Source organism: Collinsella sp. AM42-18AC, assembly GCF_003467965.1.
Lineage (GTDB): Bacteria > Actinomycetota > Coriobacteriia > Coriobacteriales > Coriobacteriaceae > Collinsella.
In genome coordinates this window covers 57,672-173,014 of sequence record NZ_QSFY01000001.1, presented here as the reverse complement: position 1 = coordinate 173,014, position 115,343 = coordinate 57,672, and the positions used below count along the sequence as shown (strand labels likewise).

Annotated in this window: 93 protein-coding genes and 8 tRNA genes (2 of these 101 cut by a window edge); 88 read left to right on the top strand and 13 right to left on the bottom strand. The window is 60.0% G+C overall.

What is annotated here, in order from left to right; all coding sequences use genetic code 11:
* The 7 genes from DW913_RS00710 to DW913_RS00680 form a co-directional block, all read left to right on the top strand.
* Positions 1-117, top strand: partial view of a GntR family transcriptional regulator gene (locus tag DW913_RS00710; protein ID WP_117563729.1) — the end only. Its footprint begins 588 nt before the window's first position; the window shows 117 of its 705 coding nt (coding positions 589-705); its start codon lies beyond the left edge, outside the window; the stop codon is at positions 115-117.
* A 135-nt stretch (positions 118-252) separates the two neighbouring features.
* On the top strand, positions 253-672 hold the full coding sequence (locus tag DW913_RS00705; protein WP_117797218.1) for a PTS sugar transporter subunit IIA: 420 nt from the start codon (positions 253-255) through the stop codon (positions 670-672).
* A gap of 71 nt (positions 673-743) precedes the next feature.
* Complete coding sequence (locus tag DW913_RS00700; RefSeq protein ID WP_117634363.1) at positions 744-1,217, top strand: PTS sugar transporter subunit IIB; 474 nt, start codon at positions 744-746, stop codon at positions 1,215-1,217.
* Between the two features lie 194 nt (positions 1,218-1,411).
* Positions 1,412-2,446, top strand: coding sequence for an SIS domain-containing protein (locus tag DW913_RS00695; RefSeq protein WP_117797216.1), 1,035 nt, complete (start codon positions 1,412-1,414; stop codon positions 2,444-2,446).
* Positions 2,447-2,527: 81 nt separating this feature from the next.
* Positions 2,528-3,301 carry a PTS sugar transporter subunit IIC gene (locus DW913_RS00690; RefSeq protein WP_117563725.1) on the top strand — a complete coding sequence of 258 codons (774 nt, stop codon included), beginning with the start codon at positions 2,528-2,530 and terminating at the stop codon, positions 3,299-3,301.
* Complete coding sequence (locus tag DW913_RS00685; RefSeq protein ID WP_192924133.1) at positions 3,301-4,149, top strand: PTS system mannose/fructose/sorbose family transporter subunit IID; 849 nt, start codon at positions 3,301-3,303, stop codon at positions 4,147-4,149. The genes DW913_RS00690 and DW913_RS00685 overlap by 1 nt, the downstream gene beginning before the upstream one ends.
* 429 nt (positions 4,150-4,578) lie before the next feature.
* On the top strand, positions 4,579-6,045 hold the full coding sequence (locus DW913_RS00680; RefSeq protein WP_117797214.1) for an ATP-binding protein: 1,467 nt from the start codon (positions 4,579-4,581) through the stop codon (positions 6,043-6,045).
* A gap of 100 nt (positions 6,046-6,145) precedes the next feature.
* Here DW913_RS00680 and DW913_RS00675 read toward each other — a convergent pair whose 3' ends face one another.
* Positions 6,146-6,637, bottom strand: a complete 492-nt coding sequence (locus tag DW913_RS00675; RefSeq protein ID WP_117797212.1) for a hypothetical protein — start codon at positions 6,635-6,637, stop codon at positions 6,146-6,148.
* An 11-nt stretch (positions 6,638-6,648) separates the two neighbouring features.
* Here DW913_RS00675 and DW913_RS00670 point away from each other — a divergent pair, with 11 nt between their 5' ends.
* Positions 6,649-7,218 (top strand): hypothetical protein, encoded by a 570-nt coding sequence (locus tag DW913_RS00670; protein WP_117797210.1) that lies wholly within the window; start codon positions 6,649-6,651, stop codon positions 7,216-7,218.
* 319 nt (positions 7,219-7,537) lie between these two features.
* Here the strand turns inward: DW913_RS00670 and DW913_RS00660 are convergent, their stop codons facing one another.
* Both DW913_RS00660 and DW913_RS00655 read right to left on the bottom strand, forming a co-directional pair.
* Complete coding sequence (locus tag DW913_RS00660; protein WP_117797208.1) at positions 7,538-8,224, bottom strand: DUF5710 domain-containing protein; 687 nt, start codon at positions 8,222-8,224, stop codon at positions 7,538-7,540.
* A 335-nt stretch (positions 8,225-8,559) separates the two neighbouring features.
* A tRNA-Val gene (locus DW913_RS00655) sits at positions 8,560-8,634 on the bottom strand.
* 289 nt (positions 8,635-8,923) lie between these two features.
* On the opposite strand from DW913_RS00655, the gene DW913_RS00650 reads away from it, so the two are divergent.
* The 3 genes from DW913_RS00650 to glmM all read left to right on the top strand — a co-directional run bounded on the left by DW913_RS00650 (position 8,924) and on the right by glmM (position 13,823).
* Positions 8,924-9,946: a DMT family transporter gene (locus DW913_RS00650; protein WP_195645200.1), complete on the top strand. Its 1,023-nt coding sequence runs from the start codon at positions 8,924-8,926 to the stop codon at positions 9,944-9,946.
* Positions 9,947-10,095: 149 nt separating this feature from the next.
* Positions 10,096-12,408, top strand: a complete 2,313-nt coding sequence (locus DW913_RS00645; RefSeq protein ID WP_117797206.1) for a DUF4012 domain-containing protein — start codon at positions 10,096-10,098, stop codon at positions 12,406-12,408.
* An 83-nt stretch (positions 12,409-12,491) separates the two neighbouring features.
* Positions 12,492-13,823, top strand: coding sequence for a phosphoglucosamine mutase (glmM, locus tag DW913_RS00640; RefSeq protein WP_117797204.1), 1,332 nt, complete (start codon positions 12,492-12,494; stop codon positions 13,821-13,823).
* 268 nt (positions 13,824-14,091) lie between these two features.
* On the opposite strand, the gene DW913_RS00635 is transcribed toward glmM, so the two are convergent.
* Positions 14,092-15,666: a carboxypeptidase M32 gene (locus DW913_RS00635; protein WP_117797202.1), complete on the bottom strand. Its 1,575-nt coding sequence runs from the start codon at positions 15,664-15,666 to the stop codon at positions 14,092-14,094.
* A 505-nt stretch (positions 15,667-16,171) separates the two neighbouring features.
* Between DW913_RS00635 and pheS the strand changes: the two genes are divergently transcribed.
* The 6 genes from pheS to DW913_RS00605 all read left to right on the top strand — a co-directional run bounded on the left by pheS (position 16,172) and on the right by DW913_RS00605 (position 23,654).
* A complete protein-coding gene (gene pheS / locus DW913_RS00630) occupies positions 16,172-17,248 on the top strand; it encodes a phenylalanine--tRNA ligase subunit alpha (RefSeq protein ID WP_117797200.1) in 1,077 nt (358 codons plus the stop codon).
* Between the two features lie 63 nt (positions 17,249-17,311).
* The gene (gene pheT / locus DW913_RS00625; RefSeq protein ID WP_117797198.1) at positions 17,312-19,765 is read left to right on the top strand and encodes a phenylalanine--tRNA ligase subunit beta; all 2,454 of its coding nucleotides are present in this window, start codon (positions 17,312-17,314) and stop codon (positions 19,763-19,765) included.
* Positions 19,766-20,011: 246 nt separating this feature from the next.
* The gene (gene cbiM / locus DW913_RS00620; RefSeq protein ID WP_117797196.1) at positions 20,012-21,097 is read left to right on the top strand and encodes a cobalt transporter CbiM; all 1,086 of its coding nucleotides are present in this window, start codon (positions 20,012-20,014) and stop codon (positions 21,095-21,097) included.
* The gene (locus DW913_RS00615) at positions 21,075-21,911 is read left to right on the top strand and encodes an energy-coupling factor transporter transmembrane component T (RefSeq protein WP_117797194.1); all 837 of its coding nucleotides are present in this window, start codon (positions 21,075-21,077) and stop codon (positions 21,909-21,911) included. The genes cbiM and DW913_RS00615 overlap by 23 nt, the downstream gene beginning before the upstream one ends.
* 44 nt (positions 21,912-21,955) lie before the next feature.
* On the top strand, positions 21,956-22,726 hold the full coding sequence (locus DW913_RS00610) for an energy-coupling factor ABC transporter ATP-binding protein (protein WP_147349618.1): 771 nt from the start codon (positions 21,956-21,958) through the stop codon (positions 22,724-22,726).
* A gap of 79 nt (positions 22,727-22,805) precedes the next feature.
* Complete coding sequence (locus DW913_RS00605) at positions 22,806-23,654, top strand: hypothetical protein (protein WP_117797190.1); 849 nt, start codon at positions 22,806-22,808, stop codon at positions 23,652-23,654.
* Here the strand turns inward: DW913_RS00605 and DW913_RS00600 are convergent.
* Together DW913_RS00600 and pyk are read right to left on the bottom strand one after the other, a co-directional pair.
* Positions 23,651-24,724, bottom strand: a complete 1,074-nt coding sequence (locus DW913_RS00600; RefSeq protein ID WP_147349617.1) for a hypothetical protein — start codon at positions 24,722-24,724, stop codon at positions 23,651-23,653. The genes DW913_RS00605 and DW913_RS00600 overlap by 4 nt on opposite strands.
* 424 nt (positions 24,725-25,148) lie before the next feature.
* Complete coding sequence (gene pyk, locus DW913_RS00595) at positions 25,149-26,609, bottom strand: pyruvate kinase (protein WP_117797186.1); 1,461 nt, start codon at positions 26,607-26,609, stop codon at positions 25,149-25,151.
* A gap of 441 nt (positions 26,610-27,050) precedes the next feature.
* Between pyk and DW913_RS00590 the strand changes: the two genes are divergently transcribed.
* From DW913_RS00590 to proC, 24 genes are all read left to right on the top strand, one after another.
* Complete coding sequence (locus DW913_RS00590; RefSeq protein ID WP_117797184.1) at positions 27,051-29,732, top strand: cation-translocating P-type ATPase; 2,682 nt, start codon at positions 27,051-27,053, stop codon at positions 29,730-29,732.
* 472 nt (positions 29,733-30,204) lie between these two features.
* Positions 30,205-31,158, top strand: a complete 954-nt coding sequence (rsgA, locus tag DW913_RS00585) for a ribosome small subunit-dependent GTPase A (protein ID WP_199580717.1) — start codon at positions 30,205-30,207, stop codon at positions 31,156-31,158.
* Positions 31,159-31,410: 252 nt separating this feature from the next.
* The gene (gene cpaB, locus DW913_RS00580) at positions 31,411-32,070 is read left to right on the top strand and encodes a Flp pilus assembly protein CpaB (protein WP_233540904.1); all 660 of its coding nucleotides are present in this window, start codon (positions 31,411-31,413) and stop codon (positions 32,068-32,070) included.
* A complete protein-coding gene (locus tag DW913_RS00575) occupies positions 32,070-33,719 on the top strand; it encodes a P-loop NTPase (protein ID WP_117797180.1) in 1,650 nt (549 codons plus the stop codon). Before cpaB ends, DW913_RS00575 begins: the two co-directional genes overlap by 1 nt.
* Positions 33,716-35,044 carry a CpaF family protein gene (locus DW913_RS00570; RefSeq protein WP_006235095.1) on the top strand — a complete coding sequence of 443 codons (1,329 nt, stop codon included), beginning with the start codon at positions 33,716-33,718 and terminating at the stop codon, positions 35,042-35,044. The genes DW913_RS00575 and DW913_RS00570 overlap by 4 nt, the downstream gene beginning before the upstream one ends.
* Entirely contained in the window at positions 35,017-35,943 is a 927-nt protein-coding gene (locus tag DW913_RS00565) for a type II secretion system F family protein (protein ID WP_117797178.1), read from the top strand. The genes DW913_RS00570 and DW913_RS00565 overlap by 28 nt, the downstream gene beginning before the upstream one ends.
* A complete protein-coding gene (locus tag DW913_RS00560) occupies positions 35,940-36,581 on the top strand; it encodes a type II secretion system F family protein (protein WP_117583819.1) in 642 nt (213 codons plus the stop codon). Before DW913_RS00565 ends, DW913_RS00560 begins: the two co-directional genes overlap by 4 nt.
* Positions 36,582-36,591: 10 nt before the next feature.
* Positions 36,592-36,825: a hypothetical protein gene (locus DW913_RS00555; RefSeq protein WP_089572694.1), complete on the top strand. Its 234-nt coding sequence runs from the start codon at positions 36,592-36,594 to the stop codon at positions 36,823-36,825.
* Between the two features lie 296 nt (positions 36,826-37,121).
* Positions 37,122-37,352 carry a hypothetical protein gene (locus DW913_RS00550; protein ID WP_117797176.1) on the top strand — a complete coding sequence of 77 codons (231 nt, stop codon included), beginning with the start codon at positions 37,122-37,124 and terminating at the stop codon, positions 37,350-37,352.
* A 1-nt stretch (position 37,353) separates the two neighbouring features.
* Positions 37,354-37,572 carry a hypothetical protein gene (locus DW913_RS00545; protein ID WP_006235089.1) on the top strand — a complete coding sequence of 73 codons (219 nt, stop codon included), beginning with the start codon at positions 37,354-37,356 and terminating at the stop codon, positions 37,570-37,572.
* A complete protein-coding gene (locus DW913_RS00540; RefSeq protein ID WP_117797174.1) occupies positions 37,508-38,044 on the top strand; it encodes a TadE/TadG family type IV pilus assembly protein in 537 nt (178 codons plus the stop codon). The genes DW913_RS00545 and DW913_RS00540 overlap by 65 nt, the downstream gene beginning before the upstream one ends.
* Before the next feature lie 64 nt (positions 38,045-38,108).
* Complete coding sequence (locus DW913_RS00535) at positions 38,109-40,169, top strand: hypothetical protein (RefSeq protein ID WP_117797172.1); 2,061 nt, start codon at positions 38,109-38,111, stop codon at positions 40,167-40,169.
* On the top strand, positions 40,169-40,645 hold the full coding sequence (locus DW913_RS00530; RefSeq protein ID WP_117563701.1) for a TadE/TadG family type IV pilus assembly protein: 477 nt from the start codon (positions 40,169-40,171) through the stop codon (positions 40,643-40,645). The genes DW913_RS00535 and DW913_RS00530 overlap by 1 nt, the downstream gene beginning before the upstream one ends.
* Complete coding sequence (locus DW913_RS00525) at positions 40,621-41,001, top strand: DUF192 domain-containing protein (protein ID WP_089572686.1); 381 nt, start codon at positions 40,621-40,623, stop codon at positions 40,999-41,001. Before DW913_RS00530 ends, DW913_RS00525 begins: the two co-directional genes overlap by 25 nt.
* 157 nt (positions 41,002-41,158) lie before the next feature.
* Positions 41,159-41,231: transfer RNA gene (locus DW913_RS00520), tRNA-Phe, on the top strand.
* Between the two features lie 605 nt (positions 41,232-41,836).
* Entirely contained in the window at positions 41,837-42,898 is a 1,062-nt protein-coding gene (locus DW913_RS00515) for a glycoside hydrolase family 5 protein (RefSeq protein WP_117797170.1), read from the top strand.
* Between the two features lie 6 nt (positions 42,899-42,904).
* Positions 42,905-43,783: a 16S rRNA (cytidine(1402)-2'-O)-methyltransferase gene (rsmI, locus tag DW913_RS00510; RefSeq protein WP_117640792.1), complete on the top strand. Its 879-nt coding sequence runs from the start codon at positions 42,905-42,907 to the stop codon at positions 43,781-43,783.
* A 69-nt stretch (positions 43,784-43,852) separates the two neighbouring features.
* A complete protein-coding gene (metG, locus tag DW913_RS00505) occupies positions 43,853-45,454 on the top strand; it encodes a methionine--tRNA ligase (RefSeq protein ID WP_117797168.1) in 1,602 nt (533 codons plus the stop codon).
* A 107-nt stretch (positions 45,455-45,561) separates the two neighbouring features.
* A complete protein-coding gene (gene rsmA, locus DW913_RS00500) occupies positions 45,562-46,422 on the top strand; it encodes a 16S rRNA (adenine(1518)-N(6)/adenine(1519)-N(6))-dimethyltransferase RsmA (RefSeq protein WP_117797166.1) in 861 nt (286 codons plus the stop codon).
* On the top strand, positions 46,412-47,329 hold the full coding sequence (locus tag DW913_RS00495; protein WP_117797164.1) for a TatD family hydrolase: 918 nt from the start codon (positions 46,412-46,414) through the stop codon (positions 47,327-47,329). The genes rsmA and DW913_RS00495 overlap by 11 nt, the downstream gene beginning before the upstream one ends.
* A gap of 43 nt (positions 47,330-47,372) precedes the next feature.
* Positions 47,373-47,459, top strand: a tRNA-Leu gene (locus DW913_RS00490).
* Between the two features lie 573 nt (positions 47,460-48,032).
* Positions 48,033-48,971, top strand: coding sequence for an SPFH domain-containing protein (locus DW913_RS00485; protein WP_117797162.1), 939 nt, complete (start codon positions 48,033-48,035; stop codon positions 48,969-48,971).
* 6 nt (positions 48,972-48,977) lie between these two features.
* Positions 48,978-49,448 (top strand): 23S rRNA (pseudouridine(1915)-N(3))-methyltransferase RlmH, encoded by a 471-nt coding sequence (rlmH, locus tag DW913_RS00480; protein ID WP_117797160.1) that lies wholly within the window; start codon positions 48,978-48,980, stop codon positions 49,446-49,448.
* 74 nt (positions 49,449-49,522) lie between these two features.
* Positions 49,523-50,293 (top strand): pyrroline-5-carboxylate reductase, encoded by a 771-nt coding sequence (gene proC / locus DW913_RS00475; RefSeq protein WP_117797157.1) that lies wholly within the window; start codon positions 49,523-49,525, stop codon positions 50,291-50,293.
* A 157-nt stretch (positions 50,294-50,450) separates the two neighbouring features.
* Here proC and DW913_RS10055 read toward each other — a convergent pair whose 3' ends face one another.
* Positions 50,451-50,624, bottom strand: a complete 174-nt coding sequence (locus DW913_RS10055) for a DUF6724 family protein (RefSeq protein ID WP_006235069.1) — start codon at positions 50,622-50,624, stop codon at positions 50,451-50,453.
* A 111-nt stretch (positions 50,625-50,735) separates the two neighbouring features.
* Between DW913_RS10055 and serS the strand changes: the two genes are divergently transcribed.
* The 8 genes from serS to DW913_RS00435 all read left to right on the top strand — a co-directional run bounded on the left by serS (position 50,736) and on the right by DW913_RS00435 (position 57,008).
* The gene (gene serS / locus DW913_RS00470; protein WP_117797155.1) at positions 50,736-52,019 is read left to right on the top strand and encodes a serine--tRNA ligase; all 1,284 of its coding nucleotides are present in this window, start codon (positions 50,736-50,738) and stop codon (positions 52,017-52,019) included.
* A gap of 171 nt (positions 52,020-52,190) precedes the next feature.
* Positions 52,191-52,568, top strand: coding sequence for a hypothetical protein (locus DW913_RS00465; protein ID WP_117797153.1), 378 nt, complete (start codon positions 52,191-52,193; stop codon positions 52,566-52,568).
* A gap of 80 nt (positions 52,569-52,648) precedes the next feature.
* Positions 52,649-52,725, top strand: a tRNA-Arg gene (locus DW913_RS00460).
* Positions 52,726-53,077: 352 nt separating this feature from the next.
* A tRNA-Arg gene (locus DW913_RS00455) sits at positions 53,078-53,154 on the top strand.
* A 352-nt stretch (positions 53,155-53,506) separates the two neighbouring features.
* A tRNA-Arg gene (locus DW913_RS00450) sits at positions 53,507-53,583 on the top strand.
* 348 nt (positions 53,584-53,931) lie between these two features.
* Positions 53,932-54,008, top strand: a tRNA-Arg gene (locus DW913_RS00445).
* A 375-nt stretch (positions 54,009-54,383) separates the two neighbouring features.
* Positions 54,384-56,825, top strand: a complete 2,442-nt coding sequence (locus tag DW913_RS00440) for a lipopolysaccharide assembly protein LapB (RefSeq protein ID WP_117797151.1) — start codon at positions 54,384-54,386, stop codon at positions 56,823-56,825.
* A 92-nt stretch (positions 56,826-56,917) separates the two neighbouring features.
* Positions 56,918-57,008 (top strand) — tRNA-Ser (locus tag DW913_RS00435).
* A 132-nt stretch (positions 57,009-57,140) separates the two neighbouring features.
* On the opposite strand, the gene DW913_RS00430 is transcribed toward DW913_RS00435, so the two are convergent.
* Positions 57,141-58,481, bottom strand: coding sequence for a D-alanyl-D-alanine carboxypeptidase family protein (locus DW913_RS00430; RefSeq protein ID WP_158566165.1), 1,341 nt, complete (start codon positions 58,479-58,481; stop codon positions 57,141-57,143).
* A gap of 197 nt (positions 58,482-58,678) precedes the next feature.
* Between DW913_RS00430 and DW913_RS00425 the strand changes: the two genes are divergently transcribed.
* The 20 genes from DW913_RS00425 (at position 58,679) to larD (ending at position 84,453) form a co-directional block, all read left to right on the top strand.
* Positions 58,679-59,374, top strand: a complete 696-nt coding sequence (locus DW913_RS00425; protein WP_117797147.1) for a response regulator transcription factor — start codon at positions 58,679-58,681, stop codon at positions 59,372-59,374.
* 25 nt (positions 59,375-59,399) lie between these two features.
* Positions 59,400-60,638: a sensor histidine kinase KdpD gene (locus DW913_RS00420; protein ID WP_117797145.1), complete on the top strand. Its 1,239-nt coding sequence runs from the start codon at positions 59,400-59,402 to the stop codon at positions 60,636-60,638.
* A gap of 103 nt (positions 60,639-60,741) precedes the next feature.
* Entirely contained in the window at positions 60,742-61,617 is an 876-nt protein-coding gene (gene pstB, locus DW913_RS00415) for a phosphate ABC transporter ATP-binding protein PstB (RefSeq protein ID WP_199580703.1), read from the top strand.
* Between the two features lie 64 nt (positions 61,618-61,681).
* Positions 61,682-62,410, top strand: a complete 729-nt coding sequence (locus DW913_RS00410) for a response regulator transcription factor (protein WP_089572665.1) — start codon at positions 61,682-61,684, stop codon at positions 62,408-62,410.
* A gap of 3 nt (positions 62,411-62,413) precedes the next feature.
* Positions 62,414-63,838 carry a cell wall metabolism sensor histidine kinase WalK gene (locus DW913_RS00405; protein ID WP_117634258.1) on the top strand — a complete coding sequence of 475 codons (1,425 nt, stop codon included), beginning with the start codon at positions 62,414-62,416 and terminating at the stop codon, positions 63,836-63,838.
* A 195-nt stretch (positions 63,839-64,033) separates the two neighbouring features.
* Positions 64,034-64,690: a YveK family protein gene (locus DW913_RS00400; RefSeq protein ID WP_055250503.1), complete on the top strand. Its 657-nt coding sequence runs from the start codon at positions 64,034-64,036 to the stop codon at positions 64,688-64,690.
* A 2-nt stretch (positions 64,691-64,692) separates the two neighbouring features.
* Entirely contained in the window at positions 64,693-65,430 is a 738-nt protein-coding gene (locus tag DW913_RS00395; RefSeq protein WP_117797143.1) for a CpsD/CapB family tyrosine-protein kinase, read from the top strand.
* 17 nt (positions 65,431-65,447) lie between these two features.
* Positions 65,448-66,098: a tyrosine-protein phosphatase gene (locus DW913_RS00390; protein ID WP_055250497.1), complete on the top strand. Its 651-nt coding sequence runs from the start codon at positions 65,448-65,450 to the stop codon at positions 66,096-66,098.
* Positions 66,099-66,137: 39 nt separating this feature from the next.
* Positions 66,138-66,638, top strand: a complete 501-nt coding sequence (locus DW913_RS00385) for a GNAT family N-acetyltransferase (protein WP_055250496.1) — start codon at positions 66,138-66,140, stop codon at positions 66,636-66,638.
* A gap of 202 nt (positions 66,639-66,840) precedes the next feature.
* Positions 66,841-68,865, top strand: coding sequence for a molecular chaperone HtpG (gene htpG / locus DW913_RS00380; protein WP_117797142.1), 2,025 nt, complete (start codon positions 66,841-66,843; stop codon positions 68,863-68,865).
* Between the two features lie 412 nt (positions 68,866-69,277).
* Entirely contained in the window at positions 69,278-72,052 is a 2,775-nt protein-coding gene (locus DW913_RS00375; RefSeq protein WP_233541963.1) for a YhgE/Pip domain-containing protein, read from the top strand.
* A complete protein-coding gene (locus DW913_RS00370) occupies positions 72,053-74,242 on the top strand; it encodes a YhgE/Pip domain-containing protein (protein WP_117797137.1) in 2,190 nt (729 codons plus the stop codon).
* Positions 74,243-74,442: 200 nt separating this feature from the next.
* Complete coding sequence (locus tag DW913_RS00365) at positions 74,443-75,426, top strand: DMT family transporter (protein WP_117797135.1); 984 nt, start codon at positions 74,443-74,445, stop codon at positions 75,424-75,426.
* 116 nt (positions 75,427-75,542) lie between these two features.
* On the top strand, positions 75,543-76,838 hold the full coding sequence (locus DW913_RS00360) for a M20 family metallopeptidase (protein ID WP_117797133.1): 1,296 nt from the start codon (positions 75,543-75,545) through the stop codon (positions 76,836-76,838).
* A 39-nt stretch (positions 76,839-76,877) separates the two neighbouring features.
* The gene (locus DW913_RS00355; protein ID WP_089572657.1) at positions 76,878-77,060 is read left to right on the top strand and encodes a hypothetical protein; all 183 of its coding nucleotides are present in this window, start codon (positions 76,878-76,880) and stop codon (positions 77,058-77,060) included.
* Between the two features lie 10 nt (positions 77,061-77,070).
* Complete coding sequence (locus DW913_RS00350; protein WP_199580701.1) at positions 77,071-77,286, top strand: hypothetical protein; 216 nt, start codon at positions 77,071-77,073, stop codon at positions 77,284-77,286.
* Between the two features lie 304 nt (positions 77,287-77,590).
* Positions 77,591-78,904 carry a histidine--tRNA ligase gene (hisS, locus tag DW913_RS00345; RefSeq protein ID WP_117778828.1) on the top strand — a complete coding sequence of 438 codons (1,314 nt, stop codon included), beginning with the start codon at positions 77,591-77,593 and terminating at the stop codon, positions 78,902-78,904.
* A 258-nt stretch (positions 78,905-79,162) separates the two neighbouring features.
* Positions 79,163-81,976: a phosphoenolpyruvate carboxylase gene (locus DW913_RS00340; RefSeq protein ID WP_369832255.1), complete on the top strand. Its 2,814-nt coding sequence runs from the start codon at positions 79,163-79,165 to the stop codon at positions 81,974-81,976.
* 418 nt (positions 81,977-82,394) lie between these two features.
* Positions 82,395-83,672 (top strand): nickel-dependent lactate racemase, encoded by a 1,278-nt coding sequence (gene larA / locus DW913_RS00335; protein WP_117797129.1) that lies wholly within the window; start codon positions 82,395-82,397, stop codon positions 83,670-83,672.
* Between the two features lie 49 nt (positions 83,673-83,721).
* Complete coding sequence (gene larD, locus DW913_RS00330; protein ID WP_117797128.1) at positions 83,722-84,453, top strand: D/L-lactic acid transporter LarD; 732 nt, start codon at positions 83,722-83,724, stop codon at positions 84,451-84,453.
* Between the two features lie 300 nt (positions 84,454-84,753).
* On the opposite strand, the gene DW913_RS00325 is transcribed toward larD, so the two are convergent.
* From DW913_RS00325 to serB, 4 genes are all read right to left on the bottom strand, one after another.
* Positions 84,754-85,293 (bottom strand): TetR/AcrR family transcriptional regulator, encoded by a 540-nt coding sequence (locus DW913_RS00325; RefSeq protein ID WP_117797126.1) that lies wholly within the window; start codon positions 85,291-85,293, stop codon positions 84,754-84,756.
* Positions 85,294-85,295: 2 nt separating this feature from the next.
* On the bottom strand, positions 85,296-86,213 hold the full coding sequence (locus DW913_RS00320) for a LarC family nickel insertion protein (protein WP_117797124.1): 918 nt from the start codon (positions 86,211-86,213) through the stop codon (positions 85,296-85,298).
* Between the two features lie 10 nt (positions 86,214-86,223).
* Positions 86,224-87,006, bottom strand: a complete 783-nt coding sequence (gene larB / locus DW913_RS00315) for a nickel pincer cofactor biosynthesis protein LarB (protein WP_117797122.1) — start codon at positions 87,004-87,006, stop codon at positions 86,224-86,226.
* Positions 87,007-87,120: 114 nt separating this feature from the next.
* The gene (gene serB / locus DW913_RS00310; RefSeq protein ID WP_117797120.1) at positions 87,121-87,756 is read right to left on the bottom strand and encodes a phosphoserine phosphatase SerB; all 636 of its coding nucleotides are present in this window, start codon (positions 87,754-87,756) and stop codon (positions 87,121-87,123) included.
* Between the two features lie 256 nt (positions 87,757-88,012).
* Here serB and aspS point away from each other — a divergent pair, with 256 nt between their 5' ends.
* On the top strand, positions 88,013-89,800 hold the full coding sequence (gene aspS / locus DW913_RS00305) for an aspartate--tRNA ligase (RefSeq protein ID WP_117797118.1): 1,788 nt from the start codon (positions 88,013-88,015) through the stop codon (positions 89,798-89,800).
* 305 nt (positions 89,801-90,105) lie between these two features.
* Here the strand turns inward: aspS and DW913_RS00300 are convergent, their stop codons facing one another.
* Entirely contained in the window at positions 90,106-91,122 is a 1,017-nt protein-coding gene (locus tag DW913_RS00300; RefSeq protein ID WP_117797116.1) for a LacI family DNA-binding transcriptional regulator, read from the bottom strand.
* Between the two features lie 376 nt (positions 91,123-91,498).
* On the opposite strand from DW913_RS00300, the gene DW913_RS00295 reads away from it, so the two are divergent.
* From DW913_RS00295 to DW913_RS00210, 18 genes are all read left to right on the top strand, one after another.
* Positions 91,499-94,507, top strand: a complete 3,009-nt coding sequence (locus DW913_RS00295; protein ID WP_117797114.1) for a glycoside hydrolase family 2 TIM barrel-domain containing protein — start codon at positions 91,499-91,501, stop codon at positions 94,505-94,507.
* Between the two features lie 3 nt (positions 94,508-94,510).
* Positions 94,511-94,966 (top strand): hypothetical protein, encoded by a 456-nt coding sequence (locus DW913_RS00290; protein WP_117765414.1) that lies wholly within the window; start codon positions 94,511-94,513, stop codon positions 94,964-94,966.
* A gap of 153 nt (positions 94,967-95,119) precedes the next feature.
* Positions 95,120-96,583 (top strand): amino acid permease, encoded by a 1,464-nt coding sequence (locus DW913_RS00285; RefSeq protein ID WP_117765412.1) that lies wholly within the window; start codon positions 95,120-95,122, stop codon positions 96,581-96,583.
* Positions 96,584-97,004: 421 nt separating this feature from the next.
* Positions 97,005-97,253: an HPr family phosphocarrier protein gene (locus DW913_RS00280; protein ID WP_158559602.1), complete on the top strand. Its 249-nt coding sequence runs from the start codon at positions 97,005-97,007 to the stop codon at positions 97,251-97,253.
* 189 nt (positions 97,254-97,442) lie between these two features.
* Positions 97,443-97,685 carry a FeoA family protein gene (locus DW913_RS00275; protein WP_022094360.1) on the top strand — a complete coding sequence of 81 codons (243 nt, stop codon included), beginning with the start codon at positions 97,443-97,445 and terminating at the stop codon, positions 97,683-97,685.
* Positions 97,686-97,725: 40 nt separating this feature from the next.
* A complete protein-coding gene (locus DW913_RS00270) occupies positions 97,726-97,947 on the top strand; it encodes a FeoA family protein (protein WP_006234774.1) in 222 nt (73 codons plus the stop codon).
* Positions 97,948-98,070: 123 nt separating this feature from the next.
* The gene (locus tag DW913_RS00265) at positions 98,071-100,398 is read left to right on the top strand and encodes a ferrous iron transporter B (protein ID WP_117797112.1); all 2,328 of its coding nucleotides are present in this window, start codon (positions 98,071-98,073) and stop codon (positions 100,396-100,398) included.
* Positions 100,399-100,573: 175 nt separating this feature from the next.
* Positions 100,574-100,774 (top strand): hypothetical protein, encoded by a 201-nt coding sequence (locus tag DW913_RS00260; RefSeq protein ID WP_117797110.1) that lies wholly within the window; start codon positions 100,574-100,576, stop codon positions 100,772-100,774.
* Between the two features lie 143 nt (positions 100,775-100,917).
* Positions 100,918-101,997 carry a LacI family DNA-binding transcriptional regulator gene (locus tag DW913_RS00255; protein WP_117797109.1) on the top strand — a complete coding sequence of 360 codons (1,080 nt, stop codon included), beginning with the start codon at positions 100,918-100,920 and terminating at the stop codon, positions 101,995-101,997.
* Positions 101,998-102,458: 461 nt separating this feature from the next.
* A complete protein-coding gene (gene uxaC / locus DW913_RS00250; RefSeq protein ID WP_117797107.1) occupies positions 102,459-103,886 on the top strand; it encodes a glucuronate isomerase in 1,428 nt (475 codons plus the stop codon).
* Positions 103,887-103,982: 96 nt separating this feature from the next.
* Positions 103,983-105,497: a tagaturonate reductase gene (locus DW913_RS00245; protein WP_117797105.1), complete on the top strand. Its 1,515-nt coding sequence runs from the start codon at positions 103,983-103,985 to the stop codon at positions 105,495-105,497.
* A gap of 78 nt (positions 105,498-105,575) precedes the next feature.
* Positions 105,576-107,060, top strand: coding sequence for a UxaA family hydrolase (locus DW913_RS00240; RefSeq protein WP_117797103.1), 1,485 nt, complete (start codon positions 105,576-105,578; stop codon positions 107,058-107,060).
* 379 nt (positions 107,061-107,439) lie between these two features.
* Positions 107,440-108,999, top strand: coding sequence for an MFS transporter (locus tag DW913_RS00235; protein WP_157758022.1), 1,560 nt, complete (start codon positions 107,440-107,442; stop codon positions 108,997-108,999).
* Positions 109,000-109,113: 114 nt separating this feature from the next.
* Positions 109,114-110,709 (top strand): glycoside hydrolase family 28 protein, encoded by a 1,596-nt coding sequence (locus DW913_RS00230; protein WP_117797101.1) that lies wholly within the window; start codon positions 109,114-109,116, stop codon positions 110,707-110,709.
* A 131-nt stretch (positions 110,710-110,840) separates the two neighbouring features.
* Positions 110,841-113,006 (top strand): pectinesterase family protein, encoded by a 2,166-nt coding sequence (locus DW913_RS00225; RefSeq protein ID WP_117797099.1) that lies wholly within the window; start codon positions 110,841-110,843, stop codon positions 113,004-113,006.
* Positions 113,007-113,075: 69 nt separating this feature from the next.
* On the top strand, positions 113,076-113,744 hold the full coding sequence (locus tag DW913_RS00220) for an SGNH/GDSL hydrolase family protein (protein WP_233541962.1): 669 nt from the start codon (positions 113,076-113,078) through the stop codon (positions 113,742-113,744).
* Between the two features lie 107 nt (positions 113,745-113,851).
* Positions 113,852-115,090: a glycoside hydrolase family 105 protein gene (locus DW913_RS00215; protein ID WP_099432661.1), complete on the top strand. Its 1,239-nt coding sequence runs from the start codon at positions 113,852-113,854 to the stop codon at positions 115,088-115,090.
* A gap of 1 nt (position 115,091) precedes the next feature.
* On the top strand, positions 115,092-115,343 hold the beginning of the coding sequence (locus DW913_RS00210; RefSeq protein WP_158566164.1) for a sugar phosphate isomerase/epimerase. The gene runs 654 nt beyond the window's last position; the window shows 252 of its 906 coding nt (coding positions 1-252); the start codon lies at positions 115,092-115,094; the stop codon falls past the right edge of the window.

The following is a 115,343-nucleotide window of genomic DNA, read 5'->3' as shown; positions in this document are numbered from 1 at the left end:
GTGGAGCTGGACTCTTCGCTGCTTCTGTTTGTCGATAGACGTTATGCCCCAAGTGGCGAGCCGCTTTTCATCTCCCGTCAGGTGTACTGCACCGAGCGACTGAAGTTCTATTTGTAAATTAGAGATAGATTGGTCGATTTACCGACCAATTGTTACCGTTCGCGGATTTGGAAAATAGACACACCACGTAGGGTAGATTGCTAATATACTTTGTTATGACAATATAGTACGTCCTATTGGTATTGGAGAACTATGAATAGGATATTGCTAGCGAGTCATGGTTATCTCGCCCAAGGCATGAAAAGCTCTCTGGAGATTCTGATGGGCACCAACGACCGAATCGAGTGCCTGTGCGCCTATGTCGATGACGATTCAAGGGACGTCGCGGCGTTGATTGATGCATGGATGGAGACGAGGGACCCTGCCGACTCTTGGTTTGTCGTGACTGACATCTTTGGCGGCTCTGTAAACAACGAATTCATTCAGAGGCAGACCGACGGATCGTTTACGTTAATCGCTGGAATGAACTTGCCGCTGCTGGTGGAAATGGTTACACAGCTGGACTCCCTGGATGCGGACAAGGCCAAAGCCGCGGTCGAGGGATCGCGTTCGTTTATTCAGCTTTGCGAGGCGGCGGACATGCTTGCCGGCGCCGAGGAAGAAGAGTTCTAGTTAGTTCTGGTTCGAGCCCTAGCTAGGGGCCACACCTGTCATTCCCTTTATCACGTGCGGAGATGATAACGATGATTAAGCTTACGAGAGTTGATTACCGACTGATTCACGGCCAAGTTGCCATGTCCTGGACTCACGCTTTGGACGTAGATTGCATCTTGCTTGCCAGCGATGCTGTGGCAAAAGACGACATGAGGAAGGCGGCCTTGAGGCTCGCCCGCCCCAACGGCGTTAAACTCGTCATCAAGGATGTTGACGCTGCTATCGAGGCACTCAACAGCGGCGTTACCGACAAGTATTCGCTGTTTATCATCACTGAGACGATTGAAGATGTCTATCGTCTCGCTAAGGGTTGCAAAGACATCAAAGAGATCAATCTGGGCGGAACCCGAAAGACCCCTGAGACCACGCTTCATCCGACCCCTGCGATCTTTGCGACCGAGAAAGATGCTGAGCATATCCAAGAGCTCCTGGGCGATGGCGTGGCCATCGAAATCCGTCAGGTCCCCAATGACGCTAAGGTGTTTGCCAAGGACGTTTTCTAGCCGGAAACACGTTGATGCTCGGCATTTATTGAACCAATGCTTTATGCCTATGCCCGTCGATCATTTGATCGGCGGGCTTTTTATTAAAGAAAAATCAAAAAAATCTGAAATAGTTCTTGCATAGTTAGTTATATAAAGTATTATAACGTTATGGGATGAATGAAGGGTTCATCTAAGTGAGTTAGGAGTAAGGGATGTTCAATTTCGATGAGCCTCGTTACGAGAAGGTTGTGAGCGATGCCCTCGCTCTCCGTCCTCAGATTGAGGCTGCCGTGGACGAGGTCTGCGAGCAGGGCTATTCCAACATCTTCTTCATCGGCTGCGGCGGCACCTGGGCCCACACGCTCCCGATGAAGTACTGGGTCGAGACCACCACGGCCGACGTCGACGTCCACTGCGAGATCGCCGCCGAGTTCCTCGCGTGCCCGCCCAAGGCCTTCACCAAGGACTCGGTCTGCGTCTTCTCCACCCGTACCGGCACCACCCCCGAGATCATCGAGGCCGCCAAGTTCTGCCAGGAGCAGGGCGCCCGCACGCTGATGTACGTCTCCAACGACAACACCCCGGCCACCGAGTACGCCGACTACAAGTTCTTCAGCTTCGCCGAGGACGACGTCCTGTGCGAGGCCATCTACACCTACCAGATCACGCTGGTCGCCCGCTTCCTCAAGAACGCCGGCGCCTTCCCCAAGTACGACACCTTCATGGAGGAGTTCGGCAACATCGCCCCGTACCTCATCAAGGCCAAGGACGCCCAGGACGAGCGCTGCGCCGCCATGGCCGAGGACTTCAAGGACACCGACTACCACATGGTGATCGGCTCCGGCATGCTCTGGGGCGAGGCCTACGACTACGCCATGTGCATCCTCGAGGAGATGCAGTGGATCAAGACCAAGTCCATCCACGCCGCCGAGTTCTTCCACGGCACCATCGAGCTGTGCGAGGAGGGCACGAGCCTCATCATGCTCTACGGCGAGGACGACACCCGCAAGCTCATGGACCGCGTGGACAACTTCACTCACATGCTCGCCGACGAGAAGGGCGTCCATGTCCGCGTGAACAAGTTCGACACCGCCGAGGTCGAGCTGCCGTTCAGCGACCCCGAGTTCCGCAAGATCGTCTCCCCGATGGTCACCTACACCATCACCGAGCGCCTGAGCTGCCATCTCGAGCACGTCCGCAACCACCCGCTCACCACGCGTCGCTACTATCACCAGATGAATTACTAATCCTCTCAAATTGCTGCGGTTGTCTGCAGGCGAGCTGCGCAGAATGCCTCGCCTGCAGACCTGTTTCTGGGGTTGATCGAAATGGTTGTCCAGTATCTTCTAGTTGCACTGGTCGCATTTATTGCGTCCATGGACGAGCAATTATTTGGCATTACGATGCTTGGTCGTCCGCTGTTTACGAGCCTGTTTGTCGGCTTGATCCTTGGCGATGTCCAGCAGGGCGTTATCGTCGGCGCGGCTTTGGAGTCCATGTTCATGGGCGCCATCATGGTCGGCGCGGCGGTTCCTCCCGAGGTCTATGCCTCCGGCGTGCTTGGCTGCGCGTTTGCCGTCATTACGGGTACGGGCACGGCAACTGCCGTCGCGCTCGCCCTTCCCGTCTCCGTCTTCCTTCAGGTGTGGCGCAACTTCTGCTACGCCGTTCCGGGTGCCTTTGCCTGCAAGAAGATTGAGACCGCTCTGGCAAATCGCGATCTTGCCAAGGCGAATCTGTACCATCTGACTATCGTGCCGCTGTCGATTGGCATTCCGTCTGCACTGCTGGTGTTTGGCTCACTGTTCTTTGGTGCCGACCTTATCAACAATGCGCTCAACGCGATTCCGCAGTTTGTGATGGACGGCCTCAACGTTGCGTCCGGCGTCATGGTCTGCATCGGCTTCGCTCTTCTTATCAGGACCATGGGCGATAACAAGCTCCTTCCCTGGCTGTTCCTGGGCTTCATTATGGTCATCTACCTCAAGATGGACGTGGTCGGCGTCGCCGCAGCTGCCATTTGCGTCGCGCTGCTCCTGGCCTTCCGCGAGGGCTCGTCCGGTCCGCAGACGGTTGCTGCAGATGAAGAGGAGGACTTCTAATGGCTATCCAGAACACCGACCTCAAAGAGGCCAAGAAGGACGCGATTATGACTCCCGATATGTATCGGAGCATGTTCCTTCGCCAGTTTACGAGCCAGTGCTCGCAGTCGTACGACAAGATGATGGCAATGGGCTTCATGTACACCATTCAGAAGCCCCTGCGAAAGATCTATCCCAACGACGACGATTACTATGCGGCGCTCGATCGCCATACCGAGTTCTTTAACATCACGCCTCATGTGCTTCCGTTTGTAGCCGGCCTAACGGTTTCGATGGAAGAGCAGGCGGCTGCCGATAAGAACTTCGACACGTCCTCGATTAACGCCATGAAGGTCGGCCTCATGGGACCGCTTTCCGGCATCGGCGATTCGTTCTACTGGGGTACGTTCCGCGTGGTTGCCGCCGGCATTGGTATTGGCATCGCTTCGACGGGCAACCCGCTCGGCCCCATCGTGTACGCGCTCATCTACTCCGTGATTAACTTTGCAACGCGTATCGTCGCCGCCCATCTGGGTTACGACTTGGGAACCAAGTTTTTGCAGCAGTCCGAAGAGAGCAACCTTATGTCTCGCATGACGCATGCTGCCGGTGTCCTCGGAATGACCGTTATCGGCGCCATGATTGCGGCACAGGTCTCGCTGTCCACGGCTTTGACCTTTGACGTGGGTGGTTCGGAGATTGTCCTGCAGGATCTGTTCGATTCGATCTTCCCCGGTCTGCTGCCCTTGCTGGCAACGTTCGCTTGCGTTGCCCTCTATAAAAAGGGCGTCAAGACCATTTGGATCATCTTGGGCATCTTCGCAATCTGCATCATCGGAACGGGCTTGGGAGTGTTCGCGGCGGCGTAATGTTGACTGCTATGCTCGCGCGTTGGATAACTAACTGACCGTTTGAAAACGGGGCTCGGCGTAAGGCCGACCCCGTTTTTTGTTTGAGGGATTTTCCGACCGTCCAATAATCCACGCTCATGCATCACTCACGCATCTCTCGTCTCTCATTCGTCACTAACACGAGAGATAGATTAAAGACGAGAGATAATTACGAGAGATAGCTCAGCAGCAAAAAGACAAGCAACCATGGTATTGTCTCAATATCGATTGTTCTACCAGCAAAAACATGATTTAATGAAGCAGGTAGAGATATCTTATCTCTCATCTTTCACTCATATCTAATACGAGAGATAACAGAAAGACGAGAGATAATTACGAGAGATAACTGAGAGACGAGGGAAATCCGTCTGCGGCATTCTCCGCAGGACCGAGCGAAGGGACGTGCAGATGAACGAAAACGAGCTGGCCGGTTTGCTCGAGTCTTTAAAGCGCATGGGTTCGGATGACCTTAACGTCGAAGTAAAAGAGAGCGCCACGACGCTTTCCCGCGACGTATGGGAAACGGTCAGCGCTTTCGCAAACACCGCCGGCGGCATCATCGTACTCGGAGTGAGCGAGCGTGCGGGTTTTGTCCCAGTTGCAAACTTTGAGACCGAGAAAGTGCTCAACCAATTCGTGGCGGGCATGGGCGATGCCGGCGGTCGTGGAAAGCTGGCCAATCCGCCCAAATACACCATTGAGCGCGTGGAGCTTCGGGGTACCGTTGTTCTCGTCATCACAATCGAGGAGCTCGACCCGTCGAGCAAGCCTTGCTATGTAATAGAACGGGGCGCCCAGGGCGGCAGCTACAAGCGCATCGATGACAAAGACGTGCCGCTTTCGTCGACCGAGGTTTTGGCGCTGTCGTCATACGAACGGACGAGTCCTAGCGATCGCGATACGGTGCCCGGCACGAGTGTGGGCGATCTCGACGAGTCGCTGGTCGACCGCACGATAGAGCGTGCCTATTCGCTGACGCCTGGAGCGATGCGCGGTGCGGCGGACAAGAAGACAAAGATGGAGCGTCTGAATTTCCTCGACTTCCAGGGCAATGTTACCAAGGCCGGCCTCCTTGCCGCGGGCGTTTACCCTCAGCAGTTCTATCCCAAGCTCTTCATTGATGTGGCTGTCCACGTGGGAACTCAAAAGGGAGCTGCGGGGCCACTAAGGTTTATGGACCGCACAGTCTGCGAGGGCACCCTAGGCGAGATGATTTCGGATGCCGTCGCAGCTGTCGCCAAAAACCTGCGCCGCATCTCGACCGTCCAAGGCGTCTCGCGTATCGACTCGCTGGAGATCCCCGAGGAGGTCCTGCGCGAGGCAGTCGCCAACGCGGTTATCCACAGGGAATACGGGGATCGGTTCTGTGGGCAATCGATCGCCGTCGACGTCTTTGACGATCGTGTCGAGGTGACGAATCCTGGCGGCCTTTACGGGGGAAAGACTCGAGAGAACTTGTTTGACGGCAGCTCCCGATGCCGTAACGCGACGCTCGTGAAACTCATGTCGATTGTCCCGCTTCCGGATGGCGCAGGTTCGCCGGCTGAGGGCAATGGCTCGGGCATCCCGATGATGATCGATGCCATGCGCGCGCATGGTCTGGCCGAGCCCCTGTTCTGCCCGGGGTTCGATCGGTTCAAGGTCGTACTTTACCGTTCAAAGATCGAGCCGGTCGATCATGGCGGAGGCTTAATTGTGACGGCACTCAAACACTACGGCGAGCTGGGGACGCGTGAGCTGGCAAAACGCACGGGGCTTACAATTTCCCAGGTTAGGTCGCGCGTCAACGCGCTCATTGCTCAAGGCGAGCTTGAGCCCACGGCGCCGTCGACAAGCCGCAACCGCAAATATCGACTGTCAGAGCGCGTGGAATAAATGCGTTAGTGGACGAGGCGACCCAATAATCGACCCTCGATTGGCGCCCACTAAGGTAAAGCGGTTGTTGCCCAGTCGACGGTGATGCTAAAGACTCGGCTTACGCCGGCATGGCCCCGAACCCGTCCATCAGGAACAGCCTGAGAACCAGCTTGATGACATTTCCCGGTTTGACTTCAGCCGTGCCAAAGACGCTGCGCTCGGCGAGCTCGCTGCAGTATGCGTAGATATCGCGGATAAGGTCCGCGCCCGAAAGCGTAAACATGTAGCCTGCGTCCGAAAGCGCATTGGGTGCGGCGGGCAACTTGGTCATGCGACAAAAGGTCAACAGGTCGGGCGCCATAGCGTCTTGGTAGCCAAGATGGCCGCCGTCTTTTTGTGCGGCGAGTTCCAGCTGGCGTACTCGATCCAGCGCCGCTGCCAGCACAAAGCTCGGTGTGGGCGCATTGACGTCTTCCGTGTTCGCCACGAGTTTGCCCGCCGCCTGTGTGACAAGCCAGGCGACCTCGCGCTGGCAACGCACGGCCTTGCGCGTAACCGGCTTGATGGACGAAGAAGAAACGCTCCCCTTAGGCGGATTCGAAGCAGCCATAAGACCCTCCCATGAACAATCCGGCCCAACAAGCCCGGATGAAACACGTGCTACATCAGTATACAGGGGAGTGGGGTAGCGGGGTACAAGCGCGCCAGCGGCAAACCGAGAGCATCAACAATGTGCCTCCGCTCTATTTGGACGATGGTACGTGGGTCATTAAGTACTCGGTTCAAGCGCCGGGTACCGTTGGTTTTCGAGACCAGAATTACAACCGTAAAATGCTCAACTGCATGGAATGTGACGTCCCAGTCGGAGTCATATTTGCAACCGAGGTGGGCTATAAGGTGCTCGGCCTTGCGTTTGTTGAGCGGTTCGAGCCCGAAAACGGATGGTTTGTTCTGCACGGTCCTGTTCATAAAGGCGGACCGGACCCTCGTTTTGCGCCCGACATGAGTTATCTGAAGCACATACCCGTCGATATTGAGTTTGCCGGACAGGGTGCGACCGACGATGAAATTTGGCTTTGGCGGTCTTTTACGATCGTGCTGTTTGATCGGATCGCGTGGCGATGCAATCTCGCACACGCCTGCCGGTGCATGCTCTTCCTGATTTGTATAGCGAGAGGGGAGCGAACGTGAGCTGGCGAGGCGATATTGCGATGGGGAAGTACGGAAAACTGCCGTGCGCCCTTATAGACAACAAAATGTTTCCGAGCGTAGAAGTTGATTGCGGGTCGTTTGTCGTCGCCTGTCCTTGCTGCGGCTCGCAAATACCGTGCCTCGACATTCGGTTCATCGATGCGTGCGACAGACTTAGCGACGAAGTGAGAAAACGGACAGGCGTTCATATGCCGGTGTATCAGGAGAAATGCCCTGTTTGTGGCCTCGATATCGTGTACGACGCCGGCGACGAGGGATAGGTGATGCGGAGGAGCTGGCTGTGAAGGCATCTCTGTCCCTATAAATAAATCCCCTCACCGAGCTGCTTGTGGAACTTGGCGTGATGGTCGCGTGCCCAGGTAAAGAGCGCCTGGTCAAAGTCGGTGCGCGTGGCCGGGACGCCAAAGACGCCGGCAACTTCGACACGCACAAACTCCAGTGCCGGCAGCTTGTTGATGGCGGTGAGGGCAAACGGGGACGTGGGTTCTTCGAACAGATAGTGGCTGCCTTGCAGCGCGTCGCAACTGGTGCACGTGTTGCCGAGCGACGGGGCTTTGGAGGCTCGTGCGCCTACGGGTTTGTAGCCACAGCGCTTAGAAAGATAGTCGCGGATCTCGCCCGGGACGCAGCCAAGAGCGGGAACAATGGCGAGCGCGTTGGCATTGGCCGTGTCGATGGTAATGTGCCCGGCTTCGTTGGGCGCGTGCGCAATGGCGATGCCCTTGCCGTCATCGGTTCGATAGGGAATACCGAAGGCCGCGACCGAGGTCTCTTCGTGGCATTTCCAGCACTCGCGCTTGCCCAGTACTAGATATATATACGGCGCTGAGGGGTCAGATCGGTCAACACCGGGCAGCCACTCGGCAAAGGGCTCGGGGTTGACGCCGCTGGGTACATACCAGATCTTCTTGGTCCGGTCCCATTTGGCGCCCAGCGCCTTGGCTTCTTCTTTGTGCGAAAAGGGGACATCGAGCTCGGTGCGCATGGCGGCTCCTTGGTGCTGCAGGTGCAAGTGGCTCAAGGATACCGTAGGGCGCAGACATCGCGGCGTTTTGCTTAGAAGTTGCGGTGCGGACTGATTGGTTATGCCGATGGATAGATCGGCAAGTAGATGGTCGGCTTTTGGCCAGTTGGGCGGTTGGAGCAGCTTGCGGCGCAGTTTTGTGCCTGGCTATTGTTGATGTTGGGGTATTGAATATATTTGGCTGCCATTCGTCAGGTGAATTGTTGTTACGTTGCGATGACGGTTGGAACTGCCAGCGGATTTAGCGACATAAAACAAAACAGCCCAGAGGACATAGTCTCTGAGCTGCGAACATTTGGTGGGCGTTAGAAGATTTGAACTTCTGACCTCTTCCGTGTCAGGGAAGCGCTCTCCCCCTGAGCTAAACGCCCGATCAAGGGTGCGCAAGCGCGCAAGGGATAATATAACGGAGCCTGAACTCGGTGGCAAGAACATTTTTAAAAATCGCTTACATTGTGGAATTCGGGGGTCTTGTCATATCCATTTCAAAAGAGCCTGCTGCCGCGATTTGGCTGTCGCATAATGCAAGGCCATTGCGGTGTCGAGCTATGGAAAGACGCCTGCGGAATTGTCCTACCGATAAGCGGACAAGCTTTCGGCTGGTGCCTTCGCCGTGGTAAGGTAAGCCGAATTGCTTCCAGACTGTTTCGGGGGAGTGGAATGAGCAAAGAGTGTGTCGAGCAGGTCGAAGGCGCAGGGGCTTCGGTGCCGATGACCGATATATCGAACATTGATGTGCCCGAGGGCACCGACGAGCTCAGCCGCAACACCCGTCGCGCATGGCGCGACCGCCTGAACAGCGCTTCGACGCGCAAGATGATCACGGGCGTCTTGGCTACGCTGGTGGGCGGTTCGTTTTGGGGCTTCTCGGGCACCAGCGCGAGCTTTCTGTTCGATACCTACCACGTCGACACCTTGTGGCTTATGAGCGTGCGTCAGATTCTCGCCGGTCTACTCTTTATGGCCGTGGTTGTTACGCGCGACCGCGAGCGCCTGATTAAGCTCTGGACCACACCCGCCGATCGCAAACAGCTGCTGCTCTTTACCGCCTTTGGTCTGCTGTTCAACCAGTTTTGCTATCTTTCGGCCGTGCGCCTGACGAACGCCGGAACCGCGACGGTGCTCCAGTGCCTGCAGCTCGTTATCATCATGGGCTACACCTGCGTGACCGATCGCCGCATGCCGCGTACTCGCGAAGTCATCGGCATTGGCCTGGCTCTGGGTGGAACCTTTTTAATCGCCACCGGCGGCGACCCCACCAGCCTGAATATCTCGCCACTTGGCCTGGCAGCAGGTCTTATGTGTGCGGTCAGCGCCACGTGTATGGCGGTGATTCCCGCCAAGATCCTGCCCGAATACGGCAGCCCAATCGTCACGGGCTCGGCAATGCTCACGGCGGGCGTGGTCTCGTGCGTCTTCGTGCAGCCTTGGGCGCATATGCCGGCACTCGACGCTGCCGGCGTCGAGGCGCTCGCGGTGTTCGTGGTTATCGGCTCGTTTTTTGCTTACATGCTCTATATGCAGGGCGTTAAGGACATCGGCTCGGTGCGTGCGAGTCTCATCGGAACTGTGGAGCCGGTTTCGGCGACCATCACCAGCGCCGTTATGCTGGGCACGGTGTTTTTGCCGACCGACCTTATCGGCTTTGCCATGATCATCGTGATGATGTTCCTCACGGTGTAGCTGGCGCCGCCGCCAAGACGGAAAAGGTGTTGTGCCGCATTTTCGCCAATTGATGTCCGTGTCTGGAGTTTAGCTGTCGATGCCCAAAATGCCATAAACTAGTAACGTTATGGACTTTTTCATTGCGACTCAATTGCGAGGATTTCTTTATGGCTGGTAATCACTTTAAGGGCAGCGATAGCGGCCGTCCTGCAGTTCCGCCGCGTCCGAACGGGGCTGGTAAGGCCGGCACGCCGGGCGGCGCTGGACAGGGCGGTTCCGGTAAGCGCGTGTCCCCGGGCGAGACGGCGATGTTTACCGCTCTGTACGAGCAGTCTCAAAAGGCAAAAAAGACCGGCCGTGCAAGAGGGAATGTCTTTGCGGGCGGTGCAACCTCCGCGTCGCAGCCGAGCGGGGCTCCTTCGGTACCTGCGAACAACGCAGGTGCTGCCAACGCCGCAAATGCCGCCGGCAACGTTAATGCCGGCAAGGCCGCCAACAATACTCCCTCTGCCGGTGGCGCGGGGCTTACGGGTAACCTTGGCACGATTTATACCGGTGCCTCCGAGACTGGCACGTTCGCCCGCCTGGATGATAGCGGTGCCGAGTTTGCGGGCTCGGGTTCCAAGGAAGATTATTACGATTTTGGCTTGAACTACGGTAGCGACGCTTCGTCGAGTTCGACCTCTGACGGTCTGGTCCGTCATCGCCATCGCAAGGGCGAACGCAAAAAGCGTCACACCGGCGCCATTATTGCCGCTGTAGTCGCGGTGCTTCTCGTTGCGCTTGGCGCAAGCGGCTTTATGCTGCTTAACTCGGCAAAGACCGTAAAGAGCGAAGCGAAGGAGGCTGTCGAGATCGTCGGTGGCCTTAAGGACAAGGTCACGTCGGGCGATTTTTCGACGCTGCCTGACGACGCGAAGAAGATTGATGAGCTTTGCGACAGCATGAAGGCGGAGACCTCGAGCCCGCTGTGGACGGCGGCTTCGTTTATCCCGGTGTATGGCAGCGACATCAATGCGGCCCGCACCATGATCGACGCCCTGTCCGATGTCTCGAGCAATGCGCTGGTTCCCATGGCCGATAACCTTTCGCAGGCCACGCCCGGCAAGCTGTTTCAGGACGGCATGATTAACGTGTCCGCGCTGCAGGCGGTCGCCGATTCGCTTTCCAGCAGCTCGAAGGTGTTCAAGAGCGCCAACGAGAAGATCCAGGGCATTGGCGATACTCATATTTCCCAGGTGACCGAGCTGGTCGATAAGGCCAAGGACGGCTTTGCCACCCTCAACGGCGCGGTTGACGCGGCGGAGAAGGTCGCCCCCGTCCTTCCCCAGATGCTCGGCGCCAACGGCCAGACGCGCAACTACCTTATGTACGCGATGAACAACGTCGAGATTCGTGCCTGCGGCGGCTTTGGCGGTTCGCAGGGCCTGATTTCGGTCACCGACGGCCAGATGTCGATTGGCGAGTTTGTTCCATGTATTGCGCTTGGCAAAGACGAGGCGGTTGAGAGCGTCGACGAAGAGGACGAGGCACTGTTTGGCGACCACAGTAACCTGTACAACTCTGGTAACGCGTATTCGCCCGATTGGCCCCGCAACTCGCAGCGTGTCGCCGCGCTGTGGAAGTCCCAGTATGGGCAGGACGTTGACGGCGTCGTGGGTATCGACCCGGTGTTCCTGCAGTATCTGCTGGGCCTCGTCGGTAATGTCTCGCTGCCCGACGGAACGGTTGTCGACGGCACCAACGCCGCAAAGGTCCTCATGCACGATGTGTACTGGAACTATCCGGTCGAGGAGTCTGACGGCATCTTTGCATCCGTCGCCAGCGCTGCCTTCGACAAGATCCTTGGCGGTATCGGCGATGTCGATGTTACGAAGCTTGTCAGCGCCGTTGAGCGCGGTGCCGAAGAGGGCCGCCTGATCGCGTGGATGAAAAACGATGACGAGCAGAATGCCATCAAAGAGACGGGCATTGACGCTTCGCTGCCCGATCCGGATGACCCGAGTGAAGATCCCGTCGCTGGTGTCTACTTTAACAACCTGAGCTTCTCCAAGCTCGACTGGTACCTGAATGCCGATACGCAGATTGGCCAGGGCGTCAAGAACGGTGACGGCACGTGCTCGTATCGCATCACCGTTACCCTGACGAACATCATGACGCAGGAGGAGGCAGGCAAGCTGCCCGACTACGTCGCGGCGAGCGCGCCCGATGCAGCGCGCGACGACGAGCGTCTGAATGTCTCGTTGTTTGCACCGACGGGCGGCAACATTACTGATCTGACCGTCGAGGGCACCCAGTTTGGTCTTGGCGCCGCTACGTGGCATGGAATCCCCTTCTATTCGGGCACCGTTGACCTGCATGCTGGCGAGACGACGACGATCACATATACGCTGACCACGTCGGCCGAGGCGGGGGACAAGTCGCTTACGCTGCGTCAGACTCCTACATGCCAGGCGGCTCGCGACAGCGCGTCGGCGTAGGGTTTTTCTGGTAGCGCAGATAATCGAGTACCATTTTGGGGCGGACAGACAATCTGTTCGCCCCTATTTTGTAAGGAGAGCGCATGAAGTACTTTGGCACCGACGGCTTTCGCGGTGAGGCCAATGTTGGGCTGACGGTAGAGCACGCTTATAAGATTGGTCGTTTTGTGGGCTGGTATTACGGCGCCAACCGCGAGCGCAAGGCACGCGTCATCGTGGGCAAGGACACGCGTCGCTCGAGCTACATGTTCGAGGCGGCGCTGGTGAGTGGCTTGGTCGCGAGCGGCGCGGACGCATATATGCTGCACGTGATTCCAACGCCGGGCGTGGCGCATCAGACCGTGGAGGGCTGCTTCGATTGCGGCATCATGATCAGCGCGAGCCACAACCCGTTTTGCGATAACGGCATTAAGCTCGTCAACAGCGACGGCTTTAAGATGGACGAGGACGTGCTGGAGCTCATCGAGGACTATATCGATGGTAAGAGCGAAGTTCCGCTGGCAACGGGCAACCACATTGGCGCCACGGTGGACTATATGCAGGGCCGCAACCGCTATATTGCTTCGCTCATCGCAAGCGCGAACTTTTCGCTGCAGGGTGTCAAAATCGGCATCGACTGCGCCAACGGCTCGGCGTCCTCGGTGGCCAAGCCGGTGTTCGACGCGCTGGGCGCCGATGTGCGCGTGATCAACGCCGCGCCTGATGGCTTTAACATCAACGTCGACTGCGGCTCCACGCATATGGAGCGTTTGCAGCGCCACGTGGTGGAGCAGGGCCTGGACGTGGGCTTTGCCTACGACGGCGATGCCGACCGCTGCCTGGCCGTGGACGAGCGCGGCCGCGTGGTCGATGGCGACCAGATCCTGTACGTGTGCGGCGTGTACCTGAACAAGCACGGTCGCCTTTCGGGCGGTACCGTGGTGCCGACGATTGCCAGCAACTTTGGCCTGGTCAAGTCGCTGGAGCTTGCCGGCCTGAGCGCCGTGACCAGCGGCGTGGGCGACCGTCACGTGTATGCCAAGATGCGCGAGGGCGGCTACAGCCTGGGCGGCGAGCAGACGGGTCATACGATCTTTGGCGATATCGAGCGCACGGGCGACGGCATCATGACCTCGCTGCGCGTAATGGAAGTGATTCGCGCCGAGCGCGAGACGCTCTCGCAGCTCACGGCTCCGTGCAAGCTGCTGCCGCAAGCGCAGGTTGCCGTGCGCGTGGCCGACAAGGATGCCGCGCTCGAGAACATGGGCGTGCAGGATGCGATCGCCGAGGCCGAGGCCGCGCTGGCGGGCGAGGGCCGCGTGCTCGTGCGCAAGAGCGGAACCGAGTCGGTGATTCGCGTGCTGGCTGAGGCTCCGGACCAATCGGCCGCCGACGCCGCCATGAAGCGCATCGCCGCTGCACTCGAGGCTCTGTAGTTACGCGGTTTCCCAAACCGCGTAACTGCTCGACGCTGCAAACGGCCCCAAGCGGCAATCTGACGTTCAATTTCAAGGGCGCGACCAGAAGGTCAGCGCCCTTTCATTTCACGTCACCTTGCTCGCTTGGGGTCGTTTTCGCTGACGTTTCCAGAACATCGGCGTCAACCTAGACGTTTAAGAACATCCCCAATGACTAGGTGGAAAAAGGGGGGCGCCGCGGAACCAACCCGCGGCGCCCCTTTTGCGTTGGCGTGTTGCCTAAGCTTTACAGCCCGTACAGCGTGGTGAACTTGTCCTGCAGGTAGCTGCAGTAGTAACGGGCGTCAAAGGCCATACCGCAGGCGCCCTTGATGAGTTCCGGCGCGTCTTTGGCGCGGCCCCACTGCCAAATGTGCTCGCCCAGCCAGGCACGGACGGGCGCCAAATCGCCGCTCGCGCAGGCACCGGTAAGGTCGACGCCGTCGCGGCACATGGCCGGCACAAACATAGCGTCGTAGGCGCTACCCAGCGCATACGTGGGGAAGTAGCCAAACGAGCCACCGCTCCAGTGCGTATCCTGCAGGCAGCCGTGCGTGTCGTCGGGAACGGGAATGCCCAGGTACTCATCCATAAAGCGATTCCAAAGCGCGGGGATGTCCTTGGCCGTGGCCTCGCCGGCAAACAGCATGCGCTCGATCTCGTAGCGCACCATAACGTGCAGCGGATAAGTGAGCTCGTCCGCCTCGGTGCGGATCAGCGACGGCCGTGCGATGTTCACGGCGCGGTAGAGCGTATCCTCGTCCACACTGCCATAGACCTCGGGCGCGTGACGGCGTAGCACCTCGAGCAGCGGGCCCATAAAGGCGCGGCTGCGACCCACGGTGTTCTCAAAGAAGCGGCTCTGGCTCTCGTGGATGCCCATGGAGGTGCCACCTTCAAGACAGGTGCGCGCATAGGCAGGATTGACGCCTAACTCGTACATGGCGTGGCCCGCCTCGTGGATGATGCTGTAGACGTTGGAGATGCAGTCGTCCTCGTAGATGTGCGTCGCGATGCGCGCGTCGCCCACGGCAAAGCCCTCGCTAAACGGGTGCTCGGTAAAGGCAAGCGTGGTGTCGTTCAGGTCCAGGCCGACGAGCTTCATAAGGTCGAAGCTCATGGCGCGCTGGGCGGCCTCGGGCACGCGGGCGTGCAAAAAGTCGGCAGCGGGCTGCTGGCCGCGCTCGCCGATGGCGTGCACGAGCGGCACGACCGTCGCCTTGACCTCATCGCAAAACGCATCGAAGCTCTTGGCGGAAAGGCCGCGCTCGTACTGGCCGAGCCAAACATCGTATGGGTCGCGCTTGGGGTCCATGAGCTCGGCCTGATGCTTGAGTTGGGCGACGATTCTATCCACATAGGGCTCAAAGCTCGCCCAGTCATTAGCCGTCTTGGCTTTGTGCCACACGGCGTCGGCCTCGCAGGTGAGCCTGGTCCAGGCCTCGGCCTCCTCGGTGGGAATAACGCTTGCCTCGCGCTGGTCGCGGCCGAGCACGCGGATCTCGTCGAGCAGCTGCGGGTCGTCGATCTTGCCGCCGGCGACGGTTTCGCGTGCCAGCGAGCGCACAAGTTCGACAGACTTTTCGCTGGTCAGGAGCTTATGATGCTCGCCGGCAAGGGTGCCCATGGCGTCGGCGCGCGCTGCGGCGCCGTTGGCGGGGGCAATGGTCGCGCCGTCAAACTCGGCAATCTTGAGCAGGTACTCGCGGGTCCACAGCTTGCCCTCGAGCTTGCGGAATTTCTTGACGGCCTTATCGACCTTCATGCCTTTGGGCGTCTTGCCCGCTGCGGGCTCGGCCTTCTTATCGTGCTTCTTTCCCATACCATATCCTTGATCTCGCGAGCCGAGCACCACGGATAGGCGCACGGCCAGTTTGCACAGCTACTTGCCTTGTACCCAGCACGAACAAAATGGAACGCGGCGATGCGCCCACACAATGTGCTATCCTATAGCCCAATGCGTTGACGGAGAGGGTTTTGCCCGCCGCGTCGCCGGCAAGAGAGGGAAGGTCATGGGCTGCAAGCCTTCCTGCGGTGGCAAGGGCCAAGCGTTCACTCCCGAGCAGCAACCTCAACGGGCGCGCGGCCAGTGGCGGCGATGTCCCCAGTAGGGAAGCCGTGAGCCTCGCGACAAGGGGCAAAGAGTGGGCGCGGCGGGCCAGACATCCGCCGGGTCAAACAAGGTGGTACCGCGGAATTCAACCGTCCTTGGGCAATGCACATGCCCGAGGACGGTTTTTTGTTACCGAACCGGGCCGCGTTTTCGCAACGTCAGACGGTGGCAGCCGCCTCGGCAAGCGGGGAGCGCGAGAGACGAAAGGGAAGACATGAGTCTGATTGATGATCTGGTCAAACTCGAGGAAGAGGCCAAGGAGCTCGTCGCAGGCGCCGACGACGCCGCAAAGCTCGAGGCCGCGCGCGTTGAGCTGCTCGGCCGCAAGGGCCGCATCACCGGCCTGATGCGCATGATGGGCAAGCTCGCCCCCGAGGATCGTCCCGTGATGGGCAAGCGCGCCAACGAGATGCGCCAGCTGATCGAGGGCATGCTCGACGAGCGCACCACCGAGATGAAGGCCGCCGCCCTCAAGCACGCACTCGAGCACGACGCCGTCGACATCACGCTGCCGGGCATCCGTCCGCAGATCGGTCACCAGCACCTGATCAAGCAGATCATCGAGGAGGCCGAGGACATCTTCTGCGGCATCGGCTACACCGTTGAGTCCGGCCCCATGGTCGACACCTCCTACTACAACTTCACCGCGCTCAACGCCCCCATGGATCACCCGAGCCGCTCGGCCCGCGATACCTTCTACGTGGTCGACAACAACCCCGGCAGCGTCGCGCACCCCGAGGCGCATGCCCATGGCGAGTCCGACGTACTGCTGCGCACCCAGACCTCGGGCGTGCAGATCCACACCATGGAGTCGCAAAAGCCGCCCATCTACATGATCTGCCCGGGCACCGTCTATCGTCCCGACACGGCCGACGCCTGCCACCTGCCGCAGTTCAACCAGATCGAGGGCCTGGTCGTCGACGAGGGCATCACCTTTGGCGATCTTAAGGGCACGCTCGACTACTTTGTTAAGTGCATGTTTGGCGAGGATCGCAAGACGCGCTACCGCCCGCACTTCTTCCCCTTCACCGAGCCTTCCTGCGAGGTGGACGTGAGCTGCCACGTGTGCGGCGGCAAGGGCTGCAACTTCTGCAAGCACAGCGGCTGGATCGAGATTCTGGGCTGCGGCATGGTCGACCCCAACGTCCTGATCAACTGTGGCATCGACCCCGAGAAGTACACCGGCTTCGCCTTTGGCATTGGCGCCGAGCGCGTCGCGGCCTTGCGCTACGACCTGCCCGACCTGCGCACGTTGATGACGGGCGACATGAGGTTCTTGAACCAGTTCTAGAACGCTTTCTTCTTAGTTGCAGTTTCCGGCTCAAAGCCGCATTTATGAAAGGAGACCAGTTATATGCGCGTTTCTTACGACTGGCTCAAGACCATGATCGATATTCCGGAGGATCCCAAGACCCTTTCGGACGAATATATCCGTACCGGCACCGAGGTCGAGGCGATCGACACCGTGGGCGAGTCCTTCGACCACGTGGTGACTGCCAAGGTGCTCACCAAGACCCCGCATCCCGATAGCGACCATATGTATGTGTGCTCGGTCGATGTGGGCGACAAGAATCTCGACGCCGACGGCAATCCCGCTCCGCTGCAGATCGTCTGTGGCGCGCAGAACTTCGAGGCCGGCGACCACATCGTCACGGCCATGATTGGCGCTGTCCTGCCCGGCGACGTCAAGATCAAGAAGAGCAAGCTTCGCGGCGTCGTATCCATGGGCATGAACTGCTCCGCGCGCGAGCTCGGCCTGGGCGGCGACCACTCCGGCATTATGATCCTGCCCGAGGATACGCCCTGCGGCATGCCGTTTGCCGAGTATGTTGGCTCGAGCGACACCGTGCTCGACTGCGAGATCACGCCCAACCGCCCCGACTGCCTGTCCATGATCGGCATGGCCCGCGAGACCGGCGCCATCTTCGACCGCGATTTCCACGTTGAGCTGCCCGCCATCAAGGCCGAGACTGGCCGCGCGACCGACGACGAGCTTTCCGTCGAGATCGCCGACGAGGGCCTGTGCGACCGCTACGTCGCCCGCATCGTGCGCAACGTGAAGGTCGGCCCCTCGCCCGACTGGATGGTCAAGCGCCTCAACGCCCTGGGCGTGCGCCCGCACAACAACATCGTCGACATCACCAACTATGTGATGATGCTCACCGGTCAGCCGCTGCACGCCTTTGACCTGGACACCTTTGCCGAGCGCGATGGCCATCGTCGCGTGGTGGTTCGCGCCGCCCAACAGGACGAGAAGTTTACGACCCTCGACGGCGAGGAGCGCGTGCTCGACGCCGGCATGGGCCTCATCACCGACGGCGAGCGCCCCGTGGCGCTGGCCGGCGTTATGGGCGGCATGGATTCCGAGATCGAGGACGACACCGTCGACGTGATGGTCGAGAGTGCCTGCTTCAACGCCGGTCGCACTTCGCACACCAGCCGCGACCTGTCGCTGATCTCCGATGCCTCCATTCGCTTTGAGCGCCAGGTCGACGAGACCGGCTGCGTGGATGTCGCCAACGTCACGTGCGCGCTGATCGAGGAGATCGCCGGCGGCGAGGTTGCTCCCGGCTACGTCGACGTTTTCCCCGCGCCCAAAACCATCGACAGCATTAAGCTGCGTCTGGCCCGCGTGCATGCCATCTGCGGCGCCGACATCGAGCCCGACTTTATCGAGCGCTCGCTCACCCGCCTGGGCTGCACCGTCGAGCTCGACGGCGAGGACTTTATGGTCACCCCGCCGAGCTTCCGTCCCGACCTGCCGCGCGAGATCGATCTGATCGAGGAGGTCCTGCGCCTGTGGGGCATGGGCCGCGTGACGGCGACCATCCCGGCTGCCAAGAACCATATTGGCGGCTTGACCCGCGAGCAGAAGCTCACCCGTAAGGTCGGCGAGATCCTGCGCGCCTGCGGCCTCAACGAGACCACGACCTTTGGCTTTGCCGCCCCGGGCGACCTGGAGAAGATCGGCATGTCCACCGAGGGCCGCGGTTGCCCCGTGGTGCTCATGAACCCGCTGGTGGCCGAGCAGACCGAGATGCGTCGTTCGCTGCTGCCGGGCCTGCTGCAGTCCGTGGCCTACAACGAGGCCCACGGCACGCCCAACGTGCACCTGTACGAGGTCGGCAGCTTGTTCCACGGTCGCGAGAACGCCAGCCTGCCCAAGGAGACCAAGTCCGTGGCGGGCGTGCTCTCGGGCCAGTGGAGCGAGCGGTCCTGGAATATGAAGTACCGCAAGCTGCGCTTCTTCTTTGGCAAGGGCATTGTCGAGGAGCTGCTCGCCCAGCTGCGCATCGAGAAGGTTCGCTTCCGTCCCGTCGAGGGCGAGGGCTACGCTTTCTTGCAGCCGGGTCGTGCGGCCGAGGTTCTGTCCGGCGGCACCGTGCTGGGCTGGGTCGGCGAGATTCACCCCAAGGCGCGCGAGGCGATGGGCATCGACGAGGTCGTCGTTGCCTTTGAGCTCGATCTGGACAAGCTGATCAAGGGCGCCCGCAACCAGGAGAACTACCGCGAGTTCTCGCAGTATCCGGCCGTTGAGCACGACCTTGCTATCGTGGTCGACAACTCCGTGACCTGCGAGGATCTTGAGCGCCGCATTACCAGCGCCGGCGGCAAGCTGCTCGAGGGCGTGCGCCTGTTCGACGTCTACCGCGATCCCATCCGCATCGGAGCGGGCAAGAAGTCTATGGCCTTTGCGCTTACGTATCGCTCCGACGACCACACGCTCACCAGCGAAGAGGTCGAGAAGGCGCACCAGAAGATCGTCACCAAGGTATGCAAGGGCGTAAACGGCGAGGTCCGCGGATAGGGCTTGCGCTGGGGTATGGGTCAGCGGTGGTTGCCGCCGAGTCTTACGTGACCGCTATGCTCGATATAAGGCACCGTTGAGCCTTCATATATGACACGCGCATTACATAACGGCGTGCTGCTTTGTCGGCAGCGCGCCGTTTTGCTATGATAGCCCGCGGCGTGTTACGAATCTTACAATGCGTAACACTGACAAGGTGATTTAAGCGGCGTTGCAATTCTGTGCGCCGATAACCGGGAGGCGTGCATGCACATTCCAGATAATTATCTGTCCCCGCAGACGGATGCCGTCATGGCAGTGGCAATGGTGCCCGTTTGGGTCCACTGCATCAAAAAGGTGCGTGCCACGCTCGATCGCGAGCACATGGCTTTCCTGGGCATCTGCGCCGCATTTTCCTTCTTGCTCATGATGTTCAACGTGCCGCTGCCCGGCGGCACCACGGGTCACGCCGTCGGCGGCGCGCTCATCGCGCTGCTGCTGGGCCCGGAGGCCGCGGCCATTGCTGTCTCGGTCGCGCTGGCGCTACAGGCACTGCTGTTTGGCGACGGCGGCATCCTGTCCTTTGGCGCCAACTGCTTTAACATGGCCTTTGTGCTGCCGTTTGTCGCTGCTATCGTGTTCCGTGCGCTCAACAGCCGTCTGCACGACAAGAGCTGGGGCACCTCGGTTTCTGCCGTCGTGAGCGGTTGGGTCGGCCTGTGCCTGGCGGCCCTGTGCGCGGCAATCGAGTTTGGTATTCAGCCGATGCTCTTTACCAACGCTTCGGGCGCGCCGCTGTATTGCCCCTTCCCGCTGTCCGTGGCTATTCCGGCCATGTTGATTCCGCATATGCTGGTTGCCGGCGTGATCGAGGGCGTGGCGACGGCCGCCATCTACGGCTTTATCAAGAAGACGGCGCCGAGCGTTATCGTCGGGCCCGAGGCCGTCGATGGCCAGCTTGCTGCCGAGGGCGCTGCTGCCAAGAAGACCTCGCTGGTCCCCACGCTCATCTTGGTTGCCGTGCTTGTCGTGGCCACGCCGCTGGGCCTGCTGGCCACGGGTGACGCCTGGGGTGAGTGGGACGCCGAGGGCGCCGCGACCGCCGTTCAGGAGGCTGGCGATGACAGCCTGCAGGCTTCGGTCGGTCTCGATGCCCCGACCTTTGCCGACGCGCTGCCCACGGGCGATTATCTGCAGGCCTATTCTGAGGAGCAGGGCCTTGGCTTTGCCGGCCAGGCCGCGATGTATATTCTTTCGGGCGTGATTGGCGTGGCGGTGCTCACCATCGCATTCCGTCTGATTTCGCTGACGGTCAAGGAAAGCGGTGCTCATGGCAATAGCCGAGCTGCCTAGCTGGCTTGCGGCCGAGGAACGATACGAGCCCGCGGGGGCTCGGCATCGTGTGATGCAAAAGAATGTCCTGCACCTGGCGAGCCTGCTTGAGCGGGTTCGCCTGGGTGGGGGCGCGCACGAGGGCGGGTCGATGGTCGACCGCGCCCTTTCTTGCGTTTCGGCTCCGGTGCGCCTGGTGGGGATGTTCGTCTGCGTCCTGTGCGTGTGTCTGACGCAGAGTCCGCTGTACCTGATGCTGATGGCGGCGATCGCGTTGGTGCTGGTCGCGGTGCGCCCCGCACGCGGGCTGCGTGCGACCTTTGTACCGGCGCTCTGCGCCACGGGGCTTGCGGTGGTTCTGGCACTGCCTGCCCTGCTGCTGGGCGCGTCTGCCACGAGCGCCATGCTCAAGATCGCGCTCAAGACCTTCATTAATGTGTCGCTGGTGCTGGGCGTTTCGTGGACGCTTACCTGGAGTCGCATGTCTGCGGCGCTTAAGATGCTGCGCCTGCCCGACGAGGTCATCTTTACCTTCGATATGGCGCTCAAGCATATCGAGGTGCTGGGACGCACGGCGCACGATCTGTGCGAATCGGTCATGCTGCGCAGCGTGGGTCGTGCGCCTGCGGGTTTTTCGCGCACCGACTCGCTGGCGGGTATCATGGGCATGACGTTTATCAAGGCGATGGAATGCAGCCGCGCGATGGACGAGGCCATGCTGTGCCGCGGCTTTGCCGGTACGTACCCGGCCCCCGCGCGGATCGGCTTTGGCTGGCGCGATGCCGTTTACGCGGCCGCTGTGGCGTTGCTCGCCGTGTTGTGCGCGGTGCTGTAGCGCGGGCGGTCGAACCGTCGATGTGAGTAGGGAAGGGCGACGTTTTGGCAAACGATACAAATGGCGCGATGGGTGCGAGCAGTGCTGCCGGCACCGAGGTCACGCCGCTCATCGAGTTTCGCGACGTGGTGTTTTCCTATGCGGGTCATACGGTTGTCGATGGTGTGTCGCTGCAGGTCGATCGTGGTGAACTCGTTGCCCTGCTCGGTCCCAACGGCTGCGGCAAGACGACGATTATGCGCCTTATTAACGGCCTTGAACTCGCGGACGCAGGGGCATACCTGTTTGACGGGCACGTGATCGATTCGGCGTTTCTAAAGGATTCCGCGGCCGCTCAGCGTTTTCATCAGCGCGTGGGCTTTGTGTTCCAGAATGCCGACGCCCAGCTCTTTTGCGCTACGGTGGGCGAGGAAGTTGCTTTTGGTCCCGCGCAGATGGGGTTGCCGGCAGACGAGCTCGAGCGCCGCGTGCGCGATGCCATGGGGCTGTTCCAGGTTGCCGACCTTGCCGACGCCTCTCCCTATCAGCTCTCGGGCGGGCAAAAGAAGCGCGTTGCGCTGGCCGCCGTCGTGTCGATGAACCCGGATATCTTGGTCCTCGACGAGCCTACCAATGGGCTCGACGAGGATTCATGCGACATCGTGGTCAACTTCTTGCTGGCCTACGTCGCGGCGGGTAAGACGGTCTTGATGAGCACACATCACCAGGATTTGGTGCGACGCCTGGGCGCCCGTGCAATCTATATCGATCGATATCACCATGTGGTTGAGGCGCCTTCGCCGTCGTATGGAACCGAAAGCGGTACTACAGACTAGTTGCTGCGTAGAGCGTGCGTAGCCGCCCGCGCGGCTTTGCCGTGATGGTATAGTTATCCAGGTTTTTATGGGGGTGGCTATGCCAAGCTGGAACATTCATATCGCTCAGACGGAGCGTTTGCTGGAGCGCACCGATGCGCTTGCCAATAGCGTGCGCGACCGCAATGCCTTTTTGTTTGGCTGCGTGGTTCCGGATATCTTCGTGGGCTATATGGTCCCTGGCATCGCCGATCCCATCCCGTACCGCATTACGCACTTTGCAAAGCCCGAGCCTATCCCTAAGCCACGCGAGCACGAGTTCTGGGATACTTATGTGGCACCGTTGCTTAAAAGTTCGCCCACCGGTGCGCCGGCCGCGGCGACCTCGATTATCGAGGAACGCGAGCGACTGAACCGCGTGCACTATCCCCAGCGCTACAAGGATGCCGAGCCGGTTGCCGGTCCCGGCGCCTGTGAGTTCTCGCTTGCGTCCGAAGATGTGGCGCAGTCGCTGCTCGATTTAACGCTGGGCGTCTGGTCGCATCTGGTGGCCGATACCGTATGGAATACGCGCGTGAATCAGTACCTGGAGGCGCACGGCGGCAAGCCGTGTGAGGAGTTCCGCATTAAAAAACAAGGCGACTTTGACTGGTTTGGCAAGACGCTCGGCATTGTTTCCATCCCGCGTGCGACCGATCGTCTGTATACCGCTGCGACGCGTTTTGGGCAGTATCCCATCCATAAGGAGTATGTGCTCAAGACCATCGGCGTCATGCACGAGATTGTACGCGAAAACCCCGGCGAGCCCGATCATCCGCCGTATCGCCTGCTAACCGAGGAGTTTTTCGATGCAACGTTTACCGAGGTCATCGAGCTAACCGAGGCGGGATTTGCGGCTCGCGTTGCCGCTTCTGACGTTCCCGCAGTCCCCCTGATCGCTAGCTGCTAGCCGGCCGGCTTAACGGAGAACAGTTCATCCCAATTGACCATCAGCTCCCGTCGCAGGGTTTCTGCGGTGGTGCGCTCCTGATCGGTCTTTGGGATGTAGGGGAGCCCCGCCTTTTTATGAATGAGCTCGGCGATGTTGTTAAAGCTCTTCTTGTCCTTGATCTGGTCGTAGGTAATTTGTATGACATCGTAGCCCATGCTGGTGAGCGCGGTGGTGCGCTCGGCATCGGAGAGACTTGCGGCTTCGCTGTCATGGGCGGAGCGGCCTTGGCATTCCAAAATGACGCCCATGCTGTCGGTGTTGCTCTCTATGAGGATATCGGCGTAGCAGCAGGTTTTGTCATACAGTGAGCGCGCGGCGTCGCTGAGTGGGATGCGCACGTTGTTGGTGATGCCGATACCCAGGCCGCCCTCGTCACGGGGGAGTGAGACGAGTATGGATGTTTGGACTTCGAAAGGCGAGGCGGTCTGCCCCGTCATGTGCTCGGCCGCCCAGCGCAGTTGTTTAACGCCGCGCAGGCCTGCGGCCTGCTTGGCGAACGCGGCGATATTCGCTGCGCTGAGGAGCGGTGGGCGCTTCCATAGGTCGGTGTCCTTACCGTTGACGTCGTTGATTTGCTCCCAGCCGCAGTTGGGTGGAATGAGCTTAAGCGAAATGGCTTCATCGAGTTGTTGTTGCGTTCGCTCGCAGGGCCTAAACACTGCAAAGGAGCCGCACATCTCGTAGCAAGCCATGAGTAACTGGTTGCGTGAGACCTGCGTGGCAAGGTTGAGCAGCGTAAACTCGGGCGATGTGACATCAAATCCATGCTCAGTCTGCCTAAACGACCCAGGAGGCGGTTCTTGGGTCAGGAGGTGCGATTTAAACAGGCTTCGCGATCCGGATTGTGCCCGAGTGAATACAAGCCTGTGAAGCGGTGCGTGAAGCAGGTCTTTTACAACTGCATGACTTGCGAGGCCGCAACATCTGAGATCCATGTTGCCAAGGCTAATGGCGGGGTAAAGGCCAAATACCTGCGGCGGGATACGGTGATAGTAAAAAGCGGATTGACCGCATAACGTCAGGTCCATGACGTCCTCCAGGTCGAAATGTGCTTTTGGACCGTGTGATGCCAGCGTCAATTCGGAAGTATGCGGCAAAATCTAAACCCTGTGAGCAGACCTGGCTTTTGAGGCTAGTTTATCAGGCATTTTGTTGCGAAAAAACAGGGTGTGCTCGGAGGTTTCAGAATTTGCCGCATACTTTCGAAAACGCGGTCGATTTGGACCATGCTAAAACGATTTAGCAGCCTCGGTTGGGATGTGGGTTTGCCACCGGGCGGACGCTACTGATGCTGGGAACGCTCGTTTTGGGCCTCGAAGGGTGGATTTCGCGCTTCTGGTAAAGAAATAGGTGCGTGTCATGCCGTGCGGTAGGCATCGGCGCACAGAAAAAGGGCCCGGAAGGCAAAGCCTTCCGGGCCCTTTGTAATGCAAATCTGCTTGCAAGTGCGTTTTAGCGCACCTGAGCGACGTAAGCGACGTTGGTCGAGGAGACCTTGTCCTCGAGCTGGACGCTCATGCGGGGATCGCCGGCGGTAGCGACGGTCAGGTCGCCGGCCTCGACGTAGCCGAGCTCCTTAGCGGTCTCGATCGCCTTGACGATCGTGCCGTTGACGGTGCCCTGGGTAATCTCGGCCTGGTGCGGGATAACGCCCCAGTACATGATCATCTGCTGGACGGCCCACTCGTGGCGGGAGAACGCGCAGATCGGCATGTTGGGACGGAAGTGCGAGATCAGGCGAGCGGTACGACCGGTGGTCGTCGGCACGGTGATGCACTTGGCGCCAACGGTGGTGGCCATGTTCACAGCGGACATACCCACAACGTTGTTGACGACGCGGGTGCCGTGAGCATCGGCCGGAACCTCGAGCGGAGCGTGAGCCGGGAGGTACTTCTCGGTCTCGAGGGCAATGCTGGCCTGCATCTTGACGGCCTCGACCGGGTACTTACCGGCAGCGGACTCGCCAGAGAGCATAACGGCGTCGGTGCCGTCGTAGATGGCGTTAGCAACGTCGGCAACCTCGGCGCGCGTCGGGCGCGGGTTCTGCTGCATGGAGTCGAGCATCTGCGTAGCGGTGATAACGGGCTTGTAGGCCGCGTTGCACTTGGCGATGATCTCCTTCTGGATGTGGGGAACGAGCTCGGGCTTGATCTCGATGCCCAGGTCGCCACGGGCGACCATGATGCCGTCGGAAGCCTCGAGGATCTCGTCGAAGTTCTCGACGCCCAGGGCGCACTCAATCTTCGGGAAGATCGTCACGTGCTCGCCACCGTTCTCGCGGCAAAGCTCGCGGATGCCGCGGACGGACTCGCCGTCACGGATGAAGGAAGCGGCGATGTAGTCGATGTTCTCGGTCAGGCCAAAGAGGATGTCCTGACGATCGCGCTCGGTGATGGCGGGCAGCGAGATGTTGACGTTGGGCATGTTGACGCCCTTGCGCTCGCCGATCAGGCCGTCGTTCTTAACGACGCAGGTCATGTCCTGGCCGTCGACGGACTCGACCTCGAGGGCAACCAGGCCGTCATCGATCAGGATGAGGGAGCCCTTCTCGACCTCGGAGGGCAGAGCCAGGTAGTCGAGGGAGATGTGCTCAGCGGTGCCGTGGAAATCCTCGGACGTGGGCTGAGCGGTGACGACGATCTTGTCGCCGGTCTTGACGGCAACCTTCTTGCCATCGACCAAAAGGCCGGTGCGGACCTCGGGGCCCTTGGTGTCGAGCAGGATGCCGACGGGCATACCGAGCTCCTTGGAAATACGGCGGACGCGCTCGATGCGACCGCGGTGCTCGTCGTAGGAGCCGTGCGAGAAGTTAAAACGGGCGACGTTCATGCCCGCCTTGATCATCTCGCGGATGGTCTCGTCGCTATCGCAGGCGGGACCCATGGTGCATACAATCTTGGTGCGCTTGTACATTCAGACCTCCATCTGACATCGTCTTGCGCTGATAGATAAACCATAAGAAATAAAACTGAGATGATTATAACGAAATGCCGACCGAATACCCCCAAAAATCGACCGTATGCCGAATTAGAAGTTCATTTTTTGCGGAAAAACGGTATATGCAAAAACTTTACCAACCGTTCTAACCGCTGCTATCTGGGCGATATTTTAGTTCGATGATGCGCCGAAGAAAAAACGTTTTATCAATCTTGAGCATCACACTGTCTGCACCGTTGCGCCTGTGCCGTGTTTCCAGATGGAATGTTTTGGCTAGACCCGTCGCTTTGGGGTACCATAGCTCCACTATCAACTGCCGCTCAGCACGGCAGCCTTGATGAGCCCTTGCCCTTCTCCTGGGAATTATGATCGGGCATCAATCTGCTGAGTGGCCCGAATCCCAGGAGGGGACTCTATATGCAAAAGGAATACCTGTCCGCCGCGGCGGAGGTACTCAGCGACCAGGGTGTCGATGAGAACCTTGGCCTGAGCAACGACGAGGCGTCGTCGCGCCTCGCCAAGACAGGCCCTAACAAGCTTGAGGAAGCCGAGAAGACGCCGCTGTGGAAGCGTTTCTTTGAGCAGATGGCCGACCCCATGGTCATCATGCTGATCGTTGCCGCCGTCATCAGCGCACTTACGGGCATGGTCAAGGGCGAGCCCGATTTTGCCGACGTCGCCATTATCATGTTCGTCGTTATCGTCAACTCGGTGCTGGGCGTGGTCCAGGAAGCCAAGAGCGAGGAGGCCCTCGAGGCCCTGCAGGAAATGAGCGCGGCGCAGTCCAAGGTGCTGCGCGACGGCAAGCTCGTGCACCTGCCGAGCGCCGAGCTCGTGCCCGGTGACGTGATCATGCTCGAGGCGGGCGACTCGGTCCCGGCCGACTGCCGCGTCCTCGAGAGCGCCACGATGAAGATCGAAGAGGCCGCACTCACCGGCGAGTCCGTGCCGGTCGAGAAGCACGCCAACGTGATCGAGCTTGCCGCGGGCACCGACGACGTGCCGCTCGGCGACCGCAAGAACATGTGCTACATGGGTTCCACCGTTGTGTACGGCCGTGGCCGCGCCGTCGTGGTCGGCACCGGCATGGATACCGAGATGGGTAAGATCGCCGGCGCCCTGGCCGAGGCCAAGGAAGAGCTCACGCCGTTGCAGGTGAAGCTCGCCGAGCTCAGCCGCATCCTCACCATCATGGTTATCGTCATCTGCGTCGTCATCTTTGGCGTCGATATCCTCCGCCACGGCGTGGGTAACGTTCTCACCGACCCGACTGCCCTGCTCGACACCTTTATGGTTGCCGTCTCGCTCGCCGTCGCCGCCATTCCCGAGGGCCTGGTCGCCGTCGTGACCATCGTCCTTTCGCTCGGCGTGACCAAGATGGCCAAGCGTCAGGCAATCATCCGTAAGCTTTCTGCTGTCGAGACGCTCGGCTGCACGCAGACCATCTGCTCGGACAAGACCGGCACGCTTACCCAGAACAAGATGACCGTCGTCAAGCACGAGCTCGCTGCGCCCAAGGAAAAGTTCCTGGCCGGCATGGCGCTGTGCTCCGATGCCCAGTGGGACGAGGAGCTGGGCGAGGCCGTGGGCGAGCCGACCGAGTGCGCACTCGTCAACGATGCCGGCAAGGCTGGTCTTACTGGCCTGACTGCCGAGCACCCGCGCGTGGGCGAGGCCCCGTTCGACTCGGGCCGTAAGATGATGTCCGTGGTCGTCGAGACCCTGGACGGCGAGTACGAGCAGTACACCAAGGGCGCGCCCGACGTGGTGATTGGCCTGTGCACCCATATCTACGAGGGGGATAAGGTCGTCCTCCTGACCGAGGAGCGCCGCGCCGAGCTCGTGGCGGCCAACAAGGCCATGGCCGACGAGGCCCTGCGCGTGCTGGCGCTGGCGAGCCGCACCTACACCGAGGTTCCCGCCGACTGCAGCCCCGCTGCGCTCGAGCACGACCTGGTCTTCTGCGGCCTGTCCGGCATGATCGACCCGGTCCGTCCCGAGGTGGCCGACGCTATCCGCGAGGCGCACGACGCCGGTATCCGCACCGTCATGATCACGGGCGACCACATCGACACCGCCGTGGCCATCGCCAAGCAGCTGGGCATCGTCGCCGATCGCAGCCAGGCTATCACCGGTGCCGACCTCGATCGCATGAGCGACGAGGAGCTCGACGCGCACATCGAGGACTACGGCGTGTACGCTCGCGTCCAGCCCGAGCACAAGACCCGCATCGTCGAGGCCTGGAAGTCGCGCGACCAGATCGTGGCCATGACGGGCGACGGCGTCAACGACGCCCCGTCCATCAAGCGCGCCGACATCGGCGTCGGTATGGGCATCACTGGCACCGACGTCACCAAGAACGTCGCCGACATGGTGCTTGCCGACGATAACTTCGCCACCATCATCGGCGCCTGCGAAGAGGGTCGTCGCATCTACGACAACATCCGCAAGGTCATCCAGTTCCTGCTTTCGGCCAACCTTGCCGAGGTCTTCTCGGTGTTCATCGCCACGCTCATCGGCTTTACCATCTTCCAGCCGGTGCAGCTGCTGTGGGTGAACCTGGTCACCGACTGCTTCCCCGCGCTCGCGCTGGGCATGGAGGACGCCGAGGGCGACATCATGAAGCGCAAGCCGCGCAACGCCAAGGACGGCGTCTTTGCCGGTCACATGGGCCTGGACTGCGTGGTCCAGGGCCTGATCATCACCGTGCTGGTGCTGGCGAGCTTCTTTGTGGGCGTGTACTTTGACATGGGCTACATCCACATCGCCGATATGATCGCCGGCAATGCCGACGAGGAAGGCGTGATGATGGCGTTCATCACGCTCAACATGGTCGAGATTTTCCACTGCTTCAATATGCGCAGCCGTCGTGCGTCGCTGTTTAGCATGAAGAAGCAGAACAAGTGGCTGTGGGCTTCGGCCGCGCTGGCGCTGGTGCTGACGGTTATCGTGACCGTGCAGCCGACGCTTGCTGAGATGTTCTTTGGCCCCGTGACGCTTGAGCTCAAGGGCGTTATCGCCGCCTTGGGCCTTGCCTTCCTGATCATTCCGCTGATGGAGATTTACAAGGCGATCATGCGCGCGGTCGAAAAAGAGTAGGTCGAAAGGCTGTCCTTCCCACCGGCCCGACCGCCTGCGGGGTTTCTTCTTCGCTGGTCCTCGCGCTTCGCGCTGCGGGATCGCTCAGAAGAAACCCCTCCCGGCGTCGGGCCTTCGGATAGCCTCTCGAGACCATTGGCTGAGGGAAAGTGTGTGAGCCGGTCGAGCGTTTGCTCGACCGGCTCTTTTTTTGTGGGTAAAATACCTGCTCAGTTGTGATTTTTGGTGCTGGGAGGCGTTTGTGGCTAAGGCTAAGGCTAAGGCGAAGAAAAAGACGACGGGGGCGCGGGCTAAGCGCGATCGTCGTCGGAAGCTCGCGACCGAAGCCCCTGCATCTGCTGAGGAGTTGCTGGCGAGTGTACCGGGGCTTGACGCGTTGCAGGATGTTCCGGCGTTCGATGACCTGCCGGTCGATGCGGCTCAGCAGGCTGCATTTGACGACTTTTGTGCACAGGCCGAGGAGCCCGAGCAGATGCAGCTCGGTGCCGTGGTGCGCCTGGACCGCGGGTTTCCGCTGGTGGCGACTGCCGATGACACGTTTCGTGCCGAGCATGCCGTAGGGTTTGCCAAGTCGCGTGGCGAGGACGAGGTCTTGCTGCCCGCTGTGGGCGACCGCGTGGCGGTTCGCCGTGCTCCCGGGCACGACATGGGCGTGATCGAGTGCGTACTGCCGCGCCGTACGAGCTTTGAGCGTTGGCGTGGCCGTGCCCGCGGTGAGCGCCAGGTGCTCTGCTCCAACGTTGACAGCGTGCTGATCGTGCAGGCGCTCGGCGCCGGCGAGGTGCTGCTCGATCGTGTGGCGCGCTCACTGGTGTTGGCGCTCGATTGCGATGCCGAGCCGGTGGTGGTGCTCACCAAGGCCGACCGCTGCGAGGTCGATGAGCTCGAACGCGATCTGGACCGCGTGCGCCGTCTGGTGGGTCCGGGCGTGCGCGTGATCGTGACGTCTTCTGCTGATGGCCTCGGCCTGGACGAGGTGCGCGCCTGCGTGCCGGCTGGGGGCTGTGCCATGATCCTGGGCGAGTCGGGCGCCGGCAAGTCGACGCTGCTCAACGCGCTGCTGGGCCACGATGCGCTGGCCACTGGCGGCGTGCGCGAGCGTGATGACCAGGGCCGCCACACCACGGTTGCGCGCGTGATGGTGGCGCTGCCGGGCGACGCCGGCGTGATCGCCGATGCCCCGGGCCTGCGCAGCCTGCCGCTTGTGGGACATGAGCGGGGTCTGGCGCGCGCCTTCCCCGAGATCGTCGAGGCATCGCGTGCGTGCCGGTTTGGCGACTGCACGCATACCCACGAACCGGGTTGCGCCGTTCGCGAGGCCGAGGACGCCGGGCAGATCGACAGCCTGCGTCTGGAAACGTTCCAAAATCTGGCGTCATCCATGCGCGTGAGCGCTCAAATGCTCGATCCCGATGTCCATCTGTAATTGATTTTTCCTATGACAGCCGTCTCCCAACTGTTCGGGAGACAGCTTTTTTGCTGCGGAAAAGCCTCGAAACATGCAGTTTGCTGACGTGCTGACCAAAACCTTGCCACGAGCTTGACGGGCTGGTCAGCTTTTGGTCAGCGATTGGTTTGACATCGAAAACCAAGATTGCGATTGCGCCGCTTTGCACTCTGGCCGCCCAGACAATGGTGGTACGGGCATTCGCCCGGCACTGCCATGAGAGGAGCGGCCGTGAACAAGAGCAAGCGCATCGCCATCAGTCTGGTCGCGGGCGTGCTCGCTGCTCTGCTCTGCATGGTTTACGGCTCGTCGATCCGCTCGCAAGCCGAACAGGTCCAGGCTGAGACCTTGGCCAAGTACGGTGGCGATCGCGTCGAGGTATGCGTCGCGGCGCGCGATATCGATGTGGGTGAGACCCTCGATGAGACCAATGTCATAACCCAGGAGTGGCTGACGAGTCTGCTGCCGCGTGACGCGGCGACCGAGCTACGCCAGGTGCGCGGCGACGTGACGACTTCGCGTATTCCCAAAAACGCCGTGATCTGCAATGTCTACACCAAGGCCGAGAGCCACATGCTCGAGGTACCTAAGGGCAAGGTCGCCGTTTCGGTGGCGGTCGATGCCGAGCACTCGGTCGGCGGTGCTGCGGGCGTGGGCAGCTACGTGGACGTGTACGTGCAAAAAGACGGCGTAACCGATCGGCTGTGCGGCGCGTACGTGATCGATACCAGTGAGGATTCCGGTTCCACGCGCGAGGGCAAGATCGAATGGGTGACGCTGGCGGCTGACCCCGAAGACGTCAAGGAACTGCTGGGAGCCTCGGGCAAGGGAACAGTCAGCTTGACGATTCCCGCCACGGCGCGCGGCAAAAAGAGCGGAGGCGACGAGTGATGAAGGCGATCTGGCTTGCGTGCTGCGCGTGCGGTGATTACGGGCTGTTGCAGCGGGAAGTCGAGGGCCGTGATGTGGGTGCACAGGTGCTTCGCGTGGGTGACCTGGACGGGCTGGTTTCCATGGCGCGGGCGTTTCCGTCGCGCCGCGGGGCTGCCATCATCGCGGCGTCTCTGTTTGATACCGAAGATGTGCGCAAGACTGTTGCGCGCCTGACGGCCGAAGGCCGCGTGAGTCGCGTGGTCGTGTTGATAGAAGCGCTCGATCCGTCGGATATCGAGGGGCTGTTTCGCGCGGGGGCGACCGAGGTCATCGCTGCGCACAGTATATGCGGCAACGGGCGTGCGGGCGAGGGAGCGGTTGATTCCGATCGGCGCATGACGATTGAGCCCGATGCTTTTGTTGATAGGGAACCCGGGGCGCCTCGCGCTACAAGAGGCCCGCGTGTTGATGATTATGGAAAAGCGGAAGCCGAGCATGGTCGGCGCCCCCGGAACCCCCTTGTATGCGATGACGCTGGAGGGCCGGCGCAGCATGCTGGCGACTCCCCGGCTGTAGATATGGGATACGTGCACGGCGTGAATCTGGTGGATGAACTCGACGAAGTTGAGGGCTTTGCCGGGTGCGGCGAGTTGTCGCTAATGCAGCATGAGCAGATTGCGCAGAACGAGCCTGCCTCGCAGACCGAACAAGCTGCCATGCCGGCTTGGACGCAGCGTGTGGTTGCGGCGGGGGAGACGGGGGCGCTGCCACCGACGCCCGCCCCGCCGCCTCCGATGCCGCCGGCAGACGCTGCCGCTCCGCCGCATCGAGCTCCGGTCATCTGCGCTATTTCGGGTTCGGGCGGTTGCGGCAAGTCGACGATCGTTGCCACCATGGCACACACATCGTCGCTGTTGGGCTTGCGTGCCGCCGTGCTCGACCTGGACCTGATGTTTGGAAACCTTTACGACTTGTTAGGCGTCGATGCTCCGCGCGATATGGCGGCACTTATCGAGCCGTCGGCGGCGGGCACGCTCACCGAGCCGGATATCGTAGCCACATCGATGCGCGTGGCGCCGGGCGTTACGCTCTGGGGTCCCGTCGCGGCGCCCGAGCAAGCTGAGCTCATGGCGCGTCCGGTGGAGCTACTGCTTGATGTTCTGCGTCGTGAATCCGACGTGGTCTTTATCGATACCTCGGTCTTTTGGGGCGACGCCGTGGCGGCTGCGGTGGCGGCGAGCGACCGTTGCCTGGTCGTTGGCGATGCGGCGGTGTCGTCCGCGACATCGGCGTCGCGCGTCATCGAACTGGCAAGTCGAGTAGGTGTGCCGCGCACGCGCATGAGCGCCGTGTTCAACCGGTTCGGTGCGCGCGGGGCAGACGAGGACGTCGCCATGCGCTTTGAGATTGCCTGTGCGTTGAGCTCCAAGATTCGTATCGCCGATGGCGGGCAGGATCTCGCCGCGCTCATGGCGTTTGGGCGCGCTGACGAGGCGGTGGGGCAGACCAGTGCTTTTGCGACTAGCATGCGCGAGGCCACGCGCGAGATGCTCGTGGAACTGGGGTGCGCCGTCGGCCCTTGGGGCGATATGGTCGCCGACCGTGCAACGCGTACCGAACGCCCGCGTATCCGCCTTCCCTGGTTGCGCGAGGGTGATCAGCGATGAGCCTGCAAACGAGGATTAAGGCTGCCGGCGCTGCAGCGGCGGCAGCGCCTGTAGATGCGGGGCGTCGCCGCGCGGTGAAACGACGCACCAAGCGCGCCGTGATGGACCGCATGGGTTACGACGAAGTGGCGCGTATCAGCGCCTATATCGACCCGGCACTTGCCCGCTCGGAATTGCGTCCTGCGGTGGAGGCGGCGCTCAATGTTGAGGAGCCGACCGATCTCGCGACGCCCGAGCGCGAAACCATCATCGACGAGATTTTGGATGACGTGGTGGGCTTGGGGCCGTTGCAGCCGCTCATCGAGGACGACACCGTTACCGAGATCATGATCAACGGCTGCCGCTCGGCTTTCTTTGAACGCGGCGGCGTCTTGTACCCCATCGAGCATGCATTTGAGGATGATGAACAGATCCGTGTGCTTATCGACCGCATCATCTCGCCACTTGGCCGCCGTATCGACGAGCGCAGCCCCATCGTCAACGCCCGCCTCAAAACGGGTTATCGCGTCAACGCGGTGATTCCGCCTGTGGCGATTGACGGACCGATTCTCACCATCCGAAAGTTCTCGGACCGTATCTGCTCGCTGGACGAGCTTGTGGGGCTGGGGTCGCTGCCGCTTTGGTATGCGCAGCTGCTGTCGTGCGCGGTGTCGCTGCGACAGGACCTGGCGGTTGCGGGAGGCACGGGATCTGGTAAGACCACCCTGCTCAACGCGTTGTCATGTGAGATTTCCACCGGCGAGCGCATCGTGACGATCGAGGACTCTGCCGAGCTCAAGTTTGCGCATCATCCGCACGTGGTGCGCCTAGAGGCGCGCGAGGCTTCAATTGAGGGTGAAGGCGCGGTGACGATCCGCGACCTGGTAACTAATGCCCTGCGCATGCGCCCCGACCGCATCGTGGTGGGCGAGGTGCGCGGTGCCGAGTGCTGCGACATGTTGCAGGCCATGAACACGGGCCACGACGGGTCGCTCACCACACTTCATGCGGGTTCAGAACAGGAGACCGTGGTGCGTCTGACGTTGCTTGCACGTTATGGCATCGATCTGCCGAGCGAGCTCATCGAGGAGCAGATTGCCATGGCGCTCGACGGCATCGTGATGTCCGAGCGCCACGCCGATGGCAGGCGTTTCGTCTCCTCGTATTCGGGGGTGCGACGCGCCGCATCGGGTGGCGTAGAGCTCGAGCGCTATGTGACGTTCGATGCCGCCGAGCGCACCTGGACGCTTGACCGCGAGCCGCCGTTTATCGCAGAAGGCCTGCGGTCGGGGACGCTCACACAAGAGGAGGTGGACGAATGGAGATCACTGTGCCCCTCGTCGTAGGGGGCTTGGCAGGGCTTTCTGTCGCGACGGCGTGCGGGGCGGAACCTCGTGTGCCGCAGGTACCGCTGGCGGAGCTGGCACGTCAGGCGCTCGAGATGGTGGCAGAGAAGCTGCCGCGTGAGCTGGTGGAAAACGATCTGCTGAAAAAGATCGCCCGTTCGTGGGCATCGCTGGCTCCGGCGCATCGCCTTGGCCTCGTGATCGAAGATGCTTCGGGACGTTTGGCGTTTCTGCTGCTATCGAGCGGTGTCTGCTGCGTTTTACTAACGATGGTGTCGTTATCGCCCCTCGGATTTGCCTTGGGACTTGTTGCTCCGTTTGCCGTTGGTGCCGCTCGGGATGGCTTTGAGAGCCGGCGCGAGCAACACGATGCAGAAGAGGCAATGCCCGAGGCGTTTACCGCACTTTCCATGTCGCTTGCCTCGGGACATTCGCTGGCCCAGGGCATGCGCTTTGTGGGCGCTCATGCGCAAGAGCCAGTGCATACCGAGTTTTTGCGGGTGGCGGCGGCGATCGATTGCGGCATCTCGGCGACCGACGCGCTCGATGACTTGCTCGTGCGTATCGACGCCCCCGGTCTTTCGCTTGTGACCTTGGCGCTTAAGGTGTCTCAGCGCACCGGCGCTCCGCTTGCCGACTTACTGTCCGAGGCGTCGAGCATGGTGGGGGAGCGCATTGAGCTCAAGCGCCGCCTGGATGTTAAGACGTCGCAGGCTCGCATGTCTGCGCATATGGTCGCGGCGATGCCGGCGGGCATGTGCGCGGTGTTGGCGCTGCTTTCGGCAGATTTTCGTCGCGGTCTTGCGACGCCTGCCGGCGCGGGCGCTGTGGTGCTGGGTCTTGCCCTCAACGCCGTTGCCCTGGTGGTTATCCGGCGCATTATGCGGGTGGAGCTATGAGCGCCCCGGTTGCAGTTGCGGCTTGCCTGTGCGCCCTGAGTGTATTTGTCGCGACGGGTTTGGATCGGGCGGATGCACGCAAGATCGCAGGGGCCTGCATGCGCGAGGCGGTGCTGGTCGCTGCCGCGGGTCGCTCGGTGGTCGATGCTCTGACCGCGCGAGTGAAGGGCGCGGTTGGAGCGGGCGGCCCGGCGCGAGTGTCGCTCGGCGAAGTGTCCGAGATGATCGATGTTGTGCGCTTGGGTCTTTCGGCCGGTCTTTCGTTTGATGCGGCGCTTGAGATTTTCTGCGCCAACCGCCGGTCAGTGCTGGCTCTTCGCCTTGAACGCGCCTGTATGGCGTGGCAGGTGGGCGTGGGCACGCGTGAGGACGAGTTGTTGGCCGCCGCGCGCGACCTGGACGTGCGAGCGCTCGAGACCTTTGCCATCACGGTGGGGCAGGCGCTCGCCCTGGGTGCCCCACTTGCCGAGACGCTGGCCGCTCAAAGTCGCGAGATCCGTGCGGCTCATCGCGCCGCGGTCGAGCGCGAGATCGAGCGTGCACCCGTCAAGCTGCTGATTCCCACCGGCACGCTCATCTTGCCGGCGTTGCTTCTGTCCATATTGGGCCCGCTGCTGGGAGCAGGCGGGATGATGTAGGGAGGAATACATGAACACGATGACTGACGCTGCTGGCAAGGTCCAGGGCTGGGCGTTTTGCCGGGCGGCACATGTTCGTCAGCGCGCCAAGGAACTATTGCAGGAGGAGAGTGCACAGGGTACCACCGAGTATGCCATCTTGGTCGGCGTGCTCGTGGTGATCGCGATTATCGCCATCGTCGCATTTAAGGGCAAGGTCCAAGATCTATGGAACGCTATCAGCGAGGGCATCAACAGCCTGTAGAGGGCGAGCGCCCCGTCGGGGTGCTGCTGGTGTTTGCTTGCCTGACCGTGGCGATAGCGGCGGTGCTTTGGGGGCTTAACGCCGCGCGGCAGCAGCGTCCTGGGACCGCCTCCGATTTGGGCTCAGATTCGGCGGTGGCGTCTCAAAAAGATGAGATGCGAGATGCGGACGATTCGGATGTCGCTGTCACGGCGCAAACCTTTCTGCGGACGCTCGACAAGCGGTCTGGCACTGCGACGGATTCGCCTGGGGGCAACGCGATTGTGGTCCGGCTTGCATGGTCCGAGGACCGACCGATGACCGAAGCGGCGGCGGATGTGCTGCGTTCCTATCGCGAGGTACCCACGGCGCAACTTGCTCTGAGCGGCTATCTCGACATCAAGGGAAACGTGTGGGGCGCCATCGTGCGCGACGGACGCGGCTGGGTCGATATGGTGACGGTTGCCGCGGATACTGGCGATGCTTCGTGTCGTCTGCGCGCCGTGCGCCTGGTCCCGCAAACAATAAGCTCAAAGGAGGGGTCGTGAAATGCATGGCGTTCTGCGTGAGGAGGTTGCCCAAGCGACTGTGGAATACGCCATCGTCACGGTGGCGCTGTTATCGATCGTGCTGGCGATTGCGGGACTTTGGCGTGCTGGCACCGATGGGCGCTTGGCGGCGCTGGTTGAGCGGGCGGCATCCCATGGCGTTGCCTCGATGTCGGTTATCGACGCCGCTGCGGGCGCTAAGGACATCGCGTTGTATTGATATCGCGTGCGAGGACCGGGCGCAGTCTACGGTCGAGGCCGCTTTTTTGCTGCCGACGTTTCTGACGCTCATCCTTCTCGCACTGCAACCGGTGTGCCTGCTCTATACGCGCGCGGTCATGGAGTCTGCCGCCGCCGAGACCGCGCGGCTCATGACCACGACGACGGCGGAGGACGACGATCTTAAGGAGTTCACCCGCCGCCGACTTGCCGCAGTGCCCAACGTTTCGATCTTTCATGCCGGCGGGCCGTTGTCGTGGGATATCGAGCTTGGCCGGGCCGGTGCGGGTGGTGTCTCGTCCGTGTCCGTTTCCGGCGAGGTCAAGCCGTTGCCTGTGATCGGTGCGTTTGCGCAGGCTATGGGTGGTACCGCCGAGGGCGGCTACGTTGAGCTCAAGGTCGATGTCTCGTATCAATCGCGTCCCGAATGGCTGGAGGGAGATTATGATTCGTGGATTGCTGCATGGGATTAAGTGTTTCTGGTCTAGACGCGTTTTGACGCACCGTCCGAGCTGCCATCGCAAGCGAGGCGGCTTTATGGGTCGAGCCGGTGTCGATCTGTTTATCGAAGACGGCGCCTATACCACGCTTTCTTCTGCCGTGGTCATCCTAGTGGTGCTCACATTGTTGTTTTCGTCGACCGCGGCAATATGGAGCATGTCGCGTGCCGGGGATACCCAGGTGGCGGCTGATAGCGGCGCGCTGGCGGGTGCCAACGTAGTGTCGTCCTATCACACGGCTGCCACGGTGGTTGATGCGAGCATCTTGAGTCTGGGGCTGGCGGGGTTTGCCACGATCGGGACGGGCCTGGTCGCCATCCTCATCCCGGGTGCCGAGCCGGTTGCCGGCAATATGGTCGACACCGGGATTGAGATCATTAAAACGCGCAACAAGTTTGCCAAAAGCGCATCGGAAGGCTTACAGAAAATCGAGACGGCTCTGCCGTATCTGATCGCCGCGCGTGCCACGCAGGCGGTGTCGGCGCAGGATACCGATAGTGTGACCTATACCGGTACGGCGCTTGCCGTGCCCAGGACATCCGAGTCTGACTTCGCTGCGCTCGAGGGGTCCGAGATCTCGACCGATGCCATTAAAGACACATCAGATGATTTAGAGTGTGCGGCCGAGGAGCTGCGGAAGGCTTCTGAGGACACGGCGAAGGCTAAAGAGCGTGCTTGGCTGGCGGATTGTGGTGGGTCTGACAAGGGCTCGGTCGGCAGCTGTTCTTGCATGTGGGAGCGTGCGAAAAGCCTAACGGATCTCTCCGGTGTTCAAAATCCGCATTACTCATCGAGCGTTACGTGGGAGCTCCAAGTTGCCCTTGATCGCGCGAAGGACTACTACCATTGGCGTCTGACAAATGAGAAGCCCCACGGCTCGAGTGTCGAGATGAAGGCAGAGTCTGCGGCGCGTAAGGCGTTTTATACCTATGCGAGCGCGGAGGTCGATCGGGCGCATATAACCGAGAACGGAGACAGGGTTTCCTCCTATATTCCGCTGCTGCCGCGCAACTCTGATGAGGTTCGGGCGACGGAACTCTATACCGATGCGGTGTGGCCGACTAGCGTGAACGATGACAAGGCGTATCTGCATTACGGGACGACCTGCCCTAACTATAAGAAAGGGACGCCGAGCGGATTTGCTTCGGTTGCCGATTACGATGGACAGGATAAATGCAGCAAATGCCATTTTGGCGTTTTGTCGCTTGGTGCTGTTGCGGCGCCTTCAACCTCTATCGAAAACGGCTTCGAATATCACTTCGACGAGTTCAAAAAGGCCTTGGAGGAATACGTCAAATGTCGGAACAAAGAGCTTGAGCTCATGCGTCAGACCGAGGATGAGGCCGACCGTGCGAGCAATGCGTTTGACCAGGCCATTAAAGCGCTTTCGGGCGAGCGTCCGCGTATCGCTCCGCCCGGTCGCAACGGCGTGGTTGCCTTTGCGGTTTCGGGTGCCATCTCGAGCCCCGATGAGCTCAACTCTTCGTTTAACACGGCAGTCAGGCTTGGCGATCGTGGTGCCATCTCTGCCGCGGTGCTGGCGCCCGATGAGGCGACGGCGCAAAACAACGTGCTTTCGCGATTTTTCTCGACATTGAAGGAACGCTCGGGTGGCGTTGCCGGCGTACTCGATGGCGTCATGGATGTCTGGGGACGGCTGCTTGTGGGATACGGAGACATCCAAGGTTCGGCCGACGAACTTATGGACGAGATGATTAAAGGCCTAGGAGGGGGCAGCGGCGCGTTGGGCTCCATCGCATCGTGGCTCGGCGATACCGTTTCGGCGTCCGTGGCGGCGCTGGGTTTGGAACCGTGCGACTTGCGCCTGCGAAAGCCGGTGCTGACTGATTCCGCCAACGTCATTAAGAGCCCGGGGTCTGACATTGCTGGTCTCTCTCAAGCGCAAGACAAACTGCGAAGTATTCCGTTGGGCGTGACCGATCCCAAGGCGCTTTGCGAGGCGTTGGAATATCAAGTCGAACGCACCATCAGCGGTACGGTGTTCACGCTTGCGGAGATTCCTCTGCCCGGCGGCGGCTCCATCCCGCTCACCGTCGATGTCGCCACGCTGGTTGGCGCTCTGGGCGGTGGGTCGTAATGAGTATCCGCATGCGTCTGCGCGAGGAGCGCGCCCAAGCGACGGTGGAGATAGCAGTGGTTACGCCCGTTTTGCTGGTGCTGGCACTCATCGTATACAACGTCATGATCTATGCCAGCGCTGTCGCGCGCTTCGACCGCGTGGTGCCCGACATCGTGTTGGCGCACGCCGTGGCGCCGAGCGGGGAGGGCGACGAAAGCTCTGTCGATGCCTCGGCGACGGTCCGGACTCAAATTCTGAATGCCATGGAAGGCTATGACTTGCAGATCGAAGTGTCGAGCGAGCAAGGCGCGGAGGCATCGGATGGTGGCCTGCTCTCCCTATCCGGTACGTTTAGGACCTACACCTGCACCATGCACTATGAGCCGTGGCCGACTTCTCTCAGCATCGCTGGCGTTCCGCTGGGGGCGCCGACAACGTTGTCGCACGAGCGCGCGGTGACGGTCGATCCATGGCGTCCGGGGGTGGTCATGTGACCGCGGTCTCGTCCTACATCGCCTACGCGCGGGCACTCAATAGGCTGGGCTGGACGCCGGCCGAGTTTGCGGTGGCGGAGTCGTTTGCCGTGCGCCTGCGCGGCATGCTGGGACGGTGTCCGGTTGCCGCCAACGGTCTGCCGCTCGTCATGGCATTTCCACGCTGCTCTTCGGTCCATACGTGTTTTATGGCCTATCCCATCGATATCGCCTTTATCGATGCACGTGGCTATGTCCTCGTATGCTACGAAAACGTACGTCCCTGGCGTATGTGCTCCTGCCCCGGCGCCTGGGCCGTACTAGAGCGTCCTTCAATCATTGTTTCGACCCCTGCTCTCCAACGCGTGCCGGCTTAAGGGACTGAGCGAAAAATTTCTTGCTGCCGGCTGATGCCTCTGACGTGCCGATTTATAGAACCGAGGCTGTGCTCAAAAACTTTTTTAAAATTCTCGGTTGACCGGAACGCGTCCTTGGTTATACTAATCAAGCCTTGAAACAAGGCACACCTCAAATGGCTGGGTAGCTCAGTTGGTAGAGCAGAGGACTGAAAATCCTCGTGTCAGGGGTTCGATTCCCTTCCCCGCCACCTTGAATTGACTAGGACCTCTGCAAAGGGGTCCTTTTCTTTTATGTAGCCCTCGCACGGAATCGAACCCCGTGAGGGCGCGGAGCTGAGTAAACGCGTAAGCGTTTGCCAGCGCAGCTCGCAAGGCGCGTAAGCGCCGCAGCGGTCCGTCCGCGCAGCGCGCGGACGCGATTCCCTTCCCCGCCACCTTGAATTGACTAGGACCTCTGCAAAGGGGTCCTTTTCTTTTATCGAGGGCTCTGCGGAAACTGCGTCCCGGAATCCGGCGTCAGAATGGGACGTGCTTTCCTTTTGCAGCCTTTGGCGGAAACTGCATCCCAGATCCCGCGCTCAGAACGGGATGCATTTTCCGGTTGAGGCCTCGAACGGAAAGCGCATCCCAGTCTTTTGCGAAAAACGGGATGCGCTTTCCGGCGCTTACTTCCGACGTGCGTGCACATCTCGGCGCACCAGCTCGTGCCCACCTGTCCCAGACATTCCTCCCACTTTCGCGTCACTTTGCAGACCGTTCGGTCGCCTGTCCGCACACGCGGGTATACTCAAAACGATACTTTTCCTATGCAATACGATGCAGGCTCGGCCTGCACGATCCGAAGGGGGCAGTGATGGAGAGGATACTCGGCGTTAATCTCTCTGGCTGGTTTATTCCCGAGCCTTGGGTGACCCCGTCGCTGTACGCGGCGACCGGTGCATCCAACGCGGCCGAGCTACAAGAGGCCATGGGTACCGCCGCCTATAACGAGCGCATGCGCCGCCATTACGAGACGTTTGTGAGCGAGGACGATTTTCGCCGCATGGCGCAGATCGGTCTCAATGCCGTGCGTCTGCCGGTGCCCTGGTATGCCTTTGGTTCGCAGGAGTCCGATGCGTCCTACATCTCGGTTGTCGACTACATTGACCGTGCAATTGAGTGGGCTGCCAAGTACGACATCCGCGTGCTGCTCGATCTGGCAACCGTGCCCGGTGGCCAGGGCGATTCCAACGATTCGCCCGCCACGCCGGAGGCTGTTGCCGAGTGGCATTCGTCCACTAACGGCCGCCATGTCGCACTCGACGTGCTCGAGCGCTTGGCCGATCGCTATGGCGAGGCCGAGAGCCTGCTGGGCATTGAGCTGCTGGACACGCCGCAGATGAGCGTTCGCAAGAGCCTCTTCACCATGACGGATGGCATTCCTGCTCACTACCTGCGCAATTTCTATCGCGATGCCTACGAGCTCGTCCGTTCGTATATGCCCGAGGATAAGATCGTCGTCTTCTCGTCGTCGGGGCATCCCAGCGAGTGGAAGCATTTTATGCGCTGCGCCAAGTACAAGAACGTCTACATGGACCTTCACCTGTACCATTACCGCGACGAGTATGCGCTCGACATCACGAGCCCTCGCGGGCTGACGACGGCGATTTCGCGTAACAAGCGCGAGCTTAAAGAAGCGATTTCGACTGGGTTCCCCGTGCTGGTGGGCGAATGGTCGGGCGCGGCGATCTTTGCCAACTCGTCGGTTACGCCCGAGGGCCGCAATGCCTACGAGCGCGTGTTTATCGCCAACCAGCTGGCTTCGTTTGCGCCGGCTGCCGGTTGGTTCTTCCAAACGTGGAAGACTGAGAAGCGCATTGCAGCATGGGACGCCCGCGCGGCGCTCGGTACGCTCGAGCGCGGCATGATTGAATAGGTTGATATGACGCAAAACAGCGCCCATACGGGCAAACTCTATGTGGTCGGCACGCCCATCGGCAACCTGGGTGACCTGTCCCCGCGCGTTGGCGAGGCCTTTGCCGCTGCCGATGTCATCTGCTGCGAAGACACGCGTGTGACGTCAAAGCTGCTGATGCACCTGGGCATTTCCAAGCCGCTTGTCCGTTGCGACGAGAATGTGATCGCCAGCCGCGCCGCCGGCCTGGTCGACCGTCTGCTGGCGGGGGAGACCCTCGCTTTTGCCTCGGACGCCGGCATGCCGAGCGTGTCCGATCCCGGCCAGGCGCTGGTCGAGGCGGCGCGTGAGGCCGATGTGCCCGTCGAAGTTATTCCCGGGCCCTCTGCTTGCGTCACGGCGCTTGTTTCGTCCGGCATTCCCTGCGAGCATTTTTTCTTCGAGGGCTTTTTGGGCCGAAAGCACGGCGACCGTGTGCGCCGTTTGCAGCGCCTTGCCGTGGTGCCCGGCGCACTCATCTTCTACGAGTCTCCACATCGCATCGTGGCGACGCTCGAGGCCGTGGCGGAGGTCTTTCCCCAGCGTGAGGTTGCCGTCTGCCGCGAACTCACCAAGCTGCACGAGGAGGTCTTGCGCGGGCCCGCTGACCAGCTTGCCGAGGAGCTGCGTGCTCGCGGCGAGGTAAAGGGCGAGATTGCGCTGGTCATCGCGCCGCCGAGCGAGGATGAGGAGGCCGGTATCGTGCCGGTCGGCGCCACGGCAGCGGATCCCGACGAGGCCCTGCGCGAGGATATCCGCGCCGCGCTCGAGGAGGGGGAGCCCGCGTCTGCGGTGGCCAAGCGCCTGTCTCAGAAGTATTCGCGCCGCAAGCGCGATGTCTATGCCATGGTGCTCGATATGCAATAGATGGAGGATATCCAGCCCTTGCGCTAGAATCATCCTCTGTATGCAACGTTTTTCTGGAGGACAAACCCCATGGATCAAAGCAAGCCTTCGTTCTTTATCACGACGCCCATCTACTACGTCAACGCCGATCCGCACCTGGGCACGGCTTATTCCACCATCATCGCCGACGTTCAGGCTCGCTATCGCCGTTCCGCCGGCTATAACGTCAAGTTCCTGACCGGCATGGACGAGCACGGCGAGAAGGTCGCCGAGGCCGCAGCCAAGCATGGCATGACGCCGCAGGAGTGGACCGATAGCCAGGCCCCGCACTTCAAGGAGCTTTGGAGCAAGCTCGAGATTTCCAACGACGACTTCATCCGCACCACCGAGCCGCGCCAGCATCATGCCGTGCAGTACCTGTGGGAGCGCATGAAGGAGTCCGGTTACCTGTATAAGGGCAGCTACGACGGTTGGTATTGCGTGCCTGACGAGACCTACTTCACTGATACGCAGGTCCAGAAGGGCGACGAGGAGTACGGCAGCGTCGGCCAGCATCTATGCCCCGACTGCCACCGTCCGCTTGAGCGCGTCCAGGAGGAGTCCTACTTCTTTAAGCTTTCCGCCTTCCAGGACAAGCTGCTCAAGCTCTATGACGAGCACCCCGACTTTGTCGAGCCCGCGTTCCGCATGAACGAGGTGCGCAGCTTTGTCGAGGGCGGCCTTAACGACCTTTCCGTAAGCCGTACAAGCTTTGACTGGGGCATTCAGGTCCCGTTCGACGAGGGCCACGTGACCTACGTGTGGTTCGACGCGCTGCTCAACTATATGACGGCCGTCGGCTACGGTGTCGATACCGATGAGGCCCGTGCCGAGCTGGCCTATCGCTGGCCCGCGCAGTTCCACATCGTGGGCAAGGACATTATCCGCTTCCACTGCGTCATTTGGCCTGCCATGCTCATGGCCATCGGCGAAGCCCTGCCCGAGCACGTCTTTGCTCACGGCTTCCTGACCGTGCGCAATGCCGAGACCGGCAAGGCCGAGAAAATGTCCAAGAGCCGTGGTAACGCCATTGCTCCGCAAGACGTTATCGACATGCTGGGCGTCGAGGGCTATCGCTACTACTTTATGACCGACGTGGTGCCCGGCACCGACGGCGCCATCAGCTTCGAGCGCATGGAGCAGGTCTACAACGCCGATCTGGCCAACAGCTGGGGCAACCTTATCTCGCGTTCGCTCAACATGAGCGGCAAGTACTTTGACGGCTGTGCACCTGCCAAGCCTGCATCGTTCGATGCGTTCGACAACCCGCTGGCAAAGATCGCCGACGGCCTGGCCGAGCGCTACATGGCCAAGATGGACGTGCTGGATTACGGCGGAGCTAAGGACGAGGTCATGGAGCTCATCCACGCCGCTAACCATTACATCGAGGACTCCGAGCCTTGGGCGCTTGCCAAGGACGAGGCTAAGGCCGACGAGCTGGCATTTGTGATCTACAACCTGCTCGAGGCCATCCGCATCGCCGCTCACCTGCTGATGCCGCTCATGCCCCAGACTTCTGCCGAGGCTCTGCGTCGCCTGTCTTGCGAGGACGAGGCCGCGAGCGACGACCTCAAGGGCATCTGCACTTGGGGCCTGCTTGCCGGTGGTCAGCCCGTCGAGAAGGGCGAGCCGCTGTTCCCGCGTCTGGGCTAAGACGCCGCGCGCCATATCGGCAATTTGCTGTGTAACGGTAAGGGCATGGCCGCAACGGTCCATGCCCTTTTGCTTTACGATGCAGCCACCATGTTAAGGAGGCAACCATGACAACTTCGCCTTTGGCAAACCCCACGGCAACGAGGGAGCTGCTAGAGGAGTTTGGCCTTGCGACCAAGCATCGCCTGGGCCAAAACTTCCTGATCGACAACCATGTGATCGAACGTATCTGTGAGCTCGCCGAGCTTGCGGGCGATGAGCGCGTGCTCGAGGTCGGCCCGGGCGTTGGCACGCTCACGCTTGCCCTGCTGCAGGAGGCGGCGTGCGTTACGTCGATTGAGGCCGATCCCGAGCTTGAGCCGGTGCTTGACGCCCACGCCGCCGACTATGCCAACTTCCGCTTTATCATGGGCGATGCGCTCAAGGTGACACCGGAACAAATCGAGCAGGTTGCGGGCGGTAAGCCGACGGCGTTTGTCGCGAATCTGCCCTATAACGTGGCGGCGACGATCATCCTTCAGTTCTTCAAGACGATGCCCGCACTTAAGCGCGCTGTCGTCATGGTGCAAAGGGAAGTTGCAGATCGTATTGCCGCAACGCCGGGCAATAAGACCTATGGCGGCTACACGGCAAAGCTCGGCCTGTATGCGCAGGTGACGGGGCGCTTTGAGGTACCGCCGCGCTGCTTTATGCCGGCGCCGCATGTGGATTCTGCCGTCGTGCGCATCGATCGCGTTGACGGCGTGGTACCCGAGGGCATCGACCGCGAGTTTGTGGCTCGTGTGATCGACGCCGCGTTTGCTCAGCGCCGCAAGACGATCCGCAACTCCATGAGCGCCAATGGCTTTGCCAAGGACGCACTCGACGCCGCCTTTGAGGCCTGCGGTATCGCACCTACCACGCGCGCCGAGGCGCTCGACGTCGCCGCCTTTGTCCGTTTGGCTCAGGAGCTTTCCCATGACGTCTAATGTCGAACGCGTGACGTTTACCAAGAAAAAGAAGACGGTTGCTTGTCCCGTGCCCTTGGCGCCGCTTGCCGATACGCACGCGCACCTGCTTTCGTTTTGGGGCAAAGAAGCGCCCGAGACGCTCGTGCGCGCCAAAGCTGCGGGCGTCGACCTGTTGGTGACGATGTTCGACCCCATCGCTGACAAACGCAGCGTGGCGGACTATAGCGACTGGCTGGTTCGCGAGATCCTGCCGATGCGGGATATTCCGCAGGTCAAGTATCTCGCTGGTGTGCATCCGTATGGTGCGCCCGACTACACCGATAACATCCATGCCCAGATTGTGACTGCACTCGATGATTCCCTATGCGTTGGCATTGGCGAGATCGGTTTGGACTACCACATGGATTACGACGACGACATCGCGCCGGCGCCCCACGACGTGCAGATCGACTGTATGGCGCGCCAACTCGAGGTTGCCGTACGCCGCAATGTGCCGGTAGAGCTGCATCTGCGTCATGAGGACACGGACGGGGAGCGCACCTCGCATGTGGACGCCTACAACGTGTTGCGCGAGGTCGGCGTGCCCCAGGCCGGTTGCGTACTGCACTGCTTTGGCGAGGACCGAGCCACGATGGAGCGCTTTGTGGATTTGGGTTGTTACATCGCCTATGGCGGCGCGGCTACCTTTAAGCGCAACGACGACGTGCGCGAGGCATTCGCGGCAACACCGCTCGACCGTATTTTGTTCGAGACGGATTGTCCCTATATGGCGCCGGAGCCCATTCGCGGTCTTGAGTGCGAGCCTGCAATGATTTCCATCACAGCAAACGCACTGGTCAACGACCGCGTCGATCGTACCGGCGAGGACCCCGAAGCAATCGCTCGAGCCGCCTGGGAAAACGCCTGCAAACTTTTTCAAAAATAGTTCTTGCGTTTGCGGTGGCGCTCCGTTATTCTAATTCCTGCACGCGGGCGTGGCGGAATTGGCAGACGCGTACGGTTCAGGTCCGTATGGGGGCAACCCCATGAAGGTTCAAGTCCTTTCGCCCGCACCATTGATTGAAAGAGCTCCCAGCAATGGGAGCTTTTTTGTTATGGGCCCATCGCGGGGACTTGAACCTGCGAAGGAGCGAGCGTAAAGAAAACGCGGAGCGTTTTAGCGAGCTGGCGAGGGCGCCGGCAGGCGGCCGAAGCCGGTGCGTATCCGCGAAACGGATACGCGGACGTCCTTTCGCCCGCACCATTGAATGAAAGAGCTCCCAGCAATGGGAGCTCTTTTACGGGCCGTTTTTGGCAGATTTGACCTATCGATTTCGCGCGGTAGATGCCCCTGTGGTCAAAAAGTGGCAAATATGAGTACTGGCACAAAAATAGAGACATTTCACGAAGCCATTTTTGCTCATTTTACGCAACAGATGTACGCTAATTTGGCTCAACCTTGAGACAAAATGAAGTAATTTCGATAGACCTCGGGTTCAAAGAGGCGATTTTGACCCAAATACGCTGCTACTAAACTGGTAACAGTACTCATATTTGGCCTTTTTTGACCACGGGCCCTCTTATTGGTGTCATGCGGCTGCCCCGTGCGGGTATCCTAGTGCCAACGTGCGCCTATCAGAGGAGAGACCATGCTGTTATCCGGTATCATCGCCGCCCTTACGAGCCTACTGTTTCCCATCATCATCTTGTTGCTGCTGCTTCCCAACGCCTGCTATGTCGTTGAACAGCAGCATGCTGTGATCATCGAGCGTCTGGGCAAGTTCAACCGCATCGTCAACGCGGGCTTCCACATGAAGGTGCCCGTGATCGACCGCAAAGCCGCCACGGTGAGTCTGCGCACCATGAAAAACGGTTTTGGCATCGACGTTAAGACCCAAGACAACGTGACTATCGGTCTTGAGGTCTCTGCTCAGTACCACGTGAGCTATGACATGGGCGCCGGCCCGGCAGATTCGGGCATCTACAAGAGCTACTACATGCTGCAGGAGCCCGTCGACCAAATGCGTGACTTCATCACCGATGCCTTGCGCTCCTCCATCCCCGTCTACACGCTCGATGAGGTCTTTGCCAAAAAGGATGACATCGCCAAGGACGTCAACGCCACCGTGTCCGAGCAGATGGCCGCCTATGGCTTCACCCTCGTGTCGACGCTCATCACCAAGATTGCGCTGCCGACGGAGGTCGAGAACTCCATGAACGACATCAATGCCGCCCAGCGCAAGCGCGCTGCGGCGCAGGAGCTCGCCGAGGCCGACCGCATCAAGCGCGTCACCGAGGCGACCGCCGAGGCCGAGGCCATGGAAAAGGCAGGCGAGGGCATCGCCAATCAGCGCAAAGCCATCGCGCTGGGCATCAAAGACTCGCTCGAGATTATCCAGGAGACGGGCGTCGGTAACGACGAGGCCAACCAGCTGTTCATGTTCACGCAGTGGTCCGAGATGATGACGGAGTTCGCTCGCACGGGCAAAACCTCGACGGTCGTGCTGCCGAGCGACTTTTCGCAGTCGGCCTCGATGTTCGAGCAGATGCTGGCCGCCGGCAAAGTTCAGAACGAGTCAAAGGAGTAGGCACGAGTGAAATACACCGTCGTTTGTGTTGGCAAGCTCAAAGAGCGCTTTTGGAAGGACGCTTGCGCCGAATACACCAAACGCCTGGGCGCCTATGCCAAGGTAGATATGCGCGAGGTTGCCGATATCGATCCGGCCAAGGCGGGCGGCGTGGATGCCGCGCGCGACAAAGAAGGCGCGGCGATTCTTGCTGCTTTGCCACCGCGGGCACATGTGATTCTGCTGGCTATCGAGGGCAAGGAGCGTTCGAGCAAGGAGCTCTCGACCCGTCTCGATGACCTCATGCTGAGGGGTAACAGCGACATCGCTTTTGTAATCGGCGGATCGGACGGCGTGAGCGATGCCGTGCGCGCCCGCGCCGACGAGATGCTCAGCTTTGGGCGCATTACCTTGCCGCACAACCTGGCGCGCGTGGTGCTGCTGGAGCAGATCTACCGCGCCTGCAAGATTAGCCGTGGCGAGCCGTATCACAAGTAGGTCGGCAATACGAAACAATAGCGTGGGACAATGACTTTCGTTTTTGAGGAACGCATCTGAGAGGACTGTGTGATATGAAGATCGGATTTGTCGGTTTTGGCAATATGGCGAGTGCTATGGCCGATGGCTGGATTGCCGCCGGCGTGGCCGCGGGCGACATGTGCGCCTGCGCAGGCCGCTACGATGCTTTGGTCGAGCGTTGCGAGGCGCGGGGCATGGCTGCCTGCCACGATGCGGCGGAGGTTGTTGCTGCGTCCGATATCGTGGTTGCGGCGGTCAAGCCGTACATGATTGAGAAGGTCTTCGCTCCACTCAAGGATGCGCTTGCCGACAAGGTCGTCCTTTCGGTCGCCTGGACCTGGGATAGCGCCAAGTGGGAACAGGTCCTGCCAGGTGTCGCTCATATCTCGACGGTGCCCAACACGCCGGTTTCGGTGGGCGAGGGCGTTATCGCCTGCGAGAAGGCTTCCACGCTTAGCGATGGGCAGCGTGCCACGGTGCTCGGTCTGCTCGGAAAGCTTGGCACGGTGGTCGAGCTCGATTCGAGTCTGCTGTTTGTGGGCGGTACCGTGGGCGGTTGCGCCCCGGCGTTTGTCGCCATGGCGATCGAGGCTCTGGGCGATGCGGCCGTCAAACACGGTATTCCGCGCGCCGATGCCTATCGCATTGTGAGCCAGATGGTACTGGGTACGGCAAAGCTGCAGCTTGCAACCGGTCAGCATCCCGCAGCGATGAAGGATGCCGTGTGCTCGCCCGGCGGTGCTACCATCAAGGGCGTCGTCGCGCTCGAGGACGCCGGCATGCGCAGCGCCCTAGTCAAGGCCATCGACGCCACCCTCCAGTAAAACCTGCCATTTAGGGACAGGTTCATTTTGGCAGGTTTTTCCTGCGGTTTTATCTCTATAGCAAAAAGCGCCCCGCAACTGGCTTAATTCCAGTTGCGGGGCGCTTGCGTTTGACCAGATAAAACCGACCAAAATAAACCTGTCCCTTTTTGGTCGGTTAGTCCCAGAAGCTGTCTTCTTCGTCCTCGGACTTGGGGCCGCGGTCGACGTACATTTTATGGGTGCGCTTCTCCATTACAAAGGCAAGAATCGCAAACAGCAGGATGCCGCCGGCGAAAAGGATGGCAAAACCGGTGCGGGTGCCAAACAAAAAGGAAAAAACTGCGTCCATTGGGTGCCTTCTTGCGTAGTTGGGTTGGGTCGTAAACGCTCATAAGTATATACTTGCCCATACATGTACAAGGTTGCAACCTAAATGGAATGTATATCGCCGGAGGATCTAATGCTTGATATCAAGTTTGTTCGCGAGAACCCCGATGCCATCGATACCGCCATGGCAAATCGCCAGACGTCTTGGGATCGTGAGAAGTTCTTTGAACTCGACGACGAGCGCCGTGCCGTCATCACCGAGGTTGAGGAGCTCCAGGCCACGCGTAACGCCGAGTCCAAGAAGATTGGCGCCCTGATGAAGGAGGGCAAGAAGGACGAGGCCGAGGCCGCCAAGGAGGCCGTGCGCGCCGTCAACGAGAAGATCGACGGTCTGGCCGAGCGCCGTACCGCTCTTGAGCAGGAGCAGTACGACTTCATGTCTCACCTGCCCAACATTCCGTGCGAGGCCACCCCGTACGGTAAGGACGAGGACGAGAACATCGAGCGTCGCCGCTGGGGCACCCCGCGCGAGTTCGACTTCGACTTTAAGCCGCACTGGGATCTGGGCACCGATCTGGACATCCTCGACTTCGAGCGTGGCAACAAGCTCTCCGGCAGCCGCTTCACCGTTCTCGGTGGCGCCGGCGCCCGCCTGGAGCGCGCCCTTATCAACTTCTTCCTGGACACGCACACGAGCCGTGGCTTCAAGGAGTGGTGGCCGCCCATCGTCGTCAAGCGTCAGACCATGTTCGGTACGGGCCAGCTGCCCAAGTTTGAGGACGACGCCTATCACGTCTCGGGCGACAACTTCCTGATCCCTACCGCCGAGGTCGTACTGACTAACCTGCATGCCGGTGAGGTTCTGGACGCCGACACTCTGCCTCGCCGCTACACTGCCTTCACCCCCTGCTTCCGCGAGGAGGCCGGTTCCGCCGGTCGCGACACCCGCGGCATCATTCGCCAGCACGAGTTCGACAAGGTCGAGATGGTTAAGTTTGCCAAGCCGGAGGAGTCCGACGAGGAGCTCGAGAGCATGACCGCCGAGGCCGAGTACCTGCTGCAGCAGCTGGGCCTGCCGTATCGCGTGATTAGCCTGTGCACCGGCGACCTGGGCTTCTCTGCCCGTCAGACCTACGACATCGAGGTTTGGCTGCCGAGCTACAACGCCTACAAGGAGATCAGCTCCTGCTCCAATTGCGGCGACTTCCAGGCCCGTCGTGCCAACATCAAGTATCGCGACCCCGAGAACTTCAAGGGTTCGCGCTACCTGCACACCCTTAACGGTTCCGGCCTGCCGGCTGGTCGTACCATGGCTGCCATTCTGGAGAACTACCAGAACGCCGACGGCACCATCACGATCCCCGAGGTTCTGCGTCCCTACATGGGCGGCCTCGAGAAGATCGAGCCGGTCGCGTAAACTAGCTGCATAGGCGATTTGCGAGGGCGCTCCTTTTAGGGGCGCCCTTTTTGTGTACGGCTATACCATGCCGTGAGGACAGCTCGATAGAAAACACACGAACAGACGTTCTGTATACATGCATTTACCTGCTATGCTTTTGCTAACTAAGAGCAAGAGAAAGGGGATGTGATGGAGCTGTTCGACGAGCGGGTTGTTTTGTTCCAGAGCGATGAGGGCGGGGAGCAGCTGCTGGTAACGTGCGAGCCGTCGGGTATGGGTGGCTTGGTGGTTCGGCAGACGAGTGAGGGACCATTGACGCAATGGTGCTATGAGGAGTCGCCGCATGTGGTCGAGACCTTTGTGGCGCACGAGGGGCTTGTGGCGCTTGAGCGATTTTATGAGGTGGGAACTTCTAACCAGGTGGCGCGCATGCTGAGTATCTCGTTTGCCGACTACGACTGTGCCCAACGGGTGCGTTCGCTTTTGAGGGAGCTCGGTGCTGGGTTCGATGTGATCGAAAAGCCAATCGATCGCACGAGAAGCGCTGATGCTTGCAGTGCAGCGTGACAAATTGAGGCCCGCGCGAAAAAAAGTTTGAGATTTCGCTTGACTCTAACGAACTAAAGTGGTTTTATATGTCTTACGCTGCGGCGTTACCTCAGCTGGATAGAGGGTCTGACTACGAATCAGAACGTCATAGGTTCGAATCCTATACGCCGCACCAATTGAACTTGAAGCCTCCGGCAACGGGGGCTTTTCTTTTATGGCAACACCGCATGGATTCGAACCTCGGTCGAGGCGCGGGCGTAAAGAAAACGCGGAGCGTTTTAGCCCGCGGGCGAGCGCGCCGGCAGGCGGGCGAAGCCGGTGCGGATCCGCGAAGCGGATGCGCGGAATCCTATACGCCGCACCAATTGAACTTGAAGCCTCCGGCAACGGGGGCTTTTCTTTTATGCCGCCACCGCATAGATTCGAACCTCGGTCGAGGCGCGAGCGTCTTAATCATCACTTCGTAAAATTTTTCCAAATTGTCGCTTGACCCATCGAGGGGTCACGTGCATAATAATCCGTGCGTTGCGGCGTTACCTCAGCTGGATAGAGGGTCTGACTACGAATCAGAACGTCATAGGTTCGAATCCTATACGCCGCACCAATTGAACTTGAAGCCTCCGGCAACGGGGGCTTTTCTTTTATGGCAACACCGCATGGATTCGAACCTCGGTCGAGGCGCGGGCGTAAAGAAAACGCGGAGCGTTTTAGCCCGCGGGCGAGCGCGCCGGCAGGCGGGCGAAGCCGGTGCGGATCCGCGAAGCGGATGCGCGGAATCCTATACGCCGCACCAATTGAACTTGAAGCCTCCGGCAACGGGGGCTTTTCTTTTATGCCGCCACCGCATAGATTCGAACCTCGGTCGAGGCGCGAGCGTCTTAATCATCACTTCGTAAAATTTTTCCAAATTGTCGCTTGACCCATCGAGGGGTCACGTGCATAATAATCCGTGCGTTGCGGCGTTACCTCAGCTGGATAGAGGGTCTGACTACGAATCAGAACGTCATAGGTTCGAATCCTATACGCCGCACCAATTGACTTTAAAGCTCCCGGCAACGGGGGCTTTTCCTTTACGGGGGCATTGCGGAGATTCGAACCTCGTTCGAGGCGCGAGCGTCAAGAAAACGCGGAGCGTTTTTAGCGAGCGGGCGAGTCCGCCGGCAGGCGGGCGAAGCCGGTGCGGATCCGCGCAGCGGATGCGCGGAATCCTATACGCCGCACCAATTGAGTTTTAAGCCTCCGGAAACGGGGGCTTTTCTTATATCGCGATGCGTCGAAGATCGCATCAAGGGGTCAAAATGAGTAAAAATCAAATTCAATAACTTTTTTTGAAAAAACGCTTGACCATTATTCAGTCGATGTGCATAATAATCAACAAGTCGCGGCGTTACCTCAGCTGGATAGAGGGTCTGACTACGAATCAGAACGTCATAGGTTCGAATCCTATACGCCGCACCAATTGACTTTAAAGCTCCCGGCAACGGGGGCTTTTCCTTTACGGGGGCATTGCGGAGATTCGAACCTCGTTCGAGGCGCGAGCGTCAAGAAAACGCGGAGCGTTTTTAGCGAGCGGGCGAGTCCGCCGGCAGGCGGGCGAAGCCGGTGCGGATCCGCGCAGCGGATGCGCGGAATCCTATACGCCGCACCATTTGAGATTAAAGCTCCCGGCAACGGGGGCTTTTCTTTTACGTAAGCACTGCATGGATTCGAACCTCGGTCGAGGCGCGGGCGTAAAGCGGACTATTTCTTATCGACTCGTGTAAGATTCCGAGTAGGTGTCGCGGCCCATCCGCGACCGCTCCTTCTCTAGACGACCGATCAGGGTGATATTTCGTGGCAGAGCGTCCGACATACAAGCTCAGGTTTCTCGATCCCAAGAAGCGCTTTCCGGCGATGCCCGAGCAGCCTGCGGGACGCTCATATGGCGTGGTCTGGAAACTCTTTGGCGAGGATCAGCATGAATCTTGTTATGTCGTCGAATTCGTTGGCAAAAGCCATGTGTCGCTTTTGGGCTACGTAAGCGTTTCGGGTGAGGTGTACAAGGTGGACCGCCCCGTCAGCGAGGCTCCGCTGCCCAACGATCCCGACATGGAACTGGTCCTTGACGAGTCGGACTCCGGTATTGGTGAGATTATGGTGAGGGGAGCAAACGGCACGATGCGCGCGTGTGCGCAAACTGTCGGCTCTCCCGAAGGCCCCATGCGCGAGCAGTCCGACCACGAGACATGGAATTCAGCCCGCTCCCTTCCTTACGGCGAGTTCATGGCATCGATGTTCCTGCGCTACGTGATATTCGCTGACTCCGAAAATGCCATTGCGAGCACGGCGGACGCCGGCGGACTCGACGAGGATATGCAAAATGTTATCGACAAGATCAAGCTCGTAAAGTTGCCCGAGCCGGTCGAGGTGTTTTTGGGCTTTAACACGGCACCGCTCCCTGATGCTATCGAGACGCTGCTTTACCGCGTTGACCATGCCGAGAATCCGAGCGGTATCGAGCGCTATGCCGCTGCCCTTATGAGTGAAATTGACTTGCCCCGCCTGCGCACCATCGCTGCCAAGTCCGAGATGAGCCTGGCTCGCATTGATCGTTCAAAGCTTTTCTATCTCAATTTTGATCGTAGCCTGCTGGACCAGGACGAGATTGACATGCTGCTTGCAATAGAGTGCCGTCTCAACCGCCTCTCCGGCATCCTTGAGCGCATCGGGGCCGGATTGGTCCCTGCGGCATCCTCGCCGAGCCTTGAGGGCTGCGCGCTCTTTGATGCGTGGCATATCGCCAAGACGACCAACGATGTTCCCCGACTGCTCGATACGGCCTCAAGCGATAACCCGTGGGCCAAACCGGGAACGGTTTCGTGCCAGCCGGGCGGTGAGTGGGATGTGCGTACCCGCTTCGCGCGTATTGTAGAAGCGCTCAACGTGGTCACAAGGCTCGACTATACCTATCGAGTAAACGTTGTCGAGGGGATTATGCTCGTTCGGTTTGGGCAGTCTGTCGTTGATGCCATGCCGCAACGTGAATACGACGCTCAAGATGACGCCTGGCGCGAGCTGGACGAGGACACGCGCGCGATCTGGGCCGCGGAGCACGATGCGCGCGTGGCGCTCACACTTGCGGCGGCGTGTTTTGCCGCGGGCACCTGCATCACGCGCTGCTATGTGCAGATTGCTGCTCCCGACAGTGAGCAGGGCGAGCGCGTTGCCGCAACGTATTTCTTTGGGCGCGCGGCCTATCTGGCCGATTGCGTGCCTGTCGCCAAGGATCTTGAGAGCATGGACATGGACGATATGCCGTGCAAGCGTGTGCTTGAGGCGTATGAGTCAACTGCTCCGGAGACGATTGAACCTGCGGAGGTTCATGCCCGTCCGCGTGATGACCATCGCACGCTGCCGCCGGCGCTGCGCGATCTGCTGCTTGCCGATACGGCTGACGAGTTGGAGGTCATGGAAGAGGACGATGACCCATACGTGGCCCGTGTTGTTGAATTGCGCGAGCAGGCAAAAGTCGACCGTACAGGTGCTTTTGAAGGTTTTTCCCGTCTTGTCGAGGAGTTGGAGGCTAAGTGCGCCGTCGCCGAGCTTTTGGCGACAGGTCCGGTTCAAACGCAGTTTTGCGATAACCAGCTGGTGCGCATGGTGCTTCCGGTGTTGGAAGAAGACCGCTCTGTGCGTATCCTTCGCGCTCCTGATGCGCTGTATTTTGCCCAGCACGAGATCTGCAGCTTTTACGCCGAACAAGAGGACTTTGAGCGTGCGCTGCCCGAGGTGCGCCATCTTTACGATTTGGCGCGCTCGTCCATGCAGTCTCACTTTGCCCTGATCAACGTGCTAGCACGCCTGGAGCGCTTTGACGAGATTATCGAGGTGGCGCGCCACGGCCTACGTATTGCCAGCGATCGTTCTGCAATCGGCTACCTGTTCTATCGCTTGGCGTTTGCCTATTGGAATTGCGATCAGCTCGACCTGGCGCTGGCTTGTTACCGTCTGGTGCCGCGCGGCGAGGAGTCGGGCAGCAGCGCGCTGGAAGAAATGCAGGGCCTTATGAACGAGATGGGCGTCAGCGAGCCTCCGACATTCGAGGAAGCGGTCGAGACCATCCGCAAGGCAGGTCTTGAGCTGCCGCCGGTGCCCGCCGTGACCAATCAACTCGCGGATGCCGCTGTGCAACTGGTCGACAACGGTTTCTTTTTCCTGGCACGCGGTTGCATCTTCCAAATGTGGCGCACCATGGGCAACGACGAGCTCGGCTCCCTCAACCGCTCGCTGGGGTAGGCGAAGCTTTCAAGGAGGAAAGGCTGCTAGGCAATTAGAAAATTTCCTCTTGCCCAACTTCGGCTGTTTGGTTACTATAGAACGGCTGTTACGGAGAGCTGACCGAGAGGCCGAAGGTGCTCGCCTGCTAAGCGAGTATGCCCCAAAAGGGCATCTGGGGTTCGAATCCCCAGCTCTCCGCCAGTACGAATTTGAAGAAGGGTCCCATTTGGGACCCTTTTTTGTGTGGAGAAAGGAGACTGGGGATTCGAACCCTCAAAAAAAGGAGGCATCCTTTCGGACGCCTCCTTTCAGTGGGCTTATTATTCTTGCGCCCTACACCTCGGGCGCCTTGGCGACGGTCTCGCTTTCTGCCGTGAGTGGGCGGTTGTCGATGCGGCGGCCCAGGCGGTCGAGCTTCACGAGTAGCCACTCAATGGGGTTCGGCCCCGAGCCTTCCTCGTCGGCAACTAGGTCCATGACGGCGATCTTGGTGCCGTCCTGCTTGAGCGTGACGCTGCCCGCCTTGTCGCCCACATGCACCGTGCCCGAAAGATCGTCGTAGCTAACCTTTTCGGTCACCTCGCCGGCAAGGGAAAACACGGTCGCTTGCGCCGTAGGATCGGCGAGTGTGGCGTCGATCGTCTTATCCGTCCAGTCGGTTTGGCCAATACGCGCCATAAGCGGGTTGCCGTTGGCGGTCTTTTCCTGCGTGTTGGCGATTGCGACCGTCACCTTGTGACCGTAGTACCAATTGGCAAGGGTTGCGGTATCGGTAAAGCGCTGGTCGGTGGTGGTGGAGTTCAAAACGACGGTGTAGATCTCGTCGCCGTCGCGGTTGTAGGCGCTCGTAAAGCAATAGCCCGCGTCGTCGGTGGTGCCGGTCTTGCCACCGATGTTGCCATCTTGGCCTAGCAAATAGTTATGCGTGTCCATGGAATGCGAATGGTCGGTGCCGTCGGCGCCCGTTATCTCGATCCAGGAATCTTCGCTCGCTACGACCTCGCGGATCGTGTCGTTTTTCATGGCCTCCTGCATCATCAGCGCTACGTCGTGTGCGGTTGAGTGCATATCGCCAGCCCACTCATCAAAGTCCAGACCATGCGGGTTTTCAAAAAGCGTGCCGGTGCAACCGAGCTTCTTAGCGCGCTCGTTCATGGCTTTCACAAATGTTGCCTCGGCGTCTTTGGTCTTAGGGTCGATCTTCTTGCCCACATATTCGGCGAGCACGATGGCGGCGTCGTTGCCCGAGGGAATCATCAGGCCGCGCAGCGCCTGCTCCACGGTAAGCTCGTCACCTTCGAGCAAGCCGGCGGTCGAATTACCCACGGTGGCTGCGGCGTTGCTCACCGTGACCTTCTCGTCCATCTTGCAATTCTCAACGGTTAGGATTGCGGTCATGACCTTGGTGATCGAGGCGATTTTGACCTGCTCATCGGCGCCGCGCCCATAGTAGACGGTGCCGTCTTTGCCCATGACGAAGGCATTGGTCGCATCGATATTGGGTAGATTCTCGGCCGTGATGCCGCGTGCATCGGCGGTTTTGCCGCAGACATTGTCGGTCGTGAGCACTTGGGCGCCGGCGACGGTGGGCGCGCCAGCGGTAAGGGCGATAGCGCAGACAAAGCCGGCGGCAAGCTGGGCTGAGCGCTTTGCAAAAGAGGTGAGGGACTTCACAGATTTCGCTTTCGACGGGATGGTCTCTTCTGGAACTAGAGTATATCGTTTGCCGGCATCGGCGATCATCGCGTGCGTGCGTGGCCCACATCCGCGCCCGAACGGGCACAAGGGTGCTTAAGGCCGACTTAATCACCCACGCTTGTTGTGTGTGACGGGCGCCCCCTCGGGCATAATGGAGCGCGAGAGGAGTACGCATGAACGAGCGCATACTGGTAGTTGATGACGAGAAGGCCATCGCCGACCTAGTTGGCATCTACCTTACAAAAGAAGGCTTTGACGTACAGGTCGCCTATAGCGGGGCCGATGCTGCCAAGGCAATCTTGGAGCAAGAGTTCGATCTGGTGCTGCTGGATGTCATGCTGCCCGATATCGATGGCTTTGAGCTGTTGCGTACGATCCGTTCCAGCCATACCTATCCCGTGATCATGCTGACGGCGCGCGATGCCCAGCAAGACAAGATCGAGGGCCTTTCGCTTGGCGCAGACGATTATGTGGTCAAGCCGTTCCGTCCGCTGGAGCTCATTGCACGCGTTCATGCTCAGCTTCGTCGTTATACCAGCTACGGCAGCCGCGCACAGGCGGCCGAGTCGCCGATCATCCAGCTCGACGGCCTCGAGATCAACCGCGACGCCCGCTCTGTGACGGTGGACGGTGCGCCGGTGCGCCTCACGCCCATCGAGTATTCCATCTTGCTGTATCTGGCCGAGCATCGCGGCAGCGTAGTGCCCGTGGAGGACCTGTTCCGCGCGGTGTGGAACGAGGACTTTATGCCCGGCTCCAACAATACGGTGATGGTGCACATTCGTCACCTGCGCGAAAAGATTGGCGACGATGCCCAGAAGCCGCGCTTTATCAAAAACGTCTGGGGCGTCGGCTACATAATCGAATAACGCCTTTGATGGTGGGGGAGTAGATATGACAAAAGACGATAGGCGGGCATTCGAGGTACCCGATCGACTCTTTGAATACGTAAGGGCGGTCGTTGACAACCGTGCGTTAGCGACGGTGCTGCTCTTTTTGCTGAGTCTGCTGCTCATCGGCATTGACAATATCGTTGGCATCCTGGCAGTTCTACTCATTGGCTTTTTGCTGATTGATCGATTCGAAATCGTTCGCCGCTGCGTGGTAATCGGCGGTGCCGCGTGGACCCTTACGCTGGCGATCGGGGCCCTGGCGCTTGGCGGTATTCGCGAGCCCGTGTTCTTTGATGCCGGCTTTGTGTTCAACATGCTTGGATTTGTGCTGGCGCTTGCCGTGTGCGTCCTGTTCTTCTGCGGACGCGCCCTGTACTACCAGGGTTATGAGCAGGGCGAGCAGCATGCCGACCGCGTGATCGCCGCCCGCATTCAGGACCGTCTGATCGATAACCCCGACACATGGGACAACATTGACGGCGACTTCCTCGAGGTCGAGGGCGCGCTCAACCGGGTGCGCGATTGCGAGCGTAGGGTTCAACAAGCCCTGCGTGACGAATCCCACCGCAAAGATGACCTGGTGACGTACCTGGCGCACGACCTGCGCACGCCGCTCGCCAGCGTGGTGGGCTACCTTTCGCTCTTGCAGGAGGCCCCCGATTTGCCGCTTGAGCAGCGCGCACGTTTTACGGGCGTGGCACTCGACAAGGCCCACCGGCTCGATGCGCTCATCGAGGAGTTCTTCGACATCACGCGCTTTGATTTCCACGATATCGTGCTCACCCGCAGCTACGTCGATTTAGGGCTCTTACTGGCACAGGTGGCCGACGAGTTCTATCCCATTCTCAACGAACAGCATAAAGAAGCCCAGGTTGATATCTGCGAGGATCTGACGGTGCTCGTGGACGGCGACAAGATGGCTCGCGTATTCAACAACATCATGAAAAACGCCGTTGCCTATAGCTATGAAGGCTCGATGATCACGATTGAGGCCAGGCGCCAAGACGATGGCGGCGTGCGCGTACGATTTATAAACCAGGGCGATCCGATCCCTGCGGCAAAGCTCAAGGTGATCTTTGAGAAGTTCTATCGCCTGGATGCGGCGCGTGCAACCAATCGCGGTGGCGCCGGTCTGGGCCTTGCTATTGCCAAGGAGATCATCGCGGCACACGGCGGTACCGTTGCATGTGAATCGACGCCCGAACACACGATATTCACCATCGAGCTGCCCGCCGCATAGCCAGCGTGCCCTTACAAACACTTGACAATGTGCTCACGTGCGTATGAGCCGCGATTCCTACTATCGATACTGCTGAATTGATATCGATATGGAGGTATGCGGTATGACGGCTGCTGCGGCTGTGGAGCCCACGGAGCTTGAAGAACTCATGGAAGCGCAGGCCGAGGCCGCGCATGAGCGCGAGGTTGGGGATGCGACTCGCCCCACGGCAGAGGATCTTGCCGCCTCGCCGACGCGCATCGATGTCGAGGGCCTCGACCTGTTCTATGGCGACCACCATGCGCTCAAGGACGTGAATATCAAGATCCGCGACAAGCAGATCACCTCGTTCATCGGGCCTTCGGGCTGCGGAAAGTCCACGTTGCTGCGCTGCTTTAACCGCATGAACGACGGCATCAAGGATTGCCGCATCGAGGGCAAGATCGCGCTCGATGGTCAAGATATCCTGGGCGATTACGACATCTGCCGTTTGCGCCAGCGCGTGGGCATGGTGTTCCAGCGCCCCAACCCGTTTCCCATGAGCATCTACGACAACGTCGCCTACGGTCCTCGCGGTATGGGTGTGCGCGAGCGCGCCGTGCTCGATGAGCTGGTCGAGGACTCCCTGCGTCGCGCTGCCCTGTGGGACGAGGTCAAGGACAAGCTCAAGGAGTCGGGCCTGGGTCTTTCGGGTGGACAGCAGCAGCGCCTGTGCATCGCCCGCGCACTTGCCGTGCAGCCCGACATTCTGCTGATGGACGAGCCGACCTCGGCGCTCGACCCCGTGTCGACGCTCGTGGTGGAGCAGCTTGCCTGCGAGCTCAAGGAAACCTGCACGCTGGTGGTCGTGACGCACAACATGCAGCAGGCCGCGCGTATTTCCGATTCGGTTGCGTTCTTTTTGCTGGGTGAGCTGGTGGAGCACGCGCCTACCGCACAACTCTTCAAAAATCCGTCCGATCCGCGCACGGCGGATTATTTGACGGGACGTTTTGGCTGATACCATCTCGTAAAGGTACCTTTAGGGTTAAGATGCGGTCATATCGGCCGCAAAGGGGTTCAACATGATCTATTACGTCGAGGACGATGACAACATCAGGGATTTGACGGTCTACGCGCTGCGCAAGCAGGGAATCGAGGCCGAGGGCTTTTCGTGTGATGGCGAGTTTAAAGCTGCCGTGGCACGACGGGTGCCCGATGCTGTGCTGCTCGATATCATGCTGCCCGACACCGATGGCTTGGCGATTATGCGTCGCCTGCGTGCCGATCGCCTGACGGCGACGGTGCCCATCATGATGCTTACCGCCAAGGACACCGAACTCGACAAGGTGATGGCGCTCGATGGCGGTGCCGACGATTACCTGACTAAGCCGTTTTCGCTCATGGAGCTTGCGAGCCGCTGCCGCGCACTGCTGCGTCGCGGCGGCATGGTCAAGCAGGCGAGCGATGTGCTCAGCGTGGGCGACATCGTGCTCTCGCCCAGCCATCGCGAGGTGACCGTTGCCGGCGAGCCGCTTAAGCTCACCCTGCGCGAGTTCGACCTGCTCGAGTACCTCATGCGCAAGCCCGGCGTGGTCTTTACCCGCGAGTCGTTGCTGCAGAGCGTGTGGGGCTGGGACTTCGACGGCGGTTCGCGCACCGTTGACGTGCACGTGCAGACGCTTCGCCAAAAACTGGGCGAGCATGCCAGCGCCATCGAGACCGTGCGCGGCGTGGGTTATCGCCTGGCCGAGCCTTCTGCCGGTGATGGTGCCGAAGGCGACGACACCGCGGCCACCGCATCGGAGGAGTAACCCGTGGTCTTCGCCCCCCAGGGAAAACATACGCTGTCGCACCGCGTTTTTGTGACGATCTTTGTCTGCGCCATGGCGGTTATCGTGGCGTTTACGGTGCTGGGTGCGTTCTTTGTGCAAAACACTTTGGCGGATGCCACGAGTGCCAATCTGGCGCAGGAAACTGAGCTCATTGCTGCCGCCCTCGACGAGCAACAGGAGCCCATTCCGTTCTTGCGAAGCCTCGATCGCGAGGATCTTCGTATCACGCTGATCAATAAGGACGGATCTGTTGCCTACGACAACGAGGCGTCGCCTTCCACACTGCCCAACCATGGCGATCGCCCCGAGGTCATCGAGGCCTTTGAGAGTGGTTCGGGTTCCGCGGAGCGCGCAAGCTCTACACTCGACGAGATTATGCTGTATCGCGCCGTCACCCTTGATAACGGCCAGGTCGTTCGCTTGGCGCAGGCCCAGCCTGGCGTTGCGGCGATTTTGCTGTCGATGCTGGCGCCGATGCTGCTTATCGCAGCAGCGGGTGCAGTACTCTCGTTTTTTATGGCGCGCCGTGAGTCCCGTGCCATCATCGCGCCGTTGCAAGAGGTGGATTTGGATCACCCACGCCGTAGCTATGAGCACGCCTATGCCGAGATGGTCCCCATGCTTGAGCGTATCGAGTCGCAGCGCCAGGAACTCAAGCGCCAAATGGCGGTGCTAGCGGACAACGACCGTATGCGCCGCGAGTTCACGGCGAATATCACCCATGAGCTCAAGACGCCGCTTACGGCGATTTCGGGCTATGCCGAGCTCATCGCAAATGGCATGGTCGAGGGCGAGGACGACCTGCGCAACTTTGGCGGTCGCATCTATCGTGAGGCGGGCCGCTTGGCAGCGCTTGTCAACGACATCCTTACGCTGTCTAACTTGGACGAGGCCGAACGTGCAACTGAGGGCGAGGCGGTGCCCATTGGGTCCACGGAGCCTATTGAGCTCTCGCGTGCGATCTACGCGGTTGAACAGCGTCTTGAACAGGTTGCCCGTCAGGCGAATGTGACGATAAGTCATGAGACCAAGCCTGTGGTCATCGAAGGCGTGTCGCGCTTGGTCGACGAGCTCATCTATAATCTGGCAAGCAACGCCATCCGCTACAATCGGCCCGGCGGTACGGTTACGCTGCAGTGCGGCACTAACGACGAAGGCCATCCGTTCCTCGCTGTCGCCGACACGGGAATCGGTATCGCGCCTGAAGAACAGGGCAAGGTATTTGAGCGGTTCTATCGCGTGGACAAGAGTAGGTCCAAGGCACGCGGCGGAACCGGCCTGGGGCTTGCCATTGTCAAGCATGCGGCCCTGTATCATCACGCCACGCTTGATCTGTCGAGCGAGTTGGGCGTGGGAACCACCATTACGGTGACGTTTCCCATACAGCAGGACGAGCCATTCGCATAGCGATACAACACAGATATTGATGTAGACGCCGCATTTGACTTTCGGGTGCGGCGTTGTTGTGCAATTTTACGATTGCTTCCGACATTTTTACAGGAGAGCCTGTTTCTTATGTATAGAGTTTGGTCTCGGTAAAAAGATGCGATAACATACGGACAGTTTTGTCAATCCGAACTGGGGAAATGAAAGGCAAGCTGCATGACCCTTCTCGAACTGTTCCAGCTGCTGAAGAAGCACCTCAAGCTGGTCATCACCCTTCCGGTGGTCTGCGCGATCGCCATGGGCATCGTGTCCTTCGTTGCGATGGACAACACCTATACCGCGACGACGAGCATGTACATTCTCGCCAAGACCGACGATAGCGGTCAGATGAGCTACAACGATCTCTCGGCGAGCCAGATGCTTTCCAACGATATCGCCACGCTGCTGGATAGCGATAGCGTTAAGAGCGGCGCCGCCAAAGAACTGGGCCTCACCGATTTGGATGACTACAAGGTGTCTGTTTCCTCCGAGACCACCACGCGTGTCATTACGCTTTCGGTTACCGGCACCGATGCCAAGGAGACGGCTGAGGTCGCAAAGGCCATTGCCAGCTCGGTGAGTACGGTCGCTCAGAACGTCGGCGCTGCCCAGAGCATCAACGTTATCGACGAGGCTAAGACCCCCGAAGCCCCCAGCGGCCCCAAGCGCACGCTGTATATTGCCGTCGCGTTCCTCGCCGGTATCTTTATCGCAGTTGCCTATGTCGTTTTGGCGGACATGCTCAATACCCGCATCCGCGGTGCCGAAGAGGCAGAAGAGCTCCTGGGTATTCCCGTTGTTGGCCGAATTCCGGCTATGAAAGGTGGTAAATAGGCATGGCTAAGGCAAAGAACACCGATAAGCTCGTTGTGCAGAATGCCGCCAAGACCCTTCTGGCCAACATCCGCTTTGCGAGCGTGGATGACCCCATTCGCACCATCACCGTTACCTCCTCGATTCCCAACGAGGGCAAGTCTACGGTTTCCATTAACCTTGCTCAGGCAATCGCCACGAGCGGCAAGTCCGTGCTCCTGGTCGAGGCCGATATGCGCCGCAGGTCCCTTTCCGATATACTCGGCGTTCGTTCGCGCGGCGGACTCTATGCGGTCCTTTCCGAGCAGATCTCCATTGACCAGGCAATTGTCGAGACGGGTCAGAAGAACTTCTACTTCCTCGATGCTGAGCCGCATATTCCCAATCCTGCCGACATCATCGTCTCCCATCGCTTTGCCAAGCTGGTCAAGGCACTGTCTGCTAAGTTCCAGTACGTCATCTTCGATGCTCCTCCGGTCGGCACCTTCATCGATGCTGCCGAGATTGCCAGCCTGACCGACGGCGCGCTGTTCGTGGTGCGCGAGGACTTTACCAAGCGCGAAGAGGCGCTCAACGCTATCGCCCAGCTTAAGAAGTCCGAGAAGGTCAAGCTCATCGGTACCGTCATGAATTACTGTGAGACCGAGACCAGCGAGTACTATTATTCTTACTACACCAAGGACGGTAAGAAGGTTAAGAAGGGCTCCGACGATCAGGGCACTTCCAAAAAGGGCATTTTCACCAACCGAGCAAACGTTTAGTTGATTAAGGCTGACCTATGCGTGACATTCATTGCCATATCTTGCCGGGTGTAGACGACGGCGCCGCCGATCTCGAAGAGAGCTTGGCGATGCTCGAGGCTGCCAAGCGGGCCGGTGTAACCAGAATCGTTTGCACTCCTCACTGCCGTGATCCCTATTTTGATTACGACAAGATGTGGGATGCCTTTGAGCTGCTGCGCGATAACGCTGACGGTTTTCCGCTCCAGATGGGCTTCGAGGTCAACCATCGAAAGCTCGTTGAGCTTGGTATCGATGCCGCGGATCACTTGCATTTCGATGGGACCAACGAGTTTCTGCTCGAGCTTTCGACGCATGCCGATGCGTATGCGTTTAGAGAGTACGAGAACACGATTTACGATTTGCAGTGCCGTGGCTATCAGGTGATCATCGCTCATCCTGAGCGCTATCGTGCGGTTCAAAAGGATGTAAGCGTGGCGGAGCGCCTGGTCGATATGGGCTGCAAGCTGCAGGCTTCGGCGGACTTTATTGCCGGCGGTCGCTTTGGTCGCGAGAAAAAGCCGGCACAGCGCCTGTTCGATCAGAACCTGTACAGCTTCATCGCGAGCGATGCCCATAACGTGGGTCATTACGACTGTCTGGCGAAGGCTCGCGCGAAGTTTAGCGTGCGCGGAGCTCATTTTCGCTAAAATCTGTCCCTAACGTTCGCGTTGAATGAAAGGGCAGCTATGGATATCCAACTTAAGACGGGATGCTTTGATGACGCGGCGTTGGTGCGCCGCGTCGTTTTTATGGACGAGCAGGGCTACGAGAATGAGTTTGACGCTATCGACGAGGATCCGAACTGCATCCATGTGACGCTCTATGTAGACGGTGAGCTTGCCGGTTGCTCGCGCGTGTTTCCCGAAGAACTCGAGCGCGCAGCTGACGCAGAGGCTCCGGTGTCGCCGGCGTGCGACTTGGACGAAGGCGTCGCGGCGGGGGAGACCTACATTATGGGGCGCGTGGCCGTGCTGCCGAGCATGCGCCGTCGCGGTTTGGCGAGCAAGATTGTCGAGGCCAGTGATACGTGCGCGCGTGATGCCGGCGCCAAGCTCATTAAGCTGCACGCGCAGGAATACGTGCTGCCGCTCTATGCCAAGGCGGGTTACACGCAGATTGCCCCGGTGGACTACGAAGACGAGGGCCAGCCCCATGTTTGGATGGCCAAGCGCGTAGATGGCAGATAGGGACGTTCCTTTCCTGCCGGCAGTCGGGGACACTCCTTGGCAATTGGCGCATCAGAGCGTTTGGACATACAGTTTTTCGATTCCGTATGTATATATGCGCGCTAATGGGTTATAAAATCTAAGTCTGGACATAGCAGGTCTGCGATGCGGCTCGGGCAACCGGGCCGTTTTTGCGGACGGGGGTAGCGCGAAAGGACTGCACATGCGTCAATTTAAGACCGAGAGCAAAAAACTGCTCGACCTCATGATCAACTCCATCTACACCAATAAGGAAATCTTCCTGCGCGAGCTTATCTCCAACGCGAGCGACGCCGTCGACAAGCTCAACTTTAAGAGCCTGCAGGACCCGAGTGTCAAGCTCGACCAGGGCGACCTGGCTATTCGCGTCTCTTTTGATAAAGACGCCCGCACCATTACCATCTCGGATAACGGCATTGGCATGACCGCCGAGGAGCTCGAGCGCAATCTGGGCACCATCGCCCATTCCGGCTCCGAGGAGTTTAAGACCGAGAACGCCGAGCAACAGGGCTCCGATGTCGACATCATCGGCCAGTTTGGCGTGGGCTTCTACTCTGCCTTTATGGTTGCCAGCCACGTAAAGGTTGTCAGCCGCGCCTATGGCGAGGACACCGCTCACGTGTGGGAGTCTGATGGTCTTGAGGGTTACACCATCGAAGACGGCGAGCGCGCCGAGCACGGCACCGATGTCATCCTGACGCTGCGCGAGAACGAGAAGCTCGACGCCGACGGCGAGGCCGAGACCTACGATCGCTTCCTGACCGAGTGGGGCCTCAAGAGCCTGATTCAGCAGTACAGCAACTATGTGCGCTACCCGATTCAGATGATGGTGAGCAAGAGCTGCCAGAAACCCAAGCCCGAGGACGCCGGCGACGACTACAAGCCCGAGTACGAGGACTACCAGGAGCTCGAGACCATCAACTCCATGACGCCGATCTGGAAAAAGCGCAGCTCCGACGTTGAGCAGAAGGATTACAACGAGTTCTACAAGTCCACGTTCCACGACTTTGACGATCCCGCGCGCACTATCAGCTTCCATGCCGAGGGTACGCTTGAGTACGATGCGCTGCTGTTTGTGCCGGGTCGCGCCCCGTTCGATCTGTACAGCAAGGACTACGAGAAGGGCCTGGCGCTCTACAGTTCCAACGTGCTGATTATGGAGAAGTGCGACGACTTGCTGCCCGACTACTACAACTTTGTGCGCGGTGTCGTGGACTCTGCCGACGTGACGCTCAATATTTCGCGTGAGACGCTGCAACAGAACCGTCAGCTCAAGGCCATTGCCAAGCGTGTCGAGAAGAAGATCACTGCCGATCTTGAGGACATGCGCGACAACGACCGCGAGGCCTACGAGAAGTTCTTTGAGAACTTTGGCCGCGGCCTTAAGTACGGCATCTACTCGAGCTATGGCATGAAGGCCGATGAGCTCGCCGACCTGCTACTGTTCTGGTCTGCCAAGGAGCAGAAGATGATTACCCTGGCCGAGTATGCCAAGGGCATGCCCGAGGATCAGAAGGCCATCTACTACGCCGCCGGCGACTCTCGTGAGCGCTTGGCCAAGATGCCCGTGGTAAAGGGCGTGCTCGAGCGCGGCTATGACGTGCTGTTGCTGACGCAGGATGTGGATGAGTTTACGTTCCAGGCTATGCGTGAGTACGTTGCCGCCGATATGCCTAAGATCTACGAAGACGACGCCGCCCGCGAGGCTGCCGAGAAGGCCGTTGCCGACGGTGCCGAGCCCGAGGTCGAGGATCGTCACCTGGAGCTCAAGAACGTCGCGACTGGCGATCTTGATCTGGCGACTGAGGACGAGAAGAAGGAGGCCGAGGACGCCACCAAGGAAAACGAGGACCTCTTTAGCGCTATGAAGGAGGCGCTCGGTGACAAGGTCGAGAAAGTTGCCGTCTCCGCGCGCCTGACCGATGCCCCCGCTTGCATCACCACCGAGGGTCCGCTTTCGCTCGAGATGGAGAAGGTGCTCCAGAAGGGGCCCGAGGGCGCGCCCAACGGCATGCCCAAGAGCCAGCGCGTGCTCGAGCTCAACGCCAAGCACCCGGTCTTTGACAAGCTTGTCGCTGCCCAGAAGGCAGGCGACGCCGATAAGATCAAGCAGTACTCCGGCTTGCTCTACGATCAGGCCCTGCTGGTCGAGGGCATTCTGCCTGAGGACCCCGTTGCCTTCGCGGCGGCTATTTGCGAACTAATGTAGCCACTCGACGCTGCAAACGCCCCTAAGTGGCAATCTGACGTTCAATCGTCGGTCGCGTACCGAAGTACGCTTCCCTCCTCTTTCGCGTCACCTTGCTCGCTTAGGGGCGTTTTCGCTGACTTATGCTCAACCTGCGGCGCCTTCGTGGTCCAAAGTAGTCATTGGGGACGCTCTTAAACGACTGGTCATTCAAGAACGTCCCCGAGGACTATTCGGATTGCTGATTTGTGCGGATTGTGGTTTTGTGACCTGCTAAAATTAAAGATACTGTACAACTGTACGTTAATTCGTCTTCGTAGTATATTGCTACCCGCAAAACTCAATACCATTGTGCTTCGAGACGCTAAAGCGCCTACGTACAATGGTTGTCGATAGTACGATTTGATTCAACGACAGGATGGATGGTCCAAGCGTGAGTCTCGGCAGCAAACTATCCAACGCAAAGGTCTCCTTTGCGATATTTAAGCGCGACATTAAGCGACTGCTTATGAACCCCGTCGCCCTGGTGGTTACCTTGGGCGTGTGCGTCATTCCCTCGCTGTATGCCTGGTACAACATCGTGGCAAACTGGGATCCGTACGGAAACACCCAAGGTATCAAGATTGCCATCGCCAACAACGATCAGGGCACCCAGAATGACTTGGTGGGCGAGCTCAATGCAGGCGATAAGGTGGTCGACCAGCTCAAGGAAAACGATCAGCTGGGCTGGACCTTCGTCGACTCGGCTGCCGATGCCAAAGAGGGCGTCGAGAGCGGGGAATACTACGCGGCGATCGTAATCCCCAAGAACTTCTCCGACAATCTTGTCTCGATGCTCGATGGCAATTACCATCAGCCGAAGCTCACCTATTACGTCAATGAGAAGAAGAGCGCCATTGCGCCCAAGGTCACCGATACCGGTGCCAACACCATCGAGGAGCAGATCAACTCGGAGTTTGTCTCCACGGTGGGCGAGACTGTTGCCAGTATCGCCAAGGATGCTGGTGTCGATTTAAAGGACAAGGCAACCCAGACTCAGGACTCGCTGACAAGTTCGGTGTCCGAGGCATCCGACACCTTGGGTGAGGTGCGCGATTCGATTGGCGATATGAATGCCGCCATCGATAAGACGAGTGGCGCTATCGCCTCGGCTGATGCGGCGCTTGCCGGCTTGCAAGGTCAGGCACCGTCGCTGACGCAGGCAATCTCCCAGGGCAACGACCTGCTGGGCGAGGCTCGCGCCACGGCGGGCAACTCTATCACCTCGCTCTCCAAGGCACTCTCGGAAGGTAGCCTTGCACTCACCAAGACGTCAGCCTCCGCGAACGCTGCGATTGGCAAGCTAACGGGTACGGTCACATCTACGACCACCCGCATCGACAACTCGCTCGAGTCTCTCCAGGCGACGATCGATCACAATAAGGCCGTTATCGGGCACTTGGAGATTCTCGTTAATGACACGTCGACAGGTTCCGAGGAAATTGACGCGCGCATTGTATCGACCATCGATTCGCTTCGCGAGCAAAACCAGAAGCTGCAGAGCATCAAGGATGGCCTTTCTGCACAGTCGAGCGCCATGGCAAACGACGCTACGGCAATCTCGAACGCGAGCAACGCACTCAACGCGGCAATTCAGACCGGTACGGCTAACCTCGGTCAGGCTCAGACCGATCTGGGTCAGAACGCACTTCCGAAGGCTTCGAGCGCGCTTGACTCCTTTGCCGCCGTTTCGGGCGATTTGACCGGCATTGTGTCGGGTATGACCCCCACGATAGCGAGCGCGCGCGGCACGCTGGCGCAGCTCGACGCCACGCTCAAGCAGGCAAAGACCACGCTGTCCCAAACCGACGCCTCCCTTGCCAAGGTTCAGGACAAGCTCGCGACCGCCGCCAATGACATTGCGGCGCTGCAGACCTCTGAGTCTATGGGCGAGTTAGCCGACCTCATGGACGTCGACGTCAATGACGTGGCAGATTTCATGGCATCTCCGGTTGAGCTGACGTCCAAGTCAATCTATCCGGTCAAGAGCTTTGGCTCGGGCATCGCGCCCTTCTACACCAATCTGGCGCTGTGGGTGGGCGGCTATGTGCTCATCGCTATCTATAAACTCGAGGTCGACCGCGAGGGCATCGGTAGCTTTACGGCGCGTCAGGGCTACTTTGGCCGCTGGCTGCTGCTGGTGATCCTGGGCGCGTTCCAGGCCATTATCGTTACGGTGGGCGACCTGGTCATTGGCGTTCAGTGCGTCAATCCGCTGCTCTTTGTACTGGGCGGCATCGCTATTTCGTTCACCTACGTCAACATCATCTATGCGCTGTCCACCACGTTTAAGCATATCGGTAAAGCCATTGGCGTCATCCTCGTCATTGTGCAGATCCCCGGCTCGTCGGGCATGTATCCCATCGAGATGATGCCCGGCTTCTTCCAATGGCTGCATCCGCTGCTGCCCTTCACTTATGGCATCAACCTGCTGCGCGAGACCGTCGGTGGCATGTATTCGTTCAACTACCTGTTCAACCTGTGCGTCCTGGGCGTGTTCCTTGCCATCGCGCTCTTTATCGGTCTGCAGCTGCGCCCGTTGCTGCTCAACCTCAATCTGCTCTTTGATAAGCAGCTTTCCACGACGGGCCTAATGATCTGCGAGTCCAACGACCTACCGCGCCAGCGCTATTCGCTGCGCACGGCCATGCGCGTCATGCTCGATTCGGATTCGTACCGTCGCGAGCTGCTCGATCATGCCGTGGCGTTTGAGCATCGCTACCCGTACTACATCAAGGGCGGTTTTGCCGCCGTGGTAGGCGTGCAGGTTCTGCTCTTTGTGCTTTCGACGGTGCTCGATATCGACAATAACGGCAAGATCATCCTGCTCGTTATCTGGATCATTTCGGTTATCGCCATCTGCGGCTGGCTCATCAACATCGAATACATCCGTGCGAGCCTCAATACCCAGATGCGTATCTCGGCGCTTTCGGACGAGGACCTTCGCCGCGAGATGCGCGAGCACACGGCGGCGATCCCTGCCGCCCGTCGCATGTTTGGTCTCAACGCCAGCGAGCGTGGCGCCAAGGGAGGCGAGCAGCCTACGAGCCGTCTGCCGCATATCGGTGCGCATCGTAAGGCTCAAGATGCCGACGGCGCTGACAACGTAAACGGAAACGACGGGGACACCACCCCGCTTGGCAAGCACTCTAAAGGAGGTGAGGCATAAATGAAAAACATCCTGCACCTGTTTAAGCGCGATGTCCAAAACGTGTCTCGCTCCGTGATCGGCATGGTCGTCGTGATGGGCCTGATCATCGTGCCATGTCTCTATGCATGGTTTAACATCGCCGGAAGCTGGGATCCCTACGGCAATACCGGCAACCTTAAGATTGCAGTGGTCAACACCGATGAGGGTTACGAGAGCGATCTGATTCCCGTCGAGGTCAACGTGGGCGAAAACGTAACCGCCACCCTGCGCGGCAACGAGAACTTCGACTGGGTCGTCCTCAACGACCGCGATAAGGCGATTGAGGGCGTTAAGTCGGGCGCGTACTACGCTGCCGTCGTTATCCCTAAAACGTTTAGCGCCGACATGATGACGCTTTTCTCGACCGAGGTGAAGCACGCCGATATCGAGTTCTATGAGAACCAGAAGGCCAACGCCATCGCACAGATCGTGACTGAAAAGGGTTCGAGCGCCGTCCAGAGTCAGGTCAACGAGACCTTTACCAAGACCATCACGACCATCGGCCTTAAGACCGTGTCCAGCCTGCTCGACTATATGAGTACCGACCAGGTGAGCAACTTTATCGCCAATCTGTCCTCGACGCTGGGCGATTCGGTCGAGGACCTGCAGGACGTTCAGACGAGTGCGACGTCGCTCGCGGGCATTTTGAGCTCCACGTCCGATTCACTGACATCGGCGGGCGGCATGCTCAAGCAGACGGGCACCGTTGATGAGTCGACGAAGCAGCTGATGGAGCACGCCAAGAGCGGCATCAATGATTCCAAGGAAGCGCTCAAGGCCGCCAACGATGCCGTTGACGCGGCGATTGACGGAAGCGCGGGCTCGTTCGACAACGTGTCCGCCGAGCTTGCGAAGGCATTCGATGCCGCGAATCAGCATGTTTACCTTACGGTGTCTCAGCTCAACGAAGCCGCAGCGGCGCTCAATACGCGTGCTGACGATATCGATGCGATGGCCGATCAGCTCCGCAACCTTGCCGACCAGGTGAGTGATGACAAGCTCAAAGACGGTCTCGAGTCCGCTGCGACGTCGCTGGGCAGAATTGCCGTGGAGTACCGCAACAATGCGAAGGACCTGACGGCGACCGCAAAGTCCCTTTCGGACGGCATGGCGGAGGTCAACAACTCGCGTGCCGAGGTCGACCAGGCCATCGCCGATGCCAAGGCGGGTATCTCGGGAGCCAAGTCCGACTACGATTCCACGTTCTCGGTTAAGGCCAAGGAGCTCAAGAAGACCATTTCGGGCGTTCTGGATTCCCTGAACGGTATCTCGGGTGACTTGGATAGCGCCGTGAGCGGTCTGACCGACGCCTCTGGCTCGCTCGCAAAGGGCCTCTCCAAGGCTGCGACGCTGGTCAACAAGGCTTCTGATCAGTTGGGCAAGGCGTCGGACAAGATCAGCGCTTTTAAGGACGAGCTTGATAGCGCTCTGATGTCGGGTGACCTGGCCATGATTAAGACAATGATTGGCAACGACCCCGAGGGCCTCGCCGTGTCGCTTTCTGGCCCCGTTGCGCTCGATCGCAAGCCGGTCTATCCGATCCGCAACTACGGTTCGGCCATGGCGCCGTTCTACACGATTTTGTCGCTGTGGGTGGGCTCGATTGTTCTGGCGGCCATGATGAAGGTCTCGGTTGACGATGAGCTTATCAACGAGCTCATCCCCGTACGCCTGCACGAGATCTATCTGGGCCGTTACCTGTTCTTTGGCGGTTTGGCCCTGCTGCAGGCAACGCTCGTGTGCGCGGGCGACATTCTGTTCTTTGGCATTCAGTGCGACAACCCGCTGCAGTTTGTGCTGGCGGGCTGGGTCGCGAGTCTCGTGTTCTCCAATATCGTCTACACGCTCACCGTGTCGTTTGGCGATATCGGCAAGGCGCTCGCTGTCGTGCTGTTGGTCATGCAGGTCGGCGGTTCGGGCGGCACGTTCCCCATCGAGATGACCGGCCCCGTGTTCCGGGCGATCTACCCGTTCCTGCCGTTTACCCACGGCATCAACGCCATGCACGCCGCCATGGCTGGCGCCTACCATATGGAGTACTGGGTTGAGCTGGGTATCTTGGCGAGCTATCTGATTCCGTCGCTGGGCCTGGGCGTCGTCTTCCGCCGCCCGGTCATCAAGGCCAACGACTGGATCATCGAAAAGCTTGAAAGCACGAAGCTTATTTAGTGCAACAGCGTGACATTGACAAAACATCGAGGTTCACTTTGCTGACGCTTTAGTGGGCTGGATTGCGGTGCAACGCTGGTTGTTGCTACAGTAGCGGGGCGTGCCGGGGGTCCGGCGCGTCCCGTTTTTATTTGACCATGAGGCGGCACGCAGCCATACGCGTGCGGACACCACGCCCAGTTTGAGTGTGAGGATGTTCCATGGCCCAATACGCTGCCAACGAAATTGAAAACATGCCCGATAGCCCTGTTGCTCGCGAGGACCTGGGTGCGGGCGGCACCTCCCGTGGTGCCGGTGCTCGTTCGCCGTTGTTCTGGAAGGTTCTGCTCCTTTCGGTGGCGGTCATCTGGGGCTACTCCTTTACCACTATGAAGGACGCACTCGGCACCATTCCGGTGTTCGCGCTGCTCTATGTTCGCTTTCTCCCGGCATCACTGGTTATGTTTGCAATTTTCCATAAGCGCATCATCGCTCATTTCAATGCCCGCAACCTGATCGTCGGGCTTGGCATGGGCGCGCTCATGTGGGGTGCCTACGGTTTGCAGACGATCGGCCTGGCACAGACCACGGCGGGCAAGAGCGCTTTTTTGACCGGCACGTATTGCATCCTTGTGCCGTTTGCAAGCTATGTCCTGAGCGGTGAAAAGCTTACCCGGTATAACCTGGGTGCAGCGTTGTTGTGCCTGGCGGGTATTGGCCTGGTAGCGCTCGATAGCGTCGAGTTCAATGCCGGCGATGTTATTACCTTGGGCGGCGCGATCTTCTTCGCCATCCAGATGGCGGTGACTGCCAAGTACGGTCGCAAGATGGACATCAACGTCATCACGTTTTGGATGTTTGTGGGCAATGGCGTTTTGAGTTTAATCACGTCGCTGCTATTCGAGACTCAGGCGCCCCTCTCTGCATGGACGCCGGAGTTTATCGGTGTGGCTGTTTTCCTCTCGGTGGGCTGCACATGCGTGGCGCTGCTCGTCCAAAACGTCGGTTTGGCGCATGTCCCCGCCTCGACGGGCTCACTGCTTCTTTCGATGGAGTCGCCTTCGGGCGTGTTGTTTTCGGTGCTGCTGATGGGGGAGGCGCTCACCTCGCGCCTGCTCGCCGGCTTTGTGCTTATCTTCCTGTCGATTATCTTGAGCGAGACTCACTTCGATTTTTTGCGTCGAAAGCCGCGCTCGCAATTGTAAACAACTTGTTGCGCCGCCCTCCTGGGGCGGCGTTTTTTATGACTCGCCTTTAAAGTTGTACCTTGCACTTTACGCTATCAAAGTGCTTACTGCAAAAACGTTACTGGAGGGCATTTATGGCACCAGCTCAGTCCGATCTTCAACCGCAATCAGCGCCCAAGGCCACCGCAGCGGCGCAGGCCGCTATCGGTGACGGTCTCGTTGCAGAAGCTCAGGCTTTTGCAGACGAGCTCGCTGCGTGGCGACACGATTTACACCAGATGCCCGAGCTGGGTAATAGCCTCCCACAGACCTCTGCGTATATTCAAGCGCGCCTGACCGAGATGGAAATCCCATTTGCCACGCTCGTCGATGGTTCCTGTGTCGTGGGCCTTGTCGGCGCCGGTGCCGCCGCGGCCCAGGGCAATGGCGTCTGCACGGACGAACAGGCCGGTACGGTCATCATGCTCCGTGGCGACATGGATGCCCTGCCCGTTGCCGAAGAGTCAGGCGAGCCTTTCGCCTCTACGAACGGCTGCATGCACGCATGTGGACACGATATGCACGCGACGGCGTTGCTTGGAGCGGCGCGCCTGCTCAAGGCCCGCGAGTCTGCGCTTGTCGACGCCAACGCCACGGTTAAGTTGCTGTTCCAGCCGGGCGAGGAAACCTTTGAGGGTGCCCGCGCCGCCATCGCCGACGGTCTGCTGCAGAACCCGCGTCCCCAGGCCGCCTTTGCCATGCATGTCAATAGCCAGTCGCCGCTTGGCCTGGTGCTCTACGGCAGCCCGGCGCTCTCGGGCGTGTACGGTTTTCGCATCACGCTTCAGGGCAAGGGCGGCCATGGCTCGAGCCCCGAGATCTGCATCGACCCCATCACGGCCGGCGTCCATGTGCATCTGGCGCTTCAGGAGCTTATCTCTCGCGAGGTGCCGGCGGCCAAGGAGGTCGCGCTTACCGTTGGCAAGTTCGCCGGCGGTCAGGCCGCAAATGTCATCCCCGACACTTGTGTGCTCGAGGGAACGCTGCGTGGCTTCGACGTCGAGCTCATGGAGCACCTCAAGACCCGCATCGCGGAGGTCGTCAAAGGCGTTGCCACGACCTATCGTACGCCGGCGACTATCGAGACACTCTCGGATGTTCCCCCGCTCGTACTCGACGACGGCATGACGCAGGCGTCGCTTGGCTACGTGGGCGCGGTGCTGCCCAAGTCCGCCTTCCTGCCGCTGTTCCACGCCATGGCGAGCGAGGACTTCGCGTTGATCTCGAGCGAGATCCCGAGCGCGTACTTTACCGTGGGCGCTGCTGTGACTGATACGGACGAGCATTTTGCTCAGCATCATCCCAAGGCACGTTTTAGCGATGCCGAGCTTCCCCTTGGCGCCGCGGCTTATGCCGCCGTCGCTTTGGGCTACATCGCCGACCACCGGTAGCACCCAATCTTGCTACTCGTTTGCTTAAAAAGGAACAGTATGTCTCAGCAACGTAAGTTCTTCCCCGGCTGGCTCGTGGTGGCCTCCGGCTTTGTGATCATGGCCACGTGCTACACCATTTTCGTCAACTGCATGAGCCTGTTCCAGCCGCTCATCGTCAGCGACTTGGGAATTTCTCTTGCGCAGTACAACATCTCCAACGCCCACGATCGCTGCGTCTAAGCAGTTTGGCATGGCCGACCTGGGTAAGGCAGCGGGCACCATCACCTCGCTCGAGATGGTTGGCGGCACGGTGGGCGCCATCGTCTCGGGAATACTGTTCGATGCCACGGGCTCCTTTACGAGCACATGGATCGTGTGCCTGGCGTGCTCGGTGGCAATGCTGGTGTTCCTGCTGGCGTCTGAGCCCATCGCGGCTAAGCTGCGCGCGAGCGTGGCGGGGGAGTAGGGACGACGTCGCTCGTAGCTCTTTGCCCCGTTTTGTCCGTGGCTGCCTTGGAAGCCGAATGGATGCTCGTACCGTCATTCGGTTTCCCATGCAGCCACGGGCTCAAGAGATGACCCGAAGTCTTTCCGTCCAACGGATTTTGTGATCCGAAGAGGCGGAAGGATTGCAGATTGCACACCGCGGCGGTGCATCTGGCCGAACGAGTCCCCATACCCTCGTTCGGTCAGATGCACCGCCGCTGTTTGTGTTTGTGCCGTATAATGACCACTACCTATGACGCGATACAAAAGAAAGGTGTTTGCCCATGCAGGCACAGAAGGCGGAGGGAACCCGCGACCTTATCGGCGCTGAGATGCGCGCCTGGCAAAAGATGCAGCAGATCGCTGCTGGCGTGTTCGAGCCGTTTGGCTTTAAGCCCATCGAGACGCCCGCCATCGAGCAGGTGGACGTGTTTGTCCACGGCATCGGCCAGTCGACCGACGTCGTGCGCAAGGAGATGTTCCGCGTGTTTAGCGGCGCCAACCTGGAGCGCGTCTTTACCGAGGGCACCGATACCAAGCTCAAGCCCAAGCAGCGCCTGGCGCTTCGTCCCGAGGGCACGGCTGGCGTGGTGCGCGCCGTCGTGGAGAACAACTTGGTGCCCCAGGGCTCCACGCCGTTTAAGGCTTACTACGCCGAGGCCATGTTCCGTGGCGAGCGTCCCCAGAAGGGCCGCCTGCGCCAGTTCCATCAGGTGGGCATCGAGTGGCTCGGCGCTCCCGATCCGGCGGCAGACGCCGAGTGCATCATTATGCTCATGGAGTTTTACAAGCGCCTGGGCTTCGATCTGTCCAAGCTCCGTCTGCTCATTAACTCGATGGGCGATGCCCAATGCCGTCCGGCCTATCGCGAGCAGGTTAAGCAGTTCATTCTCGACCACGCCGATGAGATGTGCGACGAGTGCCGCGAGCGCGCCGAGCTTAACCCGCTGCGCGCCTTCGACTGCAAGAACGACCACTGCCGCGAGATCATGGCCGACGCCCCGCTGATGGGCGACAACCTGTGCGATGAGTGCCGCGAGCACTACGAGCAGGTCAAGCGCTATCTGGACGTCGCCGGTATCGAGTACGTCGAGGATCCCACCCTGGTGCGCGGCCTGGACTACTACACCCGTACCGTCTTTGAGGTCGAGGCCCCTGGCGCCGGCGTCGGCTCCATCGGTGGCGGCGGCCGCTACGATGGCCTGGTCGAGCTCGAGGGCGGCAAGCCCACGGCCGGCGTCGGCTTCGCCGTTGGTTTTGAGCGCGCCCTGCTGGCCCTGCAGGCCTTTGGCAGCGACCTGGGCGCCGAGGAGACCCCGTGTGTCTACGTCGCCAATGCCGGCAAGGAGTTGCGCCAGAACGTCTTTGCCATTACGCAGGAGCTTCGCGCCGCAGGTATCGTGACCGAGGCAGACTATCAGGGTCGTTCGCTTAAGGCTCAGTTTAAGCAGGCCGACAAGGTGGGCGCTAAGCTCATTTTGGTCTTGGGCGGCGACGAGCTTGCCGCCGGCAAGGTCAAGGTGCGCGACATGGAGAGCCATGACGAGGCCCTCGTCGATCTGGCCAACGTGGTCGAGGCGGTTCGTGAGCGCCTGTAGCGCATGATTTTTGAGCTGTGGACTCACTAAAGCGCTCAGCTCATTGAGAGCGATTGTTACGGGGGTGTTTCGCATTTATGCGGAATGCCCCCGTTTGCATATGCCGCCCACCGAGAAATACGACCATTTGGGGCAAAAAGCCTTGCAATGCAGAAAATACTTTTGTGTGGTAAAGCGCAATCAGCGTCGAAAGTTTTTGCCGAGTGCCTATAATAAATACCGCATGTTACGTGCATAGAAGGAGGAATGGGAGGAAACGTGGCTGAGAACCTAAGCAACCAGTCTGTACCCGAAGCCGCGGCGCGCGTCGCTGCCGTGGTCAACCGCCTCGTTAACCGAATCGGCTCGAATGCCGAATCCAAGGAGCGTCTCGCCGAGATCGAGATCCCCGAGGAGCTGCGCGACAATCTGGCGCTGTTCTTGCGCCTGGAGCGCCGTGTGCTTAGCGAGTATGATCCCGAGATCGCGGACCTGTTCGACAAGATTTTGACAGCCGAGATTGTGGCCAATGCCGGAAACCCCGGCACCCGTGCTGCCGACGAGTCCGTCGACGAGCAGGGCGTGCCCACTGCCGACGAGCCCACCGCCGTGGCGTTTCGCGAGGTCGTTGATCTGATCGACAGTCTGCCGCTCGATAAGCAGCAGGTTATCGTCCGCGCCTTTACGAGCTTCTTCCATCTGGCAAACCTGTCGGAGGAGAACTACCGCGTGGCGCAGCTGCGCGAGCGCGAGGCAGGTGCGTCGACCGATACCGAGGTCGATCCCGCCAACGAACTCACCGTCGCCTATCACCAGTTGGTAAACGAGATGGGTGTCGAGGGCGCCAACGAGCTGCTCGACAAGCTCGAGTTCCACCCTGTCTTTACCGCACATCCCACCGAGGCCCGTCGTAAGGCCGTCGAGGGCAAGATTCGCCGTATCTCCAACCTGCTGGAGGAGCGTCCGCGCCTGGGCGGCTCCGACCTGGTGGAGAACGAGCGCCATATGCTGCAGGAGATCGACGCTCTGGTGCGTACGAGCCCCATCGCGCTCAAGAAGCCCACGCCGGTCGAAGAAGCCGATACCATCATCGACATCTTCGATAACACGCTGTTCGACGTCATTCCCGTTATCTATCGTCGTTTTGATGACTGGGTGCTGGGCGACAAGGCCGGCACCGTGCCGCCGCTGTGCCCGGCGTTCTTCCACCCCGGCAGCTGGATCGGTTCCGACCGCGACGGCAACCCCAATGTCACCGCCAAGGTGAGCCGCGAGGTTGCTGCCAAGTACTTCACCCATATGGTGCTCAAGCTCGAGGACAAGTGCCGCCGCATCGGCCGTAACCTGACGCTTGAGGCCACCTACAGCAAGCCGTCTGCCGAACTCATCAACCTGTGGAACCATCAGGTCGAGATGAGCACTCAGTACACCGCACGTGCTGAACTGATCTCCGAGCACGAGCCGCATCGCGCCGTTATGCTCGTCATGGCCGACCGTCTGAACGCCACCGTCCGTCGCATCACCGATACCATGTACCACAGCGCCGATGAGTTCCTGGATGACCTGCGCGTCGTCCAGCGCTCCCTGGCCGCCTGCGGTGCCGTCCGTGCCGCCTACGGCCCGGTCCAGACCATCATCTGGCAGGTCGAGTCCTTCGGCTTCCACATGGTCGAGATGGAGTTCCGTCAGCACTCCGTGGTGCACGCCCGCGCCCTCAAGGATATCCACGAGAACGGTATCCATGGCGACCTGCAGCCCATGACGCGCGAGGTTATCGACACCTTCCGTGCCATCGGTTCCATCCAAAAGCGCTACGGCAAGAAGATGGCGCACCGCTACATCATCTCGTTCACCAAGAGCGCCCAGCATGTGGCCGACGTCTTTGAGCTGGCCCACCTGTCCTTTGCACACGAGGAGGATGTCCCCGAGCTCGACGTGATCCCGCTGTTCGAGCAGCTCGAGGACCTCGAGGGCTGCGTCGACGTGCTCGACCAGATGCTTACGCTGCCCGTGGTGCAAAAGCGCCTTGCCCAGACCAACCGCCGCATGGAGGTCATGCTGGGCTATTCCGACTCCTCCAAGGATGCCGGTCCTACCACGGCCATGCTCGCGCTGCACTCCGCGCAGGAGCGCATTGCCAAGTGGGCCGAGAAGAACGATATCGACCTGGTGCTCATGCACGGTCGCGGCGGTGCCGTGGGCCGTGGCGGCGGTCCGGCCAACAAGGCCGTGCTGGCGCAGCCCAAGGGTTCGGTCAACTGCTTCTTTAAGCTCACCGAGCAGGGCGAGGTCATCTTTGCCCGTTACGGCAACCGCACGCTGGCTCAGCGCCATGTTGAGTCCGTTGCCGCCGCAACGCTTTTGCAGTCGGCCCCGAGCGTCGAGAAGACCAACACCGAGACCACGCAGAAGTTCTGGGATATGGCGGAGAAGCTCAACGCAGTAAGCCATGAGCGCTATCTGGACCTGCTGAACACCGAGGACTTTACACCGTGGTTCTCGACCGTGACGCCGTTGACCGAGGTCGGTCTGCTGCCAATCGGCTCGCGTCCCGCCAAGCGCGGTCTGGGTGCCAAGTCGCTCGATGACCTGCGTACCATTCCGTGGATCTTCAGCTGGAGCCAGGCGCGCATTAACCTGGCCGCTTGGTACGGCCTGGGCACCGCCTGCGAGCAGTTTGGCGACCTTGACCAGCTCAAGGCTGCCTACCAGGAGTGGCCGTTCTTCCGCACCTTTATCGACAACATCGAGATGTCGATCGCCAAGACCGACCAGCGCATCGCCAAGATGTACCTGCACCTAGGCGATCGCCAGGATTTGTCCGAGAAGGTCTTCACCGAGATGCAGCTCACGCGTAAGTGGGTTCTTGCCATCGTCGGTGACGAATGGCCGCTGCAGCGCCGCCGTGTGCTCGGCTGCGCCGTCCGTGTGCGTAATCCCTACGTCGACGCCCTGTCCATCGCCCAGGTCCGCGCCCTTCGCGAGGTGCGTATGAACCAGGACGAGATGGCCGAGGAGAAGAAGGCCGAGTACATGAGCCTGATTCTTTCGACTGTGACCGGCGTCTCGGCAGGACTCCAAAACACGGGGTAATCGATAGCCCTGTAGTCGTCCGGGCCCGCCATCAGTTTACTTTTAGGCACGTCCTCGGACATGCAAGAAGCCCTCGCTGCGCACTTTGTGCGGCGAGGGCTTCTTGCGTCCTGCGGAGTGTGCCTAAAAGTAAACTGATGGCGGGCCCTGCGATGTCCGGTCTTCGGCGGATTACGGGCTGAGGGAATATAGTGCGCTTCGAGCGTTTTGGATGGGGTCTATCCTGGTGGCGCATTTGGCGCTTCTCGCCTTACGACTGTTCCGGCCGTGGTCCCGTTTGGGGTCGCGGCCGTTTTGTTGTGGGTCAAATATGAACGTTGTGTTAATGAGTCGGTGGACGGTGGTGTTTTTCGGTGAGCGGCGTATCCTTCCAACGGTTTATCTAGTGTGTCAGTTGAAAGGAAGAGGGCGCTCATCATTGTTTGAATGTGAACTGCCGTTTGACCACAAGACGTTGCATCTGGAGCTCGAGGATAAGAACTTCGCGGGTGTGATGGAAGGTCATCAAAACGAGTTTAAGACTACAAAATCTCAGGAAGAGCTGGTAGAGGAGTCGCTTGCCAACCCTTATGGCTCGCCTTCGCTCGAGGAGCTTTGTGCTGGCAAAAAGGACATCGTCATCATTAGTTCCGACCATACGCGTCCCGTTCCTTCGCGTGTGACGATGCCTATTCTGCTGCATCACATTCATGCCGCTGCGCCCGAGGCGCGTGTGCGTATTTTGGTTGCTACGGGTATGCACCGTCCGTCGACGCACGAGGAGCTCGTCAACAAGTATGGCGAGGACATCGTTGCCAACGAGGAAATCGTTATGCATGTCGCGACCGACGACAGCATGATGAAAAAGATTGGAACCCTGCCTTCTGGTGGCGAGTGCATCATCAACAAGATCGCTGCCGATTGCGATCTGCTGCTTGCCGAGGGCTTCATTGAGCCGCACTTCTTTGCCGGTTTCTCTGGCAGCCGTAAGTCCGTGCTGCCCGGTATCGCTAGCTACAAGACCATCATGTACAACCACAACGGTCAGTTTGTGAACGATTCCCATTCGCGTGCCGGCAACCTGTGCCACAACCACGTGAGCGAGGATATGTTTGCCGCTGCCGAGATGGCTCACCTTGCCTTTGTGCTCAACGTGGTGCTCAACGGCAAGCACGAGGTCATTGGCTCCTTTGCCGGCGACATCCACAAGGCGCACGAGGCCGGCTGCGACTTCGTGAAGAGCCTTGCCGGCGTTGAGCCCGTCGAGTGCGATATCGCCATCACCACCAACGGCGGCTACCCCCTCGACCAGAACATTTACCAGGCCGTGAAGGGCATGTGCGCTGCCGAGGCCACGCTTCCCGAGGGCGGCGTGATCATCGACGTCGCCGGTTGTGCCGACGGTCACGGTGGCGAGGGCTTCTATCACAACATCGCCGACAACGATCCGGCAGAGTTTGAGCGTGCCTGCATCGACCGTCCTAAGGACGAGACCCTGCCCGACCAGTGGACGAGCCAGATTTTCGCCCGCATCCTGGCGCATCACCCTGTGATCATGGTCACCGACCTGTGCGATCACCAGATGCTCAAGGATATGCACATGACGCCGGTCAACACTATCGAGGAGGCGCTCAAGCTCGCCTTTGAGATGAAGGGTGCCGATGCCAAGGTGGCCGTCATTCCCGATGGCCTGGGCGTTGTTGTCGCTCAGCACTAGTGCGCGGCTCAAACGAATCGTTTATAACCGACAAGAAAGATAAGGTTTTATGCTTACCAAACTCCTCTGCGAATTCGGCGCAACGGCCCTCATGATCATCTTTGGCGTGGGCGTGCACTGCGATACCGTGCTCAAGGGCACCAAGTATCAGGGCTCCGGCCACATGTTTGCCATCACCACCTGGTCTTTTGGCATCTCGGTCTGCCTGTTTGTCTTTGGCGGCGCCGTGTGCATGAACCCCGCCATGGTGCTTGCCCAGTGCATCGTAGGCCTGGTGCCGTGGAGCAGCTGCATCCCCTTCATGCTTGCCGATATGCTCGGCGGCTTTGTGGGTGCTGTGATCGCTTGGTTTATGTATGCCGATGAGTTCAAGGCTTCCGAGGGTGTCGTTGATCCCATTGCTCAGCGCAACATCTTCTCGACCAACCCCACCACCGAGGGTGCGAACTATGCCCGTAACTTCTTCTGCGAGGCTATCTGCACCTTCGTGTTTATCAGCGCCATCCTTGCTGCTGCTAGCCGTGCTGGTGAGAACGTTCTGTTGCTCGCCATCTGCGTCGGCCTGATTGTCTGGGCCGTTGGCATGGGCATGGGCGGCATCACCGGCTTCGCCATGAACCAGGCACGTGACCTTGGCCCTCGCATGGCCTATCAGGTGCTGCCGATTAAGAACAAGGCTGACAACAACTGGAAGTATGGTCTGCTTGTTCCTGGCATCGCGCCGTTTGTCGGTGCTATTGTGGCCGCGCTGTTTGTGCATGGTTTCCTGGGCATGTTCTAGTCGAAGGCTACATAGTTGTCCGCTGGCCGCATGGGGTAACTTCCCAGCGCGTCCTCGGACATGCAAAAAGGCTCGCTGCGCACTTCGTGCGGCGAGCCTTTTTGCGTCCTGCGGAATGCGCTGGGAAGTTACCCCATGCGGCCAGCTGCGGGATCTTTGCTGCGCTCGAGCAAGCAACCCAACATATATCTGAATTTGGATGGGAGGGGCTTGTTGCTGATAGGGGCGTTGAGCTGTTGTTGACACTTTGGGATGCGTGGCGCCCTAGGTTGGGGTGATGCTTTGGGATGAGCTTCTTACTTAGCTGAAGAGGGGCTGTATGGCTGAGAGGTAGTCTTTGGCTACGTTGGATTTGTTGGCTTGGAAGTTGTGCCAGGCCCACCATTGAACCATTCCTACGAAGCTTGAGGCTATGTGGTGTAGTAGGAAGCTTCGGTCCATGGTGGCGGCGGGGCCGTTTGGGTCGGTAGGGACGGTTTCGGCTGCTCGTGACATGATGGTCTTGCGTAAGCAGTCGGCGAAGACGCGTGAGCCGGCGCCGGCTACCAGCGCTCGGACGCCCTGGCGGCGCTCCCAGAGGTTGTTGAGGATATGCTCGACCTGCACGAGTGGGTCGTCGAGCGGTGTGCCATCGTCGTCGAGAGCGTGGGTGCAGATGTCGCTCACGAGCTCGGACAGTAGGTCGTCTTTGCTCTTAAAGAGACCGTAGAATGTCGCGCGGCCTACGTGAGCGCGCGCGATGATGTCGCCGACGGTGATCTTGCTGTAGTCCTCCTCGCGCAGTAGCTCGGAGAATGCTGCGACGATGGCAGCGCGGCTTTTTTCCTTGCGGGCATCCATGGCTATGCGTCCGCGTGAACGAGCAGACAGCGGAGCGTGCCGGAGCAGCCCTCGTAGGGGCGCTTACCGGCGCCGTAGCCGACGGCCTCGATGCGGTAGCGGGCCGGCAGGTGCTCGGACGTGCGCAGTGCGGCGACGATGGCGGCGCCCGTGGGCGTCACGAGTTCGCCGGCGACCGGTGCGGGCGTGAGGGCGATATTGCCTGCTTGGCATAGGTTGACGACGGCGGGCACCGGGATGGGCATAAGGCCGTGGGCACAGTGGATGGTACCGTGACCCTCGGAGAGCGAATCGACCACAATATCCTCAATGTCAAGGTCGTCGAGGCAGATGGCGACAGAGCAGACGTCGACGATGGAGTCGATGGCGCCCACCTCGTGGAACATGACGGTCTCGGGCGTTTTGCCGTGAGCCTCGGCCTCGGCGGCGGCGAGCGCGGTAAAGATGGCGAGCGCACGACGCTTGGCGCCATCGCTCAGCTGCGAGCCGTCGATGATGGCGGTGACATCCGCCAAAGAACGGTGGTGATGGTGGTGGGCGTGATGGTGGCCCTCGTGGCCATGGCCGTGGTCCACATGCTCGTGCTCGTGGCAGTGATGGTGCTCGTGCTCATCTTCGCCATGGTCATGATGGTGGTGCTCATGCTCGTGCTCGACAGTAGTCTCATTACCGTAGAGCCAGGCCATATCGTGATCGTGGTTTTCGAGCTCCTCAGCCAGCTGAACATCGAAGTCGCAGGCGTCGATGCCATGCTTGTTTACGCGCGTGACAGCGACCGCAAAGCCGTCGACCGGCAGCGTGGCAAGTTGCTCGCGCAGATGCTCCTCGCTGGCGCCCAGGTCGAGCAGGGCCGCGACGGTCATGTCGCCGCTGATGCCCGAGGTGCCGTCGATGATAAGCGTGTGCTGATGGTTGGACATGAAATGCTCCTTAGCGGGCGCAGGACGTGCCGGCGCTCAGATGATTGATAAGACTTGCCTGGTAGGCGGCACCAAAGCCGTTGTCGATATTGACGACCGAAACGCCGCTGGCGCAGGAGTTGAGCATGGCGAGCAGCGCGGCCACGCCACCAAAGTTCGCGCCGTAGCCCACGCTGGTGGGAACGGCGATGACTGGGCAACTCACCAGGCCTCCGATGACGCTCGCCAGGGCGCCCTCCATGCCGGCGATGGCGATGACCACCTGTGCCTGGGCAAGTTCCTCGGCATGCGCAAGCAGGCGGTGCAGGCCGGCGACACCTACGTCGTAGAGGCGATCGACTTCGTTGCCGTAGAACTCGGCTGTTAATGCGGCTTCTTCCGCGACGGGCAGGTCGCTCGTACCGGCGCAGGCGACGACGATGCGTCCGTTGCCGTTGGGGGAGGGCTTGCCAGCCACCAGGGCGAGCTGGGCGTCCGGGACATATCCCAGGTCGATGCCGTTGCCGAGGAGCTCCGAGGTGCGGGCTGCCTTTTCGTCGTCCAGGCGCGTGACCAGGATGCGCTCCTGGCCGGCATCGAGTAATGCTTTGATAATGGCGGCAATTTGCTCGGCGGTTTTACCGGCGCCGTAGACAACTTCGCCGGCTCCTTGGCGCACCCCGCGCGAAAGGTCGAGCTGCGCAAAGCCCAAATCGGCGGTCGGAGCCGTCTGGATGCGCGTGAGGGCGTCGGCAGGGGTGACTGCTCCGCCGGCAACATCGCTCAGCAGCTGCTCTAGATCTCGCTTATCCATATATGTTCCCTTCGACGGCGCAAAGTTTAGCACTCAAAGGGTATGTTTCCGAACACTAAGACAGAATTGTTCGGAAACTATAGGACAGACTGATTCAATTGCTAGACGGATTGGCTAGTCGCGCAGGATGATGTCAATGGCGAGCATCAGATTGCGCTCGTCGATGGCAAACGGGGCGGCCTCGCGCGTCTTGGGCTTGGCACAAAACGCGATGCCCGTGCCCGCGGCCTGAATCATGGGGATGTCGTTGGCACCGTCGCCGATCGCGACGGTGTGGGCCATATCGACGCCGCACTCAACTGCCCAGTCCAGCAGCTGGATGAGCTTGGACTCCTTGGTCACAATGTCGGCAGCCAACTTACCGGTGAGCTTGCCGTCCACGACCTCCAGACGATTGGCCAGGCAAAAGTCGATGCCCGCGGCGGCCACGATCTTATCGGCGACTTCGTGAAAGCCGCCACTCACGACGCCGACCTTCCAACCCTTGCTGTGTGCTGAGCGCACAAGCTCCAACGCGCCGGGGGTAAATGTCACGCGCTCAAAGGTGCGCTCGAACACGCTCTCGTCCAGGCCGGCGAGCAGCCCCACGCGCTCCTCGAGCGCCTGCTTAAAGTCAAGCTCGCCGCGCATGGCGCGTTCGGTGATCTGTGCCACCTGCTCGCCCACGCCGGCCTCTTCGCCCAACAGGTCGATGACCTCCTGGTTGATGAGCGTGGAGTCGATATCCATAACGATGAGGTGTGCGGTCATGACGGGCCTTTCCGAGTGCAGTTGTATTGGGGCACATTGTCGCACGTGACGAGCGCGGGCGGGTGCCGCGGCGCGTCAATTGTTTCGTCTCCGTCAAGTCTTTGGGCAGGAGCTACTTTTCCGCGGCACATCGACACAGGTGCGATAAGATAGAACGCCATGTCTGGCTGCGCGGTTTACGCAGGCCGGGCAAATCTGTACGACGCCGCCCGGAACGACACGGGGCGGCACAGATCCATAAAGGAGGATCACTGGTATGAGCCAGACCCGTCCCATCGACGAGCATTCCATGCACACCCGTACCTGCGGCGAGCTTCGCAGCGAGAACGTGGGCGAAGAGGTCACCCTCACCGGTTGGGTGAGCCGTCGCCGCGACCACGGCGGCCTTATCTTCTGCGACCTTCGCGACCGCGAGGGTATCACGCAGCTCACCTTCGACCCCGAGCACTCCGACGGCGACGCCTTTAAGATCGCCGAGACCATGCGCCCCGAGTGGCCCATCAAGATCCACGGCGTCGTGCGCGCTCGTGGCGAGGAGACCACCAACACCAAGCTCGCGACCGGCGAGATCGAGGTCCTGACCGACCACGCCGAGGTGCTCAACACGTCCGTCACCCCGCCGTTCCAGATCGAGGACGGCATCGAGACCAGCGAGGACACCCGCCTGCGTTATCGCTATCTGGACCTCCGTCGTCCCGAGATGATGGCCAACCTCAAGCTGCGCTCCGACTTTACCTTTGCCATTCGCGAGGCGCTGCACAACCGTGAGTTCATGGAGGTCGAGACGCCCTCCCTGTTCAAGTCCACGCCCGAGGGCGCCCGCGACTTCATCGTCCCCAGCCGCATCCAGCCGGGCAACTTCTACGCTCTGCCGCAGTCCCCGCAGCTCCTGAAGCAGCTGCTTATGGTCGGTGGCGTCGAGCGCTACTACCAGGTCGCCAAGTGCTTCCGCGACGAGGACTTGCGTGCCGACCGTCAGCCCGAGTTCACCCAGGTCGATATCGAGATGTCCTTCGTGGACCAGAACGACGTCATGAGCGCGCTCGAAGAGGTCCTGGCCGACGCCTTCGGCCGCATGGGTGTCGAGATGCCCACGCCGCTGCGTCGCATGAACTACTGGGAGGCCATGGACACCTATGGCTCCGACAAGCCCGATACCCGCTATGGCATGCATCTGGTCGACCTGACCGGCATCTTTGCCAACTCCAAGTTCAAGGTCTTTGCGACTGCCGCAAACGAGGAGGGCTCCGTCGTCAAGGCCATCAACGCCAAGGGCGCCGGTGCCTGGGCTCGCGCCAAGATCGATAAGCTCGCCGGTGTGGCCTCCACGTTTGGCGCCAAGGGCCTGGCCTGGATCGCATTCCGCGAGGACGGCTCCATCAACAGCCCCATCGTCAAGTTCTTCTCGGACGAGGAGATGGCGGCTCTGCGCGAGCGCATGGGCGTCGAGCCCGGCGACCTTGTGATGTTCGCCGCCGGTCCGCGCCTGCTCTCCGACGAGATCCTGGGCGGCATGCGTTCCCACATGGCCAATGCGCTCGAGATCAAGCGCGAGGGCCACGACTTCCTGTGGGTCGTCAACTTCCCGCTGTTCCACTGGGACGAGGATCGCAAGGCTTACGCTGCCGAGCACCAGCCCTTCACCCTGCCGACCGAGACCGACATCGCCAAGATCGAGGCCGACCCGCTGGCAGCCGGTTCGTGCACCTACGACTTTGTCATGGACGGCTTTGAGGCCGGCGGCGGCGGTATGCGTATCCACAACGCCGAGATGCAGATGTCCATGCTCAAGCTCCTGGGCTTTACCGAGGAGCGCGCCGAGTCGCAGTTTGGCTTCCTCATGGAGGCGCTCAAGTTTGGTGCACCCCCGATGGGCGGTTTCGCTCTGGGTCTGGATCGCGTGTGCATGCTGCTCACCGGTTCCGACTCCATCCGCGACGTCATGGCGTTCCCCAAGACGGCCAGCGGCTCCGACCTTATGTCGGGCGCTCCGAGTGCCGTTTCCGGCGCCCAGCTCAAGGATGTCAGCCTGCGCCTGATGTAAGCGAGCGGCTACATATTGCCCGCAACGAGGGAAGGACGCGTGCCTTCCCTCGTTTTTTATGCGCCGAGATTGTGAGGGCATGGGATGACCGGGCGTCGCGGAAAGTGCGTCCCGGAATCTGCGTCCAGAACGGGTCGCGCTTTCCCAAAGGGGGTCCTCTGGGAAAGCGCGACCCAGAATTCGGCAAAATAATGGGACACAGTTTCCGGTTGAGCTGTCTAACGGAAACTGTGCCCCAGAATGAGCGCTCAAAACGGGCCGGGCTTTCCACAGCAACTGTCTGGCGGAAAGCCCGGCCCAGTTTCCTACAGCGAGTCTCTCTGAACGAGCTGCATGTGCATGACGGTGGTGGTGGGCTCGGCACCCTTGATCATGTCGAGCGCAATGTTGGCGGCCATGTGGCCTTCTTCGCGCAGGGGCTGGCGGACGGTCGTGAGTGCGGGGACGCAGCGCGTCGCAATCTCGTGATCGTCGAAGCCGACGACAGAAACTTCCGCCGGAACAGATAGGCCTGCCTCGTTGAGTGCGGTGATGACGCCAGCCGCGATACGGTCCGATCCGCAGAGCACGCCATCGAAAGCAATCTTGCGCGCGAGGATCTGGCGCATGGCCTGATAGCCGTCTCCGCTGTTCCAGCCGGTATAGATAACGTTTGCGTCTGGGAGGTCTTCGCCCAAGACGGCGCGGTAGCCGCGCAGGCGGTCGACAACAGCGGGGTTGTCTTGCGGTCCCAACACGGCGACGATATCTTTGCGCCCGCACTCCTTCATGGCGTGTGCCGCAAAGCGTCCGCCCTCTTCGTCGTCAGAGTAGACCGTCGAGAACACATCGCGATAGGGGTGGCCCTCGAGCTGGCCGCACAACACGGTGGGTACGCCCAGCTCGCGCAGCACCTCGAGCAGCTCGCTGCCCTTGTAGGGGGAGACGTCGATCACGGCGTCGAACGAGCGGCGCTCAAAGTGCTCGCGTGCGCGGTTGCGCTCATGCGTAGAAGACGCCTGCAAGATAACGGGCAGATAGGACGACTCCGACAGTTCCTCGGTAATACCGCTCAAAAACTCGCTATAGGTGGGGTCGCTGAAGAGTTCACTCAGGGGCTCGGTCACGAGCACGGCGATGATTTCCGTGCGCCCGACAGCGAGCGCTCGGCCACGGGCATTGGGGACAAAATTGACTTTCTTGGCCGCCGCACGGACGCGCTTTTTGGTTTCCTCGCTAATGCGGGGCGAATCGTTGAGGGCGCGCGATGCCGTGGAGCGCGACACGCCGGCAGCTGCGGCAACCTCGGCAAGCGTAGGTGCGGTGCGAACTGGTTGGGTCATGGCGTCTCCTGGAAAATGCGGTCGATGTTGTCACTGATACGGGCTGGTGCGGATACAGCTTACTATAGTGCACCTGAACAGCGTTCATGATATCCGGTGACAGGTGTCGTTTTGCAACCAAGCCGCAATCGAATACGTCTCGTGTGGGTGAGATATCAGCGGGCGTGGCGGTTGCCTACGAGCTTAAGAACGATGTTTTGCGCTGAGTTTCGATACTCAGGGTGACATAAGTGTCGCAGCTGTACAACCGGTTGCACCGTTAATCCGACCAAATCGACCGTTCAGCGGACAACCGGTTGCACAATTTTTTGCATCGCCCGTAAGATAAGGACAACCGGTTGCACAAGAATCACTACGATGACGAAGGAGCATCACCATGGACGCCATTAACGATTGGGAAAACCAAGCGCTCACCCACAGGAACCGCCTGGCACCCCATGCGTACTTTATGGGTTACGAGACCGCCGATCTCGCCGCTACGTACAGCCGCGAGCTGTCGCGCGGGTTTGTCCAGCTGTCCGGCTCGTGGCAGTTCCGCCTCTTTGAGGGGCCTGCTGCCGTTTCCAACGAGGAGCTCTCCACGTACGAGCCCGAGTGGGATCACGTGGAGGTTCCGCACCTGTGGCAGGTGGATGGCTATGGCAACCTTGCCTACACCGACGAGGGTTTCCCGTTCCCGGTGGATCAGCCGTTCGTTCCCTCCGACGACCCCACGGGCGTCTACCAGCGCATCGTCAACCTTCCCGCCGTGCCTGCCGGCGCTCGCGAGATCATTCGCTTTGACGGCATCGAGAGCTATGGTGAGCTGTACGTCAACGGTCAGTTTATCGGCATGACCAAGGGTTCGCGCCTGTCTGCCGAGTTTGACGTGACCGACGCGCTCGTCGAGGGCGACAACCTGTTTGCGGTCAAGGCTCTGCAGTACAGTGATGGCAGCTATATCGAGGATCAGGACATGTGGTGGGCCTCGGGCATCTTCCGCGATGTGTACCTTATGCAGCGTCCCGCCGCGCACCTGGTCGACTTTAGGTTCCGCACGCACCGCGAGGGCGATGCCGCTCTGATCACGCTCGATACGGTGGCCGAGGGCGCTACCCGCGTTGTGTATACGCTCAGCGATGGCGGAAACGTGGTGGCTACGGGTGAGTGCGTCGACGGCCATGCCGAGTGCAGCGTTGCCGATGCCCACTTCTGGAATCCCGAGGACCCCTTCCTCTATGACCTTACGTTTGAGGTCTACGATGGCGACGAGGCCAGCGAGTACGTTCCGCATCGCCAGGGTCTTGCCGAGGTGACGGTCGAGGGCAATCATATCTACCTCAACGGCACCTACTTTAAGATGCATGGCGTCAACCGCCACGATCACGACGATCACAAGGGCCGCGCCGTGGGCCTCGATCGCATGCGCCGCGACCTGGAGCTCATGAAGCGGCACAACATCAACGCGGTGCGCACCTCTCACTATGCCAATGACCCGCGCTTCTACGAGCTGTGTGATGAGTATGGCATCATGCTGGTCGCCGAGACCGATATGGAGAGCCACGGCTTCGAGAATATCGGCAACATCGCCCTGGTCACCGACGATCCGGCATGGGAGCCGGCCTACGTCGACCGCATTGAGCGCCTGGTGATGCAGGAGCGCAACCACGCCTGCATCATTATGTGGTCGATGGGCAACGAGAGCGGCTATGGCTGCAACATCCGCGCGATGTACGCCAAGGCTCACGAGCTCGATGATCGTCCGGTCCATTATGAGGAGGACCGCAACGCCGATACCGTCGACGTTATCTCCACGATGTACTCCCGTGTTTCGCAGATGAACGACTTTGGCGAGCACCCATTCCCCAAGCCGCGCATCAACTGTGAGTACGGTCACTCCATGGGCAATGGTCCCGGAGGCCTGTCCGAGTACCAGGAGGTCTTCGATCGTTGGGATTGCATCCAGGGCCAGTTCATTTGGGAATGGTGCGACCACGGTTTGGCTGCTGTGACCGAGGACGGCGTTGCCTACGATATGTATGGTGGCGACAACGGCGATTACCCCAACAACAGCAACTTCTGCATCGATGGCATGGTGTTCCCCTGGCAGCAGCCGAGTCCGGGCCTTACCGAGTACGGCCAGGTTATCTGCCCGGTCCGCATGGCTTATGACGCCGAGGCAGGCGAGCTGACCGTCACCAACAAGCGTTGGTTCACCACCCTCGAGGATGTCTGCCTGTCGGCCGAGACCCTGGTGGACGGCGACGTGGTCTGCCGCAAGACGCTCATGCCCGGCGCGGTTGCCCCCGGCGAGTCCGTCCAGCTGCCACTGGTGATTCGCGAGGCCGCAGTGGGCGAGACCCTGCTGACCGTGCGCGCCTACACCATGGCCGCTCACGTCTGGTGCGAGCCGATGTTCCAGCTGGGCGCTAGCCAGTTTGCCATCGCAAACCATCCGGCGCCGACCATCGTGGCCCCCGCTCGTCCTGAGCTTACGGTTGAGGAGACCGAGCAGGAGATCCGCATCCACTCCCTCAACGGCGAGCTGACCTTCAGCAAAGTCAACGGTACCGTGAGCGAGTGGAAGGCATCCGGCCGCGACGTCATGGCCTCTGGTCCCCAGGTTGGTTTTTGGCATCCGCTCGTCGATAACCATGCCCAGGAGTATGACTCACTGTGGAAGGACAACTTCATCGATGTGATGCAGACGTCTACCCGCAAGGTTTCTTGGAAGCAGGATGGCAATGCGGTCGTCGTTACCGTGAGCCAGCGTATCGCTCCTCCCGTCCGCGCGTTCGGCATGCGCGTCGAGCTCGTCTACACCGTGCTTCCGAGCGGTCGAGTCGACCTCAAGGTTTCCGGCGAGCCCTACGGCGATTACTCGGATATCATCCCGCGCATCGGCATCTCCTTCGAGGTCCCCGGTTGCGATCGTGCCGTCGAGTGGTATGGCCACGGCCCGGGCGAGAACTATCCGGACTCGCTGCGCGCCAACCCGGTCGGTCATTACCGCACTACGGTCGACGACATGTTCACGCCCTACGTTATGCCTCAGGATTGTGCTAACCGCGAGGGCACCCGTTGGGTCGCCCTGCGCTCTAGCCACGGTGACGGTCTGGTCGTGACGCGTCCGAGCGACGCCGCCTCCAACCCGTTCTCGTTCTCGGCATGGCCCTATAGCTGCGAGGCTATAGATAACGCCAAGCACGTCTACGACCTTGTCAAGGGCGACACGGTTACGGTCAATATCAACGACCAGCTGCTCGGCCTTGGTTCGAACTCTTGGGGTTCCGAGGTGCTCGATTCCTACCGCACCCGTTTTGAGAGCTTCAGCTTTGAGGTGTCCCTGCGACCGCTGACGTCTGCCGATCTGGCTCAGGCGCTGGCACCCATTAAGGAGGCATAAGTCATGCATGTCTTTAACTCGCGCGCCGATTTCGACGCTCAGATGAAGTCCGTCAAGAAGTGGATGCGCACCGGTCAGGCGCTCGATGGCGTTGCCGACCTGCAGCACGACGTGGCTTACTCCATCGGCGACTCGTTGGTGTACTGGTGGGTCTATGCCCGCGAGGCCGCTACCGCCGATCTGGTCGGTCACCGTCGCTACCATGCCGTGCTCGCTCCGCTCGACGGCGACCTGACCGTCGAGGTTGCCCCCAAGGCAGACCTCACCTGCATCCGTGCTTACAGCGATATCGATGATCGCGAGCGCTTTGAGGGTGCGGGGGAGACCGTGACGATTCCCGCCGGCGGCGTTGCCGTCGTCGAAATTGACGAGGCCTACCGTGTCGTGGCCGATGCCGCGGATTCCCGCGTCGTGGTACTGCACGTGACGGTTGAAGGTTATTCCTTCCCCAACAAGTAGTATTCGTCCGTTTGGACGTTTGCTTCGCGCCGTTAAGGGGGATGGCTTTGTTGACTCCCTTTTCCCCATTCCCCTTAGCAGGTGCGCCGTCCACGATTGCGCTTGCAGTCCGGACGGTTTTAGATGAGATATAACGGATGATTGGGAGGGCTTATGAGCTCTGAAAAACGAGGAACGATTGGTTCGTTCGCTCTGCTGGGCATGACGGTCGCCGCCGTGTTCGGTATCAAGAACATCATCAACAACAACGCGGCCATCGGCTTGGCAGCTGCGCCGTCGTTCTTTTTCGCTACGCTTTTGTACTTTGTCCCCTATACCCTGGTTACCGCCGAATTCGTCGGCCTTAACAAGGACTCCGAGTCGGGCGTGTACGCCTGGGTCAAGACCTCGATGGGCGGTCGCTGGGCATTCCTGACGGCATTTAGCTACTGGTTCGTTAACCTGTTCTACTTTGCGTCCGTCCTGCCTAACGTCATCATCTACGCGAGCTACGTGTTCTTTGGTGCCAATGCCGAGCTCTCGCAGCTGTGGATCACCATTATCGAGATCGTCGTCTTTGCTATCGCCACGTGGGTTTCGACCAAGGGTGCTAAGTGGATCGGCTCCATTTCCTCCTTCGGCTCGACCGCGGCTCTCGGCCTGACTGCCGTGTTCATCTTGCTGTCCCTGGCTGCTGCCTTTGGCGGCGTCGAGTTCGCTACGGCTCCTACCCCCGCTAACATGGCTCCCGACACGAGCAACTTCGCAACTATGTGGGGCTTCTTCGGTACGCTTGCCTGGATCATCCAGGGCGTTGGCGGCGCTGAGTCTGTCGGCGTGTTCCTTAACGACCTTAAGGGTGGCGTCAAGGCCTTCGTGCGCACCGTCGTTATCGCCGGCCTGACCATCGGCCTTCTGTATGCAGGCGCTTCGCTGCTGGTCAACCTGTTCATTCCCGAGGGCGGCGTTGCCATCTCCACCGGTATCTTCGACGTATTCGGCGCTGTCTTTGCCCACTTTGGCATTCCCATGGAAGTGTCCACGCGCGTCATTGGCCTGATCCTTCTTGCCGCCACGCTGGGCTCCCTCATGATGTGGACCTCTGCTCCCATCAAGGTCTTCTTCACCGAGATCCCCAAGGGCGTCTTTGGTAGCAAGATCGTCGAGCTCAACGAGCACGGCATTCCTGCCCGCGCTGCCCGGCTGCAGTTCGCCATCGTCGTCCCCATCCTGATCATCCCGGCCCTGGGCTCTGGTAACCTCGACGACCTGCTCATGATCGTCACCAACATGACGGCTGCCACCGCTCTGCTCCCGCCGCTGCTGATTCTGCTTGCCTACTTTATGCTGCGCAAGAACTTCGACGCTGCGCCCCGCGACTTCCGTATGGGTTCGCGCACCTTCGGTCTGGTCATTGCCGCCTTCCTGCTCGTTGTCTTCTGCTTCGTGCTTATCTGCGGCACCATTCCGCTCGATCAGCCTCTGTGGCTGACGCTGGTCTACAACGTTGGCGGTGTAGTTGTCTTCCTGGGCCTTGCCGTGATGTGGTACAACCGCTACATCAACCGCCTGCGCGAGACCGATCCCGAGGCCGCCGAGAACGAGCTTCGCCCCTCCGTCCTCGACATGATGGAGTAGCGGCTAGGATTAATCTACGGCTGTGGAATAAATCGATTCCCTTTCCTAAGGAGGGGCCTTACGAGGCCCCTCCTTTTGTGTTTTGGGGCATGGTTTTGGACCCCGTGGTCAAAAAATGCCAAATATGAGTACTGTTGCAAAAGAGGTGTCATATTTTTCGGCCTGTTCTGAGCAAAAACGGGCTCAAAATCAATTTATCTAACCCCCTTTAAAGGGCGTTTGACGGCTTTCAACCTCTTCGAATCGCTCAAAGCAGGCACTTTGCTCGCGATTTTGCTGCTACTAAATCGGTGACAGTACTCATATTTGCCACTTTTTGCCCACGAGGTGTTCAGAGGAGCTCTCGACAAGCATCTAACGCTACAATAACTACCACGTGGTTGGGTTTGCCGGCCGAATGTGCGATGCCGCGGGAGGGGACATGGTCGAGTTTACAAAGACGATTAAAGATCCGTTGGGACTGCATGCCCGCCCGGTTGCGCTGCTTTACGACATCATTGCCAAGCATCGTAGCAACGTATCGGTCAGTATCGGCGATCGCCATACCGACGGCCGCGATGTAATGGGGCTCATGGCTCTCTACGGCGAGTGCGGCGAGGACATCATCTTCCGCGTTTCGGGCGTAGACGAGGCTTCCTGCGTCACATCGATCAGAAACCTCTCGCTCTAAGCATGACAGGGCGCGGCAAAGGACAGCTCTTTGCCGCGCCTTTTTGTTTCGTATAGGAAACTTTTTCGAAATCTAAATGGGGACCCTTTCCAAAAAGTTAACCACGTGCTAGTTTACTATAGCGAACATAGACGTGGTTAACTTTTGCTGCGTCGATGTTGAGGACGAACTGACGTTAGGAGCTCACTCATGTCTTGCGGACCGCAGATGCCGGCTATGCCGCTTTCGATGGTAAAAGCGGGCGAAACCGTGCGCGTGTCTCGCGTAAAGGGCAATGAGGATATGAAGCACCATCTCAAGGACCTCGGCTTTGTCGAGGGCAACGAGATCCACGTGGTGAGCTCGAGTGGCGCCAATATCATCGTCACGGTGCTGGGTGCACGCTTTGGTATCGATTCCAAGGTTGCCATGCACATCATGACCGTCGGTTAGTTCGTAGCATTTCGCAAAAAGCTGAAAGGGGGACAAGTACATGAAGACGTTGGGTGACGTCAAGGTGGGCGAGAGCTCTACCATCGTCAAGCTTCACGGTGAGGGTGCACTGCGCCGTCACCTTATGGACCTGGGGCTCATCAAGGGCACGTCGTTTAAGGTCGTAAAGGTCGCACCGCTCGGAGATCCGGTCGAGATCAACGTGCGCGGCTACGAGCTTTCCATCCGCAAGGAGGAGGCTGCCGTCGTCGAGGTCCAGTAAGGGCCAGCGGCATGTATTCTTGCAGGTAAAGTTAGGGTTTTCTAACTTAGCAATGCAACGTTGAAGCACAATATCCAGCCCGCTCGGAGATGACAGCGCGGGCACACAAGGAAGAAGGATTGAATGGCGGATTCTCAGATCCATGTCGCGCTGGCGGGTAACCCCAACTGCGGCAAGACCACGCTTTTCAACCTGATCACCGGCGCCAACGGCTACGTTGGCAACTGGCCCGGTGTCACGGTTGAGAAAAAGGAAGCCAAGCTCCTAAGCGACAAGAACGTTACCATCACGGACCTCCCCGGCATCTACTCGCTTTCCCCCTACAGCCCCGAGGAGCAGTGCTCGCGCGACTACCTCATGAGCGGCGAGCCCGATGTCGTTGTCCAGGTGGTCGATGCCACCAACCTCGAGCGCAACCTGTACCTGGCGCTTCAGGTTATCGAGACCGGCCTGCCCGTGGTCGTGGCCCTCAACATGGCCGACCTCGTGGAGAAGAACGGCGACAAGATCGACACGGACAAGCTTTCCAAGAAGCTTGGCTGCCCGGTCATGATGATCTCGGCCCTTAAAAACAAGGGTATCAAGGAGCTGTTCGAGCAGGTCAAGAAGTCTGCTGCTTCCAAGGGCCAGGTGCCGGAGCACAAGTTCGATTCCTCCATCGAGGACGTTCTGGACCACATCGAGAACAACCTGCCGGCGAGCGTTCCCGCCAACAAGCGTCGCTACTACGCTGTCAAGCTGTTTGAGCGCGACGCGGACGCCTGCAAGCTCATCAACCTCACCAAGGAGAAGGCCGCTCGCGTCGAGCAGCTGGTCGCCCAGTGCGAGCAGGATTGCGACGACGACGCCGAGTCCATCATCACCGGCGAGCGCTATGGCGTGATTGCCCACATTATCGACGAGTGCATGACCAAAGCTCCGGCCAAGATGAGCGCCTCCGAGAAGATCGACCGCGTGGTTACCAACCGTATCCTGGGCCTGCCGATCTTTGTGGTCATCATGTTCTGCGTGTACTACATCGCCGTTTCCACCCTGGGCGGCACGGTGACCGACTTCACCAACGACCAGCTCTTTGGCACCGACGGTTGGTATGTGCTCGGCCAGGGCCGCGACGCCTACGACGCAGCTGTCGAGGCTGCGGGTGACGCCGCCGACTCGGTCGACCCGGCACAGTACGGCCCCTATGTTCCGGGTATTACCACCGTGGTGCACGATGCCCTTGTGGCGGGCGGCACCGAGGACGGTGGCCTGGTCGATTCGCTGGTCTGTGACGGTATCGTCGGCGGTCTGGGCGCCATCTTCGGCTTCGTGCCGCAGATGTTCCTGCTGTTCGTGATGCTGTCTTTCTTGGAGGACTGCGGCTACATGGCCCGCGTCGCCTTCATCATGGACCGCGTGTTCCGCCGCTTTGGCCTGTCCGGTAAGTCCTTCATCCCCATGCTCGTGTCCTCGGGCTGCGGCGTCCCCGGCGTCATGGCCACCAAGACCATCGAGAACGAGAAGGACCGCCGCATGACGGTCATGACCACCACGTTCATTCCCTGTGGCGCCAAGCTGCCGATCATCGCTCTGCTCATGGGTTCCATCATCGGCGATTCTTCCACCACCGCCGCATGGATCAGCCCGCTGTTCTACTTCTTGGGCGTCTTTGCCGTCATCGCCTCGGGCCTCATGCTCAAGAAGACCAAGCTCTTCGCCGGTCGCCCGACGCCGTTCGTTATGGAGCTTCCCGCCTATCACTTCCCGGCAATCCGCTCTTGGGCGCTGCATGTATGGGAGCGCTGCTGGGCCTTTATCAAGAAGGCCGGCACGGTCATCTTCGCGTCCACCGTCGTGGTTTGGTTCCTCTCCAACTTTGGTAGCTACAACGGTTCCTTCGGCTTCCTGCCTGCGATGGACGGCATCCCTGAGGAGTTTATGGACTACTCCGTGCTCGCCATGCTGGGCAACCTGGTCGCTTGGATCTTCGCCCCGCTCGGCTTTAGCACCTGGCAGGCCACCGCGCTGACTGTCTCTGGACTTGTCGCCAAGGAGAACGTCGTCGCCACCGCCGGCTCGCTGCTGTCCGTTGCCGACGCCGCCGAGACCGACCCGAGCCTGTGGACCGCGTTTGCGGGCATGTTCCCCACCATGGGCGCTTGCGTTGCCTTTGGCGCCTTTAACCTGCTGTGCGCCCCGTGCTTTGCCGCCATGGGCACTATCCGCAACCAGATGGACTCCGGCAAGTGGACCGCGATTGCCATCGGCTACGAGTGCGCCTTTGCCTGGGTGATCGGCCTGTTCATCAACCAGTTCTACAACCTGCTTGTCCTTGGCCAGTTTGGTATTTGGACGGTTGTAGCCATCGTTCTGCTGGTTGCGATGCTCTTCCAGATCTTCCGTCCCATGCCCAAGCACGCTTGGACCGACGAGGACGAGACCAACACCGCTTCCGCTGCAGTTTCCGCTTAAGTCCGAATAAGGATCAGCCCCTTTCCACGAGCCCGGGTGTCCCAGCGAAACTCGGGCTTTTTGGTGAGGGAGATGTGGCGTTTCCGCAGATAAAACCGACCAAAATATACCTGTCCCTTATTGGCAGGTGGAGAATGGGGTAAAGTAAGTGATGGTTAACTAGAGGAGGCTTGCTATGGCACCTATCGATATTGTTGTACTGGCTATTATCGGTATTGCGTTTGTCGCCGTGTGCGTGCGCATTTATCGCAAGGGCACCTGCGCCGACTGCGCTCAAGGTGGCGTTTGCACAGGACATTGTTCCAACAAAAAGACCTGCGCCGCACTTAAGGGCGTGGACAAAATTGCCGAAGACTTGGGCCGCGGTATCAAGTAAGGTCCGTCATCCAAGCGCCCCGCGAGCATCCGTTCGCGGGGCGCTTTGCACATTTGGGGGCGAGCGTGGCGAGTTGAAGGGTGATTTTGGGGTATCGTTACCTGTACTGTTAATTGGCAACTTATCTATAACGGAGTAACCCCATGAGCGCTCGCGTAACCATGAAGGACATAGCCGCCGAGCTTGGCGTTTCCATCAATACCGTGCATAAGGCCCTGACGGGCAAGGCCGGCGTGAGCGAATCCGTGCGTGCCAAGGTGAATGCCAAGGCCGAGGCCATGGGTTACCACCGCAACACAAGTGCCTCGAGCCTGCGCCGCAAGGATATCAACTTGGTGTTTTGCCTGCCCCGCGCATCGCGCGAGGGGGCGTACTTTTTCCGTTACCTTTGGGAAGGCTGCAACCGCTTTGAGCAGGAGGTCATCGATCAGGGCATTACGGTTGAGCGCGTTGAATTTGGCGTGGGTGGCTACGCCGATGCGCTCGAGCAGATTGATGAGCGTCTGCAGGTGGGCGAGAAGATTGATGGCCTGCTTGCCTATGTTCCGGGCGATGACCGCGCAACCGAGCTCTTGAGGCAGATTGCCGAGGCGGGCGTGACAATCGAGCTCGTAGACGGCGACCGCCCGCACCTCGATCGCCTGGGTGCCAGTCTGGCGGACTATTCCGCGGCGGGCAGTCTTATGGCGGAGCAGGCGGCAAATCTGGTCCACGCTTCTGGGGCTGACGCCCGCGTGCTCCTGTTGGCGGGCGACCCTTATACCGACTCGCACTATCTGACCGCCCGCGCCTTTCATAATTACCTGCGCGAGCACGATATTCCATGGCGGGTTGAGGACCTTGCCGGTGCCCATGCGCAAGTCAAACAGCTCGAGCGCGAGCTTGAGCAGCGCTTGAGTGCGCCGGATGCTCCCGAGCTCATCTGTAGCGTTTTTGCCGTTGGTTCCGAGGTGGTCGCCGATGCGCTTGTTTCGAGCGGCAAGGCCGGCAAGGTCATGGTGATCGGCAACGACCTGTTCCCCGAGAGCGCCCTGGCCTTACGCCGTGGCATTTTTACCAATATCGTCTATAAGGACCCGGTGAGCTTGGCCTACCGTGGTGCCAAGACCTTGGGCGAGTATTTGCTGTGGGGTAAAACTCCGGCGGAGCCCGTGCAGAAGGGTGCTGTGGAGATGGTGTTTGCCAGCAACGTCGACCGCTACTGCGAGCTTGCGGGAATTTAGCCGTTTGGTCAGGTACCCCCTCTTGCGGCGTGCATTTTTTGGAGTATTCAGCAATGGCGTGTTCCGAAAGAGGCTCAGAACAACTGTTTTAAGTGCCTCCGATGGCGTAAATCGCCATCGGAGGCACTTTTTTATGCCGATCGGGCGCGATATGCGCATCAAATAGGGCGTCGAGGACGGTGCGCAGTACGCCCCGATGCTGAATATTCCCAAAAATGTACGCCGAGACATGACCCACCTGAGCAAAAACGCCCAGGTTCGGTGTTCGGGGACGTTAGTCCATCCGCAATGCATGCGTGTCACGGCTCCAGCAACCGTTGAACGGGCAAAATTGACCGTTCACCCCATGGTGGTTAGGTGAACGTTCACCTTTTAAGTCGCAATGAATTAGTATAGTGAACGTTCACCTAGAGGATAACGAGCGCATCGTGCGCCCGCTCCGCCAACAAAGGGGTTGTTTGATGAAAAACTTCATGGACGATCAGGATTTCCTGCTGAGCACCAAAACCGGCGAGGAGCTGTTCCGCAACTTTGCCGAGGGTATGCCCATCGTTGACTACCACTGCCACATTTCTCCCAAGGAGATCTGGGACGACAAGCGTTTTGAGAACATCACCGAGGTTTGGCTGGGCGGCGACCACTACAAGTGGCGCCTAATGCGTGCCAACGGCGTCGACGAGCGCTTCATTACCGGCGATGCCCCTGCTCGCGAGAAGTTCCAGAAGTGGGCCGAGACCCTGGGCCGCTGCGTGGGCAACCCCGTCTTTGAGTGGAGCCACCTGGAGCTTAAGCGTTACTTTGGCTACGAGGGCGTCCTGAACGGCAAAACCGCTCAGGAGGTCTGGGACCTTGCCAACGCCAAGCTCGCCGAGGCCAGCTTTACCTGCCGCAACCTCATCAAGCAGTCCAACGTCCGCATGATCTGCACTACCGACGACCCCGCCGACAGCTTTGAGTGGCACAAGAAGATTGCCGCCGACGACAGTTTTGACGTTCAGGTCGTTCCCGCCATGCGCCCCGATGCCGCCCTGCGCATCGAGCGTGGCCAGGAGTTCGCCGACTACTGCAAGCATCTCTCCGAGGTTGCTGGCGTTGAGATCAGCGACTTCGAGGGCATGAAGGCTGCCATCTCCAAGCGCTACGACGTTGCCCACGAGCTGGGCTGCCGCGCTTCCGACCACGCGCTCGACTACGTTATGTACGTTCCGGCTACCGCCGACGAGATCGAGACTATCTTTGCCAAGGGCCTTGCCGCCGAGCCGCTTACCGAGGACGAGGTCCTCAAGTACAAGACGGCCTTTATGCGGTTCGTCGCCGGCGAGTATGTCCGCCTTGGCTGGGCCATGCAGCTGCATTTTGGCTGCAAGCGTGACAACAACCGCGCTATGTTCGCCAAGCTCGGTCCCGACACCGGCTACGACTGCATCTCCAACTACACGCCGTCCGGCCAGCTGGCCGATTTCCTCAACTCCATCCAGGAGGCCACGGGTCTGCCCAAGACCATTCTGTACAGCCTGAACCCCATCGACAACACCATGATCGATACCGTGATGGGCTGCTTCCAGGAGGCTCCGACCGCCGGTAAGATCCAGAACGGCTCTGCCTGGTGGTTCAACGACAACGAGATCGGTATGCGCGAGCAGCTCACGGCTCTGGCTAACGAGGGCGTGCTGGGCAACTTTGTGGGCATGCTTACCGATTCCCGCTCCTTCCTGTCCTACCCGCGTCATGAGTACTTCCGTCGCGTGCTGTGCGGTGTGATCGGCGAGTGGGTCGAGCAGGGCAAGTATCCGGCCGACATGGAGCTGCTGGGAGCCATCGTGCGCGACATTAGCTACAACAACGCGGTCCGCTACTTTGGCTTTGACCTGGATACCGTCGAGGCCTAAACCCGCATCGAATCACACCGAACTCGGGAGCGCCGTTGCCACACGCGGCGCCCCCGTTTTGCCTGCACGCTAACAGCAATCTAAGGAGAGACATCGATGGAGAACATCAGCTACGAGACGCTCGAGAAGATCGGCTACAAGGGCTACCTGCTGCCCAAGGACGCGCCCGAGAAGGTTCTGCAGTTTGGCGAGGGCAATTTCCTGCGCGCCTTCGTCGACCGCTTCTTTGACATGGGCAACGAGGCAACCGGCTGGAACGGCAAGGTTGTCATGGTCCAGCCCATCAGCGGTGCCTTTGGCTTTGCCGACGGCATCAATGCCCAGGACGACCTGTACACCGTGCTGGTGCGCGGCAAGGAGAGCGGCAACACGGTCGACGAGTCCCGTGTGATCAGCGCTTGCAGCCGCTGCCTCAATCCGTACCGCGAGGCAGACTACCGCGCCATGATGGAGGTCGCCGTCTCCGACGATTTGGAGATTATCGTCTCCAACACCACCGAGGCCGGTATCGCCTACGATCCGTCCTGCAAGGCCGACGACATGCCGCCCGCGAGCTTCCCCGCCAAGCTTGCCCAGGTGCTCCACACCCGCTGGGCCGCCGGCAAGCCGGGCGTCATCGTGCTCGCCTGTGAGCTCATCGATCACAACGGCGAGGAGCTGCTGCGCATCATGAACCAGTACGTGAGCGACTGGGGCTGGGAGGACGAGTTTGCGCAGTGGATGGCCAACGACTGCACCGTCTGCACCACGCTCGTCGACACTATCGTCCCCGGCCGCATCCGCGACCCCAAGGAGGCCGCTGCCGTGGCCGAGCGCCTGGGCTACGAGGATCCCTTCCTGGCCGTGCGCGAGCCCTTCCAGATGTGGGGTATCCAGGGCGATGAGTCGCTTGCCGAGAAACTGCCCTTCGTGAAGGCCGGCCTGCCGGGCGTCTTTGTGACCCCCGATGTCACCCCGTACAAGAAGCGCAAGGTCCGCATCCTCAACGGCGCCCACACTGCCTTTGTTCCGGGCTCCTGGGTTGCCGGCTTTGACATCGTGCGCGATTGCATGCATGACGAGACCGTTCGCGGCTTCATGAACACCATGCTCTACGACGAGGTCATCCCGACGCTTGCCGCCGATCTTGATGTCGAGGACTGCAAGGCCTTTGCCGCCGCCGTCGAGAACCGCTTCGACAACCCGTTTATCGACCACGCGCTGCTCTCCATTTGCCTCAACTCAACCGCCAAATGGCGTGCTCGCGACCTGCCCACGCTCAAGGACTATGTTGCCGAGACCGGCAACCTGCCCAAGTGCCTGGCGACGAGCCTCGCTACGCTCATTGCCTTCTATACGCAGGAGCTCGTTGCTCGCGAGGGCGATGGCCTGCACCTGCGCCGCGCCGACGGCACCGAGTACACCGCTCAGGACGATGCCTTCGTGCTCGATTTCTACGCCGCCCACGCCGGTGCAGACGATGCCGAGCTGGTGCACGACGTGCTCAGCAACGAGCAGATGTGGGGCGAGGACCTTACGCAGATCGCCGGTCTTGAGGAGTTCGTCGTCAACGCGCTCGCCGTTGTGCGCGTCGACGGCGCCAAACAGGCCTTCGCCAACGCCCAGGCCTAAATCCTTCTGTGCGCCCGCCGGGCAATTGGCGGGCGCCCGCTGACTTCTGCTCAACCTGTAGGGTTAGGACTCTTTGTAATGAATACTATCCAGATCAATCCGGCCGACAACGTGATCGTCGCGCTGTCGCCGCTTGCCAAGGGCACCGCCGTCGCGGTTCCCGGGGTGGGCGAGGTCGTTGCCGCGGAGGATATTCCGCAGGGCCACAAGATGGCCGTGCGTGCCATTGCGGCAGGGGAGGACGTCGTCAAGTACGGTCTTCCTATCGGTCACGTGACGGGCGACATCCAGCCCGGTCAGTGGCTTCATACGCATAACGTCAAGACCAACCTTTCGGGCGAGGTCGAGTACGCTTACAACCCGACGCATCCGGTCGTTGAGCCGGTTGAGCCCGAGACCTTTATGGGCTTCCGCCGCGCTGACGGCCGCGCCGCCACGCGCAACGAGCTGTGGATCATCCCCACGGTCGGCTGCGTCAACGAGGTCGCACGTGCCATGTGCGAGCAGGCTCAGGATCTGGTCGAGGGCTCGCTGGAGGGCGTTTACTACTTCCCGCATCCCTTTGGCTGCTCGCAGACCGGTGCCGACCATGCCCAGACGCGCCGCTTGTTGGTGGCGCTCTCGCGTCACGCAAACGCTGCAGGCGTGCTGTTCCTGTCGCTCGGTTGCGAGAACTGCACGCACCAGCAGGTGCTCGACGAGCTCGGTGACTTCGATCACGAGCGCGTTCGCTTCCTCACCTGCCAGGATGTAGCCGACGAGCAGGTCGAGGGCCACAAGATTCTGTCCGAGCTTGCCGACCTGGCCAAGCAGGCCAAGCGTGAGCCCATTCCGGCCTCCGAGCTGGTCATTGGCCTTAAGTGCGGTGGCTCTGACGGTCTTTCGGGCATTACCGCCAACCCCACGATCGGTCGCGTGAGCGATATGGTCGTCGCCCGTGGCGGCACGTCGGTGCTCACCGAGGTGCCCGAGATGTTTGGCGCGGAGAGCATTCTGCTCGATCGCTGTGAGAGCCAGGACGTCTTTAACGCAGCTGCCGACATGCTCAACGGCTTTAAGGACTACTTTATCAGCCATGGTGAGGTCGTCTATGAGAACCCGAGCCCCGGCAACAAGGACGGCGGCATTACCACGCTCGAGGACAAGAGCTGCGGCTGCGTGCAAAAGGGCGGATCTGCCCCCATCGTCGACGTACTGCCGTATGCCGGTCAGGCTACCAAGCATGGCCTGAACATGCTGTGCGGTCCGGGCAACGACATGGTATCCACCACGGCCCTGACGGCTGCCGGCTGCCACGTAATCCTGTTCTCGACCGGCCGCGGCACGCCGTTTGGCGCACCGGCGCCTACCCTCAAGGTGTTCACCAACCAGCGTCTGTGCGACCACAAGGCCAACTGGATGGACTTTAACGCCGGCGTGATCGCCACGGGCGAGCGTACGCTCGACGAGGCTGCCCACGACCTGTACCAGCTGGTGCTAGAAACGGCGAGCGGCAAGCTTACGAGTGCCGAGCGTCGCGGCTGCCACGAGATCAGCATTTGGAAGGATGGCGTCTGCCTGTAGCGGTAAATGGGTTCGCATAGGGCGCTATTGACCATGGCCCCGTCGGGAGTGTTCCCGGCGGGGCCATGTTTGTTCTGTCTGTTCGGGCGTGTCTTCCTGAGGGTACGGGAGCGGCGAAAACAATAAACGTTCACCTAATCGACCTCAAATTTAAACCCACTCAATACCCATGTAATCGTGATTTTTTTCAAGTCAGATGTCCGTTTAACGGCAAAAAACGACCGTTCAAGGATAATATACAAGTGAACGTTCACCTATCATATGCAATCGCGCATAATCTAGCTAAACGTTCACCCTACGAGTGGGCGATATGCAGACAGACATCGGTATGGACTCCAATGTCTTGTTACAAGACAATCGAGAAAAGAGAGGGAGCTCGATGACTAACAAGATCGGTAAAAAGCGCAAGATCACATTCTGGACGCGCTTGGGCTTTGGTATGGGCGGCATGCTCAACTCCGGTGCCCTGAGCTTTACGCACAGCTACATGGTGCTGTTCCTGTCCACGGAGTGCGGTCTGTCCGCAGGCGAGGCTGCGCTGATCAGCTCGTTCGCCATCTATCTCAACGCCATTCTGTGCCCGCTCATGGGCTTTGTGGCCGATAACTTCTACGCTACTAAGATCGGCCGCATCTTTGGCCGCCGCCGTTTCTGGATCTTGCTGGCTATCCCGATGATGGTCGCCGAGCCGCTCATCTTTGTGGCTACGCCGTTTGGTTTCCCGTACTACTTTGTGTTGTACCTGATCTACAACGTCGCGTACACGTTCTGCACCGCCAACCTGTCGCCGCTTACCATCGAGATGACCGATGACTTCAAGGAGCGTACGTACCTCACCGGCTACAAGCACCTCTTTGGTAACGCCGCCGGCTTCCTGATGGCAGCACTCGTCGGCTTTGGCTTTGGCACCTTCGGCGAGACCAACCCGTTCAGCTACTTCATCATCGCTACGATTAACGCTTCGGTCATGGCAATCTCGCTGCTGTGCGTGTACCTGTCCACGTGGGAGCACACCCCCGAGGAGGTGGCTCAGGAGAAGATCGAGAGCGTCGGCGAGGGTATCAAGAAGTTTTTCATCGACGTTATCTCTACCTTCCGCAACAAGTCCTTCCGCAAGGTCCTGTATGCACAGGTCTCCACGAAGCTCGCTGCTGCCTGCTGGTCTGCCTGCCTGTCCTTCTTCATCGTCTACTGTCTGCAGATTCCTAAGTCCTACGAGTCCGTGATGGAGATGCCCGGCAAGGTCGTCGCTATCGTCTGCACCGCCATCTGGGTCGCCCTCATGGCCAAGAAGGGCTTCCACAAGTCTTGGTACCTGGCAAACGTCGGTTGCGCCGCGTGCATCATCGCCTACAACTACTTCGCCTTTGGTCAGATCAACGGCACCTCCACGGTCGCCATCGCCATGATCGCCTATCCCATCATCTTCGCCATCTGGAAGTTCTTCTACGTTGGCTTCCAGTATCTGCCCGATGTTCTGCTCAACTACATCCCCGATGTCGATGAGCTCATCACCCTGCGTCGTCGCGAGGGCATCTACAGCTCCGCACAGCAGCTCTGCCAGCAGATTGCCCAGGCTGTTGCCGTCAACGTATGGGCTATCGTCCTTGCTGCCTCCGGCTTCATTCAGACCGCCGGCAACAGCGACGCCGTGACCCAGCCCGCCACCGTGCCTCTGTACATCTGCGGCTACATGCTCATCGGCTGCGCCGGCTTCTTCCTGCTCGCGGCCGTCCTTGCCCGCGGCATCAAGATTGACAAGGAGCAGTGCGACATCCTTTGCGACGAGATCCACCGTGTCAAGGAGGGTGGCAAGATGGCCGACGTCAAGCCCGAGGTCAAGGCGCTTTGCGAGGAGCTCTCCGGCTTTAAGTACGAGGACTGCTTCGCCCACAACAATGTTGGCTTCCAGGACGGCAGCGTAATTCCCGCCGAGTAGGGCAGGCGCATCGTCCAAACCACAGGGCCGTGCCACCGGAGATCCACCGGCGGGTACGGCCCTTTTTTAAAAACGAGTAGTATGAACTTCTGATTACATTTGAGGGAGAGACCCATGGAGACGAACGTTATCTGGCGCAATGCCCGCGCGGCCGTTATCGAGCTCGACGATGGCGGCTACTTTACCTGTGCCGATACGTGGGAGATCTTTGTCAACGATGAGCCCGCCGGTACCACGAATACGGTCGAGACCTATGTCGATGGCCTGACCCCCGGCAAGCGCAACCTGATCCGCTTTGTCTGCGGCGAGCGCGAGTTGAGCGTAGGCGTCACCACGCCGGCGGAGCCCTTTACCATCAACGTTCGCGACTGCGGAGCCAAGGGCGATGCCGAGCACGATGACACCACCAACATTCAGGCTGCCATCATGGCCTGCCCCAAGGGCGGCCGCGTGCTGATTCCCGCCGGCAGCTACCGTATCAAGTCCCTCTTCCTTAAGAGCAATATCAACATCGAGCTTGCCGAGGGCGCGGTGCTGCTGGCCCGCCACGACCGCGCCGCGCTTGCCTACATTCCGGGTACGGTCGCGGGCGACGAGGGCGCCGGGTATGCCGGCACCGACATGCTGCCCCTGGGCCGCTGGGAAGGCGAGAGCTTTTCGACCTACTGTTCGACCTTTACGGGCCTGAGCGTGCACGACGTGTGCATCTATGGCCGCGGCGCCATCGACGGCCAGACCGATTTTGCCGAGGACAACTGGTGGAACAAGGACTTTAAGAACATCTTCCGTCCCGAGGAGGGCCGCGAGGTCGCCCGCCCGCGCATGATTTTCCTGTCCGAGTGCGAAAACGTGAGCCTTGCCGGCTTTACCGTGCGCAACAGCCCGGCGTGGAATATCCATCCCATTCTGTGCGAGCACGTCGATGCCCTGTGCCTGTCCATCGAGGGTCCCAAGAACTCCCACAACACCGACGGTTTCGATCCCGAGAGCTGCGGTTTTGTCCGCATCCTTGGCTGTCAGTTCTCGGTGGGGGACGACTGCATCGCCATCAAGAGCGGCAAACTGGGCATTGAACCCGAGCTCCGTCCCGCCACGCACGACGTGCTGATCTCGCACTGCTACATGCACGACGGCCACGGCGCCGTGGTGCTGGGATCCGAGGCCGCCGGCGGCATCAAGGACCTCACCGTGAGCAAGTGCCTCTTTGAGCGCACCGACCGCGGCCTGCGCGTCAAGACACGCCGCGGACGCGGCAAGGACGCCGTCAACGAGGGCATCACCTTCGAGCACATTCGCATGGATAAGGTGCTCACGCCCTTCGTGGTCAACTCGTTCTACTTCTGCGACAAGGACGGCAAGACCGACTACGTGCAGTCTCGCGAGGCGCTGCCCGTCGACGGCCGTACGCCCGGCTTTGGCGCCACGACGTTTTGCGATATCGAGGCCACCAACTGCCATGCGGCCGCGGCCTATATCACGGGCCTTCCCGAGAGCAAGGTGACGCGCCTGACGTTCCAGGATGTCCATGTGACCTTTGCCGCCGATGCCGAGCCCTTTGTGCCGGCCATGGCCTGCGGCGTGGAGCCCATGGTGCGCCAGGGCATCATCGCGCAGAACGTGAAAGTCCTCGACCTGCAGAACGTGCGCATCGAGGGTCAGGATGGCGACGAGCTGCAGCTGCAAAACGTCGACAAGGTTATCCGCGCGTAGGGTAGTGCTCCTGCACAAGTGAATACGGCATGTTGAGGCGTGCGACGGTCGGGTCTGCCCGGCTGTCGCACGCAATCTATAGGTGCCGGTATTGCACGGTGGGTGTTCTGTGACAGAAAGCGTAATGACAGATGAGTGGTAAAGAACAGCTCTTTGAGGTATCGCTCGAACGCGAAGGCGCGTATCGCAGCATTTCGGCGGCGCTCGAGGCGGCGGAGCGGTGTGTGCCCGATGCGACCGTGCCGGTGCGCGTGCTGGTGGCGCCGGGTGAGTACCGCGAACGGGTCGAAATTCGTCGTCCGCATGTGACGCTCGAGGGCGAGACGGCCGACAGCGTGCGTATCGTGGGAGGCCTGGGTGCCAAGATGCCTTCGGAAGATGGTAGCGGCCAGGATGGAAGACTCGGCACCTTCCGTACGTACACGGTGCTGGTCGATGCCGACGACGTGACGCTTGCGGGTCTAACAATCGAAAACAACGCCGGTGATGGGCGCGAGGTCGGCCAGGCGATTGCCCTGTATGCCGATGGTGACCGCCTGGTTGTCGATGTCTGCTGCATTAAGGGACACCAGGACACACTCTTTTTGGGGCCGCTGCCGCCGCGCGAGGCCAAGCCGGGCGGCTTTATAGGCCCCAAGCAGTTCGCCCCGCGCCGCGTGGGGCGGCAGTATTTTCGACGTTGCCGGATCGAGGGCGATGTCGACTTTATCTTTGGCGGCGCGCGTGCCTACTTTGAGGGGTGTGAGATTCGCTCGCTCAACCGCGATATGGATGTCAACGGGTATGTAACGGCAGCCTCCACGCCTCAGGGCGAGCCGTACGGATTTGTGTTTCATGGTTGTTCGTTTACAGCCGATGAGGGCATTGCCCCCGGATCGGTCTATCTGGGTCGTCCATGGCGCGAGTGGGCCCAGACCGTTTTGCTCGAATGCTGGCTGGGCCCCCATATTTCACTCGAGGGTTGGTGGGATTGGAATAAGCCAGCGGCACATGACGGCACCCTGTATGCCGGCGGTGCCCTGTTTGGCCCGGCGGGTGATACTGCCGCTTGGGTGCCGTGGGCGCATTGCCTGACCGGTCAGGATTCCGAACGCTATGCGCGTGACCGAGTGCTTGCCGGCACGGATGGTTGGGATCCCGAGGGCGGCGACGGTGATGCGGTAGAGACGGCCGGGCTATCTGCCAATGGCCGCACCGTGCACATCGAGACGTACTACGAGGACGAACCTGCGCTGCGCGCCCGACTGAAGCGCGAGGGGCGCTCGGCTGCATTTACGGGCAAGACTCCCACAGACTTTGAGGCATGGAAGGCTGCGACCAGGACTCGTCTGTACGATATTTTGGGTCTTTCGCTTATGGACCGCGCCCCGATTGAGATTCGTGAACTCAATCGCGTGCGGGTTGCCGGCAGCATCGTGCGTACTCATGCGGTGTTGCAGGTTGAGCACGATGTGTGGATGCCGTTTTACCTGTTGGAGCCGTCCCGCCCCAAGCTTGACGAGCGGGGACTCAAGCGCTGTTATATCTGCCCGCATGGTCACCAGGGGGCGGGTGCTGCAAGCATAGCCGGCGTTGTGGGCGTGCCGGCGGTCGACGATGCCGTGCGTAAGTTCAATTACGACTACGGTCTGCGTTTGGCGCGCATGGGTTACGTGACCGTCTGCCCCGATGCGCGTGGTTGGGGATACCGTCGTGACTGGAAGGGTCAGGGCGACGACGAGAACAGCTACCTGCGCGGTACGTGTCTGAATCAAGCACGTATGGCCGAGCCGCTGGGTCTTACGGTCGCGGGCCTCAACGCCTGGGACAACATGCGCTTGATTGATTACTTGGAGACACGCGGTGACATTGCCATGGACGACCTGGGCTGCTTTGGTTTTTCGGGCGGCGGTTACATGACGTTGTACCTGTCCGCGCTCGACCCGCGCGTGCGCAAGGCGTTTGTCTCGGGCTATCTGTACGGCGTTGATGACTCGCTACTGCACCTCAACGGCAATTGCAGCTGCAATTACACGCCTGGACTCTGGCGTCTGCTCGACATGGGCGACATTGCATCGCTTGTCGCGCCACGGCCGCTCTTGGTTCAGAGCTGCGAGAAAGACCATCTCAACGGCGCCCGCGGGCTTGCGAACGTAGACGAGCAGCTCGATATCGTTCGCGACGCCTACGCGCTGCTGGGCAAGGACGAAAACCTTCTGCACGAGGTCTGCCCGGGTGGACACCACCTGGGCGTGGCGCATCTTGCCGAGGATATCGAATGGCTCGATTCGCAAGTTGCGGAATACGCCCACGTATAGTCCCTCGGTATGTTGCGAATGAACGGTATGTACCTGTATGACCGCCGGTGTGCGGGTGAGGAGAAGAATATGGAAACGAAAAACTTGAGCGAATTGACCATCTGCTGCTTTGGCGATTCGACCACCTGGGGCGATAACGGATGCGGCGGGGGAGGCAACGATATCTCCTGGACTTCGCACCTGGGTGCGCTGCTGGGCGGCGCTACGATCGAGAACTTTGGTATTAAGGGTTCGCGTATTGCCGTCAAGGCCGACCGTAGCGATTCGTTTGTCGAGCGCTTGGACGGCATCGATCACACGGCAGATATCTGCATCGTCTTTGGCGGCGTTAACGACTTTAGCCGTAACGTGCCGCTGGGAGAGCTGGGCAGCACGGACGTGCACGAGTTCTACGGTGCGCTCGACTACCTGATCCGCACCATCACGGCGCGCTCGCCTCAGGCAAAGCTGGTGTTTATGACGCCGTGCAAGACGAGCGGCAAACACGAGAAGGATATTCCGGCAAGCAACGAGGCCAACCATCTGGGCCTGACGCAAGACGCCTATGTGCGCGCGATGCTGGAGGTCTGCGATCGCTACTCGGTGCCGGTGATCGACCTGTATGCGCAAAGCGGCATCAGCCCGTTTTTGCCGGAGCACCGCGAGCTCTACATGCCGGACGGTCTGCATTACAGCCCTGCCGGCTATGAGCGCCTGGCGCATCGCATCGCTGCGGGCCTCACCGCCGTTTGCCGTTAAAAGTTTGCCGTTCACGGGGATTATAGGGTTAACGTTCACCCTATAATCCCCGTTCGCGTTACACTAGGGGAAACGTTCACCCATCAATAACGTCAGAGGGGACAGCAATGGGTTGCAATCAGATTCTGGACCGTTATATCGAGCAGTTGATCGAGACCTCTACGCCTCAGGCGCCGGCCTGGAATATCGAAAAGCTTCGCGCCGGCAAGGAGAACACCTGGAATTACATTGACGGCTGCATGATCAAGGCGCTCATCGAGCTGTACGAGATCACCGGCGAGCAGCGTTACCTGACCTTCGCCGACGACTATATCGACTTCTTTGTCCAGGATGACGGCACCATCAAGCATTACGATCCCCAGGAGTACAACCTCGACAACGTCAACGCGGGCAAAACCCTCTACAAACTCTATGACCTGGTGGGCAAGCCCAAGTACCGTGCCGCCATGGATACCATCTACCGGCAGCTCGAGACCCAGCCGCGTACCAAAGAGGGTGTGTTTTGGCACAAAGCCGTCTACCCCAACCAGATCTGGCTCGACGGCATGTACATGGCGCAGCCGTTCTACATGCAGTACGAGCTGAGCTTCCACAACCGCCGTGCCTGCTCGGATAGCTTCCATATGTTCCAGGTGGTGCACGACCTGATGCGCAACCCCCTCAACGGCCTGTACTATCACGCCTACGACGCGAGCCGCAAGCAGTTCTGGTGCGATCCCGTCACCGGCCTTTCGGCCAACTTCTGGCTGCGCGCCGAGGGCTGGTTCGCCATGGCGCTCATCGATACCTGGGAGCTCATGCCGCCCTCGATGTCGGCCGAGAAGGACGAGATCCGCAAGATGTTCCACGACCTGATCGACGCCATGCTGCCGTATCAGGACGAGAAGACCGGCATGTGGCACCAGGTCATCAACCTGCCCAATATCGCCCCCAACTATCTGGAGGAGTCGGGCAGCGCCATCTTCGCCAACGCCATCATGAAGGGCGTGCGCCTGGGCGTGCTGGGCGAGCGCTACTACCAGTACGGCCGCCGTGCGTTTGACGGCATCTGCGACACGTGCCTGTCCGAGCGCGATGGACAGTTGGCGCTTGACAATATCTGTCTGGTGGCGGGCCTTGGCAACACCGCGCACCGCGAGGGCACGTTTGGCTACTACATGAGTGAGCCCGTCGTCAAAAACGACGCGAAGGGCGTGGCGCCGCTGGTGCTCGCCTATATCGAGACCATGCATCATGACAAGTTGGCCGGTAAGCGCGATCCGCTCGCCCCTTCGGGCGTGTGCTCCATCGATGACCCGTTTGGCGGCTACACGCCGGGCATCAATGCTCATAAGGGGCGTGAATAGCGTGGGGGCCATTACTCCGGGCGTGCGTTTACACGACCTTCCGCAGGGGACCGTCGAGGAACGCATTCGCATGGCAGGAGAGCTGGGCTTTTCGTGCATTCAGCTGCCGAGCAAGGTGCTCTACGCATCAATGGGAATCGATCGATGCGGTCTGACCCGCGAGCTCGCCGACCATTTGCGTGCGGTGCTCGATGAGGCGGGCGTTTCGGTCGCCGTGCTCGGCTGTTATAAGAATCTGGCGACGCCCGATCGA

Coding starts and splice junctions, on each gene's coding strand:
- DW913_RS00705 (WP_117797218.1), top strand. CDS start 253: ATGAATAGGATATTGCTAGCGAGTCATGGTTATCTCGCCCAAGGCATG.
- DW913_RS00700 (WP_117634363.1), top strand. CDS start 744: ATGATTAAGCTTACGAGAGTTGATTACCGACTGATTCACGGCCAAGTT.
- DW913_RS00695 (WP_117797216.1), top strand. CDS start 1,412: ATGTTCAATTTCGATGAGCCTCGTTACGAGAAGGTTGTGAGCGATGCC.
- DW913_RS00690 (WP_117563725.1), top strand. CDS start 2,528: ATGGTTGTCCAGTATCTTCTAGTTGCACTGGTCGCATTTATTGCGTCC.
- DW913_RS00685 (WP_192924133.1), top strand. CDS start 3,301: ATGGCTATCCAGAACACCGACCTCAAAGAGGCCAAGAAGGACGCGATT.
- DW913_RS00680 (WP_117797214.1), top strand. CDS start 4,579: ATGAACGAAAACGAGCTGGCCGGTTTGCTCGAGTCTTTAAAGCGCATG.
- DW913_RS00675 (WP_117797212.1), bottom strand. CDS start 6,637: ATGGCTGCTTCGAATCCGCCTAAGGGGAGCGTTTCTTCTTCGTCCATC.
- DW913_RS00670 (WP_117797210.1), top strand. CDS start 6,649: ATGAACAATCCGGCCCAACAAGCCCGGATGAAACACGTGCTACATCAG.
- DW913_RS00660 (WP_117797208.1), bottom strand. CDS start 8,224: ATGCGCACCGAGCTCGATGTCCCCTTTTCGCACAAAGAAGAAGCCAAG.
- DW913_RS00650 (WP_195645200.1), top strand. CDS start 8,924: ATGAGCAAAGAGTGTGTCGAGCAGGTCGAAGGCGCAGGGGCTTCGGTG.
- DW913_RS00645 (WP_117797206.1), top strand. CDS start 10,096: ATGGCTGGTAATCACTTTAAGGGCAGCGATAGCGGCCGTCCTGCAGTT.
- glmM (WP_117797204.1), top strand. CDS start 12,492: ATGAAGTACTTTGGCACCGACGGCTTTCGCGGTGAGGCCAATGTTGGG.
- DW913_RS00635 (WP_117797202.1), bottom strand. CDS start 15,666: ATGGGAAAGAAGCACGATAAGAAGGCCGAGCCCGCAGCGGGCAAGACG.
- pheS (WP_117797200.1), top strand. CDS start 16,172: ATGAGTCTGATTGATGATCTGGTCAAACTCGAGGAAGAGGCCAAGGAG.
- pheT (WP_117797198.1), top strand. CDS start 17,312: ATGCGCGTTTCTTACGACTGGCTCAAGACCATGATCGATATTCCGGAG.
- cbiM (WP_117797196.1), top strand. CDS start 20,012: ATGCACATTCCAGATAATTATCTGTCCCCGCAGACGGATGCCGTCATG.
- DW913_RS00615 (WP_117797194.1), top strand. CDS start 21,075: ATGGCAATAGCCGAGCTGCCTAGCTGGCTTGCGGCCGAGGAACGATAC.
- DW913_RS00605 (WP_117797190.1), top strand. CDS start 22,806: ATGCCAAGCTGGAACATTCATATCGCTCAGACGGAGCGTTTGCTGGAG.
- DW913_RS00600 (WP_147349617.1), bottom strand. CDS start 24,724: ATGGACCTGACGTTATGCGGTCAATCCGCTTTTTACTATCACCGTATC.
- pyk (WP_117797186.1), bottom strand. CDS start 26,609: ATGTACAAGCGCACCAAGATTGTATGCACCATGGGTCCCGCCTGCGAT.
- DW913_RS00590 (WP_117797184.1), top strand. CDS start 27,051: ATGCAAAAGGAATACCTGTCCGCCGCGGCGGAGGTACTCAGCGACCAG.
- rsgA (WP_199580717.1), top strand. CDS start 30,205: ATGCAGCTCGGTGCCGTGGTGCGCCTGGACCGCGGGTTTCCGCTGGTG.
- DW913_RS00575 (WP_117797180.1), top strand. CDS start 32,070: ATGAAGGCGATCTGGCTTGCGTGCTGCGCGTGCGGTGATTACGGGCTG.
- DW913_RS00570 (WP_006235095.1), top strand. CDS start 33,716: ATGAGCCTGCAAACGAGGATTAAGGCTGCCGGCGCTGCAGCGGCGGCA.
- DW913_RS00565 (WP_117797178.1), top strand. CDS start 35,017: ATGGAGATCACTGTGCCCCTCGTCGTAGGGGGCTTGGCAGGGCTTTCT.
- DW913_RS00560 (WP_117583819.1), top strand. CDS start 35,940: ATGAGCGCCCCGGTTGCAGTTGCGGCTTGCCTGTGCGCCCTGAGTGTA.
- DW913_RS00555 (WP_089572694.1), top strand. CDS start 36,592: ATGAACACGATGACTGACGCTGCTGGCAAGGTCCAGGGCTGGGCGTTT.
- DW913_RS00550 (WP_117797176.1), top strand. CDS start 37,122: ATGACCGAAGCGGCGGCGGATGTGCTGCGTTCCTATCGCGAGGTACCC.
- DW913_RS00545 (WP_006235089.1), top strand. CDS start 37,354: ATGCATGGCGTTCTGCGTGAGGAGGTTGCCCAAGCGACTGTGGAATAC.
- DW913_RS00540 (WP_117797174.1), top strand. CDS start 37,508: ATGGCGTTGCCTCGATGTCGGTTATCGACGCCGCTGCGGGCGCTAAGG.
- DW913_RS00535 (WP_117797172.1), top strand. CDS start 38,109: ATGGGTCGAGCCGGTGTCGATCTGTTTATCGAAGACGGCGCCTATACC.
- DW913_RS00530 (WP_117563701.1), top strand. CDS start 40,169: ATGAGTATCCGCATGCGTCTGCGCGAGGAGCGCGCCCAAGCGACGGTG.
- DW913_RS00525 (WP_089572686.1), top strand. CDS start 40,621: ATGGCGTCCGGGGGTGGTCATGTGACCGCGGTCTCGTCCTACATCGCC.
- DW913_RS00515 (WP_117797170.1), top strand. CDS start 41,837: ATGGAGAGGATACTCGGCGTTAATCTCTCTGGCTGGTTTATTCCCGAG.
- rsmI (WP_117640792.1), top strand. CDS start 42,905: ATGACGCAAAACAGCGCCCATACGGGCAAACTCTATGTGGTCGGCACG.
- metG (WP_117797168.1), top strand. CDS start 43,853: ATGGATCAAAGCAAGCCTTCGTTCTTTATCACGACGCCCATCTACTAC.
- rsmA (WP_117797166.1), top strand. CDS start 45,562: ATGACAACTTCGCCTTTGGCAAACCCCACGGCAACGAGGGAGCTGCTA.
- DW913_RS00495 (WP_117797164.1), top strand. CDS start 46,412: ATGACGTCTAATGTCGAACGCGTGACGTTTACCAAGAAAAAGAAGACG.
- DW913_RS00485 (WP_117797162.1), top strand. CDS start 48,033: ATGCTGTTATCCGGTATCATCGCCGCCCTTACGAGCCTACTGTTTCCC.
- proC (WP_117797157.1), top strand. CDS start 49,523: ATGAAGATCGGATTTGTCGGTTTTGGCAATATGGCGAGTGCTATGGCC.
- DW913_RS10055 (WP_006235069.1), bottom strand. CDS start 50,624: ATGGACGCAGTTTTTTCCTTTTTGTTTGGCACCCGCACCGGTTTTGCC.
- serS (WP_117797155.1), top strand. CDS start 50,736: ATGCTTGATATCAAGTTTGTTCGCGAGAACCCCGATGCCATCGATACC.
- DW913_RS00465 (WP_117797153.1), top strand. CDS start 52,191: ATGGAGCTGTTCGACGAGCGGGTTGTTTTGTTCCAGAGCGATGAGGGC.
- DW913_RS00425 (WP_117797147.1), top strand. CDS start 58,679: ATGAACGAGCGCATACTGGTAGTTGATGACGAGAAGGCCATCGCCGAC.
- DW913_RS00420 (WP_117797145.1), top strand. CDS start 59,400: ATGACAAAAGACGATAGGCGGGCATTCGAGGTACCCGATCGACTCTTT.
- pstB (WP_199580703.1), top strand. CDS start 60,742: ATGACGGCTGCTGCGGCTGTGGAGCCCACGGAGCTTGAAGAACTCATG.
- DW913_RS00410 (WP_089572665.1), top strand. CDS start 61,682: ATGATCTATTACGTCGAGGACGATGACAACATCAGGGATTTGACGGTC.
- DW913_RS00400 (WP_055250503.1), top strand. CDS start 64,034: ATGACCCTTCTCGAACTGTTCCAGCTGCTGAAGAAGCACCTCAAGCTG.
- DW913_RS00395 (WP_117797143.1), top strand. CDS start 64,693: ATGGCTAAGGCAAAGAACACCGATAAGCTCGTTGTGCAGAATGCCGCC.
- DW913_RS00390 (WP_055250497.1), top strand. CDS start 65,448: ATGCGTGACATTCATTGCCATATCTTGCCGGGTGTAGACGACGGCGCC.
- DW913_RS00385 (WP_055250496.1), top strand. CDS start 66,138: ATGGATATCCAACTTAAGACGGGATGCTTTGATGACGCGGCGTTGGTG.
- htpG (WP_117797142.1), top strand. CDS start 66,841: ATGCGTCAATTTAAGACCGAGAGCAAAAAACTGCTCGACCTCATGATC.
- DW913_RS00370 (WP_117797137.1), top strand. CDS start 72,053: ATGAAAAACATCCTGCACCTGTTTAAGCGCGATGTCCAAAACGTGTCT.
- DW913_RS00365 (WP_117797135.1), top strand. CDS start 74,443: ATGGCCCAATACGCTGCCAACGAAATTGAAAACATGCCCGATAGCCCT.
- DW913_RS00360 (WP_117797133.1), top strand. CDS start 75,543: ATGGCACCAGCTCAGTCCGATCTTCAACCGCAATCAGCGCCCAAGGCC.
- DW913_RS00355 (WP_089572657.1), top strand. CDS start 76,878: ATGTCTCAGCAACGTAAGTTCTTCCCCGGCTGGCTCGTGGTGGCCTCC.
- DW913_RS00350 (WP_199580701.1), top strand. CDS start 77,071: ATGGCCGACCTGGGTAAGGCAGCGGGCACCATCACCTCGCTCGAGATG.
- hisS (WP_117778828.1), top strand. CDS start 77,591: ATGCAGGCACAGAAGGCGGAGGGAACCCGCGACCTTATCGGCGCTGAG.
- larD (WP_117797128.1), top strand. CDS start 83,722: ATGCTTACCAAACTCCTCTGCGAATTCGGCGCAACGGCCCTCATGATC.
- DW913_RS00325 (WP_117797126.1), bottom strand. CDS start 85,293: ATGGATGCCCGCAAGGAAAAAAGCCGCGCTGCCATCGTCGCAGCATTC.
- DW913_RS00320 (WP_117797124.1), bottom strand. CDS start 86,213: ATGTCCAACCATCAGCACACGCTTATCATCGACGGCACCTCGGGCATC.
- larB (WP_117797122.1), bottom strand. CDS start 87,006: ATGGATAAGCGAGATCTAGAGCAGCTGCTGAGCGATGTTGCCGGCGGA.
- serB (WP_117797120.1), bottom strand. CDS start 87,756: ATGACCGCACACCTCATCGTTATGGATATCGACTCCACGCTCATCAAC.
- aspS (WP_117797118.1), top strand. CDS start 88,013: ATGAGCCAGACCCGTCCCATCGACGAGCATTCCATGCACACCCGTACC.
- DW913_RS00300 (WP_117797116.1), bottom strand. CDS start 91,122: ATGACCCAACCAGTTCGCACCGCACCTACGCTTGCCGAGGTTGCCGCA.
- DW913_RS00295 (WP_117797114.1), top strand. CDS start 91,499: ATGGACGCCATTAACGATTGGGAAAACCAAGCGCTCACCCACAGGAAC.
- DW913_RS00290 (WP_117765414.1), top strand. CDS start 94,511: ATGCATGTCTTTAACTCGCGCGCCGATTTCGACGCTCAGATGAAGTCC.
- DW913_RS00285 (WP_117765412.1), top strand. CDS start 95,120: ATGAGCTCTGAAAAACGAGGAACGATTGGTTCGTTCGCTCTGCTGGGC.
- DW913_RS00280 (WP_158559602.1), top strand. CDS start 97,005: ATGGTCGAGTTTACAAAGACGATTAAAGATCCGTTGGGACTGCATGCC.
- DW913_RS00275 (WP_022094360.1), top strand. CDS start 97,443: ATGTCTTGCGGACCGCAGATGCCGGCTATGCCGCTTTCGATGGTAAAA.
- DW913_RS00270 (WP_006234774.1), top strand. CDS start 97,726: ATGAAGACGTTGGGTGACGTCAAGGTGGGCGAGAGCTCTACCATCGTC.
- DW913_RS00265 (WP_117797112.1), top strand. CDS start 98,071: ATGGCGGATTCTCAGATCCATGTCGCGCTGGCGGGTAACCCCAACTGC.
- DW913_RS00260 (WP_117797110.1), top strand. CDS start 100,574: ATGGCACCTATCGATATTGTTGTACTGGCTATTATCGGTATTGCGTTT.
- DW913_RS00255 (WP_117797109.1), top strand. CDS start 100,918: ATGAGCGCTCGCGTAACCATGAAGGACATAGCCGCCGAGCTTGGCGTT.
- uxaC (WP_117797107.1), top strand. CDS start 102,459: ATGAAAAACTTCATGGACGATCAGGATTTCCTGCTGAGCACCAAAACC.
- DW913_RS00245 (WP_117797105.1), top strand. CDS start 103,983: ATGGAGAACATCAGCTACGAGACGCTCGAGAAGATCGGCTACAAGGGC.
- DW913_RS00240 (WP_117797103.1), top strand. CDS start 105,576: ATGAATACTATCCAGATCAATCCGGCCGACAACGTGATCGTCGCGCTG.
- DW913_RS00235 (WP_157758022.1), top strand. CDS start 107,440: ATGACTAACAAGATCGGTAAAAAGCGCAAGATCACATTCTGGACGCGC.
- DW913_RS00230 (WP_117797101.1), top strand. CDS start 109,114: ATGGAGACGAACGTTATCTGGCGCAATGCCCGCGCGGCCGTTATCGAG.
- DW913_RS00225 (WP_117797099.1), top strand. CDS start 110,841: ATGAGTGGTAAAGAACAGCTCTTTGAGGTATCGCTCGAACGCGAAGGC.
- DW913_RS00220 (WP_233541962.1), top strand. CDS start 113,076: ATGGAAACGAAAAACTTGAGCGAATTGACCATCTGCTGCTTTGGCGAT.
- DW913_RS00215 (WP_099432661.1), top strand. CDS start 113,852: ATGGGTTGCAATCAGATTCTGGACCGTTATATCGAGCAGTTGATCGAG.